Annotated in this window: 97 protein-coding genes, 2 tRNA genes, 1 pseudogene and 1 riboswitch (1 of these 101 running past the window's edge); of the genes and pseudogenes, 42 read left to right on the plus strand and 58 right to left on the minus strand. The window is 71.0% G+C overall.

Annotated features, from left to right (window positions below; translation table 11 throughout):
• Nucleotides 1–252, minus strand: the 5' end (the start) of a protein-coding gene (locus tag ACIA73_RS05615) for a TetR/AcrR family transcriptional regulator (RefSeq protein WP_399436995.1). It extends 339 nt beyond the left edge of the window; only the first 252 of its 591 coding nucleotides appear in the window; it begins with the start codon at nt 250–252; its stop codon lies beyond the left edge, outside the window.
• A gap of 94 nt (nt 253–346) precedes the next feature.
• Between ACIA73_RS05615 and ACIA73_RS05620 the strand changes: the two genes are divergently transcribed.
• Together ACIA73_RS05620 and nagB are read left to right on the plus strand one after the other, a co-directional pair.
• Complete coding sequence (locus ACIA73_RS05620; RefSeq protein ID WP_399436996.1) at nt 347–1,108, plus strand: SDR family oxidoreductase; 762 nt, start codon at nt 347–349, stop codon at nt 1,106–1,108.
• Nucleotides 1,109–1,344: 236 nt separating this feature from the next.
• A complete protein-coding gene (gene nagB, locus ACIA73_RS05625; RefSeq protein WP_399436997.1) occupies nt 1,345–2,130 on the plus strand; it encodes a glucosamine-6-phosphate deaminase in 786 nt (261 codons plus the stop codon).
• A gap of 115 nt (nt 2,131–2,245) precedes the next feature.
• Here the strand turns inward: nagB and ACIA73_RS05630 are convergent, their stop codons facing one another.
• The 4 genes from ACIA73_RS05630 to ACIA73_RS05645 form a co-directional block, all read right to left on the minus strand.
• Nucleotides 2,246–3,811 (minus strand): glycoside hydrolase family 3 protein, encoded by a 1,566-nt coding sequence (locus ACIA73_RS05630; RefSeq protein WP_399436998.1) that lies wholly within the window; start codon nt 3,809–3,811, stop codon nt 2,246–2,248.
• Nucleotides 3,812–3,817: 6 nt separating this feature from the next.
• On the minus strand, nt 3,818–4,723 hold the full coding sequence (locus ACIA73_RS05635; protein ID WP_399436999.1) for a carbohydrate ABC transporter permease: 906 nt from the start codon (nt 4,721–4,723) through the stop codon (nt 3,818–3,820).
• Nucleotides 4,720–5,715: a carbohydrate ABC transporter permease gene (locus ACIA73_RS05640; protein ID WP_399437000.1), complete on the minus strand. Its 996-nt coding sequence runs from the start codon at nt 5,713–5,715 to the stop codon at nt 4,720–4,722. Before ACIA73_RS05640 ends, ACIA73_RS05635 begins: the two co-directional genes overlap by 4 nt.
• Nucleotides 5,716–5,933: 218 nt before the next feature.
• Nucleotides 5,934–7,220, minus strand: coding sequence for an extracellular solute-binding protein (locus ACIA73_RS05645; RefSeq protein WP_399437001.1), 1,287 nt, complete (start codon nt 7,218–7,220; stop codon nt 5,934–5,936).
• 530 nt (nt 7,221–7,750) lie between these two features.
• Between ACIA73_RS05645 and ACIA73_RS05650 the strand changes: the two genes are divergently transcribed.
• The 8 genes from ACIA73_RS05650 to ACIA73_RS05685 all read left to right on the plus strand — a co-directional run bounded on the left by ACIA73_RS05650 (nt 7,751) and on the right by ACIA73_RS05685 (nt 16,940).
• Entirely contained in the window at nt 7,751–8,533 is a 783-nt protein-coding gene (locus ACIA73_RS05650) for a GntR family transcriptional regulator (protein ID WP_399437460.1), read from the plus strand.
• A gap of 284 nt (nt 8,534–8,817) precedes the next feature.
• Nucleotides 8,818–9,102 (plus strand): hypothetical protein, encoded by a 285-nt coding sequence (locus tag ACIA73_RS05655; RefSeq protein ID WP_399437002.1) that lies wholly within the window; start codon nt 8,818–8,820, stop codon nt 9,100–9,102.
• Between the two features lie 184 nt (nt 9,103–9,286).
• Nucleotides 9,287–11,518, plus strand: a complete 2,232-nt coding sequence (locus ACIA73_RS05660) for a carbon starvation CstA family protein (protein WP_399437003.1) — start codon at nt 9,287–9,289, stop codon at nt 11,516–11,518.
• A gap of 2 nt (nt 11,519–11,520) precedes the next feature.
• On the plus strand, nt 11,521–11,721 hold the full coding sequence (locus tag ACIA73_RS05665) for a YbdD/YjiX family protein (RefSeq protein WP_399437004.1): 201 nt from the start codon (nt 11,521–11,523) through the stop codon (nt 11,719–11,721).
• A gap of 99 nt (nt 11,722–11,820) precedes the next feature.
• Nucleotides 11,821–12,321 (plus strand): GNAT family N-acetyltransferase, encoded by a 501-nt coding sequence (locus ACIA73_RS05670; protein ID WP_399437005.1) that lies wholly within the window; start codon nt 11,821–11,823, stop codon nt 12,319–12,321.
• Nucleotides 12,322–12,387: 66 nt separating this feature from the next.
• A riboswitch (cobalamin riboswitch) is annotated at nt 12,388–12,521 on the plus strand.
• A gap of 143 nt (nt 12,522–12,664) precedes the next feature.
• On the plus strand, nt 12,665–15,067 hold the full coding sequence (locus ACIA73_RS05675; protein WP_399437006.1) for a ribonucleoside-diphosphate reductase subunit alpha: 2,403 nt from the start codon (nt 12,665–12,667) through the stop codon (nt 15,065–15,067).
• Complete coding sequence (locus tag ACIA73_RS05680; protein WP_399437007.1) at nt 15,067–16,083, plus strand: ribonucleotide-diphosphate reductase subunit beta; 1,017 nt, start codon at nt 15,067–15,069, stop codon at nt 16,081–16,083. Before ACIA73_RS05675 ends, ACIA73_RS05680 begins: the two co-directional genes overlap by 1 nt.
• Nucleotides 16,084–16,181: 98 nt before the next feature.
• Nucleotides 16,182–16,940: a metallophosphoesterase gene (locus ACIA73_RS05685; RefSeq protein WP_399437008.1), complete on the plus strand. Its 759-nt coding sequence runs from the start codon at nt 16,182–16,184 to the stop codon at nt 16,938–16,940.
• Here the strand turns inward: ACIA73_RS05685 and ACIA73_RS05690 are convergent.
• Complete coding sequence (locus ACIA73_RS05690; RefSeq protein ID WP_399437009.1) at nt 16,922–17,095, minus strand: hypothetical protein; 174 nt, start codon at nt 17,093–17,095, stop codon at nt 16,922–16,924. The genes ACIA73_RS05685 and ACIA73_RS05690 overlap by 19 nt on opposite strands.
• Nucleotides 17,096–17,176: 81 nt before the next feature.
• On the opposite strand from ACIA73_RS05690, the gene ACIA73_RS05695 reads away from it, so the two are divergent.
• Complete coding sequence (locus ACIA73_RS05695) at nt 17,177–18,145, plus strand: helix-turn-helix domain-containing protein (protein ID WP_399437010.1); 969 nt, start codon at nt 17,177–17,179, stop codon at nt 18,143–18,145.
• A 19-nt stretch (nt 18,146–18,164) separates the two neighbouring features.
• Here ACIA73_RS05695 and ACIA73_RS05700 read toward each other — a convergent pair whose 3' ends face one another.
• Together ACIA73_RS05700 and ACIA73_RS05705 are read right to left on the minus strand one after the other, a co-directional pair.
• Nucleotides 18,165–19,301 carry an alkene reductase gene (locus ACIA73_RS05700; RefSeq protein WP_399437011.1) on the minus strand — a complete coding sequence of 379 codons (1,137 nt, stop codon included), beginning with the start codon at nt 19,299–19,301 and terminating at the stop codon, nt 18,165–18,167.
• Nucleotides 19,298–19,732 carry a RidA family protein gene (locus ACIA73_RS05705; RefSeq protein ID WP_399437012.1) on the minus strand — a complete coding sequence of 145 codons (435 nt, stop codon included), beginning with the start codon at nt 19,730–19,732 and terminating at the stop codon, nt 19,298–19,300. The genes ACIA73_RS05700 and ACIA73_RS05705 overlap by 4 nt, the downstream gene beginning before the upstream one ends.
• A 143-nt stretch (nt 19,733–19,875) precedes the next feature.
• Between ACIA73_RS05705 and ACIA73_RS05710 the strand changes: the two genes are divergently transcribed.
• Nucleotides 19,876–20,472 (plus strand): TetR/AcrR family transcriptional regulator, encoded by a 597-nt coding sequence (locus tag ACIA73_RS05710; RefSeq protein WP_399437013.1) that lies wholly within the window; start codon nt 19,876–19,878, stop codon nt 20,470–20,472.
• Nucleotides 20,473–20,566: 94 nt separating this feature from the next.
• Here ACIA73_RS05710 and def read toward each other — a convergent pair whose 3' ends face one another.
• The 8 genes from def to ACIA73_RS05750 form a co-directional block, all read right to left on the minus strand.
• A complete protein-coding gene (gene def / locus ACIA73_RS05715; protein ID WP_399437014.1) occupies nt 20,567–21,199 on the minus strand; it encodes a peptide deformylase in 633 nt (210 codons plus the stop codon).
• Nucleotides 21,200–21,258: 59 nt separating this feature from the next.
• On the minus strand, nt 21,259–22,242 hold the full coding sequence (locus tag ACIA73_RS05720; RefSeq protein ID WP_399437015.1) for a tetratricopeptide repeat protein: 984 nt from the start codon (nt 22,240–22,242) through the stop codon (nt 21,259–21,261).
• A gap of 105 nt (nt 22,243–22,347) precedes the next feature.
• Entirely contained in the window at nt 22,348–23,775 is a 1,428-nt protein-coding gene (locus tag ACIA73_RS05725) for a metal-dependent phosphohydrolase (RefSeq protein ID WP_399437016.1), read from the minus strand.
• On the minus strand, nt 23,776–25,278 hold the full coding sequence (locus ACIA73_RS05730) for an HD-GYP domain-containing protein (protein ID WP_399437017.1): 1,503 nt from the start codon (nt 25,276–25,278) through the stop codon (nt 23,776–23,778).
• Between the two features lie 183 nt (nt 25,279–25,461).
• On the minus strand, nt 25,462–25,806 hold the full coding sequence (rsrA, locus tag ACIA73_RS05735; protein ID WP_399437018.1) for a mycothiol system anti-sigma-R factor: 345 nt from the start codon (nt 25,804–25,806) through the stop codon (nt 25,462–25,464).
• Nucleotides 25,803–26,471: a sigma-70 family RNA polymerase sigma factor gene (locus ACIA73_RS05740; RefSeq protein ID WP_384358528.1), complete on the minus strand. Its 669-nt coding sequence runs from the start codon at nt 26,469–26,471 to the stop codon at nt 25,803–25,805. The genes rsrA and ACIA73_RS05740 overlap by 4 nt, the downstream gene beginning before the upstream one ends.
• A 250-nt stretch (nt 26,472–26,721) precedes the next feature.
• Nucleotides 26,722–27,357: an alpha/beta family hydrolase gene (locus tag ACIA73_RS05745; protein ID WP_399437019.1), complete on the minus strand. Its 636-nt coding sequence runs from the start codon at nt 27,355–27,357 to the stop codon at nt 26,722–26,724.
• Between the two features lie 142 nt (nt 27,358–27,499).
• Complete coding sequence (locus ACIA73_RS05750) at nt 27,500–28,321, minus strand: SOS response-associated peptidase (RefSeq protein ID WP_399437020.1); 822 nt, start codon at nt 28,319–28,321, stop codon at nt 27,500–27,502.
• Nucleotides 28,322–28,382: 61 nt separating this feature from the next.
• Between ACIA73_RS05750 and ACIA73_RS05755 the strand changes: the two genes are divergently transcribed.
• The 4 genes from ACIA73_RS05755 to ACIA73_RS05770 all read left to right on the plus strand — a co-directional run bounded on the left by ACIA73_RS05755 (nt 28,383) and on the right by ACIA73_RS05770 (nt 32,068).
• Entirely contained in the window at nt 28,383–29,147 is a 765-nt protein-coding gene (locus tag ACIA73_RS05755) for a M50 family metallopeptidase (RefSeq protein WP_399437021.1), read from the plus strand.
• A gap of 82 nt (nt 29,148–29,229) precedes the next feature.
• Nucleotides 29,230–30,600 carry a 3-phosphoshikimate 1-carboxyvinyltransferase gene (gene aroA, locus ACIA73_RS05760; protein ID WP_399437022.1) on the plus strand — a complete coding sequence of 457 codons (1,371 nt, stop codon included), beginning with the start codon at nt 29,230–29,232 and terminating at the stop codon, nt 30,598–30,600.
• A gap of 16 nt (nt 30,601–30,616) precedes the next feature.
• Nucleotides 30,617–31,633 carry a ribosome small subunit-dependent GTPase A gene (gene rsgA, locus ACIA73_RS05765; protein WP_399437023.1) on the plus strand — a complete coding sequence of 339 codons (1,017 nt, stop codon included), beginning with the start codon at nt 30,617–30,619 and terminating at the stop codon, nt 31,631–31,633.
• Between the two features lie 111 nt (nt 31,634–31,744).
• On the plus strand, nt 31,745–32,068 hold the full coding sequence (locus ACIA73_RS05770; RefSeq protein ID WP_399437024.1) for a DMT family transporter: 324 nt from the start codon (nt 31,745–31,747) through the stop codon (nt 32,066–32,068).
• 40 nt (nt 32,069–32,108) lie between these two features.
• On the opposite strand, the gene ACIA73_RS05775 is transcribed toward ACIA73_RS05770, so the two are convergent.
• Entirely contained in the window at nt 32,109–32,702 is a 594-nt protein-coding gene (locus ACIA73_RS05775; protein WP_399437025.1) for a TetR/AcrR family transcriptional regulator, read from the minus strand.
• Nucleotides 32,703–32,882: 180 nt separating this feature from the next.
• On the opposite strand from ACIA73_RS05775, the gene hisN reads away from it, so the two are divergent.
• The gene (gene hisN, locus ACIA73_RS05780; protein WP_399437026.1) at nt 32,883–33,683 is read left to right on the plus strand and encodes a histidinol-phosphatase; all 801 of its coding nucleotides are present in this window, start codon (nt 32,883–32,885) and stop codon (nt 33,681–33,683) included.
• Between the two features lie 182 nt (nt 33,684–33,865).
• Nucleotides 33,866–34,270, plus strand: coding sequence for a cyclic nucleotide-binding/CBS domain-containing protein (locus ACIA73_RS05785; protein ID WP_399437027.1), 405 nt, complete (start codon nt 33,866–33,868; stop codon nt 34,268–34,270).
• 110 nt (nt 34,271–34,380) lie between these two features.
• On the opposite strand, the gene ACIA73_RS05790 is transcribed toward ACIA73_RS05785, so the two are convergent.
• Nucleotides 34,381–35,856, minus strand: a complete 1,476-nt coding sequence (locus tag ACIA73_RS05790; protein WP_399437028.1) for a catalase — start codon at nt 35,854–35,856, stop codon at nt 34,381–34,383.
• Nucleotides 35,857–35,999: 143 nt separating this feature from the next.
• On the opposite strand from ACIA73_RS05790, the gene ACIA73_RS05795 reads away from it, so the two are divergent.
• Nucleotides 36,000–36,410, plus strand: a complete 411-nt coding sequence (locus tag ACIA73_RS05795; protein WP_399437029.1) for a Fur family transcriptional regulator — start codon at nt 36,000–36,002, stop codon at nt 36,408–36,410.
• Nucleotides 36,411–36,512: 102 nt separating this feature from the next.
• On the opposite strand, the gene ACIA73_RS05800 is transcribed toward ACIA73_RS05795, so the two are convergent.
• From ACIA73_RS05800 to ACIA73_RS05815, 4 genes are all read right to left on the minus strand, one after another.
• Nucleotides 36,513–36,586 (minus strand) — tRNA-Met (locus tag ACIA73_RS05800).
• Nucleotides 36,587–36,631: 45 nt separating this feature from the next.
• Entirely contained in the window at nt 36,632–38,521 is a 1,890-nt protein-coding gene (locus ACIA73_RS05805) for a tetratricopeptide repeat protein (protein ID WP_399437030.1), read from the minus strand.
• Nucleotides 38,522–38,708: 187 nt separating this feature from the next.
• A tRNA-Met gene (locus ACIA73_RS05810) sits at nt 38,709–38,782 on the minus strand.
• A gap of 78 nt (nt 38,783–38,860) precedes the next feature.
• The gene (locus ACIA73_RS05815; protein WP_399437461.1) at nt 38,861–41,773 is read right to left on the minus strand and encodes a UPF0182 family protein; all 2,913 of its coding nucleotides are present in this window, start codon (nt 41,771–41,773) and stop codon (nt 38,861–38,863) included.
• A gap of 199 nt (nt 41,774–41,972) precedes the next feature.
• On the opposite strand from ACIA73_RS05815, the gene ACIA73_RS05820 reads away from it, so the two are divergent.
• Nucleotides 41,973–42,554 carry a PPA1309 family protein gene (locus ACIA73_RS05820; RefSeq protein ID WP_399437031.1) on the plus strand — a complete coding sequence of 194 codons (582 nt, stop codon included), beginning with the start codon at nt 41,973–41,975 and terminating at the stop codon, nt 42,552–42,554.
• 61 nt (nt 42,555–42,615) lie between these two features.
• Here ACIA73_RS05820 and ACIA73_RS05825 read toward each other — a convergent pair whose 3' ends face one another.
• The 4 genes from ACIA73_RS05825 to ACIA73_RS05840 all read right to left on the minus strand — a co-directional run bounded on the left by ACIA73_RS05825 (nt 42,616) and on the right by ACIA73_RS05840 (nt 45,985).
• On the minus strand, nt 42,616–43,704 hold the full coding sequence (locus ACIA73_RS05825) for a PDZ domain-containing protein (RefSeq protein WP_399437032.1): 1,089 nt from the start codon (nt 43,702–43,704) through the stop codon (nt 42,616–42,618).
• 142 nt (nt 43,705–43,846) lie between these two features.
• Complete coding sequence (locus ACIA73_RS05830) at nt 43,847–44,017, minus strand: hypothetical protein (RefSeq protein ID WP_399437033.1); 171 nt, start codon at nt 44,015–44,017, stop codon at nt 43,847–43,849.
• Between the two features lie 167 nt (nt 44,018–44,184).
• On the minus strand, nt 44,185–44,673 hold the full coding sequence (locus ACIA73_RS05835) for a molybdenum cofactor biosynthesis protein MoaE (RefSeq protein ID WP_399437034.1): 489 nt from the start codon (nt 44,671–44,673) through the stop codon (nt 44,185–44,187).
• Nucleotides 44,674–44,854: 181 nt separating this feature from the next.
• Nucleotides 44,855–45,985, minus strand: a complete 1,131-nt coding sequence (locus tag ACIA73_RS05840; protein WP_399437035.1) for an SDR family oxidoreductase — start codon at nt 45,983–45,985, stop codon at nt 44,855–44,857.
• A 192-nt stretch (nt 45,986–46,177) separates the two neighbouring features.
• Between ACIA73_RS05840 and ACIA73_RS05845 the strand changes: the two genes are divergently transcribed.
• Together ACIA73_RS05845 and ACIA73_RS05850 are read left to right on the plus strand one after the other, a co-directional pair.
• Complete coding sequence (locus ACIA73_RS05845; RefSeq protein WP_399437036.1) at nt 46,178–47,650, plus strand: zinc-dependent metalloprotease; 1,473 nt, start codon at nt 46,178–46,180, stop codon at nt 47,648–47,650.
• The gene (locus tag ACIA73_RS05850) at nt 47,647–48,168 is read left to right on the plus strand and encodes an NUDIX hydrolase (protein ID WP_399437037.1); all 522 of its coding nucleotides are present in this window, start codon (nt 47,647–47,649) and stop codon (nt 48,166–48,168) included. Before ACIA73_RS05845 ends, ACIA73_RS05850 begins: the two co-directional genes overlap by 4 nt.
• Nucleotides 48,169–48,222: 54 nt before the next feature.
• Here the strand turns inward: ACIA73_RS05850 and ACIA73_RS05855 are convergent, their stop codons facing one another.
• From ACIA73_RS05855 to ACIA73_RS05870, 4 genes are all read right to left on the minus strand, one after another.
• Nucleotides 48,223–48,981 (minus strand): AIM24 family protein, encoded by a 759-nt coding sequence (locus tag ACIA73_RS05855; protein WP_399437038.1) that lies wholly within the window; start codon nt 48,979–48,981, stop codon nt 48,223–48,225.
• 16 nt (nt 48,982–48,997) lie between these two features.
• Entirely contained in the window at nt 48,998–49,678 is a 681-nt protein-coding gene (locus tag ACIA73_RS05860; protein ID WP_399437039.1) for an AIM24 family protein, read from the minus strand.
• Between the two features lie 14 nt (nt 49,679–49,692).
• Complete coding sequence (locus tag ACIA73_RS05865) at nt 49,693–51,435, minus strand: TerD family protein (protein WP_399437040.1); 1,743 nt, start codon at nt 51,433–51,435, stop codon at nt 49,693–49,695.
• Between the two features lie 184 nt (nt 51,436–51,619).
• Nucleotides 51,620–52,162: a M48 family metallopeptidase gene (locus ACIA73_RS05870; protein ID WP_399437041.1), complete on the minus strand. Its 543-nt coding sequence runs from the start codon at nt 52,160–52,162 to the stop codon at nt 51,620–51,622.
• A gap of 211 nt (nt 52,163–52,373) precedes the next feature.
• On the opposite strand from ACIA73_RS05870, the gene ACIA73_RS05875 reads away from it, so the two are divergent.
• On the plus strand, nt 52,374–53,576 hold the full coding sequence (locus tag ACIA73_RS05875) for a ThiF family adenylyltransferase (protein WP_399437042.1): 1,203 nt from the start codon (nt 52,374–52,376) through the stop codon (nt 53,574–53,576).
• Nucleotides 53,577–53,641: 65 nt separating this feature from the next.
• Entirely contained in the window at nt 53,642–55,039 is a 1,398-nt protein-coding gene (locus ACIA73_RS05880) for an ABC1 kinase family protein (RefSeq protein ID WP_399437043.1), read from the plus strand.
• Nucleotides 55,040–55,133: 94 nt separating this feature from the next.
• On the opposite strand, the gene ACIA73_RS05885 is transcribed toward ACIA73_RS05880, so the two are convergent.
• The 4 genes from ACIA73_RS05885 to ACIA73_RS05900 form a co-directional block, all read right to left on the minus strand.
• A complete protein-coding gene (locus tag ACIA73_RS05885) occupies nt 55,134–55,463 on the minus strand; it encodes a hypothetical protein (RefSeq protein ID WP_399437044.1) in 330 nt (109 codons plus the stop codon).
• On the minus strand, nt 55,460–55,828 hold the full coding sequence (locus tag ACIA73_RS05890) for a WhiB family transcriptional regulator (protein ID WP_399437462.1): 369 nt from the start codon (nt 55,826–55,828) through the stop codon (nt 55,460–55,462). The genes ACIA73_RS05885 and ACIA73_RS05890 overlap by 4 nt, the downstream gene beginning before the upstream one ends.
• A 180-nt stretch (nt 55,829–56,008) precedes the next feature.
• Nucleotides 56,009–56,350 carry a hypothetical protein gene (locus ACIA73_RS05895; RefSeq protein ID WP_399437045.1) on the minus strand — a complete coding sequence of 114 codons (342 nt, stop codon included), beginning with the start codon at nt 56,348–56,350 and terminating at the stop codon, nt 56,009–56,011.
• Nucleotides 56,351–56,556: 206 nt separating this feature from the next.
• Nucleotides 56,557–58,800 (minus strand): ATP-dependent DNA helicase UvrD2, encoded by a 2,244-nt coding sequence (locus ACIA73_RS05900; protein WP_399437463.1) that lies wholly within the window; start codon nt 58,798–58,800, stop codon nt 56,557–56,559.
• Between the two features lie 128 nt (nt 58,801–58,928).
• Between ACIA73_RS05900 and ACIA73_RS05905 the strand changes: the two genes are divergently transcribed.
• Nucleotides 58,929–59,186 (plus strand): glutaredoxin domain-containing protein, encoded by a 258-nt coding sequence (locus tag ACIA73_RS05905; protein ID WP_399437046.1) that lies wholly within the window; start codon nt 58,929–58,931, stop codon nt 59,184–59,186.
• A gap of 192 nt (nt 59,187–59,378) precedes the next feature.
• Here ACIA73_RS05905 and nudC read toward each other — a convergent pair whose 3' ends face one another.
• The 5 genes from nudC to ACIA73_RS05930 all read right to left on the minus strand — a co-directional run bounded on the left by nudC (nt 59,379) and on the right by ACIA73_RS05930 (nt 70,228).
• A complete protein-coding gene (gene nudC, locus ACIA73_RS05910) occupies nt 59,379–60,266 on the minus strand; it encodes an NAD(+) diphosphatase (RefSeq protein WP_399437464.1) in 888 nt (295 codons plus the stop codon).
• A gap of 266 nt (nt 60,267–60,532) precedes the next feature.
• On the minus strand, nt 60,533–61,930 hold the full coding sequence (locus ACIA73_RS05915) for a dipeptidase (protein WP_399437047.1): 1,398 nt from the start codon (nt 61,928–61,930) through the stop codon (nt 60,533–60,535).
• A gap of 10 nt (nt 61,931–61,940) precedes the next feature.
• On the minus strand, nt 61,941–65,768 hold the full coding sequence (locus ACIA73_RS05920; RefSeq protein WP_399437048.1) for a UvrD-helicase domain-containing protein: 3,828 nt from the start codon (nt 65,766–65,768) through the stop codon (nt 61,941–61,943).
• Between the two features lie 127 nt (nt 65,769–65,895).
• Nucleotides 65,896–69,234, minus strand: coding sequence for an ATP-dependent helicase (locus ACIA73_RS05925; RefSeq protein ID WP_399437465.1), 3,339 nt, complete (start codon nt 69,232–69,234; stop codon nt 65,896–65,898).
• A gap of 499 nt (nt 69,235–69,733) precedes the next feature.
• Nucleotides 69,734–70,228 carry an MGMT family protein gene (locus ACIA73_RS05930; RefSeq protein WP_399437049.1) on the minus strand — a complete coding sequence of 165 codons (495 nt, stop codon included), beginning with the start codon at nt 70,226–70,228 and terminating at the stop codon, nt 69,734–69,736.
• 182 nt (nt 70,229–70,410) lie between these two features.
• Between ACIA73_RS05930 and ACIA73_RS05935 the strand changes: the two genes are divergently transcribed.
• The 3 genes from ACIA73_RS05935 to ACIA73_RS05945 all read left to right on the plus strand — a co-directional run bounded on the left by ACIA73_RS05935 (nt 70,411) and on the right by ACIA73_RS05945 (nt 76,554).
• Complete coding sequence (locus ACIA73_RS05935) at nt 70,411–73,158, plus strand: lysylphosphatidylglycerol synthase domain-containing protein (protein WP_399437050.1); 2,748 nt, start codon at nt 70,411–70,413, stop codon at nt 73,156–73,158.
• A gap of 102 nt (nt 73,159–73,260) precedes the next feature.
• Complete coding sequence (locus ACIA73_RS05940) at nt 73,261–74,829, plus strand: alpha/beta hydrolase (protein ID WP_399437051.1); 1,569 nt, start codon at nt 73,261–73,263, stop codon at nt 74,827–74,829.
• A gap of 108 nt (nt 74,830–74,937) precedes the next feature.
• Nucleotides 74,938–76,554: an alpha/beta fold hydrolase gene (locus ACIA73_RS05945; RefSeq protein ID WP_399437052.1), complete on the plus strand. Its 1,617-nt coding sequence runs from the start codon at nt 74,938–74,940 to the stop codon at nt 76,552–76,554.
• A gap of 100 nt (nt 76,555–76,654) precedes the next feature.
• On the opposite strand, the gene moeZ is transcribed toward ACIA73_RS05945, so the two are convergent.
• From moeZ to ACIA73_RS06005, 12 genes and pseudogenes are all read right to left on the minus strand, one after another.
• Nucleotides 76,655–77,833 carry an adenylyltransferase/sulfurtransferase MoeZ gene (moeZ, locus tag ACIA73_RS05950; RefSeq protein ID WP_399437053.1) on the minus strand — a complete coding sequence of 393 codons (1,179 nt, stop codon included), beginning with the start codon at nt 77,831–77,833 and terminating at the stop codon, nt 76,655–76,657.
• Between the two features lie 78 nt (nt 77,834–77,911).
• Nucleotides 77,912–78,724, minus strand: coding sequence for a spherulation-specific family 4 protein (locus tag ACIA73_RS05955; RefSeq protein ID WP_399437054.1), 813 nt, complete (start codon nt 78,722–78,724; stop codon nt 77,912–77,914).
• Entirely contained in the window at nt 78,712–79,719 is a 1,008-nt protein-coding gene (locus ACIA73_RS05960; protein ID WP_399437055.1) for an NAD-dependent epimerase/dehydratase family protein, read from the minus strand. Before ACIA73_RS05960 ends, ACIA73_RS05955 begins: the two co-directional genes overlap by 13 nt.
• A gap of 343 nt (nt 79,720–80,062) precedes the next feature.
• Entirely contained in the window at nt 80,063–81,232 is a 1,170-nt protein-coding gene (locus tag ACIA73_RS05965; RefSeq protein ID WP_399437056.1) for a hypothetical protein, read from the minus strand.
• A gap of 404 nt (nt 81,233–81,636) precedes the next feature.
• Nucleotides 81,637–83,436: pseudogene (locus ACIA73_RS05970) on the minus strand (DUF3492 domain-containing protein); the annotation flags it as partial.
• Nucleotides 83,437–83,694: 258 nt separating this feature from the next.
• Nucleotides 83,695–85,347: a dipeptide ABC transporter ATP-binding protein gene (locus ACIA73_RS05975; RefSeq protein WP_399437057.1), complete on the minus strand. Its 1,653-nt coding sequence runs from the start codon at nt 85,345–85,347 to the stop codon at nt 83,695–83,697.
• Nucleotides 85,344–86,333, minus strand: a complete 990-nt coding sequence (locus ACIA73_RS05980) for an ABC transporter permease (RefSeq protein WP_399437058.1) — start codon at nt 86,331–86,333, stop codon at nt 85,344–85,346. The genes ACIA73_RS05975 and ACIA73_RS05980 overlap by 4 nt, the downstream gene beginning before the upstream one ends.
• Nucleotides 86,330–87,331 carry an ABC transporter permease gene (locus ACIA73_RS05985; protein WP_399437059.1) on the minus strand — a complete coding sequence of 334 codons (1,002 nt, stop codon included), beginning with the start codon at nt 87,329–87,331 and terminating at the stop codon, nt 86,330–86,332. The genes ACIA73_RS05980 and ACIA73_RS05985 overlap by 4 nt, the downstream gene beginning before the upstream one ends.
• 2 nt (nt 87,332–87,333) lie before the next feature.
• On the minus strand, nt 87,334–89,073 hold the full coding sequence (locus tag ACIA73_RS05990) for an ABC transporter substrate-binding protein (protein ID WP_399437060.1): 1,740 nt from the start codon (nt 89,071–89,073) through the stop codon (nt 87,334–87,336).
• Nucleotides 89,074–89,270: 197 nt separating this feature from the next.
• Entirely contained in the window at nt 89,271–89,369 is a 99-nt protein-coding gene (locus ACIA73_RS05995) for an Ms4533A family Cys-rich leader peptide (protein ID WP_399437061.1), read from the minus strand.
• Between the two features lie 88 nt (nt 89,370–89,457).
• Nucleotides 89,458–90,924, minus strand: a complete 1,467-nt coding sequence (locus tag ACIA73_RS06000) for a DUF3152 domain-containing protein (protein WP_399437062.1) — start codon at nt 90,922–90,924, stop codon at nt 89,458–89,460.
• Nucleotides 90,925–91,094: 170 nt separating this feature from the next.
• A complete protein-coding gene (locus ACIA73_RS06005) occupies nt 91,095–92,171 on the minus strand; it encodes an alpha/beta fold hydrolase (RefSeq protein ID WP_399437063.1) in 1,077 nt (358 codons plus the stop codon).
• 145 nt (nt 92,172–92,316) lie between these two features.
• Between ACIA73_RS06005 and ACIA73_RS06010 the strand changes: the two genes are divergently transcribed.
• The 4 genes from ACIA73_RS06010 to ACIA73_RS06025 all read left to right on the plus strand — a co-directional run bounded on the left by ACIA73_RS06010 (nt 92,317) and on the right by ACIA73_RS06025 (nt 94,327).
• A complete protein-coding gene (locus tag ACIA73_RS06010) occupies nt 92,317–92,544 on the plus strand; it encodes a hypothetical protein (protein ID WP_399437064.1) in 228 nt (75 codons plus the stop codon).
• Between the two features lie 228 nt (nt 92,545–92,772).
• Nucleotides 92,773–93,414 (plus strand): TetR/AcrR family transcriptional regulator, encoded by a 642-nt coding sequence (locus ACIA73_RS06015; protein WP_399437065.1) that lies wholly within the window; start codon nt 92,773–92,775, stop codon nt 93,412–93,414.
• A gap of 133 nt (nt 93,415–93,547) precedes the next feature.
• The gene (locus ACIA73_RS06020) at nt 93,548–93,775 is read left to right on the plus strand and encodes a DUF3107 domain-containing protein (RefSeq protein ID WP_399437066.1); all 228 of its coding nucleotides are present in this window, start codon (nt 93,548–93,550) and stop codon (nt 93,773–93,775) included.
• A 282-nt stretch (nt 93,776–94,057) separates the two neighbouring features.
• Nucleotides 94,058–94,327: a hypothetical protein gene (locus ACIA73_RS06025; protein WP_399437067.1), complete on the plus strand. Its 270-nt coding sequence runs from the start codon at nt 94,058–94,060 to the stop codon at nt 94,325–94,327.
• 82 nt (nt 94,328–94,409) lie between these two features.
• Here ACIA73_RS06025 and ACIA73_RS06030 read toward each other — a convergent pair whose 3' ends face one another.
• Nucleotides 94,410–95,171 (minus strand): ferritin-like fold-containing protein, encoded by a 762-nt coding sequence (locus tag ACIA73_RS06030; RefSeq protein ID WP_399437068.1) that lies wholly within the window; start codon nt 95,169–95,171, stop codon nt 94,410–94,412.
• 367 nt (nt 95,172–95,538) lie between these two features.
• Here ACIA73_RS06030 and ACIA73_RS06035 point away from each other — a divergent pair, with 367 nt between their 5' ends.
• Together ACIA73_RS06035 and ACIA73_RS06040 are read left to right on the plus strand one after the other, a co-directional pair.
• Nucleotides 95,539–97,722, plus strand: coding sequence for a DEAD/DEAH box helicase (locus ACIA73_RS06035; RefSeq protein WP_399437069.1), 2,184 nt, complete (start codon nt 95,539–95,541; stop codon nt 97,720–97,722).
• A gap of 283 nt (nt 97,723–98,005) precedes the next feature.
• Nucleotides 98,006–98,881, plus strand: a complete 876-nt coding sequence (locus ACIA73_RS06040; protein WP_399437070.1) for an alpha/beta fold hydrolase — start codon at nt 98,006–98,008, stop codon at nt 98,879–98,881.
• An 11-nt stretch (nt 98,882–98,892) separates the two neighbouring features.
• On the opposite strand, the gene ACIA73_RS06045 is transcribed toward ACIA73_RS06040, so the two are convergent.
• A complete protein-coding gene (locus tag ACIA73_RS06045; RefSeq protein WP_399437071.1) occupies nt 98,893–99,819 on the minus strand; it encodes an NYN domain-containing protein in 927 nt (308 codons plus the stop codon).
• Nucleotides 99,820–100,063: 244 nt separating this feature from the next.
• Between ACIA73_RS06045 and ACIA73_RS06050 the strand changes: the two genes are divergently transcribed.
• Nucleotides 100,064–100,216: a hypothetical protein gene (locus tag ACIA73_RS06050; RefSeq protein WP_328396803.1), complete on the plus strand. Its 153-nt coding sequence runs from the start codon at nt 100,064–100,066 to the stop codon at nt 100,214–100,216.
• Nucleotides 100,217–100,322: 106 nt separating this feature from the next.
• Here ACIA73_RS06050 and ACIA73_RS06055 read toward each other — a convergent pair whose 3' ends face one another.
• The 3 genes from ACIA73_RS06055 to ACIA73_RS06065 form a co-directional block, all read right to left on the minus strand.
• Entirely contained in the window at nt 100,323–100,928 is a 606-nt protein-coding gene (locus tag ACIA73_RS06055) for a MarC family protein (protein ID WP_399437072.1), read from the minus strand.
• A 211-nt stretch (nt 100,929–101,139) separates the two neighbouring features.
• Entirely contained in the window at nt 101,140–102,006 is an 867-nt protein-coding gene (locus ACIA73_RS06060; protein WP_399437073.1) for a PHP domain-containing protein, read from the minus strand.
• A gap of 233 nt (nt 102,007–102,239) precedes the next feature.
• Nucleotides 102,240–102,878 carry a DUF6758 family protein gene (locus ACIA73_RS06065; protein WP_399437074.1) on the minus strand — a complete coding sequence of 213 codons (639 nt, stop codon included), beginning with the start codon at nt 102,876–102,878 and terminating at the stop codon, nt 102,240–102,242.
• A gap of 201 nt (nt 102,879–103,079) precedes the next feature.
• On the opposite strand from ACIA73_RS06065, the gene ACIA73_RS06070 reads away from it, so the two are divergent.
• Complete coding sequence (locus ACIA73_RS06070) at nt 103,080–104,357, plus strand: MFS transporter (protein WP_399437075.1); 1,278 nt, start codon at nt 103,080–103,082, stop codon at nt 104,355–104,357.
• Between the two features lie 166 nt (nt 104,358–104,523).
• Entirely contained in the window at nt 104,524–104,871 is a 348-nt protein-coding gene (locus tag ACIA73_RS06075; RefSeq protein WP_399437076.1) for a peptidoglycan-binding protein, read from the plus strand.
• Nucleotides 104,872–104,986: 115 nt separating this feature from the next.
• Here ACIA73_RS06075 and ACIA73_RS06080 read toward each other — a convergent pair whose 3' ends face one another.
• Nucleotides 104,987–105,571, minus strand: a complete 585-nt coding sequence (locus ACIA73_RS06080) for a suppressor of fused domain protein (RefSeq protein WP_399437077.1) — start codon at nt 105,569–105,571, stop codon at nt 104,987–104,989.
• Between the two features lie 485 nt (nt 105,572–106,056).
• On the opposite strand from ACIA73_RS06080, the gene ACIA73_RS06085 reads away from it, so the two are divergent.
• Together ACIA73_RS06085 and ACIA73_RS06090 are read left to right on the plus strand one after the other, a co-directional pair.
• Nucleotides 106,057–107,166: a magnesium and cobalt transport protein CorA gene (locus tag ACIA73_RS06085; RefSeq protein WP_399437078.1), complete on the plus strand. Its 1,110-nt coding sequence runs from the start codon at nt 106,057–106,059 to the stop codon at nt 107,164–107,166.
• Between the two features lie 32 nt (nt 107,167–107,198).
• Entirely contained in the window at nt 107,199–107,717 is a 519-nt protein-coding gene (locus tag ACIA73_RS06090) for a hypothetical protein (protein ID WP_399437079.1), read from the plus strand.
• Between the two features lie 57 nt (nt 107,718–107,774).
• Here the strand turns inward: ACIA73_RS06090 and ACIA73_RS06095 are convergent, their stop codons facing one another.
• Complete coding sequence (locus tag ACIA73_RS06095) at nt 107,775–108,542, minus strand: hypothetical protein (protein WP_399437080.1); 768 nt, start codon at nt 108,540–108,542, stop codon at nt 107,775–107,777.
• Between the two features lie 224 nt (nt 108,543–108,766).
• Between ACIA73_RS06095 and ACIA73_RS06100 the strand changes: the two genes are divergently transcribed.
• The 3 genes from ACIA73_RS06100 to ACIA73_RS06110 all read left to right on the plus strand — a co-directional run bounded on the left by ACIA73_RS06100 (nt 108,767) and on the right by ACIA73_RS06110 (nt 111,829).
• Nucleotides 108,767–110,038: a magnesium transporter MgtE N-terminal domain-containing protein gene (locus ACIA73_RS06100; protein WP_399437081.1), complete on the plus strand. Its 1,272-nt coding sequence runs from the start codon at nt 108,767–108,769 to the stop codon at nt 110,036–110,038.
• A 106-nt stretch (nt 110,039–110,144) separates the two neighbouring features.
• Nucleotides 110,145–110,651, plus strand: coding sequence for a DUF1003 domain-containing protein (locus ACIA73_RS06105; protein WP_399437082.1), 507 nt, complete (start codon nt 110,145–110,147; stop codon nt 110,649–110,651).
• Nucleotides 110,652–110,695: 44 nt separating this feature from the next.
• Nucleotides 110,696–111,829: an Mrp/NBP35 family ATP-binding protein gene (locus ACIA73_RS06110; RefSeq protein ID WP_399437083.1), complete on the plus strand. Its 1,134-nt coding sequence runs from the start codon at nt 110,696–110,698 to the stop codon at nt 111,827–111,829.
• Nucleotides 111,830–111,950: the final 121 nt, after the last annotated feature.

Here is a 111,950-nt window from a genome sequence, read left to right on the forward strand (position 1 = left end):
GGTGGGTTCCTCGGTCAGGGCGCGGGTGCTGAAGGCCCCGTGCGTCTCGGCGTAGGCGCTCACCACTTCGGCGAAGAGGGCCTTCTTGTCGCCGAAGGCCGCGTACAGGCTGGGTGCGCCGATGCCCATCACACGAGTCAGGTCGGCGACCGAGGTCGGCTCGTAGCCGTGCTCCCAGAACGCCAGGGTGGCTTTCTCCAGGGCCGCCCCGCGGTCGAAGGACCGGGGCCGCCCGCGCTGCTTGGTTGCCATGCCCGCAATTCTATAACGCTCGCTAGCTATCTGATACGTTTCTTTCTGTAGCGACCGCTAGAGAACACGATCGGCGAAAGAGGGGGGCGTAGCCATGAGCACGCTCAAGCGACTTGAGGGCAGGACAGCACTGGTCACCGGGGGCAGCCGGGGCATCGGCCGGGGCATCGCCGAACGGCTCGGCCGGGACGGGGCGCGGGTAGGGGTGCACTACGGCAGCAACGAGGTGGCCGCCAAGGAGGTCGTCGCCGCGATCGCGGCGGCCGGGGGTTCGGCCTTCACGCTCGGCCAGGAGCTGTCGGCTCCGGGGGCGGCCGAGGCACTGTGGGAGGAGTTCGACCGGCACGCGGACGGGCTGGACATCCTGGTCAACAACGCGGGCATCGGGGCCTCCGAACCGTTCGAGTCGATCGGCGAGGACGACTTCGACCGGCTCTTCGCCGTGAACGTCAGAGCGCCGTTCTTCCTGGCTCAGCAGGGGGCACGGCGGCTGCGCGACGGGGGCCGGATCATCAATATCTCCACCGGGCTGGCGCACGCCGCCGCGATGCCCGAACTCATCGCCTACGCCATGAGCAAGGGCGCCCTGGAGGTCTTCACCCGGGATCTGTCCAAAACGCTCGGCCCGCGCGGGATCACCGTCAACTCGGTGGCCCCCGGCATCGTCGACACGGATGTGAACGCCAGTTGGCTGCGGGCAAGTGACGAGGCGTGGGCCGGAGCGGCGGCGCTCTCCGCGCTGGGCCGGGTCGGCACGCCGCAGGACATCGCCGACGTGGTGGCCTTCGTGGCCTCCGACGACGCACGCTGGGTGACCGGCCACTGGATCGACGCCACCGGCGGGTCGCTGAGCTGACCGGGCGGGCACGCATGAGGCAGGGGAAGGCGGGGAGGTGGCGACAGGGAGGTGGTTCCCGAGGTGCCGGGGGGCGCTTCCCGGTCGACCATGAGGGGGACGGAAAAATTCAGCGGATCGCCGTCCTCGCGACCGGTCGAAGGGCAGGTGAGGACGGGCCTCCTCTGCTAGATTGGTCTATACCACAGATCATTTTCGCCCCCACATCTCTCCCTCCCAGATAGGCAGGCATCAGCGTGGAAGTTGTCATCGTTCCGGACGCCAAGGCGGGCGGCGAGCTCATCGCGCAGAGCATCGTGAACCTGCTGGGCCACAAGCCCGACGCCCTGCTCGGTGTGGCCACAGGGTCGTCCCCGCTGCCCATCTACCAGGCGCTGACCGCCAAGGTGACGGCGGGCGAGGTGGATGTCTCCCGCGCCCGTATCTGCCAGCTGGACGAGTACGTGGGTCTGCCGGTCGGGCACCCCGAGTCGTACCGGGCGACGGTGCTGCGGGAGGTCGTGGAGCCGCTCGGGCTGACCGAGTCCTCGTTCTTCGGGCCCGACGGGTCGACCGAGGACGTGCAGGCGGCGGTCGAGGCGTACGACAAGGCGCTCAGCGACGCCGGCGGTGTGGACCTCCAGCTGCTGGGGATCGGGACCGACGGGCACATCGGCTTCAACGAGCCGTGCTCGTCGCTCGCCTCGCGCACCCGCATCAAGACCCTGACCCAGCAGACCATCGACGACAACGCGCGCTTCTTCGACGGCGACACCGCCCAGGTCCCGCGCCATGTCATCACCCAGGGCATCGGCACCATCCTGGACGCTCGCCACCTGGTGCTGCTGGCCACCGGCGAGGGCAAGGCCGAGGCGGTCGCGCAGACCGTGGAGGGCCCGCTCTCCGCGCTCGTACCGGCGTCCGCCCTTCAGCTGCACCCGCACGCGACGGTCGTCGTGGACGAGGCGGCGGCCTCCAAGCTGAAGCTGGCCGACTACTTCCGCCACACCTACGCGAACAAGCCGGTGTGGCAGGGGCTGTAAGCCTCTTGCTGGACAAGCCTCCTGCTGGACAGCTGGGTCCGAACACCGGCTGCTGACGGCGAAGGGCCGGGCATCCCCCCCGAGGATGCCCGGCCCTTCGCCGTACCAAAGACGGTCAGCGACCGGTGATCGCCTCGGCGGCCGCCTGGCCGCAGACGCGGGCCGCGCCGTGCGTGGCCACGTGCAGCGCACCGCGCGGGGTGGACTGCGGGACGCCCATCTCGACCACCACGGTGTCCGGGCGCGCGGCCAGGAGTGCGTCGAGGGCGGCGGCCATCCACGGGTGACGGTGCTCGTCGCGCACGACGGCGACGACACGACGCTCCCCGGCGGCGGCCAGCACGGACTCGGCGGAGCCCGTGGAGGCGTCGAAGGTGCCGGTCTCGGTACCCGGGAGGAGCCGCGCCAGGTCGGCGGCGACGCCCCACGGGGTCTCGTCACCGACCGCGATGTTCGCGACCGGGGTGAACGCGGCGACGTACGGGGCGGAAGTGACCTCGGTGGCACCCGGGGCGCGGGTGACGCACACCGCGCGGCGGGCCGCGGTCAGACCGACCTCGCGGTCCCGGCCCGTGCGGTCGGCGGCGGTGACGATGCGTTCGCGGACGATCTCGTTGCCGGGCGCGGTCCCCTCCTGCACTGCCGCGCCCGGCCCCGAAGTCCGGGCCGTCTGCGTCCACGCGGCCAGGGCGCGAACCCGGGCAGCCGCATCGGCCAGCCGCTCCTGTGGCAGTTCACCGGAGCGGACCGCCTGCACCAGCGCATCGCGCAGCCGCAGAACGGTCTCCTCGTCGGCGAGTCCGCCACCCACGCAGATCGCGTCGGCGCCGGCGGCGATCGCCAGGACGGAGCCGCGCTCGATTCCGTACGTCGCGGAGATGGCCTGCATCTCCATGCCGTCCGTGATGATCAGCCCCTGGTAGCCCAGCTGCTCGCGCAGCAGACCGGTGAGGATCTGCGGACTGAGAGTCGCGGGACGGGTGGGGTCGAGCGCAGGGAGAAGAATATGCGCACTCATGACCGATTTGGAACCCGCGGCGATCGCGGCCCGGAAAGGCACCAGCTCACGGGCGTGCAGTGTGTCCAGGTCCACATCGATGCGGGGCATGTCGTGGTGCGAGTCCACGCTGGTGTCGCCGTGGCCGGGGAAGTGCTTGGTGCAGGCGGCGACGCCCGCGGCCTGGAGTCCCTCGATGTACGCGGCGGTGTGCCGGGCGACCAGGAGCGGGTCGGCGCCGAACGAACGTACGCCGATGACCGGGTTCTTCGGGTCGGAGTTGACGTCGGCCGACGGTGCCCAGTTGAGGTTGACGCCGCACTCGGCGAGGCGCAGGCCCAGCTCGCGGGCCACGTCCCGGGTGAGGGCCGTGTCGTCGACGGCGCCGAGCGCGAGGTTGCCGGGGAAGGAGGAACCTCCGCGCACCTCCAGCCGCGTGACATCTCCGCCCTCTTCGTCGATGGCGACCAGGACGTCGTCCCGCTCGGCCCGCAACTGGGCGGTGAGCGCGGCGAGTTGCTCGGGGGAGGCGATGTTGCGACCGAACAGGCCGACCGAGGAGAGGCCTTCACCCACACTGCGCAGCAGCCAGTCGGGGGCGGAGGTGCCGGTGAAGCCGGGCTGGAGGACGGCGAGGGCGTCACGGGTGAGGGTGTCCGTGGTGCCGCTTACGAGCGTCGTCATGGAGCGTTATCCCTTCACAGCGCCGGCCGTCAGACCCGCGGCCATCTTGCGCTGGACGATGAGGAAGAGGATCACGATGGGCACGGCCATCATGGTGGAACCGGCCATCATCGGCGCGTACTCGGTGCCCTGCTTGGTGGTGAAGTTGCTGAGCCAGACCGTGGCGGTCTGGTTCTGCTGGCTCATCAGCATCAGGGCGTACAGGTACTCGTTCCAGGCCTGGATGAAGCCGTAGACGGAGGTCGCGACGATGCCCGGGGCCAGCAGCGGGAAGACGACGCGCATGAAGGCGGAGGTGCGGGTGCAGCCGTCGACCATGGCCGCCTCCTCCAGCTCCTTGGGGATGTTGACGATGAAACCGCGCAGCGTCCACACCGTGAAGGGCAGGATGAAGGTCAGGTACGTGATGATCAGGCCCGAGAGCTTGTCGTACTGACCCAGGTCGTTGAGTAGCAGGAAGACCGGGATGATCATGGCGACCAGCGGCACCATCTGGACCGCGAGGATGCCGACGATGACGGCCTTGCGGCCCCTGAAGGCGAACCGCGAGATGGCCAGGGCGGCCAGCAGGCCGACCAGGATGCCGACGATCACGACGACCAGCGAGACGATCAGGCTGCGCCCGACCGGACCCCAGAAGTCGGAGACCTCGAACGCCCGGGAGAAGTTGTCCAGGGTGAAGTCGACCGGGAAGAAGTGCGGGTTGGGGTCGATCGCGTCCTTGGCGGGCTTGAACGCGGTGTTCAGCATCCAGTAGACGGGGAACCCGGCGGTCACGAAGACCAGCAGGCCGATCAGGTTCCAGCCCAGCTTGCTCTTCCTGCGGCGCGGCCTGGCGACCTTCTTGGCAGGCCCGGAGGGCTTGGCGGGCTGGGCGGGGGCGTGGGCGGGAGCCGCTGAGGTCGAGGTCACTCCACCTCTCCGATCTTGAGCATCTGGCGCATGTAGACGGCGACGACGCCGAGCAGGAGCAGGACGGTGACCAGCGCGATGGCCGAGCCGCCGGAGTAGTCGTTGACGACGAATGCCTTGTCGTACGAGTACGTGGTGAGCAGCTGGAACTCGGCCTCGGGGTGGCCGTTGCGCATCACGAAGACCTGGGGGAAGACGCCCATGTCCCAGATGAGCGAGAGGGTCGTCAGCATCACGATGATCGGCTTGAGGATCGGCAGCGTGACGTACCGGAAGACCTTGATCGCCCCGGCGCCGTCGAGGCGGGCCGCCTCCTCCAGCTCCTTGGGGACCTGGGTGAGTCCGGCGCCGAGGGTGATGACCACGAACGGCACCGCGCCCCAGACCACCAGCAGCATGATGACGGCGAGGCCCTGGGGGCCGCTGGCGAACCAGTTGTGGCCGCTCATGTCGACGCCGGGAAGCTTGTCGATGAGGTAGTTCAGGACGCCGTAGTCGGTGTCGAACATCCACTTGAAGACGGTGGTGGAGACGACGATCGGCATGCCCCAACTGGCGATGAGGGCAACGTTGATGAGGATCTTGACCCAGCCGGAAACCTTCTGCAGCAGCAGCGCGATGGCCATGCCGATGACCATCGTGAAGATGACCGCGCCGCCGGCGAACAGGATCGTGCGGACCACGACGGCCCAGAACTCACTGTCGGAGAAGAGCTTGGCGAAGTTCGCGAAGCCGACCGACTCGGTGTCCTTGAAACCCCAGAGCTGGGACTTGCCGAAGTCCTGGAAAGCGAGGGTGACCAGGCGGACCAGCGGATATCCGAGGACCAGGACCAGGACCAGGAGGCAGGGGGCGAGCAGGGCCCAGGGCGCTGCCGCTCCACCGTTCCTTCCCTTGCGGCCCGGCTGTTTCCCGGGGGTGCCGGCCGTGCCCGGCGAGGGTGCCTGCCGCGACGGCGGCACCTTGGCGGTGGTTGTCTCTGCGGCACTCATCGCGCGCTCCTCAGCGATCCCTCTCGTACAACTGCATTCGTGCCGTGCCGCGTCCCGCAGGGGAAGCTCCCACTCCCCTTCGGGAGCTCTCCCGGGTGGGACGTGGCACACCGGGACGGGCCCGGCACGGGCAGGCGGCAGGGCCCCGCCGTGCGGCGGAGCCCTGCCTCAGGGCCTGTGCCCGGACCCCGCGGGGTCCGGGCACAGGCCCCGGGAGGTCACTTGGTGTTGATGACCTTGTCCATCGCGGCGTCGGCGACCTTGGCCGCGTCGGCGACGGACTTCTTGCCGGTGCCGATCTCCTGGAGCATGGTCTTGAGGACCTGCGCCTTCTCGATCTGGCCCCAGCCCGGCGCCATCGGCACGAACCAGGAGGACTCGGCCGCGGTGGCCGGGACGACCGTCTTCGGGTCCTGCTTCAGCGGCGCGAGGTCCGTCTTGTTGTTCGGCAGGTTGCCCTTGGCGGCGAGGACCTTCTGGCCGTCCTTGCCGGTGAAGGCGTTGATCCACTCGGCAGCGGCTTCCTGCGCCTTGGACTTGGCCGGGACGGCCAGGTCCGAGCCGCCGAGGAAGACCGGCATGGCCTTGCCGGACGGGCCGGGCATCACGAAGTTCTCAAGCTTGGTGTCGAGCTTGCCGACCTTGTCGTTCTCCTTGAGGGCGGCGGTCGCACCCTCCCAGCCGGCGCCGAAGATCATGCCGGCGTTGCCCTGGCCGAAGACGACCGGACGGTCGGACTCGTCCTTGGTCTTGTCGGCCTTCATGTAGGTGTCGAGCACCTTCTTGTACTCGTTGAGGCCCTTCTGGGACTCCGGCGAGGAGAGGTTGGCCTTGAACTTGCCGCCCTCCTCCTTCGCGATGGAGCCGCCCGCCTCGTACACGAAGGACATCGCCGCGTACCAGTCCGGCGACGGCTGGTACCAGCCGCTGAACTTGGCGCCCTTCTTCTGCTGCATCTTGTCGAGGGCGGCGGTCAGCTCCTGGTACGTCTTGGGAGCGGCCTTCACACCAGCCTCGGCGGCGATGTCCTTGCGCCAAGTGCCCACGCGGCCACCGGCGTAGTAGGGGACGCCGTACGTCTTGCCCTCGTACGTCACGGAGGCCTTGAGGCCGTCCAGCCACTGGTCCGAAGCGTCGAACTTCTTCGGGTCGACCTCGGCGAAGGCGCCGGTGGCGATGTAGCTGAGCATCTCGGTGTTGCCCATCTCGACCACGTCGGGGGCGTTGTCCGTGGCGAGCACGGCGTCGAGCTTGGCGTTCTTGTCCGGCCAGCCGTAGTACTCGTGCTTGATCTTGATGCCGGGGATCTTCTTGGTGACCGCGTCGTCCGCGGCCTTGACCAGCTCCGGCCAGTTCTTCTGGGCATCGACCGTCAGCCAGACGGTGAGTTCCTTGGTGTCGGCCGCCTTCTCGCCGCCACCGGCCTTCTTGGTGTCGGAACCACACGCCGCGACACTGACCAACATGCCGGCGACGCCAATCGCCGCGATGAGCTTGCGCTTCATTACGCCACTCTCCTGCTCAGGGATGCCTGAAAACCCCTGGCCCACCGCGAGGACTACGCACGAAGTACGGCCTGTGGGACCGGGACCTGGTCTTTAATGGTTTAGACCAGTAGCTGGAGCTTGGCCTAGACCTTTTGGGGTGTCAAGGGTGTGTAAGACGACTCGATGTGTCCGTTACCGGACCGACACCTGTCCCCGCCCAAGAACTCTCAAGAGCCTCTGTGGCCACCGCGTTCACGGGCCACGCGGTGTATAAGAAGGAATCGCGCGGAGCCCGAGCCCCGCGCGGCGGACCGTGCCACCATCCATGACAGACGGAGAAGCCGGTGACGGCAGCAGCGCAGGAACCGGGAAGGCGGACCAGCATGACCACCGACGGGGGATCCACGGCAAGCGCGGGCAGCGTGGACAGCACGGAAGGCGTCGGACGTGCGGAAGGCCTCGGACGTACGGGAAGCCTCGGACGTACGGGAAGCCTCGGCGGCACGGAAAGCCTCGGACGTACGGGAAGCACGGAGAGCAGCGCGGCCATGGACACCACCGACACCCCCGCGGTCACCGGGAACGAGCCGACCGCCCCCACCGGCGCACCCACCCGGACCGCCCGCGTCCCCAAGTACTACCGCCTGAAAAGGCACTTGCTCGACATGACGGAGACGCTGCCGCCCGGCACCCCGGTGCCCCCCGAGCGCACCCTGGCCGCCGAGTTCGACACCTCCCGCACCACCGTCCGCCAGGCACTCCAGGAACTGGTCGTCGAGGGCCGCCTGGAGCGCATCCAGGGCAAGGGCACCTTCGTCGCCAAGCCGAAGGTCTCGCAGTCCCTGCAACTCACCTCGTACACCGAGGACATGAGGGCCCAGGGCCTCGAACCCACCTCGCAGCTCCTGGACATCGGGTACGTCACCGCCGACGACACCCTCGCCGGGCTGCTCGACATCACCGCCGGCGGCCGCGTACTGCGCATCGAGCGACTGCGTCTGGCCAGCGGCGAGCCGATGGCGATCGAGACAACTCACCTGTCGGCCAAGCGATTTCCGGCGCTGCGCCGCTCGCTGGTGAAGTACACCTCGCTCTACACCGCGCTGGCCGAGGTCTACGACGTACGCCTCTCGGAGGCCGAGGAGACCATCGAGACCTCGCTGGCGACCCCGCGCGAGGCGGGACTGCTGGGCACCGACGTCGGGCTGCCGATGCTGATGCTCTCGCGCCACTCGCTGGACCGGAACGGCGAGCCGGTGGAGTGGGTGCGGTCGGTCTACCGCGGCGACCGGTACAAGTTCGTGGCCAGGCTTCAGCGGCCGCAGGACTGACCCGCGATCAGAGGACACACTCCCGAAGAGGGGCCGCAGGGCACAAATGCGGCCCCTTCGGCATGCCCGGTCCCGGCGCAGGCGCGGAGATCCGCCCAGGTGCGCGGGAGGGCCGAGGGGTGCGCTCCCGGCCGTGGTCCAGCAGTTTCCGGCCAGCCGAGCGGTCTGGACCATTGACCCGGACCGGGCCGCTCCGCAGGATCGGGGCGCCAGGTGGCCACCGGCACCCACGCGGCCCGACACGGGCCGCACCTGCGCGAATTCCCCGAAAGGTGCGTCAACCCATGAGGAACAAGGCGAAGTTGGCGGCGGTGACCGTCGCGGGCGGACTGCTCGCCGCCACCATGTCCACCTCGGCGCTCGCCGCCGGCGGCCCCACCAACCTGTCGGGCAAGGGGTGCCCGTCGTCCTACACCAACACCTCCGGCGGGGTGACCTGGATCCAGTCCCTGAAGAGCAAGACCCAGTCCTCCACCCAGCGTTGGTACGGCCTCTACTACGTCTACTACAAGAAGCCGAACACCGGTGAGCACATCAAGCAGCCCAACCGCGAGTACGTCTGCTGGTAGCCGCCGCACCCCCGGGCGCGGCCGGCCGCCGCCCACCCCGCCAAGTTGACGCCGGTACGTCGCTGACCTGCGGTGGTTGCCCCGTGTCCGTACCGATATGCGGACAGGGGGTTACGCGGCGCGGTCACAGCCCCTAGATTTCGCGCACGTCACAGGATGATCGCGCGCGAGGGGACGGACCATCATGGCAGAGCCGAGACAGACAGCCGGGACAGCAGGGGACGGGGCCCCGGAAACCGGGGCCCCGTCCGCACCCGCGCGCAAACTTTCGCCGAAGTCCGTGGCGATCTGGACGCTGGTGGCGCTCGTCGGCGCGGCCGGCTGGGCGGTGCTCGCCCTCTCGCGCGGCGAGGAGGTGTCGGCCGCCTGGATGCTGGCCGCGGCCCTCGGCTCGTACGCCATCGGCTACCGCTTCTACTCGAAGTTCATCGCGAACCGGGTCCTCAAGGTCGACAAGACCCGGGCCACCCCGGCCGAGCGCCTCAACGACGGCGTGGACTTCCACCCCACCGACCGCCGGGTCCTGTTCGGCCACCACTTCGCGGCCGTCGCCGGCGCGGGTCCGCTGGTCGGTCCGGTCCTTGCGGCCCAGATGGGATATCTGCCGGGCACCCTCTGGATCGTGGCGGGCGTGATCTTCGCGGGCGCCGTCCAGGACATGGTGACCCTCTTCTTCTCCACCCGCCGGGACGGCCGTTCGCTCGGCCAGATCGCGCGGGACGAGATCGGTGTGGTCGGCGGCGCGGCCGCGCTGATCGCCGTGTTCGCCATCATGATCATCCTGCTCGCGGTCCTCGCGCTGATCATCGTGAACGCGCTCGCCGAGTCGCCCTGGGGTGTCTTCTCCATCGCGATGACCATCCCGATCGCCCTCTTCATGGGCATCTACCTGCGGGTGCTGCGGCCCGGCCGGGTCAGTGAGATCTCGCTGATCGGCGTCGTCCTGCTGCTGCTCGCGATCATCGCGGGCGGCTGGGTCGCCGAGTCCTCCTGGGCGGAGACCTTCACGCTGGAGCCCGGCACGCTGGTCATCTACATGGTGATCTACGGATTCCTGGCGTCCGTACTGCCGGTGTGGCTGCTGCTCGCCCCGCGCGACTACCTCTCCACCTTCATGAAGGTCGGCACCATCGGTCTGCTGGCCGTCGGCGTCCTCATCGCGATGCCCACCCTGAAGATGGACGGCATCACCAAGTTCGCGACCAGCGGCACCGGACCGGTCTTCGCGGGCTCGCTCTTCCCGTTCGTCTTCATCACCATCGCCTGTGGTGCGCTCTCCGGCTTCCACGCCCTGATCTCCTCGGGGACCACCCCGAAGATGATCCAGAAGGAGACCCAGATCCGCACGATCGGCTACGGCTCCATGCTGGTCGAGTCGTTCGTCGCGATCATGGCGCTGATAGCCGCCTGCATCATCGACCCGGGTCTGTACTTCGCGGTCAACGCGCCCGCAGGTGTGGTCGGCGACACCGTGCAGGCCGCCTCACAGGCGGTCGGCAACCTCGGATTCTCCATCTCTCCCGACGCGTTGGCGCAGGCCGCCAAGGACGTCGAGGAGGCCAGCCTGCTGCACCGGACGGGAGGCGCGCCGACCTTCGCGCTCGGCCTCTCGGAGATCTTCTCGGCGGCCTTCGGCGGCGCCGCGCTCAAGGCCTTCTGGTACCACTTCGCGATCATGTTCGAGGCGCTGTTCATTCTGACGACGCTGGACGCGGGTACCCGGGTCGGCCGGTTCATGCTCCAGGACATGCTGGGCAACGTCTACAAGCCGTTCAAGAACGTCAGCTGGAAGCCGGGCGTCTGGATCGCCAGCGCCATCGTGGTCTTCGCCTGGGGCTACTTCCTCTGGGTCGGCGTGCACGACCCGCTGGGCGGCATCAACCAGCTCTTCCCGCTCTTCGGCATCGCCAACCAGCTGCTGGCCGCCGTCGCGCTCGCGGTCTGCACCACGCTGCTGATCAAGTCGGGACGTCTCAAGTACGCCTGGGTGACGGCCGTTCCGCTGCTCTGGGACGTCGCGGTGACCCTCACCGCCAGCTGGCAGAAGATCTTCTCCGCCGACCCCCGGGTGGGCTTCTTCGCCCAGCGCGACGTCTACCAGAGCGCGCTCGACAAGGGCCTCGACAAGGTCGGACTCGCCAAGAACCGCGAGCAGATGGAGACCATCGTCACCAACTCCACGGTGGACGGTGTCCTTTCGATCCTCTTCGCCGTCCTCATCGTGGTCGTCCTCTTCGAGGCCTGCCGCGCCTGCCTCAAGGCGATCCGCAACCCCGGGGGCGTCAAGGTCAGCGAGACCCCGTACGTCAAGTCGGAAATCGTCGCCCCGGCCTCCCTCTTCGCCACCAAGGAGGAGAAGGCGGAACTGGCCGCCGCCGGCGCGGACAGCCCGGCCAGGACCGGGAGTACGGTGTGAGCATGGCCCTGAGTGCACGTCGCCGCTTCTCCCAACTACGCTGGTACGTCCGCGAGTTGACCGGCGAGGCAGCGTACGACCACTATGTGGCCCACGCCCGCACCCACTCCCCCGACGCCCCGGTGATGACCCGCCGCGCCTTCGAGCGCAGCCGCACGGACGCCCGCGAGGGCGACCCCCGCGAGGGGTTCCGCTGCTGCTGACCCCTCGGCCCTTACGTACCCGCGCCACGTTGACGGCCCGGTGTCCCGCCCCTCGAAACGGGGTGGGGCACCGGGCCGTCGCCATGCACACTCCCTGCCATGGACATCCGCATCCGGGCCGCCCGGCCCACCGAATTCCCCGAAACCGGCGACCTCACCGCATCCGCCTACCTCGACGACGGCCTCCTCGGCGCCGGCGCCGAGGACCCGTACCTCCTGGTCCTGCGCGACACCCCGGCCCGCGCAGGCAAGGCCGACCTGCTGGTCGCCGTGGACACCGACGACACCCTCCTGGGCACGGTCACCTACGCCGCCCAGGGCAGTCCGCTACAGGACATCGGCCGGCCGGGGGAGGCCGAGTTCCGGATGCTGGCGGTCGCCCACCGGGCCCGCGGGCGGGGCGTCGGCGAGGCCCTGGTGCGGGAGTGCGTCGCGCGAGCGAGGGCCGAGCGGGGTGTCGTACGACTGGTGATGTCGACCCAGCCCGCCATGCTCGGGGCGCACCGGATCTATGAGCGCCTCGGCTTCACGCGCACCCCGGAACGGGACTGGGAACCGGTTCCCGGATTGAGCCTGTTGACGTACAAGATGACCCTCTGAGCCGCTTCCGCAAGGGAAGAGCCCCGGCGCGCGACACAAGATGTGGTGGGTGCATCACCCAGCACCCACCACATGTATGCTCATGGCTGCTGTCACCGCAGGGGAATCCGGTGCGAATCCGGAACTGTCCCGCAACGGTATGCCTTGTGCACATTTGCGCACGCCGAGTCCGAGCACCTGCCGACAGCCCGTCCGGTTCGACCGATCCGGACACCGATTCGTCCGGGCCTCGCGGTAGGGCCAGTGGACGCAAGGCGACGTACGCCCGTTTCCGGGCCGGCGTGCGCCCGTGCGCCCCTTCCTCCCGCCGCAGGCACGGCGCCGAGCGAGGGAGAGCCCCCACGTGACCATCGCGCCAGTCGACCCGGCCATCGCCGAGCAGCGTACGGACCACCAGGACCAGCAGGACGCCCCCGGCACCGCCCTCCTGCGCACCCTGACCGACCTGACCGCCGACCTGCCCGACACCGACCCCGGCCGGGTCGCCGCCGCCGCCCTCCGTGGGCGCCACGCGGGCTCGGACGCCGCCGAACTCCGGGAGCTCGCCACCGAGTCCGCCGCAGGTCTCATCTCCGAGGACCCGGCCTACTCGCGACTGGCCGCCCGCCTCCTCACCCGTACGATCCGGGACGAGGCCGCCACCCAGGGTGTGCACTCCTTCTCCGGCTCCGTCGCCGTCGGCCACCGCGAAGGGCTCATCGCGGACCGTACGGCCGGCTTCGTCAGCAAGCACGCGGCGGCCCTCGACGCACTGATCGACCTGGAGGGCGACGACCGCTTCGAGTACTTCGGCCTGCGCACCGTCTACAGCCGCTACCTGCTGCGCCACCCGATCACCCGCCAGGTCGTCGAGACCCCGCAGCACTTCATGCTGCGGGTGGCCTCCGGCCTCGCGCAGGACGACAGCGAGCGGGCTCTCGCCGAGGTCGCCTCCCTCTACCGGCTGATGAGCCGGCTGGACTACCTCCCGTCCTCGCCGACGCTCTTCAACTCCGGCACCCGCCACCCGCAGATGTCGTCCTGCTACCTCCTCGACTCCCCCGTCGACGAGCTGGACTCCATCTACGACCGCTACCACCAGGTGGCCCGCCTCTCCAAGCACGCCGGCGGCATCGGCCTCTCGTACTCCCGCATCCGCGCCCGCGGCTCCCTGATCCGGGGCACCAACGGGCACTCCAACGGCATCGTCCCGTTCCTGAAGACCCTCGACGCCTCCGTGGCCGCCGTGAACCAGGGCGGCCGGCGCAAGGGTGCCGCCGCCGTCTACCTGGAGACCTGGCACGCGGACATCGAGGAGTTCCTGGAGCTCCGCGACAACACCGGCGAGGACGCCCGCCGTACGCACAACCTGAACCTCGCGCACTGGATCCCCGACGAGTTCATGCGCCGGGTCGACCAGGACGGCCCGTGGTCCCTCTTCTCCCCCGCCGACGTGCCCGAGCTGGTCGACCTGTGGGGCGACGAGTTCGACGCCGCGTACCGCAAGGCGGAGGCGGCGGGCCTGGCCCGCAGGACCATTTCCGCCCGGGAGCTCTACGGCCGCATGATGCGCACCCTCGCGCAGACCGGCAACGGCTGGATGACCTTCAAGGACGCCTCCAACCGCACCGCCAACCAGACGGCGGAGCCGGGCCACACGGTCCACTCCTCCAACCTCTGCACCGAGATCCTCGAAGTGACCAACGACGGCGAGACCGCCGTCTGCAACCTCGGCTCGGTCAACATGGGCGCCTTCGTCCTCCCCGCCACCCGCGACATCGACTGGGAGCGGCTGGACGAGACCGTCCGCACCGCCGTCACCTTCCTGGACCGGGTGGTGGACATCAACTTCTACCCGACCGAGCAGGCCGCCACCTCCAACTCCAAGTGGCGCCCGGTGGGCCTCGGCGCGATGGGCCTCCAGGACGTCTTCTTCCAGCTGAAGATGCCGTTCGACTCCCCCGAGGCGGCCGCCCTCTCCACCCGTATCGCCGAGCGGATCATGCTCGCCGCGTACGAGGCGTCCTGCGACCTCGCCGAGCGCTCCGGCCCGCTCCCGGCCTGGGAGAAGACCCGCACCGCCCGTGGCGTACTGCACCCCGACCACTACGGTGTCGAGGTCAACTGGCCGGAGCGCTGGGAAGCCCTCCGCGCCCGTATCGCACGCACCGGCATGCGCAACTCGCTGCTGCTCGCCATCGCCCCCACCGCCACCATCGCGTCCATCGCCGGTGTCTACGAGTGCATCGAGCCGCAGGTCTCCAACCTCTTCAAGCGCGAGACCCTCTCCGGCGAGTTCCTCCAGGTCAACTCCTATCTGGTCAACGACCTGAAGGCGCTCGGCGTCTGGGACGCCCAGACCCGCGAGGCACTGCGCGAGGCCTCCGGCTCGGTCCAGGGCTTCAACTGGATCCCCGCCGAGGTCCGCGACCTCTACCGCACCGCCTGGGAGATCCCGCAGCGCGGCCTGATCGACATGGCCGCCGCCCGCACCCCGTACCTCGACCAGTCCCAGTCCCTCAACCTCTTCCTGGAAACGCCCACCATCGGCAAGCTCAGCTCGATGTACGCGTACGCCTGGAAGAAGGGGCTGAAGACGACGTACTACCTGCGCTCCCGCCCGGCCACCCGGATCGCCCGCGCGGCCGGCTCGCAGACGGCGGCAGTCTCCGCTCCCGCCCCCACCCTCCCCGTTCAGCAGGCGACAGACGCCGAAGCGCTCGCCTGCTCCCTGGAAAACCCCGAGTCCTGCGAGGCCTGCCAGTAATGTCCACTCCCCCCGTCAAGAACCTGCTCGACCCGGGCTTCGAGCTGACCCTCCGCCCCATGCGCTACCCCGACTTCTACGAGCGCTACCGGGACGCGATCAAGAACACCTGGACCGTCGAGGAGGTCGACCTCCACTCGGACGTCGCCGACCTCGCCAAGCTCACCCCGGGTGAACAGCACATGATCGGCCGTCTGGTCGCGTTCTTCGCGACCGGCGACTCGATCGTCTCCAACAACCTGGTGCTGACCCTCTACAAGCACATCAACTCCCCCGAGGCGCGGCTGTACCTGTCGCGGCAGCTCTTCGAGGAGGCCGTGCACGTCCAGTTCTATCTGACCCTCCTGGACACCTACCTCCCCAACCCGGAGGACCGCGCGGCCGCCTTCGACGCGGTCGAGGAGATCCCCTCGATCCGCGAGAAGGCCCAGTTCTGCTTCAAGTGGATGGACTCGGTCGAGAAGATCGACCGCCTGGAGTCGAAGGCCGACCGCCGCCGCTTCCTGCTCAACCTGATCTGCTTCGCGGCGTGCATCGAGGGCCTGTTCTTCTACGGTGCCTTCGCGTACGTGTACTGGTTCCGCAGCCGGGGTCTGCTGCACGGGCTGGCGACGGGGACGAACTGGGTTTTCCGGGACGAAACGATGCACATGAACTTCGCGTTCGAGGTCGTGGACACCGTCCGCAAGGAGGAGCCCGAGCTCTTCGACGACGAGCTGCAGCAGCAGGTCACCGACATGCTGAAGGAAGCCGTCGCCGCCGAGCTGCAGTTCGGGCGTGACCTGTGCGGCGAGGGTCTGCCGGGCATGAACACCGAGTCCATGCGCGAGTACCTGGAGTGCGTCGCCGACCAGCGCCTGGAGCGCCTCGGCTTCCCGAAGGTGTACGGCTCCTCCAACCCCTTCTCCTTCATGGAGCTCCAGGGCGTCCAGGAACTGACGAACTTCTTCGAGCGCCGCCCGTCGGCCTACCAGGTCGCGGTCGAAGGCACCGTCGGCTTCGACGACGACTTCTAGAGTCCGCGAGACGCACCACCCCCACGGGTCCCCCCTCACTCGCCGCGCACTACCGTGTGGAACTCCTTTTCCATGAGCGAGAGTCGGGGGACCCGTACGTGCTTCTGCTTGCCCAGATCAGCGATCTGCACCTGGACGGCACCGCCCGTTCCACCGAGCGGGCGCTCCGTGTCATGACGTACCTCCGCAGGCTGCCGCGGCCGGTGGACGCCCTGCTGGTCACCGGGGACATCGCCGATCACGGGACGGAGAGCGAGTACCAGGAGGCGGCGGGGCTGCTGGAGGCGCCGTTCCCGGTGCTGATGTGTCCCGGGAATCACGATGTACGGGCGGTGTACCGCAAGGCGCTGCTGGGCGAGCCGGCCTCGGACCGGCCGGTCAACCGGGTGCATCACGTCAAGGGCGTGGCGATCCTGATGATCGACTCCACGATTCCGGGGCGGGACGAGGGGCGGCTCGACGGGGAGACCCGGGAGTGGATCACCAGCACGCTGGACGCGCTGGAGGAGGGGACTGCGGCGTTGCTCGCTTTCCATCAGCCGCCGGTGGCGGTGCATCATCCGCTGCCGGACAAGTACCAGCTGCAACAGCCGGAGTGGCTGGGTGAGTTGATGGCTTCACGTCCGCAGGTGGTGGCCCTGCTGACCGGGCACGCACACACCGCGGCCGCCTCGGCGTTCGCCGGGCGGCCTCTGGTGGTGGGTCCTGCGGTGACGTGGACACTGCGGCTGCCCTGGGAGGGCGAGGGGGCGGCGGACCGGGAGCAGCCGCCCGGACTGGCCTTTCATGTGCTGGACGAGGCACATCGGCTGACCACCCATTTCCGGGTGGTGCCGAATCAACTCGTCAGTTCGTAGTGGGAGTTGGCTATCTTGGCCGGGGCGGAGGCGGGGCGCTCGGCGCGGCGGAGCTGGCGGTCGATCCTCAGGTCCCGGGCGTGCCCGAGAAGTGAGGGAAGGGCGATAAGGACGAAGACGAGCGCTACGGTCAGGTAGTCCAGGAATGTGTTCATGGCTCAACTGTCGTTCAGTGCGGCGGATTTGGTCAGTGGCAGGACTGCCATCGGACGTCGAATTGCTGCCACACTGGCTGTATGTTGAGAAACGTGGCTGTGGCGCTGGTCGACGGGGTCAATCCGTTCGAACTGGGCGTGCTGTGCGAGGTGTTCGGGATCGATCGCAGCGAAGAGGGGCTGCCGGTCTACGACTTCGCGGTGTGTGCGGTGGAGGCCGGTGAACTCCCCGCCCGTTCGGGGGCGTTCTCGATCAGTGTGCCGCACGGTCTGGACAGGCTGGAGGAGGCGGACCTGATCGCGATACCCGCCGATCAGCACTGCGAGGCCCGGACCTATCCGGAGCCGCTGCTGGCGGCGCTGCGGCGGGGTGTGGAGCGGGGCGCGCGGGTGCTGAGCGTCTGCTCGGGGGCGTTCGTGCTGGGGGCGGCGGGGCTGCTGGACGGACGGCGGTGCACCACGCACTGGCGGCATGTGGACGAGCTGGCCCGGCGGTATCCGAAAGCGCGGCTGGAGCCCGATGTGCTGTACGTCGACGAGGGTCCGGTGATCACCTCGGCCGGTACGGCTGCCGGGATCGACGCCTGTCTGCATCTCGTACGGCAGGAGGACGGGCCGGAGGTGGCCAACACCATCGCGCGAAGGATGGTGGTGCCGCCGCACCGGGACGGCGGGCAGGCCCAGTACATCGAGCGGCCGCTGAAGACGGCGCGCTGCGACACCGTGGGCGACGTACTGGTGTGGATGACCGAGAACCTCGAAGTCGACCTGACCGTCGAGCAGTTGGCGGCGCGGGCGCACATGTCGCCGCGGACCTTCGCCCGGCGCTTCCAGCAGGAGACCGGGACCACCCCGTACCGCTGGGTGCTGCGTCAGCGGGTGCTGCTGGCGCAGCAGTTGCTGGAGGCGAGCGACGAGACGATCGACGCGGTGGCGGGCCGTTCCGGCTTCGGTACGGCGGCGGGGCTGCGCCACCACTTCCTGCGCACCCTGGGCACGACCCCGCACGCGTACCGCCGCACCTTCAGGGGGCCGGCGCGGGCGGCCTGAACCACCCGCACCGGTTTGCCTACGCCGCCGCCGGAATGCCCGGGGCCACCGCGGCCGGGTAGTCGGTGTAGCCCTGCGCGCCTCCCCCGTAGACGTGCTCCGTCGGCGGTCCCGCGAGCGCGGTGCCGTCGGCGAGCCGGGCGGGCAGGTCCGGGTTGGTCATGAAGAGGCGGCCGAGGGCGATCACGTCCGCGTCCCCGTCGCGTACCCGCCGCGCCCCGGCTGCGGGACTGCTCGGCGCCAGGCCGTTCGTATTGGCGACGAGGGTGCCCGACCAGTGTTTCCGCAGGTCAGCAATGGCGTCGTAGCGCCCGTTCTCCAGTATGTGGAGGTAGCCGAGGCCCAGCGGATCGAGCGCCTTCACCAGGGCGCGGTAGGTGGTGCGCGCATCGGTCTCGGCGAGCTGGTTCTCGGCGTTGTCCGGCGAGATGCGCAGGCCCACCCGGTCCGCACCGATCTCGTGGGCGACCGCCTCGACCACTTCCGTCGCGAACCGCAGACGGCCGGCGAGCGAGCCACCGTACGCGTCGGTGCGCAGGTTGGTGTTCTCGGCGATGAACTGCTGGATCAGATAGCCGTTGGCCCCGTGGATCTCCACACCGTCGAAGCCCGCCTCGATCGCGCGCCCGGCGGCGGTCGCGAAGTCCCGTACCGTAGCGGCGATTTCGTCGGTGGTCAGGGCGCGTGGCACGACATGGCCGAGCAGTCCGTCCCGGGTGAAGATCTGCCCCCCTTCGATGCCGACGGCCGACGGGGCGACCGGCAGCTCACCGGTGGGCAGCGTCACGGGGTGTGTCATCCGACCCACGTGCCACAGCTGCGCGAAGATCGTGCCGCCCCGGGCGTGCACCGCATCCGTCACCTCGCGCCACCCGCGCACCTGCGCCTCGGTGACCAGCCCCGGGATGCCGGGGCCGCCCTTGGCGAGGGCGTTGACGTACACGCCCTCGGTGATCAGCAGCCCGGCTCGGGCACGCTGCCCGTAGTACGTGGCCGCGTACCGGCTCGGCACCCCCGTGACGTCGTCGGCGCGGCCCCGCGTCATGGGCGCCATCGCCAGTCGGTTCGCCAGGTCCAGCCGCCCGGCACGGTAGGGCTCCAGCAACTCCCGCACTTCCATCTCCTCCACCCGCCCGGTGCCCGCCCCGGCGCTCATGCGGCGCTCCGGTCCAGCGCGACGGCCTCGACCTCGATCTGCCAGTCCGGCCGTGCCAGCGAGACGACCTCGATCAGCGTGTCGGCGGGGTAGGGCTCGGCCAGGAATTCGCCGCGCAGCGTGATCACGTGCGGGAGGTTCGCCGTCATGTCCCGTACGAAGATCCCGACCTTGATCACATCCCCGAAGGTCAGCCCGGCCGTCTCCAGTACCCGCCCGACGTTGCGGAACGCCTGCCGCCCCTGCTCCAGGAACCCGCCCGCGACGGTCGTCCCGTCCTCCTCGAACCCCGCCTGCCCGGACACGTGCACAAAGCCCCCGGCGCGCACGGCCTGGGATATCCGGTACGGCGCGTACCAGTCCGGCGTGGTGGCGATCTTCTCGATCCGGGCCCTTGAGCTTTCCTCGGCTCTCTCGGTCTTCTCGGACATGCCTCTCCCCTGTCCCGGCGGGCCCGGTTCCGACCCCGCGAACTGACGTTACGAAACGTTTCGTAACGCTACGGAAGGTAGAACACATCGAGGCGACCTGTCAAAACGAAACGTAACGTCACGCGAGCGGTAGGGTGAGACCCATGACCCCCGATCCGAACAGTGAGCGGCGCAGCGAGCGCGCCCGCAAGGCCATCCTCGACGCCGCGTTCGACCTGGTGAGCCGCAAGGGCTTCGCGAAGGTGACCATCGAGGGCATCGCCGCCCAGGCGGGCGTGGGTAAGCCCACGATCTACCGCTGGTGGCGCTCCAAGGGCGCAGTGGTGCTGGAGGCGATGCGCGAGGAACTCGGTGACGACTTCGCCTTCCCCGACACCGGCGACATCGCGGCCGACCTCAGGACCCAGATCACCGCGGTCACCGAGCGGCTCATCACCGGCAGGATCAGCGAGGCATACCGGGGCGTCATGGGCGAGGCCCAGAACGACCCCGAGCTGATGAGGGCGTTCCGCGAAACGATCCTCGTCCCCAGCATCGTGGAGTGCCGGGCCCGGCTGGATGCCGCCGTCGCCGCCGGGCAGCTCCGCTCCGACGTACCCACCGATGTGATGGTCGACCTCTTCTACGCGCCGATCCACTACCGGCACTTCCTGGGCTTCGGCGACGAAGCGGTCAGGGGCAGCGCCGACCTCGTCCAGGACGTCCTGCTCGGCCTGCGCCCCCGGCCCGAAGCGGGGTGAACGGCCGGTGCCCGGCCCCTCGTCGAGGGGCCGGGCACCGGTGGGCGTCAGAGCCTGTGTCTCAGCGTGGGGACTACACGTCAGGCGTGGGGGACTACGCGTTGGGCACCGTCTCGTAGCGGGCCGTGCCCTCTTCCATCTGCGCGAGGGCGGCCTTGCGCTCGCGCTTGGAGAGGCGGTCGATGTAGAGGCGGCCGTAGAGGTGGTCCGTCTCGTGCTGGAGGCAGCGGGCGAAGTAGCCGGTGCCCTCGACAGCGATCGGGTTGCCCTCGGCGTCCTGGCCGCGCACGACGGCGTAGTCCGGGCGGGCCAGCTCGGCGTAGGCGGTGGGCACCGAGAGGCAGCCCTCGTTGGAGTCGTCCAGCACGCGGCGGTCGGCGGGCAGCTCGTCGAGGACCGGGTTGACCACCAGGCCGGTGTGGCGGTTGCCGTCGTCGTCGGGGCAGTCGTAGACGAAGACCTTGAGGTCGACGCCGATCTGGTTGGCGGCCAGGCCGACACCCTCGGCGGCCTTCTGGCTGGCGAACATGTCGTCGATCAGAGCGGCGAGCTTGTCGTCGAACTCGGTGACGTCCTTGCACTCGCGGTGCAGCACCGGGTTGCCGACGACCGTGATCGGGCGGGCCGTGCCGCGCTCGCGGTACGCAAGCTCGCGCGCCTCGCAGTCCTCCGTGTCCACGACGAACTCGCTACTGACCTGCTCGTCGACCTGCTGCTGCTGCGCCATGTCCGCCGTACGCCTTCCTCAAAACCCGAATCGATGCCCGTACAGCGTACGTCGGCCGCTCAGCAGACCTCTTCGAGATCCCGCCACTCGCGGCTGTCCGGGCTGTCCGCGACCCAGCCGTCGAGCAGGCCCCGGACCAGTCCGGGAGGTGCGGCCAGGCCGCATTCGCGCTCGGGGACCCAGAGGTCTCCGTTCGTACGGTGGCCCAGCGGGCCGGGATGGCCCGGCTCGCTGTGGTCGTGCGGGTCCAGGTGCTGTTCGCCGTCGCCCTCGTCGGAGGGCATCCGCGACTCCGAGCAGGTCCGGCAGAGCAGCCGTACCGACGACGACCAGTCCTCGGCGGCGAAACCGGCGTCGGCCGCCAGCCGCTCCAGGGCGTCCCGGTCGGCCTCGGTGGCCGCCTCCAGCAGCACCACCCACGTCGGCACCGGCGAGGGCGCCCACAGCTCGATCTCGTCGAAGACCGGGAAGGAGGGCCCGGCAGCCGTCACCCGCTCCCCGTGCGGTACGCCGTCGTGCAGCACGACCTCGCCCCAGCGGCGCCCGGAGGACGGCAGCGGGATGGACAGCACCTCGATGCGGGCGGGGTCCAGCCTGCGGCCCCAGACCACCTCGGCCTCACCCTCCGGGGAGAGCCTGACGGCAGCGCTGCCCAGCTCCATGCCGACGGGTTCGCCGCTCTCGGTGGGGGCGCCGGGCACCTTCAGCCCGTACGCCTGCCAGGCCCGGCGCGCGAGCGGCCAGTCCTGGAGCGCGGTGGCGGCGATTCCGACGTTCCACCAGTCGGGGGCGCCGGCCTCCCGGTCGAGCAGGGCCACGGCGCGCAGCCCGGCGGCCCGCGCCTCGTCCCAGTCGTGCCGGAACTTGTGCAGCAGCGCCAGATTGAACCAGGACTCCGAGAGCCAGGGTTCGAGATCCGCCGCGCGCGTCAGCAGCGCTCCCGCGTCCTCGTACCGACCGTCGCCGATCAGCGTGAACGCGCGGTCGGTGGCCTGCCGCCACGAGGCGGAGGGCCGATGCCGTACCTTCCCGAAGATCCTCACGATTCCCGCCTGCCGGTTGGCTCTCTTCCCCTGCCGTAGTCCTGCCGCAGGGGCTCTCTTCGCATCCAACCATGCCCGGTCGGAGGCCCGCTCATTACCCACTGGTTACCCAAGTGGGGGCAGGGCGACTCCGCGCGCGAGACGCCCGCGCCGAAGGACGCGGGCCAGGGATTCCACGACCTCGCTCTGATAGTCGTGCGCGGTGCCCGACCGCAGCTTTTCCAGTGCGTCCAGTGGGCCGCCCGGCCCACCCCCGCATTCCCCCGACAGGTCGACGTACGCGTTGACGGTACGGACAATGCGGGCGGTGAGGGGTTGCTCACGGTACGGATCGGCCTGGCACTCCACGACGACGGCGACCTCCGCCGGAACACCGGTCTGCCGTACGACGGCTCCGCCGAGCAGGGCGATACGGCGCTGGTCGGCGACGGGGAGGGAGGCGGTGGCACCGGCCGGGACCGGGTCCAGGAGGGAGAGCTGGCCGATGTCGTGCATCAGGGCGGCGTACTCCAGCAGGGTCAACTCGGCACAGGAGAGCCCGAGTTCGCGTCCCACCGCCTCGGAGAGGGCGGCCACCTGGCGGGCGTGCCCCGGCTTGGTGTACCCGGCGACCTCGGTGGCGCGGGCGAGCGAGGCGATGGTCTGGCGGGAGGTGTCCCGCACCTCGGCGTATCTCCGGAACGACAGCTGGGTGAGCAGCAGCGGCACACAGAACACCGGCAGCGCCCACAGCCCCACCACCGCGACGGCCAGCGCCATCACCACCGAACTGGCCCTGACGGCCGCCCCGATTCCACGCAGTGCCCGCAGCTCGTCACGGAGCAGGGGCCCGTACGGGTACCCGGTCCTGGCCCTCACGACGGCCGCCCCGAGCACCGCGTCACACAACCCCGTCAGCCCCAGCAGCCCCACCAGCAACAACGCGAACCAGGGGCCCTGCCCGACCCACTCCGCCACCAGCCCGGAATTGTAAAGCGGCTGAAAACACACCGCGGCAAACCCGACGGTGAGGATCTGCCGGGAGGCACGGTCGAGGGGAGCGCGGTCGGGGGAGGGCCGGGACGCCGGGGAGGGGCGCCGTACCCGAAGGGGCAGGGACGAGGCGGTGAGGGCCAGGGTGGTCACCGCCACCACTTGCAGGACGCCGTGGGTGGTGGCCCCGCCACCACAGTGGCCGAGCAACGCGTAGGCCAGCGCTCCGGCCGTCCCGAGGGGGGCGGCCTCGCCACCACGGTGGACCGCCTCCCCGACCCAGATCAGCACACCAAAAGCAAGCGCGATCCCGGGCTGCTGAATCCCGCCCCACACCACTCCCACGAGCCCGGCCACCCCGAGCAACCCGGCCGCGACCCGGACGGCGACAAGCAAGGGGGTCCTTCGCCGGGGGTGTGGTGCGGTGGGGGGCGGTTCGATGGGGTCCGCGACGGACGTGTCCACGACGGACGGGTCCACTCCGGACGGGACCACTCCGGACGGGTCCGCTCCGGCGTACGGGCGGGCGCCCTCCCGGGCCGGCCCCTCGCGGCGCTCCATTCAGCCCCTCCGGCGTTTGAGAACCGGGGGCCTGGCGGCAGAGTCCCCGGTTCGGGAAGGGGCGCGGCGCGGAGAGGCCCCGCGCAGCGGCACCCCGCCCCCCTCCACCCCCGTACCGGAATCCGCCCCGTCGGAAGGCACGTTCCCCCGCTGCCCCACCAGCACGGCTCCCCCGGCTCCCCCTGCTCCCGCCGCCGCAGGACCACCCTCCCCCGTCCCCGCCGGACCCCCCTCCTCCGCCGTGACCACCGAATTCCACCCCTCCCTGCCCAGCGCAGCGACCAACGCCGCCACCATCCGCGCGTCGAACTGCTCGCCCGCGCACCTCTCCAGCTCCGCCACCGCCGCCTCCACCGGCCGCGCCCGCCGGTAGGACCTGTTCGACGTCATCGCGTCGAAGGCGTCCGCGACCGCCACCACCCGCGCGAACTCCGGGATCCGGTCGCCGGTCAGCCCGTACGGGTAGCCACTGCCGTCCATCCGCTCGTGGTGATGGAGGATCGCCGCCCGCGCCTCCCCGAGGAACCCGATACCGCGCACCATCTCGTGCCCGTACTCCGGATGCAGCTCGATGACCCGCCGCTCCTGGGGCGTCAGCGGCCCGTCCTTGCGCAGGATCCGCGTCGGCACCCCCAGCTTCCCCACGTCGTGCAGGATCCCGGCGAACCGGAGGGCCTCCCGCCGCTCCTCGTCCATGCCCAGCTCGGCGGCCATCATCGCGGAGGCCCGGCCGACCCGTTCGCTGTGGCCCCGGGTGTAGCGGTCCTTGAGGTCCACGGCCTGGACAAGTGCCCGGACGGTGGTCTGGTGGGCGTCGCGCTCACGCTGGTACTGGGCGAAGACCCAGCAGGAGAGATACATCGGCAGCAGTACGAAGAGGGCGGCGACCGGGCCGTACGGGCTGCGCCACAGGACGGCCATCATCAGTCCGGCGAGGCCGTGCACACAGTGCGGGGCGAGGGACCGTACGAAGAGGCCGCGCCAGGCGGTCCGTACCGGCATCCGTTCGGCGGTGACCAGGATCGCGCCGTCGAGCAGGGTCAGCACCGCGCAGAATCCGGCCATCGCGGCGCCCGCGGGCAGCAGCGCGCCAGGGAAGTCCGGCACCTCGGCCGCCGCGTGCCGACCGCCGAGGATCGCCCACAGCCACGCCCCGGTCCACACCGCGACCGCCAGTTCGGCCGCCCGCCACACCCGCCGTGCCCCGCCCGGCTTCCTGGCCACCCGGCCCAGGAGCGCTCCCGGCACGGCGGCCAGGGCGGCTGCGGACGGCGGCAGCAGGAAGACGGCGGCCAGCGGCACCGGGAAGAAGGCACCGGCGCCCGCCGGGACGGTGTTCCTGACGTAGGGGCAGCGGGGCAGCAGCTCGCACGCGGCGTACAGGGCGGCGAGCAGGGCGACCGCGTCCCAGGGGGTGTGGTCGAGGTCGGCCAGGACGCAGAGGCCCGCGACGAGTACGGCGCACAGGATGCAGGCCCGTGCTCCCGCCGGTAAGGCTCGCACCCGTTCCCCCGCAACCCTTCGCTCCGGCCTTCAATGGGGCCTGAGGTTAGCGATTTGGCGACCCGGGGACGCGCAAAGGCCGCCGGTTCCCCCCATCGAGTGACGATGAGCGGGAACCGACGGCCCCGGTGGTGCGTTGACTCAGCACCACACCACTACAAGTGCCCTGCTACTCCCTACGACCTACTTCTTCGCCTGCTCGTTCAACGCCGCCACCTCGGGCGGCGGTGCGAGAAGGTCCGGCGCGGAGCCGTCCTGCTCGGGCACCACCTGCCCGGACCTGATCAGATCGAGCCGCCCGAGCACCTTCGACCGCAGGTCAACGGGTACGTCGTCGGAGCCGCAGCACCGCTTGACGAGCTTCTTCACGGCCTGCTCCAGGCCGTACTTCTCCAGGCACGGGGAGCACTCCTCGAAGTGCTCCTCGAACTTGGTGCACTCGCCGTCCGGCATCTCTTTGTCGAGGAACTCGTAGAGGTGGTCGAGCACCTCGGAGCAGTCCGTCTCGTGCGGATCTCCGCAGCTCATGAACCCGAGCCTTTCGCGTCGTTCGACTCCCCGGACGCGGCACCGGCGCCGGCCGGTACCAGACCGCGCTCGCGGGCGTAGTCCTCCAGCATGCCGCGCAGCTGGCGGCGCCCCCGGTGCAGACGGGACATGACCGTACCGATCGGTGTCCCCATGATGTCCGCGATTTCCTTGTACGCAAACCCCTCGACATCGGCGAGATACACGGCGATCCGGAACTCCTCCGGGATCGCCTGCAACGCCGACTTCACGTCCGAGTCGGGCAGGTGGTCCAGCGCCTGCGACTCGGCGGAGCGCAGACCGGTCGACATGTGCGACTCGGCGCGGGCCAGCTGCCAGTCCTCGATCTCCTCGGAAGCGCTGCGCAGCGGCTCGCGCTGCTTCTTCCGGTAGGAGTTGATGAACGTATTGGTGAGAATCCGGTAGAGCCAGGCCTTGAGATTGGTCCCCTCGCGGAACTGGTGGAAGGACCCGTACGCCTTGGCATACGTCTCCTGCACCAGGTCTTCCGCGTCCGCCGGGTTGCGCGTCATGCGCAGCGCGGCGGAGTACATCTGGTCGAGGAAGCCCAGCGCGTCCCGCTCGAAGCGCGCGTTGCGCTCGGCGGTGGTCTCCTCCGCGTGGCCGGCTTCGGTCCCTGCGTCGGTCCCAGTGACCGGACCCACCTCCTTCAGCGCCGTGGCGAGCCCGAATGCGGACCCGCTCGACTCGGAGGATAGACGACCACCCTGCTTCCCCGCTGCCTGAGCGGGAACGGTCTTCGCCGCGGAAAGCACCGTCCACTCCAGGTCAGAGGCTTGCGGGCGGCGCGGGCAGATGGTGGAACCCATGCGGCGAACTCCCTCTCGTTTCTACGTCGGACGCAGGCGACAACAGCGTTCGGCCGTCCGGCATTCCCGGGGTGCCGCACCGCGCTCAGCGCCCCTTGAGTCCCTGCAGCCACTCGCGTGCACCTGCGGTGATCACCGCAAGGGCCTCCTCCTGGCTGATGTCCGCCCGCTTGGGCACGGCGAACCCGTGATCGCCGTGCGGCACCTGCACCACTCGGGTGCCGTCGGGAAACTCCTCGGGGCGCCCGAAGGGGTCCTTGGCACCCTGCACGACGAGGGTGGGGACGCCGGCGCCGGTCAGCTCGCTCTCCCGGGACTTCTCGGGCCTGCCCGGGGGGTGCAGGGGGAAGCTCAGCGCGAGTACGGCGTGGGCGCCGAGGCCGGTCGCGGTGCGGCAGGCGACCCTGGCACCCGCGCTCCGTCCGCCCGCCACCACGGGCAGACCGGACTTCGACAGCTCGGGCCACACTCCGTGCCACCCCGCGTCGAGCGTCTTCGGCGCCGGGGCCACCTTCTTCCCCGCCACCCGCCACGGCTGCTCGACCAGGGCGACGGTCACACCGTCCTGCGGCAGCGCCGCCGCCAGCGCCTGAAGGTCCCGGGCGTCAACCCCACCGCCGGCCCCGTGCCCGAGCGCGAGCACCCCCCACGCCCTCTTCGCCTCGAACCAATGCACCCGAGCCTCACCGGCCCCGGTCTCCACACCCACCACTCGCCTCATCCCCCCATCCTGCCCCGCACCCCCGCCCCACCCCGCCCCGCCATACCGCCACCCCAGCCCACTTGGGCGCCGGGGCCACACCCCTCCCCGGTCGCCCCCTGCCCCGGCCACCACCCCGCCCCGCGCCCCGCCCCCGTACCGCTCAGAACAACGTTCCGACCTCCGGCCCCTCCAACTCCCCCACCAACTCCGGCCCGTTGTTCCGCACATTGCTCACGGCGGTCCCCACCGGATACGCCCGAACCGCCCCCGCCCCGGGCGGCACCAGCAACCCCCTGACCTCCTCCACCTCCGTCAACGAAGGGTCCAGCCACCTCGACCACTTCTCAGGCGTCAGCATCAACGGCATCCGCGGATGAATCTCGGCCAACGAGGCAGGCCCGCCCTCCCCCGCCGGCCCGCCGGCCAGCCCCGTCGTCTCCGCCTCGGTCGTGATGACCGAACACGTCACCCACCACGCCAGCTCGTGCTCGTCCGGCAGCGTCCGGTCCCGCCAGAACTCGTAGATCCCGGCCATGGCCATCACCTCACCCCCCGCCGGAGTCACGAAGTACGGCTGCTTCCGCGGCCGCTTCTTCTTGCCCGACTCCTCCAGCCCCCGCTCCTCGGCCCCGGTCACCCACTCGTAATAGCCGTCCGCGGGGACGATGCAGCGCCGCGTCGCGAACGCCCGCCGGAACGACGGCTTCTCGTGCACCGTCTCGGCCCGCGCGTTGATCATCCGCGCCCCGCCGTCCGGCGTCTTCGCCCAGGAAGGCACCAGCCCCCACTTCAGCGTCCGCAGCTGCCGAACCGGACGCGGGTCCTCTGCGTCCTTCACAGGACGCTCCAGAATCACCGGCACGGTTTTCGTCGGTGCCACGTTCCAGTCCGGCACGAAACTCTCCGCCGGATCCCACTTCTCGACCTCGAAGATTCCGGCGAGGTCCTGGGCCCCCCGGCTCACCGCATACCGTCCACACATACTTGTCACACTGCCACGCCAGTGCTGCCCGCAAGACTTCCTTCAAGGAGCCGCCCGAAAAATGGACACCCTCGATTCCGGCGCCTCCCCCGTCCTCGCCGCCGCCCGGACGCTCGCCGCCTCCGACATCGGCTCGCTCTGGGACCGGCTGACCGGGACCCAGCCCGACCCGCAGACCTGGCTGCTGTACGCGACGGCCGCCCTCGCGCTGGTCTTCGTCGTGCCGCACACACTGTGGCGACTGTCACGCAACGCGATCACCATCGCCCACGAGGGCGGCCACGGTCTGGTCGCGCTGCTCACCGGCCGCACCCTCACGGGCATCAGGCTGCACTCCGACACCAGTGGCCTCACCCTCAGCCGGGGCAAGCCGACGGGTATCGGCATGATCCTGACCGCTGCCGCCGGGTACACCGCTCCGCCACTGCTGGGGCTCGGCGGGGCGTGGCTGCTGGCGGCGGATCACATCACGCTGTTCCTGTGGCTGGCGACGGCGCTGCTGCTGGTGATGCTGGTGATGATCCGCAATGCGTACGGGGTCCTGACGGTGGTCGTCACGGGCGCGGCATTCCTCCTCGTCTCGTGGCTGACCAGCCCGGACGTCCAGGCCGGATTCGCCTATACGGCCGTGTGGTTCCTGCTCCTCGGCGGCGTACGCCCGGCCTTCGAACTCCAGTCGAAGCGTCGGCACGGCGGTGCGCCCGACTCCGACGCGGACCAGCTGGCCCGGCTGACGCATGTGCCGCCGCTGATGTGGCTGGCGATGTTCCATGTGGTGTCGTTGTGCGCGTTGCTCGGCGGCGGGCGCTGGCTGCTGGGGCTGTAGAGCCGGCCCGGGTACCGCCACGTCGGCCAGGGCCTCATTCGATCAAGAATCGGCCCACTCAAGAGCCACTAAAGTAAAGGCCATGACCGAAAGCGCCGTGCACCCTGCCCTCTGGCCCGCCCCCCACGCGACCGGGGCCGTCGACGCGACGGTCACCGTGCCCGGCTCGAAGTCGGTCACCAACCGTGCGCTCGTGCTGGCCGCGCTGGCCGCCGAGCCGGGCTGGCTCCGCCGTCCGCTGCGCTCGCGCGACACCCTGCTGATGGCCCAGGCACTGCGGGCGATGGGCGTGGGCATCGAGGAGACGGTGTCGTCCAGCTCCGCGGGGGGCCCCGACGGTTCGGGCGAGGCCTGGCGGATCATCCCGTCCGGGCTGCACGGCCCGGCCACGGTGGATGTCGGCAACGCGGGTACGGTCATGCGCTTCCTGCCTCCGGTGGCCGCCCTCGCGGACGGTCCGATCCGCTTCGACGGCGACCCGCGCTCGTACGAGCGCCCGCTGGGCGCGGTCATCACGGCGCTGCGCGCCCTCGGCGCCCGTATCGACGACGACAACCGCGGCGCGCTGCCGCTGACCGTCTTCGGTGGCGGCGCCCTGGACGGCGGCCGGGTCGAGATCGACGCGTCCTCGTCCTCCCAGTTCGTGAGTGCGCTGCTGCTGTCCGCGCCGCGCTTCAACCAGGGCGTGGAGGTACGTCACACCGGCCCCACCCTCCCCTCGCTGCCGCACATCCGGATGACCGTCGACATGCTGCGCACCATCGGCGCCCAGGTCGACACCCCCGAGTCCGGGGGCGAGGCGAACGTCTGGCGGGTCACCCCCGGCGCCCTGCTCGGCCGCGATCTGACCGTCGAGCCGGACCTCTCCAACGCGCAGCCGTTCCTCGCCGCCGCACTGATCACCGGCGGCCGGGTCACCGTCCCGGACTGGCCGGAGCACACCACGCAGCCCGGTGACGCGCTGCGCGAGATCTTCACCGCGATGGGCGGCGCCTGCGAGCTGACCGAGCGCGGTCTGACCTTCACCGGCACGGGCACGATCCACGGCATCGACTGGGACCTGAGCGAGGTCGGCGAGCTGACCCCGGGCATCGCCGCCGTCGCCGCCCTGGCCGACTCCCCGTCCACCCTGCGCGGCGTCGCCCACCTGCGCCTGCACGAGACGGACCGGCTGGCCGCGCTCACCAAGGAGATCAACGAGCTCGGCGGCGATGTCACCGAGACCGCCGACGGCCTGCACATCCGCCCGCGCCCGCTGCACGGCGGCGTCTTCCACACCTACGACGACCACCGCATGGCCACCGCGGGCTCGATCATCGGCCTGGCCGTTCCCGGCGTACAGATCGAGAACGTGGGGACGACGGCCAAGACGCTGCCGGACTTCCCGCAGATGTGGGCCGACATGCTCGCCGGGGACCCCCGGGCCGCCGAAGCCCCCGGAACCGGCATCTGACGGGCCGGGCGAAGACATGCGCCGCTACGGCAAGAACCCCGACGAGGACGACATCCGCGTCCGCCCGAACCGCAAGGGCAACCGCCCCCGCACCCACATCCGCCCCAAGCACGAGGACGCCCAGGAGGGCATGGTCCTCACCGTGGACCGCGGCCGGCTGACCTGCCTCGTCGAGGACCGTCACGTGGTGGCGATGAAGGCCCGTGAACTGGGCCGCAAAGCGGCCGTGGTGGGCGACAAGGTCATGATCGTCGGAGATCTGTCCGGCGACAAGGACACCCTCGCCCGCATCGTCCGTATCGAACCGCGCGCCTCCGTCCTGCGCCGCACCGCCGACGACGACGATCCCTTCGAGCGGGTCGTCGTCGCCAACGCCGACCAACTCGCCATCGTGACCGCCCTCGCCGATCCGGAACCGCGCCCCCGAATGATCGACCGCTGTCTGGTGGCAGCGTACGACGGGGGTCTGACACCGCTGCTGGTGCTGACCAAGTCCGACCTGGCCCCGGCGGACTCGCTGCTGGAGATGTACGTCCCGCTGGGCGTGCCGTACATCGTCACGAGCAGGGAGGAGCTGGAGAACGGGGCGGCCGGCGAGGTCGTACGGGACCACCTGGACGGCAAGATCACCGCCTTCGTCGGGCACTCCGGCGTCGGCAAGACCACGCTGGTCAACACCCTGGTCCCGAAAGAGCAGCGCCGTACGACAGGGCATGTCAACGCGGTCACCGGACGCGGCCGGCACACCACCACCTCCGCGCTGGCGCTCCCCCTGGCGGGCGAGTCCGGCTGGGTGATCGACACCCCGGGCGTACGGTCCTTCGGCCTGCACCACGTGGACGCCTCGCGCGTCATCCACGCCTTCCCCGATCTGGAGCCGGGGACCGAGGGGTGCCCGCGCGGCTGTACGCACGACGAGCAGGCGCAGGACTGCGCGCTGGGCAAGTGGGTCGAGGACGGGCACGCGGATCCGGCCCGGCTGTACTCGCTGCGCCGTCTGCTCGCCACCCGGGAACGACGCGAGGGCGACTGAACCGAACGCGTTTGCCCCGGCGTCCCTCTGGTAAAGGCATACTCGCACCAAGCGCGACGAAGCAGTCACCGCCGCGGGCCACACGGCCCGGGCCGACCCGGGAGGCACTCAATGGCGTGGCTGCTAGTGGTGGTGGCGGGGATCCTGGAAACCGGATTCGCCGTCTGCCTCAAGCTTTCCCACGGCTTCACCAGACTCTGGCCGACGATCGCCTTCGCGGCCTTCGCCCTGGGCAGCTTCGGCCTCCTCACTCTGTCGCTGAAGAAGCTGGACGTGGGCCCGGCGTACGCGGTGTGGACGGGCATCGGCGCGGCGGGCACCGCCATCTACGGAATGATCTTCCTGGACGATGTGGTCTCGACCCTGAAGCTGGTCTCGATCTCCTTCGTGATCATCGGCGTGATCGGCCTCCAGCTCTCGGGCTCGTCCCACTGACCGAGGCGTTCCGCAGGGCACGTCCGAGGGCGGCGAAGCCCTAGCCCCCCGCCCTGCTCCCCAGCACCCTCCGCAGGACCTCCCCCACGCTCCCGCCCGGATCCGGTGCCACCACCCAGGACACCGCCACCCGCACCACCACCTCGACCCGCCACTCCCCCTCCACCGGGCCCGGGACACCCGCCCGCACCCGCTCCCGCAGCACTTCCACGAGCTCCCCGGATCCGGGCACCCCGCCGTCCGCCCGCCGCTGGGCCTCGCCCGCCTGCGGCGCCGGACTCCCCCGCGCCGCCCGCCCGGAGGGCAGCCGCTCCGGCCTGCACCCGGTCACCAGCGCGCGCACCAGCGGATTGCCCCGTGAGGACCGCACGATCCATTCGGCGACCCCCACCAGCCGGTCCGTGTCCGACCCGGCCCGCTCGCCGAGCACCCGGTCGACGCCGTCGAAGAATCCGTCCGCCTCCCGGCGCACCAGCGCCCGCGCCAGCCCGTCCTTGGAGCCGAACTCGTTGTAGAGGGTCTGCCGGGACACTCCCGCGGTGCGGGCCAGGTCGACCATGCGCACCGTGGACCACGGCCGCTCCGCGAGCGACGCGTAGGCGGCGTCCAGCAGGCCTTCCCGGGCAGTGGGCATGGCGTCACCTCCCGCCTGCCAGCGTTGACGGCCCGTCACTCACTGTCAAGGGCACTGGCACGGCTGCCCGCAGCGGGCCGCCGCCACGGCCCCGCCCTGCGCCCGCGCCCCGGCGCCCCCGCCCCGCCGTCCCCGATCCCGTATGGTCGCCGGTCGATCACGCTCGATACTGTTGCGCCCATGCCCGACTATCACGATGACCTGCGCCTGGCCCACGTCCTCGCCGACGCCGCCGATGCCCAGACCATGGACCGGTTCAAGGCCCTGGACCTCAAGGTAGAGACGAAGCCGGACATGACGCCGGTGACCGAGGCCGACAAGGCGGCCGAGGAGCTGATCCGCGGCCATCTCAAGCGCGGGCGCCCACGTGACGCGGTGCTCGGCGAGGAGTACGGCCTGGAGGGTTCCGGCCCGCGCCGCTGGGTGATCGACCCGATCGACGGTACGAAGAACTACGTGCGCGGCGTCCCGGTCTGGGCCACCCTGATCGCCCTGATGGAGGCCGGCGAGGGCGGTTTCCGTCCGGTCGTCGGCGTGGTCTCCGCCCCGGCGCTGGGCCGCCGCTGGTGGGCGGCGAAGGGCGGCGGCGCGTACACCGGCCGCAGCCTGACCTCCGCGACCCGCCTGAAGGTCTCCAAGGTCCCCCGGATCGCCGACTCCTCCTTCGCCTACTCCTCGCTCACCGGCTGGGAGGCACAGGGCCGCCTCGACGGCTTCATGGACCTCACCCGGGCCTGCTGGCGCACCCGAGGCTACGGCGATTTCTGGCCGTACATGATGGTCGCGGAGGGCTCCGTGGACATCTGCGCCGAGCCCGAGCTGTCCCTCTGGGACATGGCTGCCAACGCGATCATCGTCGAGGAGGCGGGCGGCAGTTTCACCAGCCTGGACGGCGTCCGGGGCGTCGAGGGCGGCAATGCGGCGGCCTCCAACGGCCTGCTCCACGACGAGCTGCTCGGCTACCTCAACCAGCGCTACTAGCCCTCCGGCCGCACTCCTGGTCCCCCTGAGGGGCGTGTGACGAGATTTTGCGCGCCCCTCAACTTGCCTCGACCACCCCCTTGTTGACCCCTTTCGGGCCTGCCACTCTGAAAGTTCCCTCACTTGTGAACTTGTGAATTCGTTCCCGTACGGATTCACACCTCAGGAGGTGGCTGTACTCCATGCTCGTACGCGATGCCATGAGCACGATGGTCCTCACCATCGGCCCCGCCCACACCCTCCGCCAGGCCGCCCGGCTGATGTCCGCCCGTCATGTCGGGGCGGCCCTCGTCCTCGACACCGACACCAGCGGACTCGGCATCCTCACCGAGCGCGATCTGCTCGTCTCGATCGGCGCCGGCCAGGACCCCGATCTGGAAACCGCAGGCACCCACACCACCACCGACGTCGTCTTCGCCTCGCCCTCGTGGACCCTGGAGGACGCCGCCGAGGCCATGGCGCACGGCGGCTTCCGCCATCTCATCGTGCTCGACGAGCAGGGCGACGCCGTCGGCGTCGTCTCGGTCCGCGACATCATCCGCTGCTGGGCCCCCAGCCGCCGCCACCCGGCCTCACTGGCGGGCTGAGCGGCTTGCCTCCGTTCCGTACGGGAAAACGCCTCTGACCGTACGGAACGGCCGGTGGCCGGGCCCCGAAAGGGACCCGGCCACCGGCCTCATCTCACCGCATGCGCCGCCTACTTGCTGCGAAGTTCCTTGACCGCGGCTTCGAGGCGCTTGCCGAAGTCACCGTCCGCCTGACGGAAGTTGTTCACCGCGCGCTCGGCGATGTCGTCACGCGAGACGTCCGCGATGAAGCCGGCCAGGTTGTCGATCAGCCGGCCCTTCTCGTCCTCGGACATCATCCGGTAGAGGTTGCCCGCCTGCACGAAGTCGTTGTCCTCGGCGTGCGAGGGGGCCTCGTGGTTGCCGGTGGCGCCGTCGACCGGAACCGGCTGCCAGAGCGGCTTGTCGGTCTGGAAGGGACCGCCGAAGCTGTTGGGCTCGTAGTTCTTGGCGCCGTTGTGGCGGCCGTCGTACAGGTAGCCGTCACGGGAGTTGGTGCGCGCCTCGGTGGCGTGCGGGCGGTTCACCGGCAGGTGGTCGGCGTTGATGCCGACCCGGTAGCGGTGGGCGTCGCCGTACGCGAAGAGACGGCCCTGGAGCATCTTGTCCGGGGACGGGCCGATGCCCGGCACGAAGTGCGCGGGGCTGAAGATCGACTGCTCGACCTCGGCGAAGACGTTCTGCGGGTTGCGGTTGAGCTCCAGCTTGCCGATCTCGACCGGCGGGTAGTCCTCGTGCGGCCACACCTTGGTGAGGTCGAACGGGTTGAAGCGGTACGTCGCCGCCTCGGCCGCCGGCATGATCTGCACCTGCACCGTCCAGGACGGGAACTCGCCGCGCTCGATGGACTGCCGCAGGTCGCGCTGGTGGCTGTCGGGGTCCATGCCGGAGAGCTGGTTGGCCTCTTCGGTGGTGAGGTTCTTGATGCCCTGGTCGGTCTTGAAGTGGTACTTGACCCAGAAGACCTCGCCCTGGGCGTTGTTCCACTGGTAGGTGTGCGAGCCGTAGCCGTTCATGTGGCGCAGCGTCGCGGGGATGCCGCGGTCGCCGAACAGCCAGGTCACCTGGTGGGTGGACTCCGGGCTCAGGCCCCAGAAGTCCCACACGTTGTCCGCTTCCTGCGAGCCGGTGTAGGGGTCGCGCTTCTGCGTGTGGATGAAGTCCGGGAACTTGATGGCGTCCTTGATGAAGAACACCGGGGTGTTGTTGCCGACGAGGTCGTAGTTGCCCTCCTCGGTGTAGAACTTCAGCGCGAAGCCGCGCGGGTCGCGCACCGCGTCGGCGGAGCCGAGGTTGCCCGCAACGGTGGAGAAGCGCAGGAAGGTCTCGGTCTGCTTGCCGACCTCGGAGAGGAACTTGGCACGCGTCCACTGCGAGACGTCGCGGGTGAGCGTGAAGGTGCCGTAGGCGCCGGCGCCTCGGGCGTGCACCACGCGCTCCGGGATGCGCTCGCGGTTGAAGTGCGCGAGCTTCTCCATCAGCGCCTGGTCCTGGACGAGAACCGGCCCGCCGATGCCCGCCGTCTCGCTGTTCTGGTTGTCGGCGACCGGCGCGCCGGCCTCGGTGGTGAGCGGTCCCTGCGACGTCACGTGCGCCTCCTGCGTCATTCCTGCTGCGTCATCTCTGAAGCATGTCCTGTCCCTGGCGTATCGCCGTAGCCGATCCTACAATGGACATTGTCTAAGTCAAGTGAACATCCAAAGTCACATCCATTCGGAACTGAGGCCCCTCCCCTGCTAGGCTGGGACACATGAGTGACCTTCTTGAACGACTGCGTGGACGCGGCTGGCGCATGACCGCGCAGCGTCGTGTCGTGGCCGAGGTCCTCGACGGGGACCATGTGCATCTGACCGCCGACGAGGTGCACGCACGCGCCGTCGACCGACTGCCGGAGATCTCGCGCGCCACGGTCTACAACACGCTGGGCGAGATGGTCTCCCTCGGTGAGGTCATCGAGGTGTCCACGGACCGCCGCGCCAAGCGCTACGACCCGAACGCGCACCGCCCGCACCACCACCTGGTCTGCGGCCGCTGCGGCGCCATCCGCGACGTACACCCGGCGGGCAATCCGCTGACCGACCTCCCGGACACGGAGCGCTTCGGCTTCACGGTGTCCGACGTGGAGGTCACCTACCGGGGAATCTGCCCCAACTGCGCCTAGCGCGGCGGTGGGACGGGGCGGCGTCGGCGGCCCGAACCTGAACGCGAAAAAACCTCAGGCCCGGAACTCTTTCGAGTTCCGGGCCTGAGGCCACTTCTTCAGTAGCGGGGACAGGATTTGAACCTGCGACCTCTGGGTTATGAGCCCAGCGAGCTACCGAGCTGCTCCACCCCGCGTCGGTAAACGCAACCTTACGCCGCGCCTCCGACCAGCGCAAATCCCTAAGCCGACAGCTCCTGCTGCAACGCGTCCCGCAGCCGCGCCGCCCGCTCCGCGACCTCCGCGGGCCCCAGCTCCACGGCCCGCACGCACCAGCGCTCACCCTCGCCGAGGTCCCCGCGCCGGGCCGCCAGCAGCGCGAGCCGCAGCGCCGCCCTGCCGTGCCCGGCCTGGGCCGCCCGGGTCCACCACAGCTGCGCCTCCGGCTCCCGGCCCTCGCGGGCGAGCAGCAGCCCGAGGTTGAAGGCCCCGCCCAGGCTGCCCGCCTCGGCGGCCTCGCGGTACCAGCGCGCGGCGCCCGCCATGTCGCCCCGCCCCGCCGCCAGCATCCCGACCCGGACCTGGGCACGGCGGTGCCCCTGCTCGGCGGCCCGCTCGTACCACTCCTCGCACTCGGACTTCTCGTCCACCGGCTCGCCCAGCACGGGCGGTCCGGGCGGCGGCTGCCGGGAGTCGAGCAGCATGCCGAGACGGAAGGCACCCTCGGCGCTGCCGCCGCCGGCCGCGCGTCGCAGATGGGCCTCGGCGTCCTGCTCGTCGCCGTCCCTGAGCAGCGCGATGCCGACCTGGAGGGCGGCCTCGGTGTGTCCCGCGGCGGCGGCCCGCTCGTACCACTCCAGGGCGCCGTGCTCGTCGCCCCGGCCCGCGTGCAGGATGCCCAGGTTGAAGGCGGCGTCGACGCTGCCCACCTCGGCGGCCTTGGAGAACCAGGGCTCGGCGCCGGACGCGTCGCCGCCCTGGAGCAGCAGGATGGCGAGCGCGTTGGCGGCCTCGCGGTGTCCGGCGTAGGCGGCCCTGCGGTACCACTGTTCGGCCTGAGCGGTACGTCCCTGGGCGGCGCAGAGCAGCCCGAGGTTGTACGCCCCGTTGATGTCACCGGCGTCCAGCGCGGCCCGGTACCAGCGCTCGGCGGTCTGCTGCTCGCCGCGGGCGGCGTGCTGGGCGCCCAGTGCGTTGGCGGCGTTGCCGTCGCCCTCCTGGGCGGCGCGCAGCCACCACACGGCGGCGCTCTCCTCGTCACCGGCGTCGCGCAGCAGGAAGCCGAGCGCGCAGGCGGCGCGGGGTTCGCCGTCCTTGGCGGAGGTCAGGTACCAGCGGCCGGCCTCCTTGAGCTCGCCGCGGGCCTCCAGGATGACGCCGAGGTGCAGGGCGGCCCTGCGGTGGCCGCGGGCGGCGGCCTGCCGGTACCACTGCTCGGCCTCCAGCTCCGGGGGCTTCTCGCCGGTGGTGACGGAGTCGGGGCGCAGCATCCGGGGGTCGGTGTCCCAGGTGATGCCGCGGCGACTGGCGACGTCGGCGGCCGCTCCGCCGCCGGTCGGCGTGCCGGCGCGCCGGTCGAGGAGGCGGGCGAGGCGGTAGGCGGCCTCACGGTGGCCCTGCTCGGCGGCGGCGCGCAGCCAGCGCTCGGCGCCGACGTCGCCCCGGTGTTCGAGGAGGTCGGCGAGGGCGTAGGCGCCCAGTGCGTGGCCGTGCTCGGCGGACTGGCGGAGCCAGTACTCGGCGGCGGGCTCGTCGCCGCGCTCGCGGTAGTGGCGGCCCAGGGCGTGGGCAGCCGCGGCGGAGCCCGCGACGGCGGCGATCCGCCACCAACCGGCGGCCTCCTCCGCGTATCCGCGCTGGTGCAGCAGGACGCCGAGGTTGTTGGCGGCGGCCCGGTCGCCCTCGGCGGTGGCGGCGCGCAGATGGGGCTCGGCGCCGTCGAGGTCGCCGCGGCGCAGCAGCAGGGCGCCGAGAACGCTCATGGACGCGGCGTCACCCTGTTCGGCGGCGAGTCGGTGGCGTGCCTCGTCCTCCGCCGTGTCGGTGCCGTCGTCGGCCCGGCCCAGCTCCGCACGCCCTGTCTCAACCCGCGCTGTCTCCAACAGAGTTGCCCTGTCCCCCATAGTTTTCATCGTCGCACCACCCGCAACCCCGGCACACCTGGTATACCGAAGCCCTTGAGGTCACTTCAGCGTTTTGTCGACATGCCCACAGGGCGACAAGTCAAACACATTCCGTGGGGGGACATTCGCCCGGGACGTACCCGGGACATACAACGAGGGCCCGGATCCTCAATGGATCCGGGCCCTCGTTTTTCAGTAGCGGGGACAGGATTTGAACCTGCGACCTCTGGGTTATGAGCCCAGCGAGCTACCGAGCTGCTCCACCCCGCGTCGTTGTTGTCCAACCGTACCACGGGGTAAGCAGGAGCTCTCCCGGCCCCTTCGCGCCGGGAGGGCTCCTGCCTGCTGTTACTCGTTCTTCGCGGGGTCCTTCGGCGCCTTGGGATCAGCCGGTGCCTTCGGGTCCTGCTTGGCCGGCGGGGCCTTCTGTGCGTCGGCCGCCGCCTGGAGGGCTGCCTGCAGCTTGTCCTGGGCCTTGCCGTACGCCGCCCAGTCCTGCTTGGCGAGCGCCTTCTCGCCCTCCTCGTACGCCGCCTGGGCGTCCGCGATGGCCTTCTGGAGCGCGTCCGAGCCGGTGGCCGGGGGCTTGGTGGGATCACCCTCGTCCGGCGGGGTCTCCGCACCCTTCTCCCCGAAGACGGCGTTGAGCGCCTCCGTCAGGGTGTTCTTGAAGACGGTCTCCTTGCCGTACGACACGGCGACCCTCTTCAGCAGCGGGTACTGGGCGCTGTTGCCCTCCGCGTACACCGGTTCCACGTACAGGAATCCGTCGTTGAGCGGGATCGTCAGCAGGTTGCCGTACTCGATGTTGGAGTTGGCGCCCTTCATGTTGCGGACGAACTCGGCGACGTCGGCGTTGCCGTTCAGTCGGCTCTGCACCTGTTGCGGACCGGGTACGTCACCCGTCACCCTCAGCAGTCTTATCGTGCCGTAGCTCTTGCTCGCGGCATCGGCGTCGACCGCCATGAACCCCCCGAGGTTGGGGCGTCCGTTGGGGGTGAAGCTGGTGGTCAGGGAGAACTTCTGTGCCGTGTCCCCGGGCATTTTCAGGCTCAGGTAGTACGGCGGGACGGCCTTCTTGGAGTCGGTCGTCGGGTCCTCCGGGACCTGCCAGGCGTCGGAGCCCGCGTAGAAGGTCGCGGGGTCCTGCACGTGGTAGCGGGTCAGCAGCTCGCGCTGGACCTTGAACATGTCCTGCGGGTAGCGCAGGTGCGCCATCAGCTGAGCCGGGATCTCGCTCTTGGCCTTGACCGTGTCCGGGAACGCGTTCTTCCAGGTCTTGAGGACCGGGTCCTTCTCGTCCCACTCGTAGAGCTTGACCGAGCCGTCGTAGGCGTCGACGGTCGCCTTCACCGAGTTGCGGATGTAGTTGACCTGGTTCTGCTGGGCGAGCACGGACCGCTGGTTGTTGGTCAGCGAGTCCTGGGTGGTGTCCCCGAGCGTCGTGCGCGACGCGTAGGGGTAGCCGTTGGTGGTGGTGTAGGCGTCGACGATCCACTGGATGCGGTCGCCGATGATCGCCGGGTAGGCGTCGCCGTCGATGGTCAGCCAAGGGGCGACGGCCTCGACACGCTGCTTGGGCGTGCGGTTGTAGAGGATCCGCGAGCCCTCGCCGATGGCGCCGGAGTACAGGATCTGCGGCTCGCTGAAGGAGACGGCGTACGCCGCCCGGTTCAGCGCGTTGGAGAGGTTGACGCCGCTGTTGCCCTTGTACGAGGTGTTCTTGGTGGGTTCACCGTTCTTCTCGTAGTCGAGCTCCTGCTGCGGACCGCCGACGATCGAGTACTGCTCGGTCTTCTCGCCGTAGTAGATCCGCTGCTCGTACTTCGACGCCTTGCCGAGCTCGCCCGTGGACGGCAGGCCGGCCTCGGTGAAGTTCGGGCCGCCCTCGGTGTCCGCGTTGACGGAGGTGCCCTTGGCGGCCACCACACCGTAACCGTGGGTGTAGGTGAAGTGGTCGTTGATCCAGTTGCGCTTGGGGATGCCCTTGAGGTCCAGCTCGCGCAGGCCGATCACGGTGTCCTGGCCGCCGTAGCGGTCGACGTCGAGGGTCTGCGGGAACTGGTAGTACTTCCGCTCCTGCTGGAGCTGGCGGAAGGTGGGCGAGACGACGTTGGGGTCCAGCAGGCGGTAGCTGGCCGCCGTGTCGGCGTCCTTGCGCAGTTGCGCGTTGTCGCCGCCGTCGTTGGTGCCCCGGTAGTCACTTACCTGGGCCTCGTCGATGTCGTACGCCTGCCGCGTCGCATCGATGTTCTTCTGGATGTACGGCGCTTCCTTGGCCTGCTCGTTCGGCTGGACCTGGAACTTCTGCACGATCGCCGGGTAGAGCCCGCCGATCAGGATCGCCGAGAGCACCATCAGGCCGAAGCCGATCACCGGCAGCTGCCAGGTGCGGCGCCAGAGCGTCGCGAAGAACAGCACGGCGCAGATGACCGCGATGCAGAACAGGATCGTCTTCGCCGGGAGGTAGGCGTTGGCGTCGACGTACCTGAGGCCCGTCCAGTTGCCGGTGGCCTTGAAGTCACTGGACTTCACGGCCAGGCCGTACCGGTCGAGCCAGTACGCCACGGCCTTGAGCGCGACGAAGATGCCGAGCAGGACGGACAGGTGGCCCGTCGCCGCGGCGGTGGCGCGCGCACCCGGGCTGGTCAGCCGCAGGCCGCCGTACAGGTAGTGCACCAGGGCGGCCGCGACCAGTGAGATCACCGCGGCGGCGAACCCGAAGCCGAGCAGGAAGCGGTACCAGGGAAGGTCGAACGCGTAGAACGACACGTCGAGGCCGAACTGCGGGTCCTTCTGCCCGAACGGCACCCCGTTGAGGGACAGCAGCCAGGTGCGCCACTGACCGGAAGCGGAGGCTCCGGCGATCAGCCCGACGAGGGCGGTGATCGCGATCAGCACCCACTTCTTGAACGGCGCCAGACCCATCCGGTAGCGGTCGAGGCTCTGCTGCTCCATCGACATCGCGCTGAGCGGCGGCCGGAGCCGGTGCGCCAGCCAGATGTTCACGCCGACGGCGGCGGCCATGAGGAGACCGAAGACGGCGAACAGGCCGATCTTGGTCCAGAGGGTGGTGGTGAATACGGACGAGTACTTGACCGATCGGTACCAGAGCCAGTCCGTCCAGAACCCCGCGAACATGACGAACGCCATGGCCAGCACGGCCAGAACGCCCAAGGTCATGAGCAGGGTCCGGGCGCGCCGGGAGGGCCGGCCCACTCTGATCCGTGGCCCGGTCGGGCCTCCGCCGCGGTCCGGCATCTGGAAAGCCAACGTGCGCACCTCGAAGTTCGCTGTTGTGTTTGCGGTGTTGAGCAGGGTGAAGCGGGGTGAAACAGGGTGTTGCTGGGGTGGAGCCGGGTGGTGCCGGTCCCGAGAATCGCAGGGACCGTACCTATGCAACTTACTGAAGCTTTACTCAGTTCCCGCTTTGGGGGCCGAAGGAGGCAGGATATTCACCATGCCCAACTCCTCCCCCTCAGACCACACCCCTCCGATGCCCGCACCGGGCACTCCGATGGCGGCCAGTCCGCTGACCCGGGCCGTCCTGGAGATCGACGAGTACACCTCGGGTCTCGGCTGGGACAAGCCCGCCCGGCTGTTCGCCCTGGTCGACACGGCCAAGCTGCGCAAGCAGGAGCCGGGGATGGCCTCCCGGCTCGGCATCGACGCGGCGGCCGCCGCCGGTTACACGCCGATCGAGCAGGAGGAGATCCCGCGCGGCAAGCCGCTGGACGAGTTCCTCGGCACCATCGCCTGGCCCGACGGCGTGATCGGCTGCGCGCTGACGGTGGAGCGTCTGATGCTGCCGCCGTCCGCGGAGGCTTCGGTTCCGGAGGGCATGAAGGGCAAGCAGCTCACCAAGTGGGTGGCCGCGCACCCGGACCGGCAGGAAGTGCGGATGACGGTGGCGGTGCTGCGCAGCGGCGGGCGCGAGTCGGCGATCCGGCTGCGTGAGAAGGACTCGCCGAACGAGGTGCTGACGGGGCCGGACCTGGTGCCGGGGCTGGCCGAGGCGCTGGCGGCGACGTTCGAGGCGTGACCCTCGCGGTCGCTGCGAGGCCACTCGCTACGGGGGTCTCGCTACGAGGTGAGGGGAGCGGTCAGCCTGTCGTGCACTTGGGCAGGTTGGCCGTGGCTCCCTTGCGGATGCCGTCCATCGCCTTGATCGCGTCGTCGATGGTGTGGACCTTGACCAGGGTGAGCCCGTCGGGCACGTCGGCGGCGGCGGTGGCGCAGTTCTCGGTGGGGGTGAGGAAGTACTCGGCGCCCGCGTTCCGCGCGCCGACGGTCTTCATCTGGATGCCGCCGATCGGGCCGACCACGCCCTTCTCGTCGATCGTGCCGGTACCGGCGACGAACTTCCCGCCGGTCATATTGCCCGGGGTGAGCTTGTCGACGATGCCGAGCGAGAACATCAGGCCCGCGCTCGGGCCGCCGACATCGGCCAGCTTGATATCGATGGTGAACGGGAAGGTGTGATCGGTCCCCGCCTGGATGCCGACGATCGCACGGCCGTTGTCCCCGGCCTTCTTCGTGGTGACGCTGACCTTCTCGGTGGTCACCGGCTCCTTGTGCGCCTTCTCCGCGGCTTCCGCGTCCTTGGCGGGCACGACGGTGAAGACGACGCTCTCACCGGGCTTGCGCTTGGTGACCAGCTTCGAGACGTCGGCGGGCTCCTTCACCTGCCGGCCGTCGACCTCCTTGATCACGTCGCCCGCGTGCAGTTTGCCCTCCGCCGGGCTGCCCTTGACGACGGTGGCGACGACCACGCGGGTGGCGACCGGGATGTTCAGCGCCTCCAGGGCGGCGACCTTCGCGCTTTCCTGGGACTGGCTGAACTCCTCGGCGTTCTCCTGGGAGGACTGCTCCTCGGTCTTGCCGTCGGGATACAGCGTCTCGTGCGGTACGACGACGCTGTCGTGCCCGATCCAGCCGGCCACCGCCTCGACCAGGTTCATCGAGTAGTCCGCGCCGGTGACCCGGACCGTCGTCATGTTGAGGTTGCCGGTCGTCGGGTACGTCTTGTGGCCGGAAATCTGCAGCACCGGCTCGCCGCCCGCGTCCCCGAGGGTGTTCACCGTCGGGCCCGGGGACATCTCCGAGTAGGGCACTTTGAAGAGGACGCCCGCACAGAGCAGCGCGATGAGAACGAGGGTGGAGGCGAGCATCGTCGCAGTGCGGCGTGGCATGGAACGACAGTACGGGACGGGTCTGTCAGTGCACCGCTGGGGCCGGTCCGTCCGGGGATCGGGGGCTCTGTCGTACGGATCCGGGCCGTTCGGAAAGGGGCCGTCCGGGCCGGGGTCCTCCCGGTGCACTCCGGGAGCCGCGTCAGGCGGCGTCGGAACCGGAGTGCGACTTCTGCATGGCTTCGCGGAACTTCTCGTACCCCGCGAGTTCGGCGACATCGCCGGTGGTGCGATTACGGGCGGCCCAGCTGCCCCATATCGCAGCGCCGACGGCCGCGAAAAGCGGAATCAACAACCAGGCGAGTGACGCCATTCCGACCTCCCGACCCAGTGAGCGGCCGCCTGACAATCCCGAACGATCGCGGCCGGCCGATCAGCAGATTAACCATCGGCTGCTTCAACGCTCGGGCCAGGGGGTCGGTTACGCAAATCGGTGCGGATGGCGGGAGGGGCGTTTACCCGCCCGCCGGGGGCCGGGCCCTAGCAGGCGCCGACCCACTCCTCCGTACCGTCCGAGAACTTCTGGTGCTTCCAGATGGGCACTTCGTGCTTCAGGTCGTCGATCAGCATCCGGCAGGCCTCGAACGCCTCGGCGCGGTGCGGACAGGACACCGCGACCACCACGGCCAGGTCCCCCACCGCGAGGTCGCCGACCCGGTGCACGGCCGCCAGCGCCCGCACGGGGTAGTTCGCGACCACCTTCTCGGCCACCCGGCGCATCTCCGCCTCCGCGCTGGGGTGGCAGGAGTAGCCGAGCGCGTCCACGTCGGCGCCCCCGTCGTGGTTGCGCACGGTGCCCACGAACAGGGCGGTGCCGCCCGCCGCGTCGTCGCCCGCGGCCCGGAACACCTCGTCCAGGGAGAGCGGGGTGTCGCGGATCGCGAGCAGTCGGATGGGATCCTGCGCCGCCTGTTCGCCCGGGTGGGTGGACGGGTCGGCGGTCGCGGGGGTGCTCGGGGTGCCTGCCATGGGTCCCATCGTGCCGTACGGCACTGACAACGCGGAAGCAGAGCTTTCTACCGGCGCGTGGGCGCGGGGTAGGAGCCTCCTACAGGAGCACGGCCGGCAGCGGTGCGTCCGGGCGGTACGTCCGGCGGGAGCACGTCCGCCGACGGTACGTCCGGCAGGCCTTGAGTCCAGAGCGCTGGGCTCAGATGCGCCGCCGTGCCTTGCGTGCCCGGCGTACCAGCGCGGCCGTACCCAGCAGGGCGACCGTCGCGCCCGCGGCTCCGGCAGCGGTCGCGTCCTTGCGGCCCAGGCGGCGGCCCGCGACGGTGTGCCGTCCGGCGACCTCCTCCAGGAGCTGGGCGAGCACCTCCTCGTTGGTCCACTGCGGCCGCCAGCCCGCGTCGTGCAGCCGCGAGACGCTGACCACCCAGGGGTGCATGGTGTACGCGAGATCGCCCGCCGGGGACGGGGTGAGGCCGATGCGGTGCAGTCGGGCGGCGGCGCCGAGCGCGACGGCGGAGGGGAGTTCCATCCGGCGGATGCCGCTCAGCTCCTCGACCTCCTCCTGCTCCAGCCAGCCGTCGCAGCCCACCGCCAGCTCGCCCTCGACCTTTTCCAGGACGGCGTACTCCAGTGCGCTGACCAGGTCCTCGACGTGGCAGAACTGCCAGGTGGGACGGGATCCCGCGGCAACCAGCAGGCGGGGCGACTCGAAGTAGCGGGTCAGCGCCGTATCCGTACCGCCGACGAGGACGGCGGGGCGGACGACGGTGACGTTGAGGCCGGGGTGGGCGCGCGGGGCGCGGCGGCCGAGCCGCTCGACCTCCAGGAGGTCGCCGACGCCGGTGGCCTCGGCGGTGGCGCGCAGCTCGGCGTCCTCGGAGAGCGGGATGTCGTTGTCCGGGAGGGCGCCGTAGACCATGGCGGAGGTGCACAGGACGACCCGGCGCACGCCCGCGGCGGCGGCCGCGGTGAGGACGGTCTGGGTGCCGCGTACGTTGTACGCGGTGCGGGCCGCCGGGTCGGTCTCCAGGTCCAGGTCGAGGGCCAGGTGGACGACGACGTCGGCGCCACGCAGTTTTTCGGCGATCGCGGGGTCGCGGACGTCGAGGATGTGCCACTGCGCCTCGGCGCTCTCGCCGCGCCGCTCGTCGATCGCGACGACCTGCTTGATCTCTTCGGAGGCCGCCAGCCGTGCGGTCAGCAGGGCGCCGACACCGGATGCGGCACCGGTGACCGCGACGACCGGGCCCCGGGTTGCGGGGGTTGAGCGGTTTCGCGTTGCGCGAACCTTCGAATCTGTTGCTCGAACCTTGGGATCTGGGGAACTCACCGGGCGTCTCCAGCGGTTGTCTTCAGTACGTACGCGAGTTGGCGCGTACGGACCAGGTGGCGTCCATCCTGCCGCAGGCCTTGGGTCGGCGGAGCACCGAGACCGGAATCCGGTTGTGGTGTCTACGCTGGGTGGTGATGTCGGGCAGCCGCCGTCGGCACGAGCCGGCGGCCCTACGAGCCGAGGAAACCCGTGAGTGACACCCCATTCGGATTCGGCCTTCCGCCGGAGGAGCCGGAGGACGGCGACGGCAAGAAGAAGGACCCTGCCGGTGGTGGGCAGGGTTCCGGAGACCCCATGAACCCCTTCGGGTTCGGCGGTCTCCCCGGCATGGGCGGCGCCGGGGGTGACAATCCCTTCGCCGCGATGTTCGGTTCGATGAACCCGAACGACCTCGGTGCCGCCTTCCAGCAGCTCGGCCAGATGCTGAGCTACGAGGGCGGTCCGGTGAACTGGGACATGGCCAAGGACATTGCCCGCCAGACCGTCGCGCAAGGCACCTCCGACGGCACCAAGGACGCCAGTGTGAGCCCCGGCGAGCGCTCGGCGGTCGAGGAGGCCGTACGGCTGGCCGACCACTGGCTGGACGGGGTGACCTCGCTGCCGTCCGGTGCGACCACCGCGGTGGCGTGGAGCCGCGCGGAGTGGGTGGAAGCCACCCTTCCGGCGTGGCAGCAGCTGGTGGACCCGGTGGCCGAGCGGGTGGGCGCTGCCATGGGCGACGTACTGCCCGAGGAGATGCAGGCCATGGCGGGCCCGCTGCTCGGGATGATGCGGTCCATGGGCGGTGCGATGTTCGGTCAGCAGATCGGGCAGGCGATCGGTGTGCTGGCGGGCGAGGTGACCGGGTCCACGGACATCGGTCTGCCGCTCGGCCCGGCCGGCAAGGCCGCGCTGCTGCCGCTGAACATCGAGGCGTTCGGCAAGGACCTGGGCGTCGACGCCAATGAGGTACGGCTGTACCTGGCGCTGCGCGAGGCGGCCCACCAGCGGCTCTTCGCCCATGTGCCGTGGCTGCGCTCGCACCTGTTCGGCGCCGTCGAGGGCTATGCGCGCGGGATCACCGTGGACACCTCGAAGCTGGAGGAGGCGGTCGGCGGGCTGGACCCGTCCAACCCCGAGCAGCTTCAGGAGGCTCTCCAGCAGGGCATGTTCCAGCCCGAGGAGACCCCGGCACAGAAGGCCGCGCTGGCCCGTCTGGAGACGGCGCTCGCGCTGGTCGAGGGCTGGGTGGACGCGGTGGTTCACGAGGCCGCGAAGCCCCGGCTGACCTCGGCGGACGCGCTGCGCGAGACGCTGCGCAGGCGGCGTGCGTCGGGTGGCCCCGCGGAGCAGACGTTCGCGACGCTGGTGGGCATGCAGCTGCGTCCGCGCAGGCTGCGGGACGCCGCCCGGCTGTGGGCCTCGCTCACGGACGCGCGGGGCCACGAGGGCCGGGACGGGCTGTGGGAGCACCCGGACATGCTGCCGACCGCTGCCGACCTGGACGACCCGGACGGGTTCGTGCACCGCGAGCAGATGGACTTCTCGGAGCTGGACAAGATGCTCGGCGAGGCCGCGCGGAAGCCGAACCTCAAGAAGGACGACGGCGAGAGCGGTCCGGAGGGGTCTACGGGCTCCGGCGACGGCAAGGACTCCGACGGCAAGGGTGACGGCGACAAGTGACCCTGCACGACGACGCGGTCCTCGTACTCAAGGGGTACGAGGACCAGGACGAGCTGCGCCAGCAGTATCTGGACCACCTCGCCGCGCACCCGGACGGGATGTGGAAGGCGTGTCACGCCGGACACCTCACGGCCAGTGCGCTGGTGGTGGACGGGGAGCGCGGGCGGGTACTGCTGACCCTGCACAAGAAGCTGAAGATGTGGCTCCAGATGGGCGGGCACTGCGAGCAGGGTGACGCCACGGTGGCGGCCGCCGCGCTGCGGGAGGCCACCGAGGAGTCGGGGATTCCCGGGCTGGCGCTGCTGCCGGGCGGTCCGGTGCGGCTGGACCGGCATCCGATTCCGGCGCCGTGCCACTGGCACCTGGACCTTCAGTACGTGGCGCTGGCCCCGGCCGGCGCTGTCGAGGCGATCAGTGACGAGTCGGACGACCTGCGCTGGTTCGGCTACGACGAGGTCGCGGAGGTGGCCGACGAATCGGTCGTACGGCTGGTGGAACGGGCGCGGGCCGCGCTGTAACCGAACGAAGGGGGCAGGCTCCGCGAATCGTGGAGCCCGCCCCCTTCGCCGCGCCTAGTTCCAGGCGTTGTTCTGGTTCTGCCCGTGGGCGCCCTGCTGGCCCACGCCGTACTGGGCTGCCATGCCCTGGCCGATCACCGCGTTCTGCGGCGGCATGACCTCGCTGGGCTGGACCAGCACGATGCCCTGGCCCAGGAAGCTGAGCTCCCAGCCCTCGCCGGTGTTGCCCCGGCGGCGACGTACCCCCGAGGAGTGTGTCTGGGACTGCATCTGCACCCGCAGGGACGCCGACCAGGCGACCACCGCGTCCGCGTCGCAGCTGATGTACTTGTCCGGCGTGACCTGCATCATCAGCGGCTGGCCCGAGGTCATCAGAGCGACCTTGCCGCGGCCGGTGATGTTCATCTGGTACTTGCCGGAGCCTGAGATTCCGTACTGGCTGTCCACGGCGACGACCTCGGTGTGCAGCACCGAGTCGAGCGCCAGGACGTAACTGCTGTCCACGGTGAGGCCGGCCTCCGGGTCGACGTCGACCACGTGGATGTACTGCGCGAGGTTGGCCAGGAAGACGGTGCCCTGCCCGGAGCAGCGCATCAGGTCCAGTCCCTCGCCGGTGTTGGCGCGTGCGCGCTGCTGCTGCTGGGAGACGTACTCGCCGTCGAACTCCATCAGGCCCTGGTAGGCGACCATGCTGCCCTTGCGGGCGAGTACGTCGTCGTGGCCGGTCAGGGCGACCCGCAGGAGCTGGGCGTTCTGCGCGGTGTAGCGCTCGGAGGACTGCTGTTCCGTGTGGCCGAAAAGCGGGCTCTGCATGATTTCCGTATCCCCCTCAGTGCCTGATCCGCAGGCGGTCCGAGCTGTCCTCGCTGGGCTGGACGACGACGATGCCCTCGCCGGAGAACGCCATCTGGTACGCCTCGCCGCTGCCCCGCCCGATCAGCGAGGACGCCTTGAAGCTGCGCTTGCCCTTCACCTTGAGGTTCGGGGACCATGCGACCAGGGCGTCGGGGTCGACGTACGTCTCGTCCTCGCCGCGGCCGCAGTCCACCACGAGCGGGGTGCCGCGCGAGGTGAGCGCGATCCATCCGGTGCCGGAGACCTTGACGTTCCACAGGCCCTGGCCTGCGAACTTGGCCAGTCCCTTGACCCGCTCGACGCCCCACTGGAGGGAGGCGTCAAAGGCGAGGAGGTTGGTGCCGTTGACGGAGAGGGAATCGTTGTTGAGGTTGATCACGACGACATCGGCGCCGTAGTCGGCGAGGTAGAGCAGGCCGTCGCCGGAGCACTTCATGACGGGTGCGCCCTCGCCGGTGATCCAGTGCGAGGCGATCTGGCGGACGGCCGGGGGGTTGGGCTCGTACTGGACGAAGCCTTCGTAGGCGACCATCGAGCCGGTGCGCGCGTAGAGGTCCTGGCCGGTGACCATGGCGACCTTGACCATGGAGCGGCCGTGGTTCTCCATGCGGGCGGCGACGGGTGTCGGGGCGAAGCCCGCGAGTTGCTGATTCATTTCTTCGGGCTCCCTCAGACCTCGTACGGCTGGACGACGATGAAGTTCCCGGGGGCTCCCCGGAATTGGAGGTTCACGGTCTCGCCGCTGTGGCCGGGGAACGCCTGGCGGCGCAGCCTGACCTGGCTGGAGATGATCACCTGGGACGCTGCCGACCAGGCGACGATGGCGTTGCTGTCGGCGAACGTGGTGGGGGTGACCGGCAGGACGACCGGGGTGCCGTGGGTCTTGACGATGATGGTGCCGGTGCCCTGGAACATCATCGTGAAGAGCGCGCCACCGGGGATGCCGTGGCCCTCGATGCGGCGGACCTCGTGCTGGAGGGTCTCGTCGAACGCGAGGACGTTCTCGGCGGAGACGCAGATTCCGTCGCCCTGGAGCTCGATGGGGTGCAGATGGGCGGCGTTCTCCGCGAAGAAGACCTGGCCCTGGCCGGTGCAGCGCATCAACTGCATTTCCTGGCCGGTGGCGTTGCCGACGATACGGCCGGCGAAGCCCGCGCCCTTGTAGCTGAAGTCGACCTTGCCCTGGTACATCACCATGCTGCCCTGGCGGGCGAGGACGGGGGTGCCGTTGTTGCCGAGGTCGACCCGCATGAGCTGGCCGTTCTGCGGGGTCCAGCGCTGACCGGTGGGCAGTTCTCGGTACTTCTGGAGGGCGGACTGGAGGCCGGGGGCGGTGGGTTGGGCGCCGCTCTGGGGCATACCAGGCTGGGGCATACCGGGCTGGGGCATTCCCTGCGGGGGCATGCCGTGCTGGGGCACGCCGGGGGGCTGCTGGCCGTAAGGCGGCTGGCCCTGCTGCGGCATGCCGGGCGGCTGCTGGCCGTAGGGCTGCTGCGGTTGCGGCTGTCCGTATCCGCCGGGGGCGGCCGGGGCGGGGGCCGGAGCTGCCGGGGGGTAGCCGTACTGGCCGCCCTGGCTCTGGCCGGGGGCCTGCGGCGGCAGCTGTCCCGGCTGCCCGAATCCCTGCGGCGGCTGGGGCGCCTGGGGTGCGTGCGGCTGCTGGCCGTACGGCTGCTGGCCCTGCGGGTGGAGCGGCGCGGCGATGGTCTGCGCGGCGTGCACCGGAGGCGCGGCGGGGGCCGGAGCCTGCGGGGCGGACTGCTGGGCCGGGGCGCCGAAGGACGGGGCCGGCTGCGGGGCCGGCTGCGGCGGGCCGGCCTGGGCGGGCGCGCCGAAGCCGGGGGCGGCACCCTGCTGCGGGACCGGGGCGGCGGGCGTCTCCTCCTCGGCGACCTCGCCGCCGAAGTTCTTCAGCAGCGCTTCCAGGCCGCCGTCGAAACCCTGCCCGACGGCGGCGAAGCGCCACACGTCCTTGAGGTAGAAGTCGCCCAGCATCACGGCGCGCTCGGTGGTGAACTCCGAGCCGTTGAAGGAGTACCGGGCGACTTCCTCGCCGCCCGCGACGATCCGGACGTATCCGGGGCCCACCTGCGACATCTGGCCCGCGCCGTCGATCGTGGCGGTGAAGGACAGCTTCTGGATCTGCTGCGGGATGCGGTCGAGGGTGACCCGGAACGACTCCGTGTCACCGGCCTGCGCGCCAAGGAGCTGGATGGACTCCTCGGGCGACTTGGGCTGGTTGAAGAAGATGAAGTAACGGTCGTCGCTCAGCTGCTCGTTCGCGTCGAGTCCGAAGCAGCTGATGTCGAAGGTCAGTCCGGGGCCGCCGATCTGCACACCTACGTACAGATCCGTCCCGGCTGTGAGGTCACTGAGCTTGGCCTTGTGGCCGCGTTGAAAGTCCCTGGCCATACGTAACGACCGTCCCCCGTCCCGAAGTGGATACGTCGCGCCAGGCTAACCGCTAACGCTGACAGTGCGGCAAGCCGGTACACAGTCGGTACAGATCACCGGGCGGTCCCTGTGCGGCACCTGTGGGCCGCCTCCGCGGTGCCGCTCCGACCGGGGGGACGAACGGGGCGCGCGGTACGCGGAGTTACTCGCCGCGGGCCTTGGGCAGGTGCGGGAGGCGGTCGGCGGCGACCACCCCTTCGAGGTAGCCGCGGGCCCGTTCGGTCCGCGGGTAGGCCTCCAGGAGCTTCCAGAACGGGGCGCCGTGACCGGGCACCAGCAGATGGGCCAGCTCGTGCAGGAGGACGTAGTCGATGACGTACTCGGGCATTCCCTGGAGCCGGTGGGAGAGGCGGACGCTGCCCTCGGAGGGAGTGCACGAGCCCCAGCGGGTGTTCTGGTTGGTCACCCAGCGCACCGAGGCGGGGCGGGCGCGACCCTGGAAGTACTGCTCGGAGAGCCGGTCGGCGCGTGCGGTGAGGTCGTCGTCGCCGAGGGTGCGCTTGCTCTCCTGCGCCGCCAGTTTGTCGAGCATCACACTCACCCAGCGCTGCTCCTCGGCCTCCGTCATCCGGGCCGGGATGAGCACGATGGTGCGGTCACCCTCGCGGTAGGCGGAGACGGTACGGCTGCGTCGGGCGCTCCTGCGGACTTCGACGGCGAAGCGGGGGGACGGGTCGGCTGGCACGCCCCGACGTTACCCGCTGTGCCCGGTGGAAGTCCTGTCTCCGTGAGGTTCCGGCCGGAACCGCATCCATGGCCCCGACCGCACTCGTATGACTAATGGCGGGCCCTGTGGACAACTTTCTGCGCGACTGCGCGGGTTTGCGCATGCTGATTTCAGCGGTTCTCAGCGGTTCTCGACGATTCTCAGTGGTTCTCACGAAGGGGGCGGGGCGATGCATCCGAGGGTGAAGCCCGCGCTGCGGCGGGCCTGGCGGGACCGGCAGAGCGTGCAGTTCGGGGTGACGTCGGCGCACGCGGTGCTGGTGGGGCCGGTGGACACGACGACGGGCACCCTGCTGGATCTGCTGGACGGGACGCGCGGCATGGCGTTGCTGCGCAAGGAGGGGACGGCACTGGGGCTGCCGGACGGGCAGGTGGACACCGTGGTCGGGCGGCTCACTGCGGCGGGGCTGATCGACGACGTAAGGGCGGGCGGTCCGGCGGTGGACGCCCTGCTCGAACGGCCCGGGGAGCTGGACCGGCTGCGGCCGGACCTGGCCTCGCTGAGTGTGGTGCATCCGGAGCCGGGTGGCGGGGCGCGGCGGCTCGCGGCCAGGCGGTCCATGCGGGTGCAGGTGCGTGGCGCGGGACGGGTGGGGGCGACGGTCGCCTCGGTGCTGGCCGCTTCGGGGGTGGGCCGGGTCGATGTGCTGGACGGCGGCAGGGTGGAGCCCTGGGACGTGGCGCCGGGCGGGGCGCCGGCCGATGCGGTGGGGATACGACGGGATGCTGCGGCGCGGCAGGCGGTACGGAGGTGGGCGCCGGGGCGGGGGCCTCGGGTGGGCGCGGGGCGTACGGGGTCGGGGGCTGCGGAGTCCGGTGGTGGGGCCGGGGTGGTGGAGGCCGGTGGAAATGGGGAGCCGGGGTTGTCGCTGGTTGTGGTGGTGCCTCGGGACGGGCTGGGGGTGTATGCGCCGGATCCGGTGGCGGCGGAGCCGTGGATGGGGTCCGGAGTTCCGCATCTGTACGCGGGGGTGGTGGAGGCCACGGGGGTGGTGGGGCCGTTGGTGCTGCCGGGTGTGACGGCCTGTTCCGGGTGCGTGGCGCGGGCCCGGGAGGAGCTCGATCCGGGGTGGCGGAGGATGCTCGCCCAGTGGCGCTCGGGGCGGCGGGCGGAGGTGGGGGCCTGTGACGTGGCGTTGGCGACGGCGGTCGCGGGGATGGCGGCCGCGCACGCGCTGGCCTTCCTGGACGGCGAGCTGCCGTCGAGCACGGGAGCCCGTTGGGAGACCGCGCTTCCCCTCCTCCAGTGGCGCCGGATGTCGCTCGGTGCACACCGTGATTGCTGCTGCGGTGCTGGTCGGGAGGCACCTGGGGAGGTGGAAGGGGACGTGGCCGCAGGGGACTTGATTCCGCACGACACAATGGCCGGGTAGGTGCCGTAAGAAGGAGCACTTTTCAGGGTGCGTGCGGTGCGGCTGTCTGGGATTTGGAGGGGCGCATGTCTGATCTTCCCCGGAAGGCGGTAACCCGTACCGCCAAGCTGGCCGCGTTGCCACTGGGCTTCGCCGGCCGGACCGCCTGGGGCCTCGGCAAGCGGATCGGCGGTAAGTCCGCCGAGATCGTCGGCCGGGAGTTGCAACAGCGCACGGCGGAGCAGCTCTTCAAGGTGCTGGGTGAGCTCAAGGGCGGGGCGATGAAGTTCGGGCAGGCACTGTCCGTCTTCGAGTCCGCGTTGCCGGAGGAGATCGCCGGTCCCTACCGGGCGGCGCTGACCAAGCTCCAGGAGGCGGCCCCGCCGATGCCGACCCGCACGGTGCACGGGGTGCTGGTGGAGCGGCTGGGCGAGGACTGGCGGGAGCTCTTCCAGGAGTTCGAGGACAAGCCGTCGGCAGCGGCCTCGATCGGGCAGGTGCACCGGGCGGTGTGGCACGACGGGCGTGCGGTCGCCGTCAAGGTGCAGTACCCGGGGGCCGGTGAGGCACTGCTCTCCGATCTCAATCAACTGGGCCGGTTCGCGCGGCTGTTGGGGCCGCTCATCCCGGGCATGGACATCAAGCCGCTGATCACGGAGCTCCGGGACCGGGTGTCGGAGGAGCTGGACTACGAGCTGGAGGCGCGGGCCCAGCGGGAGCACGCGGCGGAGTTCGCCGGGGACCCGGACGTGGTGGTGCCGGATGTGGTGCACCAGTGCGACCAGGTGCTGGTGACGGAGTGGATGGACGGCATCCCGATGGCCGAGATCATCTCGGAGGGGACGCAGGAGCAGCGGGACCGGGCGGGACAGTTGCTGGCCCGGTTCCTGTTCTCGGGCCCGGCCCGCACCGGGCTGCTGCACGCCGATCCGCACCCGGGGAACTTCCGGCTGCTGCCCGCCGACGAGGACGGCGGGAAGGACTCCGGTGAGAGGCCGTGGCGGTTGGGGGTGCTGGACTTCGGGACCGTGGACCGGCTGCCCGGCGGGCTGCCGCGCACGATCGGGGACGCGCTGCGGCTGGCGATGGAGGGCGACGCGGACGCGGTGTACGAGATGCTCTGCCGCGAGGGGTTCGTGAAGGAGGACATCGAGCTGGACCCGGGGGCGGTGCTGGACTATCTGGTGCCGATCATCGAACCGGTCGTGGTGGAGGAGTTCGCGTTCTCCCGTGGCTGGCTGCGGCAGCAGGCCGGGCGGATAGCTGATGTCCGCTCCCCCGCACATCAGCTGGGCAAGCAGCTCAACCTTCCCCCGGCCTATCTCCTGATCCACCGGGTCACGCTGAGCACCATAGGAGTGCTCTGCCAGCTGGGCGCGACGGTACAGCTGCGCGACGAGCTGGAGGAGTGGCTGCCGGGATTCCTCGCCGAGGAGGAGGCGGAGGCCGCCGAGGCGGAGCCGCGGCGGTCCCGGGCGGAATGACCGCGGGCTTTCCGCCCCGCCGGAACGCCCGTGGGGGCCGGTCCTGATGGACCGGCCCCCACGGAGCTGGGTGTACTTCGACGGCTTCGGCCGTCTACTGCATGACTGCCATGGCCAGGGCGCGGCGGGCGCGGAGCGATACGCGCTCCGCCTTCCGCTGCATCCGCCGGGCGGAGACCAGGCGCACGGCCTGGCGTTCCGCCTCGGCTTCGTACCTGCGCTCTTGCATATGAGCACGAGCCATGGCTTCTGGGATGAGTTGCATTTCGCGGGTCCTGTTCTGACGCGAGGCGTTCGCGCCGATGGTGCTGACGGTGGAGGTTGCGGAGCCGGACGGCTCGTAAGCGGTGGGGTTCATCGGGTCCTGCTTCTGGGGATCGTGCGTATGCGGTCGGTCGATGGGTCCTGTGCCGGTGATGTTCATGCCGCGACCGGGTTCTTGCGCGGACGGCCACGCGGACGCTTGCGGGCGACGACGACGCCCTGGACGAAGAGCTCGCCACCCCAGACGCCCCAGGGCTCGCGGCGCTCCTTGGCGCCGGCGAGGCAGGCCTCGACCAGCGGGCAGGTGCGGCAGAGCGACTTGGCGTACTCGACATCAGCCGGGGACTCGGCGAAGAAGACCTCCGGGTCGTACGAACGGCAGGGGACGGGCACGCCGAGGTTCTCGATGGCGTCGTCGAGCGCGGTGAGCGCGGTGAGGGGGGTCAAGGTGGTGTCCTCCGTGGAACCGGGCGGCGAAAGCGGGTGGGAAGGCGGTACGGACGGGGCGTGCGTGTCGACTGGCACGGTCACGGTGGTGGATTCCTCGTCTGTTCGTTCCGGCCGGTGGGCCGGTTGGTGGTTGCTGCCGGGTGGTGCTTGGTCCCGAGGCCCCTTCGCTCCGTCGTTCCCGTTCGGGAAAAACAGAAGGGCCGCGGATCCCTGGTGGGGTTCCGCGGCCCTGGAAGGTGCCGGTCTGATCGTCGATCAGACTGGATCGCTCCAGGGTTCGAGCCCACGGAAGGCCCACATCTTGTTCTGGTGGTGCTGCTGCGTCGTCTGCGTCTTCGATCCGGCACCGGTCGCCGCAAACGCATAGGCCTTCGCCTGTGCCTTCGCTACTGCTGCTTCCGGTGCCTCGGTCGGTCGCTCATTGCGCTCCCGGACGGGGAGGTTCGCCAGGGACGCGGGGCTGATGGCAGTGAGACCGGACAGACCGGTGCCACGCAGCGAAGCGGCGGAGGCGGCGACAAGGAGCGAAGAGCCGAGAGTGCAGGCGGCGGAGACCGAGTGATCGGTCACTTTGGTGAAGGTGATGAAGCTGGTCACTGGAATCGCCTCCTCTCGGCGTCTAAGGGGTCCCGGCCGAAGCCCGGACACGCGTATTCGGATAAGTACAGCACGAAGACAGGGCCTCAGAGAAGAGCCGCTGTTCCCGTGGTTAAGAACCTATGGGGCCTTGCGGGAGAAGCGCAAACTATTTTTTCGACGAGTTTTTCTCGATCCACATCGGCGCCGGCCGGGTGCTCGCCCCGCTACTCCCCCGGCTCCTCCCCCAGCTCCTGGCCTGCACAGAGGGCCAGCACCTCGGTCCCGTAGAGCCTGGTCTTGCGGACTCCGACGCCGGCGATCATGGCCAGGCGGCCCTCGTCCTCCGGCTGCGCCTCGGCGATCGCCATCAGCGTCTTGTCGGTGAAGACGCAGTATCCCGGCAGCCCCACCTTGCCCGCCTGCCGCTCGCGCCAGTCGCTCAGCCGCTCGTACAGGCCTTCGTCCATGTCGGACGGGCAGTCCTCGCAGCGCATGAGTTTCATCTCGCCGCCGTCGATGAGTGTCTTGCCGCACACCCGGCAACGGATCGGCCCGCGGAAGGTGCGCTTCTTGGCGGCGGGGGCGGCCTCGCCGGCTCCCGGACCGGTGCCGGACGCCGCCGAACGGGAGCCCTGGCCGCCGGAGCCGGGGCGCAGGCCCCTGAGGAAGCGGCTGGGGTTCCGGGAGGCGCGGCCGCCGGGCGAGCGGGCCAGCGCCCAGGACAGGCTGAGGTGGACGCGGGCCCGGGTGACGCCGACGTACAGCAGCCGGCGTTCCTCCTCCAACTGCTCCTCGGTCTTGGCGTAGGTGATCGGCATCATGCCCTCGGTGAGGCCGACCAGGAACACGGCGTCCCACTCCAGGCCCTTGGCCGCGTGCAGGGAGGCGAGCGTGACGCCCTGCACGGTGGGGGCGTGCTGGGCGGCGTCCCGCTCCATCAGTTCGGTGAGGAGGCCGTCGAGGGTGGCGCCGGGATGGGCCTTGGCGAAGTCCTCGGCGAGGCGGGCCAGGGCGGTGAGGGATTCCCACCGGTCGCGGACCGCGCCGGAGCCCGCGGGCGGTGTCGGTTTCCAGCCATTGCCGCTGAGTACGGCCCGGACCTGGGCGGGCAGGCCCTCGACGCCGTCGAGCAGGGCGTCGTTGCGGCCGAAGCGGGCCGCGCTGCGCAGTCGGCTGATCGCCTCGCGCACCTCGGGCCGCTCGAAGAACCGCTCGGCGCCGCGCAGCTGGTAGGGCACCCCGGCGTCGGCGAGCGCCTGCTCGTACACCTCGGACTGGGCGTTGATCCGGTAGAGCACGGCGATCTCCCCGGCCGGGACGCCCGCGGCGATCAGGTCGCGGATGCGGCGGGCGGTGCCCTCGGCCTCGGCGGGCTCGTCCCCGTACTCGCGGAAGACGGGGGCGGGGCCCGGCTCGCGCTGGGAGATCAGCTCCAGGCGGTGTTCGGCGGCGCGGCCGGTGGCCGGGGCCAGCACGCCGTTGGCCAGGTGGACGACCTGGGGGGTGGAGCGGTAGTCGCGGATCAGCTTGACGACGGTCGCGTCCGGGTGGCGGGTGCGGAAGTTGAGGAGGTGATCGGGGGTCGCGCCGGTGAACGAGTAGATGGTCTGGTTGGCGTCGCCGACCACGCAGAGGCTGTCGCGGTCGCCGACCCACAGGTCGAGCAGCCGCTGCTGGAGCGGGCTGACGTCCTGGTACTCATCGACGACGAAGTGCTGGTACTGGCGGCGGAACTCGTCCGCGATCAGGTGCTGGTCCTGGAGGATGCCGACGGTGAGCAGCAGGACGTCCTCGAAGTCGATGACCGAGCGCTGGCCCTTGAGCTGCTCGTACTTCGCATAGATCTGGCTGATTTCCGATGCGGCGCGGGGGGCCTCGCGGTGCGCCTTGGCGATCTCGGCGGCGTAGTCGTCGGGGACGATCTGGGTGACCTTGGCCCATTCGATCTCGGCGGTGACATCGCGCAGCTCGCCGCGGTCGAGGCGGATGCCGATGTGCCCGGCGGCCTCGTTGACCAGCTGCACCTTGCGTTCGATCAGACGGGGCAGGTCACCGCCGACGGCCTTGGGCCAGAAGTAGCGGAGCTGGCGCAGGGCGGCGGCGTGGAAGGTGCGGACCTGGACGCCGCCCGCGCCGAGCTGGCGGAGGCGGCCGCGCATCTCGCCGGCGGCGCGGGTGGTGAAGGTCACGGCGAGCAGGCTGTTCGCCTCGAAGGTGCCGAGCCGCACTCCATAGGCGATCCGGTGGGTGATCGCGCGGGTCTTTCCCGTACCGGCTCCGGCGAGGACGCACACCGGGCCGTGCAGGGCGGTGGCGACCTCGCGCTGTTCGGGGTCGAGCCCGTCGAGCACCGCTTCGGCCGTCTCCGGTACCTGCGGGAAAAGGGAGGAGTGCGTTGCTGCTGTCACCCTGCCATGCTGCCAGGTCTGCCGGGACTGCTGCGGCGGTTGTCCACAGGGGTCAGGCAGTCGTCGTACTAATGCGGGAATGGTGACGGGGTCGGTTACGTTCGAGTCACTGGGAAGTACGGGACGCGTGCGCAGACGTACGGGAACCGACTGGCCAAACCCCAGCCAAGCAGAGGAGCAAGAGGGACATGTCGGGCACCGTAACGATGTACAGCACCACCTGGTGCGGCTACTGCCGCCGCCTGAAGGGCCAGATGGACCGCGAGGGCATCGCGTACAACGAGGTCAACATCGAGCACGACGCCGATTCGGCCGCGTTCGTGGAGAAGGCCAACGGTGGCAACCAGACCGTCCCGACGCTGCTCGTGGTGTCCGAGGCGGGCACCGAGTCGGTCATGACGAACCCCTCGCTCGCGCAGGTCAAGCAGGCGCTGGCCGCGGCCTGACCAGGCAAGTGAAGTGAGCGAAAGAACCGCCGCCCCGGCGAAACGGGCGGCGGTTCTTCGCGTGCGGGTGCCTTTGCGTGCGGGGCTCTCGGCCTGCGGGGCTCCTTGCCTGCGGGCCTTTGCATGCGGGCCTTTGCCTGCGGGCCTCGGCCTGCGCGGGTCGCGGCTGCGCGGACGTACCCGAGAAGGCGGTCAGGCCGCGCGGACCGGCTTCGGCAGCGGCTTGCCGTACCAGAGCTCGATCAGGCGGGCCGCGATGGAGATGCCGAACGGCGGCAGGATCTCGCCGGAGGCGAAGGCGGCGGTGAGGTCGTCACGGGAGAACCAGCGGGCCTCCTCGATCTCCTCGCCGTCGACATTGATCTCGTAGCTGGTGGCGCGGGCCATGAAGCCGAGCATCAGGCTGGAGGGGAAGGGCCACGGCTGACTGGCGATGTACTCGACGTCGCCGACCGTGACGCCCGCTTCCTCGAAGACCTCGCGGGCCACCGACTGCTCGATGGACTCGCCCGGCTCGACGAAACCGGCCAGGGTCGAGAAGCGGCCTTCGGGCCAGTGCACCTGCCGGCCGAGGAGCGCGCGGTCCTGGTCGTCCGTGACCAGCATGATGACGGCGGGGTCGGTGCGCGGGTAGTGCTCGGCGCCGCAGGCCTGGCAGCGGCGGATGTGTCCCGCTGCGGCGATGACGGTGCGTTCGCCGCAGCGGGAGCAGAAGCGGTGCAGGCGCTGCCAGTTTTCGAGGGCGACCGCGTGGACCATCAGGCCCGCGTCACGGGGGGAGAGCAGCAGGCCCGCCTCGCGCAGCCCGGCGGCACGCGCGGACTGGTCCATGCGGCCTGGCAGGGAGTCCTTCTGCAGCGCGAAGTAGCTGACGCCCTCCTCGTCCGTGCCCAGGAAGTAGCGGTGGGTCTCGGTGAGGGGGGCCTCGAAGGCCGGGGTCATCACGAGTGCGGTGCGGCCGTCGGCGGTGTCGTCGATCAGCGCCTGGCCGCCGGAGACCACGAAGACGCGGGTGGAGGGGTGGCTCCAGGCGGCGGCCAGCCAGGCCTCGTCCATGCGGTGGTGGGCGGCGCGGTCGATGCCACTGGCGGCGGCGAGGGCGAGGGGGCGGTCCGGGGCGTGGACGCCGGGGTCACCGCTGGTTCTGCCGGTGCTGCTGTTGTTGGTGCTGTCGGCGTCGCCGGTGTTGTTCGTGCTGTCGGCGTTGTTCGTGTTGTTGGTGCCGTCGGTGGCGGCGGTACTGGTGCTGGTGCTCACAGGTGCTTCCAACTCCCCCGGGTGGATCGGGTTTCTGATCTGCTCAGCGGTGGTTCGGTGCGGGCTGCTGCTCGGCTGCGTGGCGCTTCTCAACCCTTGCCCTGCGCGGCGAGGTCGCCCCACAGGTAGGCGGTGGTCTCGACGCCCTTGAGGAGCAGGTCCAGCTCGACCTTCTCGTTGGGCGCGTGCCAGCCGTCGGACGGGACGGAGATGCCCAGGAAGAGGACGGGTGCGTCGAGTACGTCCTGGAGGTCGGCGGCCGGTCCCGATCCGCCCTCGCGGGTGAAGCGGATCTGCCGGCCGAAGGCCCGGCCCATGGCCCGTACGACGGACTGGAGGGCGGGGTGGTCGAGCGGGGTCAGGCAGGGGCGGGTGGCCGCGCCGAAGACGATCTCGTGGCGGATGCCGGCCGGGACGCGGGCCGCGATCCACTCCCGTACCGCCTGCTCGATCTTGTCCGGGTCCTGGCCCGCGACCAGCCGGAAGGAGAGCTTCAGCTCGGCCGACGACGGGACGATGGTCTTGCCGCCGGGGCCCTGGTAGCCGCCGCCGATGCCGTTGACCTCGGCGGTCGGGCGGGCCCAGATGCGCTCCAGGGTGGAGTACCCGGCTTCGCCGTGGGTGGCGTACGACTTGGCCGTGCGCAGCCACTTCTCCTCGTCGAAGGGCAGCTCGGCGAAGAGTTCGCGCTCGCGGTCGGTGAGCGGGGCGATGCCGTCGTAGAAGCCGGGGACGGTGATGTGGCCGTCCTCGTCGTGCAGGGCGGCGACCACCCGGGCTGCGACGGTGGCGGGGTTGGGAACCGCGCCGCCGAAGGAGCCGGAGTGGATGTCCTGGTCGGGGCCGCGGAAGGTGATCTCGCAGTCGGCGACGCCGCGCATGCCGGTGCAGACGGTCGGGGTGTCCTCGGACCACATGCCGGTGTCGGAGACGATCACCGCGTCGGCGGCGAGGCGCTCCCGCTGCTGCTCGACGAGGGCGCGGAAGTGCGGGGAGCCGGACTCCTCCTCGCCCTCGATCAGCAGCTTGAGGTTGACGGCGGGGGCGGTGCGGCCGGTCGCGGCGAGGTGCGCGCGGACGCCCAGGGTGTGGAAGAACACCTGGCCCTTGTCGTCGGCGGCGCCCCGTGCGTACATCCGGCCGTCGAGGACGACCGGCTCGAACGGCTCGGTGTGCCAGCCGTCCTCGCGGGCGGCGGGCTGTACGTCGTGGTGCCCGTAGACCAGCACGGTCGGGGCGTCGGTGTCCCCGGAGGTCCACTCGGCGAAGACCGCCGGAGCACCGTTCGTGGGCCAGATCTCGGCGACCGGGAAGCCGGTCTCCTTGAGCTTCGCGGCCAGCCACTCGGCACTGCGCCGTACGTCCTCGGCGTGCTCGGGCTGGGCCGAGACGGAGGGGATGCGCAGCCACTCCGCGAGGTCCGCCAGGAAGGCGTCGCGGTGCTGGTCGATGTACGTACGGACGGCGCTGTCCGGGGTGTCGCTCATGACCTTGAGCCTAACTCTCCGGCGGGGGTGTGACGTCCGGTGCCCTGGTCGGGGGGCCGGCCGGCGGGGGTGCCTGGGCAGGCTCGCGGCGCACGCGTACGCCGTCGTCCGGCTCCCCGGACAGGATGCGCTCCAGCTCCGGGCGGCCGGGCAGCCGCTGCGGGCGGACGGACTCGCCACTGCGGACGTACAGAAATGTGGCGAGCACCTCTTCGGGGTGCAGTCCGTGCAGCTCGGCCCAGGCCAGCCGGTAGATCGCCAGCTGGAGGGGGTCGGCGGCCCTGGTCCGGCTGGTCTTCCAGTCGACGATCTCGTACGTCCCGGTGGCCTCGTCCCGGTACACGGCGTCGATCCGGCCGCGGATCACCCGGCCCGCGAGGGTGAGGTGGAACGGGGTCTCCGTGCGGTACGGGGTGCGGCGGGCGTACTCGGTCCGCTCGAACGCCTCCTTGAGCGCCGCCAGGTCGCGCTCGTCGGCGATCTCGACGTCGTCCTCGTCCCCGCCGGGCAGCTCCTCGGGCCCGAGCATGGGCAGCGGCAGCTCCTCGAACCGCGACTCCACCCAGGCGTGGAACCGCGTACCCCGCCGGGCGGCGGGCTGTGGCGGCCGGGGCATCGGCCTGGCCAGCTCCTGCGCGAACCCGTCCGGGTCGGCGGCCAGCCGCATCAGCTGAGTGGCCGAGAGCGCGGGCGGCACGGGCACCTCCCGGGTGGTGGCCCTCGCCCGCCGCAACTCACTCGCCAGAGCGTCAAGATCCCGGTCCCACGAGTCAACAGCCCGAGCCTCCTCGGGGGTGAGGGCGCGGGCACCGGGGGCGGCGGCCCGGGCGCCGGAGGGCGCCGTTTCATCGGCATCGGGGGCCGCATCGGAGGGTGCCCCGCCGCGCGCCTCCTCCTGGGCGCCCTGTGGGTCGGCGGGAGCGTCGCCGTGCGCGGCACCGTGCGGCCGGGCGGCGTCGGGTGCGGAGGCGCCCGGGATCAAGGCGTCCGGGGCGGAGGCGTCCGCCGGGTGGGTGGCCGGGGTCCCGTCCGGATCCGGGGTCCCGCCCGGCCACGAGGTCCCGCCCGGCTCCGAGGTCCCGCCCGGCTCCGAGGTCCCGTCCGGCTCCGGGGTTCCGTCCGGCACCGCCCAGCTCTCCGGCGGCTCCGGACGCGCTTGCGGTCGTGCCGTCAGCAGGCTCTCCCACTCCCCCGCCCCGGGGGCCTCGTCCTGGCTCTCCCAGGCCTCCGGGTCCTCGGGTCCCTCGGGGCCCTCCTGCGGAATCCACTCCTCCCAGGCCGCCGGTTCCGGGGCCGCCGCCTCCGCCTCCGGAGGGAGTTCCGGGGTGCCACGCAGGGAGTCCAGGTGAGCCAGCACCTGGTCGGCCGCCCGGCGCCGCCGGGCCAGGGCGGGGCGGTCGAGCGGAAGCGGCCACGGCCGGTCGATGGCGGATTCGGCCAGGGCCGGGTTGCCCTCGTCGGGGGCCGGCTCCTCCGCCCACACCTCGATCTCGCCGTGTCCGGCCACGCAGTGCTCGTACAGCGCGTCGAGGAACTCGGAGGGACCGCGCGGCTTCTTCTGGCTGGGCCCCCACCAGTGGCCCGAGCCGAGCAGCAGATCGCGGGGGCGGGTGAACGCGACGTACCCCAGCCGGAGTTCCTCGGTGTGCTGGTGGTCCTTCATCCGCTCCTTGAAGAGCTTCATGCCCTTGGCGTCCCACGCCTCGACGTCGGGGAGCGTCTGGGCGTCGCCGCGCAGGGCGTGGGGGAGGACCTTGGCCTGGGAGGTCCAGGAGTCGCGGGCCTTGTCGCCGGGGAAGTCGCCCCTGACCAGGCCGGGGACAGCGACCACCCGCCACTCCAGGCCCTTGGACTTGTGCGCGGTGAGGACCTTGACGGTGTTCTCCCCGCCGGGGAGCGCGTTGTCGAGGCCCTTCTCGTACTGGGCGGAGGTGCGCAGGAAGCCGAGGAAGGCGAGCAGGGTGGCCTCGCCGTCGAGGGAGGCGAACCCGGCCGCGATGTCGAGGAAGTTGTTGAGCGTCTCGCGGCGGCGGGCGGCCAGGGCCTGCGGGGAGGCGGAGAGCTCGACCTCCAGGCCGGTGGTGTGCAGGACGCGGTGCAGTACGTCCATGAGCGGGTCGGCCAGCGAGCGGCGCAGCTCGCGCAACTCCCTTGCCAGGCGGGCGAACCGCACCCGCGCCTCGGCCGAGAACGGCAGCCCGTCGTCCGCGTCCCCCACGGATTCCAGGAAGGTGTCCAGGGCGTCGGCCAGCGATATCACCTCGGACGGGTCGACCCCCTCGACCGCCTCGGCCAGCCTGCGGTCGGGGTCCTCGTCGGCGCCGCTCCCCCGGTGCACGAGCAGCCGGGCACGGCGGCCGAGGAGGGCCAGGTCGCGGGGGCCGATCCGCCAGCGGGGGCCGGTGAGCAGACGTACCAGCGACGCGTTCGCACCCGGGTCCTGGAGTACTTCGCAGACCGCGACCAGGTCGGCGACCTCGGGCAGGTGCAGCAGCCCTGACAGGCCGACGACCTCGACCGGGATGTCGCGGGCCACCAGCGCCGCCTGGATCTCGGGGAAGTCGCGCGCACCCCGGCACAGGACCGCGATGTCACCGGGCGCGGTGCCGGTGCGCACCAGGTGGGCGAGGGAGTCGGCGAGCCAGTCGATCTCCTCGGAGTGGGTGGGGAGCAGGGCGCAGCGGACGGTGCCGTCGCGCTCGGCGCCGGGGGCGGGGCGCAGGGCTTCGACGCCTCTGTGCATGGCACGCAGGGGGGTGGCGAGGCCGTTGGCGAGGTCGAGGAGGCGGCCGCCGCTGCGGCGGTTCTCGCTGAGCGAGTAGCGCTCGGCGGGGCGGCCGTCGGCGTGCGGGAAGTGCTCGGGGAAGTCGTCGAGGTTGGCGACGGAGGCGCCGCGCCAGCCGTAGATGGCCTGGCAGGGGTCGCCGACCGCGGTCACCGGGTGACCGGTGCCGCCGCCGAACAGACCGGCCAGGAGCAGGCGTTGGGCCACCGAGGTGTCCTGGTACTCGTCGAGCAGGACGACCCGGAACTCGCCGCGCAGTGCCGCGCTCACCTCGGGCAGGGCGGCGAGCCGTGCGGAGAGCGCGATCTGGTCGCCGAAGTCGAGGAGGTCCCGGCGGCTCTTCTGGTCCTGGTAACGGACGGTCAGGTCGAGGAGTTCCCTGCGGGCGACGGCGGTTTCGGGGACCTTGCGCAGGTCGTCGTTGGACAGCTTGGCGTTTCGCAGGGTGTGCAGGAGTTCCGTGTCGTACGCGCGGAGGGTGTCGGAGGTCACCAGGTGCTCGGCCAGTTCCGAGTCGAGTGCCAGGAGGTCGCTGACCAGGGTGGAGAAAGACCTGGTGAGGGCGGGGTACGGGCCGGGGGCTTCGCGCAGGACCCGGGCGGCGAGCTGGTGGCGGGTGGCGTCGGCGAGGAGCCGGGCGGTGGGCTCCAGGCCGATGCGCAGACCGTGGTCGGTGAGGAGCTGGCCGGCGAAGGCGTGGTAGGTGGAGATGCGGGGCTCGCCCATGGGGTGTTCATGGGGGGCCGGGCTGCCCGGGTCGATGGCGTCGGGGTCGGTGATCCCGGCGTCGATCAGGGCCTTGCGGACGCGGTCGGCGAGCTCGCCGGCGGCCTTGTTGGTGAAGGTGAGGCCGAGGACCTGTTCGGGGGCGACGCGGCCGGTGCCCACCAGCCAGACCACGCGGGCGGCCATCACCGTGGTTTTGCCCGACCCGGCCCCGGCCACGATGACCTGCGGGGCGGTGGGTGCGGTGATGCACGCCAGCTGCTCCGGGGTGAAGGGGATACCGAGGAGCTGTTTGAGCTGCTCGGGGTCGGTGAGGGGGGTGGTCACCTTGAGAAGGGTATCGGGGGGTACTGACAGGGGTTGGTGGTGTGGCTTTGACCTGGGGTTTCTTGGGGGGTGAACGGGACCTGTGGGCGGCCGGGACGGGGAGGGGGACGCGGCCCCGGCCCGGGGGCTACTCCACTACCTGGCGGCCTTCCGGTTGGGCGGTGCAGGAGGCGCGGAAGGCGCAGTGGGTGCACTGGGTTCCTGTGGTGGGGGCGAACCGCTCGTCGAGGACCCGGCCGGCCGCCGTGGCCAGCAGGTCGCCGACCCACTCGCCGGAGAGCGGCTCCTGGGCCTGGATCTTGGGGAGGGCTTCGCCGCCGTCCTTCTTGGCGGCACTCTGGCGGAGCTGGACCAGTTCGGCGCCGCCGGGCTCCGGGCGCCGGCCGCCGAACGCCTCGTCGACCGCCCCCTCCCGTACCGCCAGCTGGTAGACCGCCAGCTGCGGGTGCTGGGCCACTTCGTCGCGGGTCGGCGCCGACTTGCCGGTCTTGAAGTCGACGACGTACGCCCGGCCCCGGGCGTCGGTCTCGACGCGGTCCATGGACCCCCGGATGCGGACCTCGTACGCGCCGCCCGCCTCCAGCGTCACGTCGAAGTCGTGCTCGGTGGCGACGGTGGTGCGTCCGCCCCGGTCCGTCACGTGCCACTGGAGGAAGCGTTCCAGCGCGACCCGCGCGTTCTCCTTCTCCTGGCGGGACTTCCAGGGTGCCTCGAAGGCGAGCGCGTCCCACACCGAGTCCAGGCGTTCCATCAGTACGGCGAGATCCGCGGGCGTACGCCCTGAAGCGACCTCGTCCGCCAGCACGTGCACGACGTTGCCGAAGCCCTGGGCGGCGGTCGACGGCGCGTCCGCCTTGACCTCGCGGCCCAGGAACCACTGGAGGGAGCAGGTGTTGGCGAGTTGGTCGAGTGCGCTGCCGGAGAGGGCGACGGGCCGGTCGCGGTCGCGGAGCGGGACCGCGCTGTGGGTCGGCTCGTTGAGGCCCCACCAGTTGTCGGGGTGGGCGGCGGGCACCATCGCCAGCCCGTTGTCGTCGCTGAGCGCGGCGAGCTTGGCGAGACGGCGGGCGGCGGCGTCGCGCAGGGCGTCGGAGGCGTCGGGGTCGACGGTGGTGGCACGGAGCTCGGCGACGAGTGCGGAGACGGCCAGGGGGCGGCGGGGGCGGCCGGTCACGTCGCGCGGTTCGACCCCCAGCTCGGTGAGGAAGCGTGAGGGCTGGTCGCCGTCGTCCGCGGGGGTCTTCACCGCGGTGACGACGAGCCGTTCGCGGGCGCGGGTGGCGGCGACGTAGAAGAGCCTTCGTTCCTCGGCGAGCAGGGCTCCCGGAGTGAGCGGTTCCGCGAGTCCGTCGCGGCCGATCCGGTCGGCCTCCAGGAGGGAGCCGCGGCGGCGCAGGTCGGGCCAGAGACCTTCCTGTACGCCGGTCACGACGACCAGCCGCCACTCCAGGCCCTTGGAGCGGTGCGCGGTCATCAGGCGTACCGCTTCGGTCCGTACGGTGCGCCGGCCGAGGGTGTCGGCGGCGATGTCCTGGGCGTCCAGCTCCTCCAGGAAGTTGAGCGCACCCCGCCCGCCGGACCGCTCCTCGGCGCGGGCCGCCGTCTCGAAGAGGGCGCACACGGCGTCCAGGTCCCGGTCGGCGTTGCGACCGGCAGGTCCGCCGCGCAGCGCGGAACGCTCCAGCCGGCCCGGCCAGTTGGTGCCGTCCCACAGCTCCCAGAGTGCCTCCTCGGCGGTGCCGCCGCCTTCGAGGAGTTCACGCGCCTTGCGCAGCAGGGTGCCGAGCGTCTGCGCCCCGCGGGCGTACGCGGGGTCGTGCGCGGCGAGCCGCTGGGGCTCGGCGAGTGCCTGTGCGAGCAGTACGTCGGAGGGCGGCGGCACCTGGTTCCCGGCGGCCCGCTCCTCGTCGCGCAGGGCCCGCCCGAGGCGGCGCAGATCGGCGGCGTCCATGCCGCCGAGCGGCGAGGACAGCAGCTCTATGGCGGTCTCGGTGCCGAGCCAGCCGGATACGCGCGCGGTGGACGCTCCACCCTCCGTATCTACCGGCACACCCAACTCGTCAACCACCTCCGCCCCAAGCGCCATTGCGGGCACACCGGACTCGACGGTCTCCGCCCCGAACACCGTCCTGGGTGCCCCCTCCACCGCCGCCCGGGCCACCGCGCGCAGCGCCGTCAGCAGCGGTGTCACCGCGGGCTCGTGGCGCAGCGGGAGGTCGTCGCCGTCGATCTCAAGGGGTACGCCGGCGGAGGTCAGCGCGCGGCGCACCGCGGGAATGGTGCGCCCACCGGCACGTACCAGAACCGCCATCTCGCTCCACGGAACGCCGTCCTCCAGATGCGCCCGGCGCAGGATGTCGGCCACGTTGTCCAGCTCGGCGCCCGCCGTCGGGTAGGTGCGGACGTCGACGTGCCCGCCCTCCCTGACCGCCGCCAGTTCGCGGTGCGCGCGCACCGCCGCGGCGGGCAGCCGGGTCAGCGGCATCCGGCGGGTGAGCAGGCGGGTGGCGGCCAGCAGGGCGTCGCCGGAACGGCGTGAGGTGGTGAGGACTTCGACGCGGGCCGGGCCGCCGTCTATGCGGCGGAAGGCCTGCGGGAAGTCGAGGATGCCGCCGACGTCGGCGCCCCGGAAGGCGTAGATCGACTGGTCGGGGTCGCCGAAGGCCACCAGGGTGCGGCCTGATCCGGCGAGCGCGTGCAGCAGGCGGACCTGGGCGGGGTCGGTGTCCTGGTACTCGTCGACGAAGACCGCGTCGTAGGAGGCGGCGAGGCGGCCGGTGACGGTCTCGCGTTCGGCGAGCAGGACCGCGCGGTGGACCAGTTCGGCGTAGTCGAGGACTCCCTGCATGTCGAGGACGTCGAGGTACTCGGCGAGGAAGGTGGCGGCGGCCTTCCAGTCGGGGCGGCCGATCCGGTGCGCGAAGTCGCGCAGGGCGCCGGGGCCCAGGCCCAGTTCGCGGGTGCGGGCGAGGACGGCGCGGACCTCGTCGGCGAAGCCGCGGGTGGTGAGGCAGGCGCGCAGTTCGTCGGGCCAGCTGACGTGCGCGAGCCCGGCCTTTTCGAGGTCCATCTCGCCGGCCAGCAGCTCGCGCACGGCCACGTCCTGTTCGGGACCCGACAGCAGGCGCAGGGGTTCGCTGAAGAGGTCGCTGTCCTGGTGGGCGCGGACCAGGGCGTAACAGAACGAGTGGAAGGTGGTGGCCTGCGGGGCCTGCCGGTCGCCCAGGCGCAGCGCCATCCGGTCGCGGAGCTCGACGGCGGCCTTGCGGCTGAAGGTGAGGACCAGCAGGCGTTCGGGGCGGGCTCCGGCGGCGATCCGGGCGGCGACGGCCTCGACGAGAGTGGTCGTCTTGCCGGTGCCGGGTCCGGCGAGGACGAGCAGCGGTCCGTGGGGGTGGTCAACCACCGCACGCTGGTGTGCGTCCAGCAGAGGAGGGTCCACCCGTCCCGGAGCGGTACGGACCAGTCGGTACGCGCCCGGGGTCCCCTGCCGCCGCTGCCGGTAGGGCTGGTGCGGCCGCTGCCGGAAGGTCCCTGGGTTGCCCGTGGGGCCCGAGGAGAGGGAGGTGCTCACGTGGATCGCCGGTCCTGGTGGGTGGTGTGCTGGTCGCCTTGCGGCCGTGGAGGGTGACGGTGCGGTGCTGGCTCTGGGGGTTTCGGTGCGCTGCGGACGTACGGAGGTGACGGTGCGGGTAAAGCGGGCGGCTGTGCCGGTACGGGCGCACAGGGCGGCCGTGCGGTACGCGGCCGCTGCGGTGCGCGTGCCGGACGTACCGCGTGCTGTCGACGCTACGCCAGGTGCCGTACTGGACGCAGCGGCTCCGCACTCCCCGCACCTCCCCCGCCCTCCGCGCCCCCTCCCCGCGCCCCCTACTCCGTACGGTCCTCGCACCGCCCCGACCGGCGCGCGATGGCGGAAGCTGGACAGTGTGAGCCGTACCACCCGCCACGCACCGGCAGCCGCCTCAGGGCCGGCGGCCGCCCTCCGAGCCGTCGCCGTTCGAGCCGTCGCCGTGCGTGCCGTCGCCGTGCGTGCCGTCGCCGTGCGTGCCGTCGCCTCCCAAGCCGCCGCCGGGACCGGCCGCGCCGTCGTCCGGGCCGCCCCCGCCGTCCCACCTGGCCCGCCGCATGTCGAGGCGCGGCAGGTGGCCCTCGGTGCCGCGTCCGGCGGTGCGCAGCGGGGTGCCCTCGGCCCGGTACTGCTCCATGGCCCGCAGCTCGTGGCCCGGCAGCAGATGGCCGTTGGAGCGGACCACCCGCCACCACGGCACCGCGCCCCCGTACAGCGCCAGCACCCGGCCGACCTGACGCGGACCGCCGCCTGCCTCCCCCTCGTCCCGGAGCCACTCCGCCACGTCCCCGTACGTCATGACCCGGCCCGGCGGTATCCGCTCCGCGACGGCCAGCACCCGCTCCGCGTACTCGGAAAGCAGCTCGCTCGCCGCAGGTTCGTCGCTCATCCGGCCCATCCTGCACCACACCACCGACAATGGTCCGCGCGCTGTACGAACACGTACGGTGAGCGGCGCGATGGCCCGCGTAGCACCCTGGGAGCCTCGCGCGCCGGCGGGTCGTGCCACCATCGTGCGGGCGGTGACTGGTGATCCGAGAGAACGAAGAGACCACGACGAAGGAGCAGGACGTGCAGCCTCGACCGGCGGCAGGCGCTCCTGACGCCGTCCCACACCCTGATCCGGACGCCCCCGCGACCGACCGGCAGGCCTCGGACGAGCCCGTTACCGGCGCCACCCAGGTGGTCCTGGACAAGCACGGCGGCTCCTCGGACCTGTCGGAGGAGGGGCATGTGGAGCGGGTCTCCGGGGACGAGCCGCTGCTCGCCGCCCGGGTGCACCGACCCGCCGACCTGGTCCGGCTCCTCTCGGGTCTGCTCGCCATCGCCTGTGTGATCGCGCTGGCGGCGTTCGCCCACGGCACCGCCTCCGGCCTGGAGCAGGACATCCTGGACGGGACCAAGCAGACTCCGGTCGTCTTCGTCCGGCTGGCGGGTCTGATCTCCAGCATCGCCGTACTGATCCTCCCGGTCGGCTTCGCCATCGAGCGGCTGATCAAGCGGGACGGACTGCGGATCGCCGACGGCGTGCTGGCCGCCGTCCTCGCCCACGGTGTCGCGCTGGCCACCGACCTCTGGGTCTCCGGGCCCGCCCCGGAGGCCATCCGGGAGGCCCTCACCCGGGTCGCCGCCGACGACAGCGGGCAGCTCACCGACCCGGTGCACGGCTATCTGGCGCCGGTGATCGCGTACATGACGGCGGTCGGCATGGCCCGTAGGCCGCGCTGGCGGGTCGCCCTGTGGGCGGTGCTGCTGCTCAACGCCTTCGCGGTACTGGTCGGGGGCCAGACCACTCCGCTGTCGATCATCGTGACCGTCCTGATCGGATGGACGGTCGCCTACGCGACGCTCTACGCGGTCGGCTCCCCCAACGTCCGCCCCACCGGCCAGACCCTCCTCGCGGGGCTGCGCCACGTCGGTTTCCACCCGCTGACGGCGATGCGCGCCGACGATTCCCAGGAGTCCTCCGAGCAGGGCGACCGGGGACGGCGCTACATCGTCACCCTGGAGGACGGCCCTCCACTCGACATCACGGTCGTCGACCGCGAGCAGCAGGCGCACGGCTTCTTCTACCGGGTCTGGCGCCGGCTCACCCTGCGCAGCATCAGCCAGCGCCGCTCCATCCAGTCGTTGCGCCAGGCCCTGGAACAGGAGGCGCTGCTCGCGTACGCCGCCATCGCAGCCGGTGCCAACGCCCCCAAGTTGATCGCCACCTCCGAGCTCGGCCCGGACGCCGTGATGCTGGTGTACGAACACCTGGGCGGCCACACCCTGGACTCGCTGCCCGACGAGGAGATCACCGACGAACTGCTGCGGGACGCCTGGCGGCAGGTCGAGGCACTCCAGTCGCGGCGGATCGCGCACCGCAGACTGGCCGGCGACGCGATTCTGGTGGATCGTTCCGGCACGGTGATACTTACCGATCTGCGCGGCGGTGAGATCGCCGCCGGTGATGTGGTGCTGCGGATGGACGTGGCCCAGTTGTTGACGACGCTGGGGCTGCGGGTGGGCGCCGAGCGCGCGGTGTCGGCGGCCGTCGACGTACTGGGCCCCGACACCGTCGCCGACAGCCTTCCGCTGCTCCAGCCGATCGCGCTGAGCCGCACCACCCGGGCCACCCTGCGCAAGCTGGGCCGCGAGCGGGCGCAGCGCGAGCGCGAGGCGGTCATCGAGGCGTCCGAGGCGGCCAAGGAGGCCAGGGCGCGCGAGAAGGGCGACGCCGCGAACGCACCGGGGCGCAAGGCCGTGCGCGCCGAGAAGAAGGCCGAGAAGGAGGCCATCGACGAGGCGCTGGAGGAGGCCAGGGAGGAGGACCTGCTGACGCAGATCCGCCATCAGGTGCTGCTGATCCGCCCCCAGGCACCGGTCGAGGCGGTCCGGCTGGAGCGCGTCAAGCCGCGCACGCTGATCAGCATGCTGGCGGGCGCCTTCGCCATGTACGTCCTGGTCTCCACCCTCCTGAAGACTCCGATGACCAGCGCCTTCGCGTCGATGAACTGGGCCTGGGTGGCGTTGGCGGCACTGTTCTCGGTGCTCAGCTATGTGGCGGCGGCGATGAGCCTGCTGGGTTTCGTGCCGGAGAAGGTGTCCTTCTGGCAGACCGTCAAGGCGCAGGTGGCCGGGTCGTTCGTGAAGCTGGTGGCACCGGCCGCCATCGGCGGTGTGGCGCTCAACACCCGCTTCCTGCAACGGGCCGGGGTGCGTCCCGGGCTCGCCGTGGCGAGTGTCGGCGCGTCCCAGCTGTTCGGGCTGGCCAGCCACATCGGACTGCTGATGATCTTCGGTTATGTGACCGGGACCGAGCAGACCTCCTGGGAGAACCCGTCCCGGACGGTGATCGCGGGACTGCTGACGGCGGCGGTACTGGCGATGATCGTCACCGCGGTGCCGTTCCTGCGGAAGTTCATCGTCACCCGGCTGCGTTCGCTGTTCGCCGGTGTGGTCCCCCGCATGCTCGACGTGCTCCAGCGGCCGAAGAAGCTGGCCACCGGCATCGGCGGCATGGTGCTGCTGACGATCGTGTTCGTCATGTGTCTGGACGCGTCGATCCGGGCCTTCGGGGGCGACCAGGTCGACAACCTCAGCTACGCCACCGTCGCCGTGGTGTTCCTGACGGCCAATGCGGCCGGTTCGGCGGTACCGACGCCGGGCGGCATCGGAGCGGTCGAGTTCGCACTGGTCACCGCGCTGTCGGTCGCTCAGGTGCCGCCGGACGTCGCCACTCCCGCGGTGCTGCTGTTCCGGCTGCTGACGTTCTATCTGCCGGTGCTGCCCGGCTGGCTCTGCTTCAACTCACTGACCCGCAAGGGCGCGCTGTAGGGACTCCCGTACGGTGGCGGGCTCCAGCTGCCGCACTCCACCGGGCACCCGCTTGGACCCCGGCGCGCGCGGTCCAGGTGCGGACGGCGCACGATGGAGTGCATGCCTACCCCTTCCGCACTGCGCGCCCCGGCGCTGGCTGTCTCCGCCGCCGTACTGCTGTCCCTGTCGGGTTGCTCCGACGGAGGCGACGGCAATGGCAACGGCGAGAGTGACAAGAAGCAGGACTTCGCCACCCAGAAACTGAACTGGGACGACTGCCCGGCGCCGAGCCCCGCCCAGGGCGCCGGAGGGGCGCCCACGCCGCTGCCGGACGGCACCGCTTGGCAGTGCGCCACCATGCAGGTGCCGCGTGACTACGCGAAACCGGACGGCGAGCGCGTCGAACTGGCGCTGATCCGGGCGGCGGCCGCCAACAAGGACAAGCGGATCGGCTCACTGATCTTCAACTTCGGCGGACCGGGCGGCTCCGGGGTGACCACCCTGCCGAGCGCGGCCAAGGACTACGCCGAGCTGCGTGCGCGGTACGACCTGGTGAGCTTCGACCCGCGCGGAGTGGGCCGCAGCGCCGCGGTCGAGTGCCTGGACGCCAAGGCCCTGGACGCGTACTACGCCGAGGACATGACCCCCGACGACGCCGCCGAGGAGAAGGCTTACGGCGAAAGCCTCAAGAAGTACTCCGCCGCCTGCGAGAAGAACTCCGGGGCGGTGCTGCCGTACGTCGGCACGGTCAACGCGGCCAAGGACCTCGACCTGATGCGCCAGGTCCTCGGCGACGACAAGCTCAGCTACTTCGGCATCTCGTACGGCACCGAACTCGGCGGCGTCTACGCCCATCTGTTCCCGCAGAAGGTCGGCAGGGCCGTCTTCGACGCGGTGGTGGACCCCACCCAGACCTCCGAGCAGGGGTCGCTGGGGCAGGCCAAGGGCTTCCAGCTGGCCCTGAACAACTTCGCCGAGGACTGTGTGGCGCGCGGGGACGCCTGCAAGCTGGAGGGCAGTACGCCCAAGGAGATCGAGGCCTGGATCGTCGCGCTGCTGGAACGCCTGGACAAGAAGCCGATCCCGGGCGGCGACGGCCGCGAACTGACCCAGAGCCAGGCCACCAACGGCATCGTCCAGACGCTCTACTCCAAGGAGTTCTGGCCCTATCTGGAGCAGGGCCTGGACGAGGCGGACGGCGGCGACGGCTCCCTGCTCCTGGTCCTGGCCGACTCCATGGCCGGCCGCAACCAGGACGGCACCTACAGCAACATCGGGGCGGCCAACGCGGCGATCAACTGCGTGGACTCCAAGGAGCGCGACGACCTCGCGTACGCCAAGTCGAAGGTCCCCGAGTTCCGTCAGGCGTCCCCCGTCTTCGGCGGCTTCCTGGCCTGGGGTCTGTCCGGCTGCTCGACCTGGCCGGTGGCCGGCGAGTGGGACACCCCGGACGTGAGCGCCCCGGGTGCGGCGCCGATCGTGGTCATCGGCAACACCGGTGACCCGGCGACGCCTTACGAGGGTGCGCGGAAGATGGCGCAGCAGCTGGGCAAGGGCGTCGGCGTCGAGCTGACCTACCGGGGCGAGGGTCACGGTGCGTACAACGGCGGAAGTAAGTGTGTGAAGACGGCAGTTGACTCCTATCTCCTGGAGGGAAAGGTTCCGGCGGCCGGAAAGGTCTGCGAGTAGCGACTTTCCGTCACCCGTTCCGTCACTGTCAGTGGTCGCCTCTAAAGTATGGGTACTTGCTTTCGATCTCGGGGCAGGTGCGGGGAGACGACTGACGGGGGGCCGGTCATGGGTCGGCGCGGGGCGGGTTTCGCAAGGTCAAGTGCGCTGGCGGTGGCGGCGGTTCTGGCCGTCGCCATCGCCGGGTGCAGTCCGGGACCGGGTACGGACGCGGGCCCGGCCTCCCCGTCGGCAGGGGCCGGCGGCGGGCGGACCGCCACCGGACCACCGCCCGCCCCGGACCGCGAGTCCTCCCTGCCCGCCGCGCTCACCGGCCAGAAGCTCGCCTGGAAGGACTGCGCGGCCCCGGTCAAGGCGAACGGCAGCGACGCGCGGGCACCGGGCGGCGAGTGGAGCTGCGCCACCGCCAAGGTCCCCCTGGACTATGCGAAACCGGCGGGCGAGACGCTCGGCATCGCGCTGATCCGGACCCGCTCGACCGGTGGGGCCGAGCAACGGATCGGCTCGCTTCTGTTCAACTTCGGCGGCCCCGGTGGCTCCGGAGTGGCCTCGCTGCCCGCCATGAGCGATCTGTTCGGCAAGCTGCGCGGACGGTACGACCTGGTGGGCTTTGATCCGCGCGGGGTCGCGGAGAGCTCCGAGGTGGTCTGCCGGGACGACCGGGCGACGGAGGCCTCGCTCGCCCTGGACTCCACCCCGGACACCCCGGCCGAGGAAGAGGCGTACTTCGACGACGCCAAGGCCTTCGGCGCGGGCTGCGCGCGGCGCTCCGGCAAGGTCCTCCCGCACGTCGGCACCACCAACGCCGCCCGCGACCTGGACGTGCTCCGCCAGGCCCTCGGCGACGAGAAGCTGCACTACTTCGGCTTCTCGTACGGCACCGAACTGGGCGGTGTCTACGCCCACCTGTTCCCGAGGAAGGTCGGCCGCCTCACCCTGGACGCGGTCGTCGACCCCTCCACCGGCCTCGTCGGCCACTCCCGCAACCAGGCCCTCGGCTTCCAGCGGGCCCTGGACAACTACTTCCGCAGCGGGGGTACGCCGCCCGCAACAGGCACCGCACGCGTGGTGCGACTCCTGGACCGGCTCGACCGTGCGCCGCTGCCCACCGGCAGCTCGGGCGACGGACGCGAGCTCACCCAGAGCCTCGCCCTCACCGGCATCATCGCCCCGCTCTACAGCCGTGCGAGCTGGCCCGCCCTCACCCGGGCACTGGCGGCGGCGGAGGCGGGCGACGGCGGCCCGCTGCTACGGCTGGCCGACTCGTACAACGACCGTGACGGGCAGGGGCACTACAGCACCGCGCACCACTCGCAGCGGGCCATCTCCTGCGCGGACACCAGGGGCCGGGTGACCGCCGACCAGGTCCGCGCGCGCCATCTGGCGGACTTCCGGAAGGTCTCCCCCGCCTTCGGCCCCTATCTGGCCTGGGACCTGGCGGGCTGGTGCGCCTCCTGGCCGGTGCCGGGCGCCCATGACACACCGGAGGTGTCGGCCCCGGGGGCGGCGCCGATCCTGGTCGTCGGGGGCACGGGAGACCCGGCGACACCGTTCGAGGGGTCGCTGAAGATGGCGGAGGAACTGGGCAAGGGGGTCGGTGTGCACCTGACGTACAAGGGCGAGGGGCACGGGGCCTACCCCTCGGGCAACGCCTGCGTCGCACGGGTCGTGGACGGGTACTTCCTGGACGGGAAAATACCGGCGCCGGGCACCGTCTGTTCCTAGCGCCCGGCCTGTTCCCAGCGCCCGACGCGCGCGAAGGGGCTGGGCGGCCGCACCGGCCACCCAGCCCCTCGGCGTAACGGAAGGAGGTCCAGAAAAGGGTCTAGTAGACCGGCTTCTCCGGTTCGATCTGGTGGACCCAGCCGATCACGCCGCCGCCGACATGCACCGCGTCGGAGAAGCCCGCCGACTTCAGGACCGCCAGGACCTCCGCACTGCGGACGCCCGTCTTGCAGTGCAGGACGATCTTCTTGTCCTGCGGCAGGTTCTCCAGGGCGGTGCCCATCAGGAACTCACCCTTGGGGATCAGCTTGGCGCCCGGGATCGAGACGATCTCGTACTCGTTCGGCTCGCGGACGTCGATGATCTCGATCTTCTCGTCGGCGTCGATCCACTCCTTGAGCTGCTTGGGAGTGATCGTGGAACCGGCCGCCGCCTCCTGGGCCTCCTCGGAGACGACGCCGCAGAAGGCCTCGTAGTCGATGAGCTCGGTGACGGTCGGGTTCTCGCCGCAGACCGCGCAGTCGGGGTCCTTGCGGACCTTGACCTGGCGGTACTGCATCTCCAGAGCGTCGTAGATCATCAGCCGACCGACCAGCGAGTCGCCCACGCCGGTCAGGACCTTGATGGCCTCGGTGACCTGGATCGAGCCGATCGACGCGCAGAGCACGCCGAGCACGCCGCCCTCGGCGCAGCTGGGAACCATGCCCGGCGGCGGCGGCTCCGGGTAGAGGCAGCGGTAGCAGGGGCCGTGCTCGGACCAGAAGACCGAGGCCTGGCCGTCGAAGCGGTAGATCGAGCCCCAGACGTACGGCTTGTTCAGCAGCACGCACGCGTCGTTGACGAGGTAGCGCGTGGCGAAGTTGTCGGTGCCGTCGACGATCAGGTCGTACTGGGAGAAGATCTCCATCACGTTCTCGGCCTCAAGCCGCTCTTCGTGAAGGACCACGTTCACATAAGGGTTGATACCGAGGACCGAGTCCTTGGCGGACTCGGCCTTCGAGCGGCCGATGTCGGCCTGGCTGTGGATGATCTGGCGCTGCAGATTCGATTCGTCGACCTCGTCGAACTCGACGATGCCGAGCGTGCCGACTCCGGCGGCAGCCAGGTACATCAGAGCGGGAGACCCGAGACCGCCGGCGCCCACGGCGAGCACCTTGGCGTTCTTCAGGCGCTTCTGCCCGTCCATCCCGACGTCCGGGATGATCAGGTGGCGGGAGTACCGACGGACCTCGTCGACGGTGAGCTCGGCAGCCGGCTCGACCAGGGGTGGCAGCGACACGAAAACTCCAGGGTCATCCCCGCTCGTGCGGGGGCGTTCAAGAGGTTGGTATTTCCCGTAACACTGCCACGCCCCTTCTCATTCCGAGACACCCGGTCCGATACGCGAGACGATTTCGTCCCAGTAGCCGGGCAACCCCTCCCAGGGGCTCCCCACCTGGTCACCCGCCCTGTCCCGGTCGGTCCGGTCGGTGAACCAGATCGTTCCGGCGCCCTGCCAGCGGGCGATCCGCAGCGCTTCCTCCAGATGGGTGCGCGGTACCCCGTGCACCAGGTGGCAGAAGCGGGAGGCCGGGTACGAGGCCGTCCAGGGCGCCGCCTGGGACCACCGGTAGTCGGTCCAGGGCCCGGAGAAGGTCACCAACTGGTCGGCCGTCTCGGCGAATCCGGCGAACGGATGGGTGCCGTGCCCGAGCACCAGGCGGCCCCCGTCGAGGGCGTCCGTCCCGTGGAGCACGGTCCGCAGCGTCTCGGTGAGCCGCCGGGTCGCGGGCAGCTCCTCGCGCTCGCCGGGACAGCGGTCCAGATAGAACCCGTCGACCCGGTACCAGTCAAGGAAGTTCCGGGCGTCCGAGATCAGCTCCCCGAACTCCCGCGCCCCGTACGTCATATCGAGATGCCCGAGCACCCTGAGCCCCGCGTTCCGCAGCCGCCCCACCGCTTCCAGGCAGTGCGGGTCGGGCCGGGCACCGGGGCCCTCGGCGACATTGAGAACGGTCCAGTGCAGTGGGGCGGAGTGCCCGGCCCCGGCTGCGTACAGCCGGGAAAACCGGAGCAATTCAGCCCATTCCACCGGCGCGAGCAGCGGGTGTGCATAGCCCGGGACGCCGATCCCGAGCCGGTCCGCCCCTATGGCGGGGCGGACGGCGCCGGAGGTGGTCAGATGCGGCACGCCGCCTCCATCCAGATGTCCGCGAGGGATTCCTCCAGGTTGATCCGGGGCCGCCAGCCGAGCCGGTCGCGGGCGGTGCGCACATCGGCCTGCTGCCAGGAGCCGCAGCCGTCCGGGTAGGGGTACGGGGCCGCGCCGAGGTGCTCGGTGAGGGCGTCCGAGGGGCGGGGGGCACCGATGGTGGGCACCCCACCGTTGCGGACGGCGGCGCTGGCGGCGGCGGAGTTGGAGTAGCCGCCCGGGGCGTCGAGTTCGTGGAGTGCGCCGCCGTATCCGGCGACCCGGGCGAGGACGGCGGCGGCGTCGCGCAGCCGGACCGCGCGTCCGGTGCCGATGTTGACGACGCCCTGCGCCGCGGACAACGAGGCGGCGTGCACGGCGCGGGCCACGTCCCGTACGTCCACGAAGTCGCGCTGCACGGCGAGCCCGCTGAGCTTCAGCTCACCGTCGCCGGACTGCATCGCCCGGCGCATCGCCTCCGCGAGCCGGCCGAGCGGGGATCCGGCAGGGGTGCCGGGCCCGACCGGTGAGAACACCCTGAGGACGACCGCGTCCAGGCCGGAGCCCAGGACCAGTTCGGTGGCGGCCAGCTTGCTGACGCCGTAGGGGCCACCGGGCCGGGGCACCGCGTCCTCGGCCGTGGAGGAGCCAGGCTGCGAGGGCCCGTACTCGGCGGCACAGCCGAGCTGGACCAGCCGGGCCCCGCAGCCGCTGCGGCGCAGTGCCTCGCAGACGGTGGCGACGGCGACGGTGTTGTGCCGGGTGAGGTCGCGGGCGCCGCCCCGGGTGGCCCCGGCGCAGTTGACGACAACTCCGGGGTGCACGGCGTCCAGGAAGCGGGTGAGTGCTCCGGGGCTGCCGGTGGCGAGGTCGAACCGTACGTCCGCGTCGTCGCCGCGCCCGAGGGCGGTGAGCTGGACGGCGGGGTCGGCGAGGAGGCGGTCCGCGACGAAGCGGCCGAGGTATCCGTTGGCGCCGAGCAGCAGAACCCTCATCGTGCGTCCCCTCGGTGCCGACGGACGCGCACGGGCTGCACGGAAAGAGGGGGTGGGGGGGTCATGTGACGTTCTCCTTGAGGGTGTTGTGCGGGTGCGGCTGTGGCTGCGGGTGTCGCTGCGGGTGGGGTCGGTGGTGGGCAGGAAGGGGCTGGGGTGGTGCAACCGGTTGCCGCGGCGTCGGCTTCGCGGCAACCGGAGTTCGGGTCAGGACGGAAGGACGGGGTCCCGAGGGGTCCTGGGTCCTGAGGGGCCCTGGGGGGCCTGGGGGGCCGGAAGGCAGGAGTCCGGGCTTTTCACGGCACGGGGACCGCCGGTCGGTCACGGCGCGGGTCCGCTTCGGTCAGTCGCGCCGCTCCGCGTGCGCGGAGGCCCGGGAGAGGGCGACCGCCGCATGGCCGAGCAGTCCCAGTGCGGCGGCTCCGCAGGCCAGGGCGGGTACGGCTCCCGCACCCCACTCCCGCACGACGGCCCGCACCGGTTCGGCCAGCGCGTCGCACCCGGGCAGCCGGGACGCCAGCAGGCAGCCGAGCACCGTGACTTCGGCGGCGCACGCGAAGGTGAGTCCCGTGGAGCCCGCGTCGGGCAGCCCGTGCACGGCGAGCAGTCTGGCGAGGAAGAGCAGCGCTCCCACCGCGAGCGCGGAGAGCGCGAAGCTCCCGCCGAAGCCGAGCCGGGCCGCCGCGTACAGCAGCACCGTCAGCGCCACCGCGTAGAGCCCGAACACCCCGAACAGCAGCGGCCGTACGGCGGCCCCGAAGTCCTCGGTGCCCCGGCTGACGCTGAGTCTGCGGTGCGCTTGTACGGTCAGCAGCCGCGCGCACCAGGCGGCGGGGGCCAGCGCCGCGGCCAGCCCGACCAGCACCGCCGGCGCGGGTGCCCAGAGCGGGCCCTCGCCGAGCAGGCGGGTCACCACGCCGTCGCCGAGCACCGCGTAGAGGAGCAGCCAGCCGGTGCGCGTCCAGGGTGCGTATCCGTCGGCGCGCAGTGGTCCGTGCCGCAGGCATAGCAGGAGGGCGGCGGCGGTGGCGAGCGCGCCGAGGGCGATGACGGCGATCCGCAGGCCGTCCGCCGCTTGCTCCGCGCCGAGCACGGTGAGGGCGCACAGGGCACCCGGCAGCATCGCGTACGCCGCCCAGGCGGTGGGAAGTGCGCCGTCGTGCGCGGGGTTGGCGGGGGCGTGCGCCGGTACGTCGTCCTCGTCCGCTCGCGGGACGCGTGCGAACAGTTCCTCGGCGAGCGAGAAGACGTCCCGGTGGCGGAAGCGGGCCGCGGTGCGATCGGTGACTCCGTGCGCTTCGAGTCCGGCGGCGATCTCCAGTGGGTCGACGGCCCGTTCGCAGAGTTCGCGGTGGCGGTGCATGAGCACCCGGACCGGATCGGCGGGGCCGGCCCTGCGCGCACCGGGGCTGGGGGATGCTTCAACCCTGGTGCTGGATACGGCTGTTGAGGTCCTCCCGGAGAGGTCGGTGCCGTGGGCCGGGGTCGTCGGATCCGCGGTCTGCGTGGTCATGGGCGTACCTCCCGTACGGGATCGGTGGTGTCGGACGGGGTGGGGCGGGTGGTGCTGCCGGATCGGGTCTGCGGCACGGGCGTGGGCAGGCCGGACATCCGCGCGTCGAAGGCGGAGAGCTGTTCGCCCAGGTCGGCGACGCGCCACTCCAGGCCGGTCATCCGCACGCCCAGGCCCGACATCTGCTCGTCGAGGCCGGTCATCCGGGTGTCCACGCCGGCCATCCGCTCCTCCGGATCCGAAGGGTGCTCCGGAAGCGGGAGTTCGGGCTCCGGGCCGACCACCACGGCGAGGGTGCCGATGACCTCGGCCCGTCCGCTCTCCTGGTGGGCCTGCTTCTGGTGGGCCTGCTTCTGGTGGGCGCGTTCCTGGTGTGCGTACGCCGCCAGGTCCGGAACCCTCCGCTCGACGGCGGGCAGGGCAACAGTCCCGTCCCTACCGAAGGCCGCCTCGGACGGGTGACCGGCACCGTGACCGGCCCGGTGACCGGCCCCCACCGAAACCCCCGCCCAGGCCCCCGGCACATATGCCTCTGCGGCCAGCTCGAACGGCAGCGGGTCTCCGTCGACCGCCTCGCGCCGCACGGGGGTATGCGAAACCAGCTCCAGGTAAATGCTGCGAAATGCCGCGAGATTCTGCTCGACGGTGAAGAGTTCGAGCGCCCGCGCACGCCCCGCGGCACCCAGGCGCGCTCTGCGCTCCGGGTCGCGCAGCAGCGCGAGGCAGGCGTCGGCGAGCGCACGCGGGTTGCGCGGCGGTACCACCAGGCCCGTACCGCCGATGACTTCGACGACCGCGCCCACATCGGTGGACACCGTGGCCCGCCCGCAGAACATCGCCTCGACCAGACCGATCGGGAAGCCCTCGACCACACTGGAGAGCACGACCACCGAGCCCGCCGCGTACGCGTCCGCCAGCCCCGGCGCCTCGGGTCCGCCGATCTCCTCGAAGGAGACCGGGCTCTCCCCCGCCTCGTACGCGCCGCGCGCCTCGTCGGGGAAAAGGTGGGAGGCCAGCGCCCGGCAGTGCGCGAGGTAGGCGCGGCCGGTGCCGTCGTCCTCGGCGAGGGGGGCGGCGATGATCCGCAGCCGGGCGTCCGGTTCGGCCTTGCGCACTTCGCCGAACGCGTGCAGCAGCGCGACCAGGTCCTTGGCGGGCTCCACCCGTCCGACCCAGACCAGCGTGCCGTCCGCGCCCGCCCCGTCCGACTCGCCGACCTCGGCGAACCTGGCCGCCTCCATACCCGGGTACACGGTGCGCAGCTTGGCCCGGTCGGCGCCGCAGCGCTCCTGCCAGCGGCGGGCGTGGGCGTTGCCCGGGGTGATCACGGCGGCCTGGGCGTACACCTCGGCGGCGAGCAGCCCGTGGAAGGCGGCGAGCAGCGTCCGTACGGGAGCGCTCAAGTCGGCTTCCTGGGCGGCCAGATAGTGCGCCCTCAGCTGCACGCCGTACTCGGTGACCAGCAGGGGCACGCCGAAGAACCGCTTGGCCAGCAGTCCGGGCAGCGCGGCGGCGCCCCCGGAGGCGGCGTGGCACAGGTCGACGTCCCCGAGGCCGCCCTCCCCCGCGTCGTACCAGTCCAGCGAGAGCGGGCGCAGGGTGCGTTCCAGGAGGTCGGCGAAGACCAGGTAGTCGGAGACCTTCGCGGTCTGTACGACCCGGGGTGCGCCGGGCGCGCGGCAGGCGCTCTCCAGGGCGCGCACGGTGCGCTCGGAGCGCAGGACGGTGTGCAACCCGCCTTTTTCGCGGGCGAGTTCGGCCAGCCCGTAGAGGCCGGTGCAGAAACGCTCCGCCGCCGTCCTGGCCCGGGTCGCCCCGGCACCGGTCCCGGCGTCTGCCCCCGTACCGGCCCCGGCCCCGGCGCGGTCACCCTCACTGCCGCAGACGGCGCCGATCAGCTCCCCGAAGTGCGCGTCGAAACGGCGTCGTTCGCGCCGCCCGTACCCGCGCCCCCCGCACCGCCCGTCCAGCCGCCCGTAGGCCGTCCTGAACTCGGCTTCCGAGGAGGACAGCGACGCGGTCCGCACCCGCTCAACCTGGGCCGGCAGTTCCAGCCACCCCTGCTCCTCCTGGTCGGCACTGCGGCTCAGGGCGTAGATGTCGAACTCGTGCCGCGCGAGCCCGCGCACAAGCCGGTCGCACCAGAACCTGGATTCACCGGTCGCATACGGGTAACCACCCTCCGTAAGCAGTCCGATCCGCACGTGTCCACCCCCGATCTCCCTTGTGGGCAGCCGCCGTTGAACCGGCGACTCGCAGCGGGACCGACCGTATGCGGACATGCCGGTGGTGCGACGGACGGTTGTCCATCGCACCACCGGAAGGGGTGAACAGTCGTAACTTTCGCGCGCGTTCCGCGTTCCGTCGCGCTAGACAGGTGCGTGCGCGTGATAAAACGCGTGGCGAATACGGCGCACGTGCGGTGGAGCAGCGCGGTGGGACCGCTCCGCGCCCACCGGACCTCAGACCTCCACCAGCTCCTTGCGGGCCGCCCTGCGCACTGCCGCGAGCACCGGATCGAGGGTGGGCACGGCGGCGAGGAGCTGCTGGGTGTACGGCTGCGAAGGGGATCCGTAGACCGTCCTCACGTCACCTTGTTCAACAATCCTCCCGTCCCGCATGACCACGATCCGATCGCTCACCTGCCGGACGACCGCCAGGTCGTGCGCGATGAAGACCAGCGAGAGCCCCAGATCGTCCTGCAATTCACCGAGCAGACCGATCACTTGCGCCTGTGTCGTGACGTCCAGTGCGGAGACCGGTTCGTCGCACACCACCAGCTGCGGCGAGGGGGCCAGCGCGCGGGCGATGCCGACGCGCTGGCGCTGGCCGCCGCTGAACTCGTGCGGGTAACGGTCGGAGCGGTCGGGGTCGAGCCCGACCCGCTCCAGGAGTTCACGCACCCGGTTGTGCAGCACCCGATCGTCGCGTTCACCGGCCGCGCGCAGTGGGTCGGCGATGGATTCGCCGATGCTGCGGCGCGGATTGAGCGAGGCCACCGGGTCCTGGAAGACCATCTGCACCACGGGTGCGCCCGGTGCGCCCCGCCCGCCCGGTCCGCCCGGCTCGCTGGATGCCCGCCCCGGGCCGATCTCCGTACCCCCGTAACGGAGTCGGCCCGAGGTGGGCTCCAGCAGACGCACGAGCATCCGCCCGAGCGTGGTCTTCCCGCTGCCGCTCTCACCGACGATGCCGAGGGTCTCGCCCCGGCGCACGGTCAGCGAGACGTCGTCGACGGCGGTCACGGTCTTCTTGCCGCGCCCGAACTCCCAGCGCAGCGCTTTCGCTTCCAGCACCGGCTCGCCCACCGGACGGAAGGGCTCCTTGAGCGGTCCGTCCAGTCGGGGCACCGCCTCCAGCAGGGCCTTGGTGTACGTCCGGGCGGGCGCGGCCAGCACCTGGTCCACGTCACCGCGTTCCACCGCCCGCCCCTCCCGCATCACCAGTACCTCGGAGACGCTCTCCGCCGCCACCCCCACGTCATGGGTGACCAGCAGCAGCCCCATCCCCTCCTCGCGCCGCAGCCCGTGCAGCAGGTCCAGGATCTGGGCCTGCACGGTGACGTCGAGGGCGGTGGTCGGTTCGTCGGCGATGAGGAGTTCGGGCGCACAGGCGAGGGCCATCGCGATCAGGGCGCGCTGGCGCATCCCGCCGCTGAACTCGTGCGGGCGCGACCTGGACCGGCGTACCGCGTCGGGAATGCCCACCCGGTCCAGCACCTCCACGGCGCGGGCGCGGGCGGCCCGGCGGGAGGTCTTCCGGTGCACCCTGACGACTTCGGCGATCTGGTCGCCCACCGCGTAGTAGGGGTCCAGGGAGGAGAGCGGGTCCTGGAAGACCATGGCGGCCTTCGCGCCGCGCAGCGCACGGAGTTCGGCCTCCGAGGCCCTGCCCACGTCCACGCCGGCGACCCTCACCAGGCCTTCGACCCTGGCGCCGCTCCCCCGGTGCAGCCCGAGCAGGGCGGACGCGGTGGCGCTCTTGCCCGACCCGGACTCGCCGACCAGCGCGAGCGCGCCCCCCTTGGGCAGGGCGAACGACAGCTCCCGTACGGCGGCGATCCCGCCGGGAAACGTCACGGAGAGATTCTCGACCTCCACCAGCAGCTCGCTCATGCCAGCACCACCCGTCGGTCGGCCAGCGCGTGCAGCACGTCCGCGACCGCCTGGGCCAGCACCACGAAGAATCCCGTCACCAGCACCATCCCGACCACCACCGGCAGATCGACCACCTTGACCGCCTCCACCAGTTCCCGCCCGATACCGGGCAGCCCGAACAGCGACTCGGTGAGCACCGCACCGCCGAACATCGTCCCGACGTCCATCGCGGTCAGCGTGATCACCGGCGCGAGTGCGCCGCGCAACGCGTGCCGGCCCACCAGTGAGCGTTCGCTCACCCCGTAGGCACGGAAGGTCCGCACATGGTCCTCGGCAAGGGTCTCCAGCATGGAACTCCTGGTCAGCCGCGCGTATTTGGCGGATTCGATGGCGGCCAGGGACACCCACGGCAGCAGCAGGTTCCACGCCCACTGCTCGGGGTTCTCGGTGAACGGCACATACGTCGGGAAGGGCAGCCACTGGAGCGTCGAGCAGAACGCGATGATCAGCAGCAGTCCGATCACGAAGACCGGCGTGGCGGTTCCGGCCAGCGTGAGCCAGGTCAGCACCCGCTCGGTCGGCCGCCCGCGCCGCCACACCGAGAGCACTCCGGTGCCGACGCCCAGCAGCAGCCACAGCACCAGCGCGCCGACCACCAGCGACCCGGTGACCGGCAGCTTGGTGAGGATGAGTTGGGTGACCTGCTGGTCGCTCTGGTACGAGAGCCCCAGGCACGGCGCGTCGCAGTGCAGCACCCCGGTGCCCGAGGAGTAGTCGCGGCCGGCGAAAATACCCTGCACGAAGTGGGCGTACTGCACCCACAGCGGGTCGTCCAGTCGCAACTGGTCACGGACCTGCGCCACTTGGATGGGTGAGCAGCGCGGACCGCAGGCGATCTGCGCGACGTCGCCGGGTGCGACGTAGAAGATCAGGTAGAGCAGCACGCTCAGCGCCCAGAGCACGAAGAGTGCTCCGCCGAGCCTGCGCAGCAGGAAGCCGGTCACGTGGCTGCGCCCTTCTTGCGGCGGAGGAAGCCGGGGCCCGTGGCGCCCAGCCGGGACCGGGTCCGCGGGTCCAGTGCCGTGCGGACGCCCTCGCCGAGCACGGTCATCGCGAGCACGGTGACGAAGAGCAGGGCCGCCGGGATCAGCAGATAGGTGGGCGCCGCCTGGTACCAGACGTCGGCGTCGGTGAGCATCTGTCCCCAGGAGGGCGTCGGCGGCTTGATGCCGATGCCGAGGAAGGACAGCGCGGCCTCGACCACGATGTTCTGCGGCAGCAGCAGCGCGGTGTAGGTGAGGACGGGTGCGGCCAGCGAGGGCAGCAGTTCACGGCGGGCGATCCGCCACGTGCCCCAGCCGCTGAGCCGGGCGGCGGAGACGTAGTCCAGTGACTTGAGCGTGAGGGTCTGCGCCCGTACGAGCTTGGAGGTGCCCGCCCAGCCGAGGGCGCCCACGACCAGCGCGATGAGCACCGGACGGGGGAACTCCGCGGGCACGATGGCCAGCAGCGCCAGGGCGATCACCATCAGCGGCATCGCCACGTTCACCTCGGTGATCCGGCTGAGCACCTGGTCGACGGTGCGGCTGCCGAGTCCGGCGGCAAGCCCGATGAGCAGGCCGAGGGACACCTGGAGGACGGTCGCCACCAAGGCGACGCCCAGCGACACCCGCGCGCCGTACACGACCCGGGCGAACAGGTCGCGGCCGGTCTGCGGCTCCACGCCGAGCCAGTGGTCGGCGCTGATGCCGCCGAAGGAGCCGAGCGGCGCCCCGCCGGACGCCGAGTCGACCAGCGCGGGGTGGAAGGAGTTGGGATCCTGCCCCTCCAGTGCGGCGAGCAGCGGCGCGGCCAGCGCCACCAGCACCAGGAGGGCGACCACACCGGCCGCGACCAGGGCGGCCCGCTGCGCACGCAGCCGCCGCCAGAACTGAACGGCCCCCGAGGCGGGGACGGCGACCGGCGCCGCCCCCACCTCCTGGGCCAGCAAAGCTTCGCTCATGGTTACTTGACCGCTACCTGGGACACGTCCAGCACACCGGTCCAGTCGCTGATCACGATGTTCTTGACGTCCTTGCCGAACAGCCGCTTGTAGACCGGGTGGAACAGCGGCACGGTCAGCGCCTGCTCACCGATCTTCTTGTCGAGGGCACCCCAGCGCGCGGCGGCGGCCGACAGGTCGGTCAGCTTGTTGATCTCGTCGACCTCCTTGTTGACGGCCGGGTCGTCGAGCTGCGCGGTGTTGTAGTTGGAGCCGTCCTTGACGATCTGGCGGCCGTCGAAGATCGGCGCCAGGAAGGGGCCGCCGGACGGCCAGTCGGCACCCCAGCTGGCGAGGAAGAGGCCCGGGGACTTCTTCACGCTGTGCACGGTGTCGCTGTAGTCGTTGTCCTCAAGTCCCTTGAGTTCCAGGGTGATGCCGGACTTCTTCAGGGCGTCCTGGAGTGCGGTGGCGATCTCCGGGCCGTTCTCCGCGCCCTTGGCGTTGGAGTGCGCGAGGGTGATCGTCAGTCCCTTCTCGTAACCCGCCTCCTTCAGGAGTTCCTTCGCCTTGGCCGGGTTGCCGGACTCACCGGCCGGGAAGTGGTCGTACTTCACGTAGCCGAAGGACTTCTGCGGGGGCAGGCTGGTGGTCGCGGGCAGCGCGAGCGAGGAGCCACCGGCCGCGTTGACCACGGAGGAGCGGTCGACGGCGTAGGCGACGGCCTGGCGCACCTTCGGGTTGTCGAAGGGCTTCACCTTGGGGTTGAAGGCGAGGTAGTCGGTGTAGCCGAAGTGGCCGGTGCCCACGCGGTCGGCGAGCTTCTTGTCGCCGACGATCTTGGCGAGTTCGGCCGGGCCGAGGTTGTTGTCGGTGGTGACGGCGGCGGCGTCCGGGCCGGCGCTCGCGGAGAGCCGCTGGTTGATGACGGAGGCGTCGAGTCCGGAGCGTACGTCGATCGTGTCCGGGTACGCCTTGCGCTCCTCGTCCGTCTTGGCGTCCCAGTGCGGGTTGCGCTCCAGCAGCAGCCGCTCGCCGTCGTTCTCGTTCTTGACGACCTTGTACGGGCCGGAGGAGAGCGGGTGTTCCTCGTACTTGGTGCCGGTGTCCTTGGCCTTCGGTACCGGCGTGGTCTGCGTCTGGGTCGCCAGGTAGGGGAACTCGCCCTCCGGCTTGTTGAGCTTGAAGACGATCGTCCGCGCGTCCGGGACCTCGATCGAGTCGAGTCCCTTCCCGGACTTGTACGGGCCCTGGTAGTCGGCCCCGCCGATCAGCCAGTCCCTCAGGTAGGGCGCGCCGCCGGAGAGTTCGGCGGCGAACGAGCGCTCGATGCCGTACTTGATGTCGGCGCTGGTGATGGGCGTGCCGTCCTCGTACTTCAGGCCTTCCTTCAGTGTGTACGTCCACACCGTGGCGTCCTTGCTGGGCTTGCCGAGGTCGGTGGCGAGGTCCGGGACCACCTTGGTGCCCGCTGCGCCGTCCTCGCGGTTGCGGGTGGTGAGGGTGCGGAAGACCAGGGAGGGGACGTTGCCGCCGCCGGAGGTGTAGAGGCGGGCGGGGTCGAAGTCGCTCTGCGGCTTGCGGTTGAGGACCTGGAGGGTGCCGCCCTGCTGCGGGGCCCCGGCCTTGCCGCCCGCGTTCGCGGTTCCGGCGCCGTCGCCCTGCGGTCCGGCGCAGGCGGTGGCCAGGGTGGTGAGGGCGACACCGGCGGCTATCACGGCGGCTCGTCGGGATATGGCGGATGTACGGCGCGGCGTACGCATCGTGGAGAAGGCCTCTCGGAAATTGCCGGTGCGGCAACGGAACACGCGGAATACACACGCAGGCGCACGGAATCCCGAAAGGGTTTCACACGGAAACAGTGAAATGCCGCGCCTGCGGGCGGAAATGTACGGGCCCGGGGCGCGGCTGAATCAGGTCGTCACAAAGGATTTCCGACGCACGCGCAACGGGGCGGGCGTCAGCTACAGAGAATGTCAGCGACGCAGTGCGCGGTCACACCGAGGAGCGCGAGCTCAATGGCTTCGCGTTCGGTGGCGGCTGCGTGGCGGGGTGACATGCCGAGAAATATGAACGACCCCGCCGGGCATGTCAATCTTGCTGTGAGACGGCGTCTCACATACTGGTCACCGCCCGGCGGTCACCGCTCAACTCTCCGGATGCACCCAGGCGTTGGGCCTGCACTTCTTGGATCCGGTCTCCAGTGTCTTGGTCTGCTGCATCATCACCGGGGCGAGCGCACCGTCCGTCGCACAGTCCTTGTGGCCGTGTCCGAGCCGGTGTCCGACCTCGTGGTTGAGCAGCATCTGCCGGTACTCCATCAGCTTGCCGGGGCCGAAGGTCGGCGAACCCCCGGCCCAGCGATAGGCATTGATCATCACGCGCTCGGTGGCGGCGGAATCACAGGAGACGTTCTGGTCGATGGTGTTCAGCGCCGACTTCTCGCACCAGATATCGGTGGTGTAGGGAGTGGCGAGGGTCACGACGAAGTCGGGCTTCTTCCCGTCCTTCTCCTTCGATATCCGGTGGAACGCCATCTCGCCGTTCCCCGCCCAACTCCTTTTGTCGTTCAGGGTCTTCTGCAGGGCGTCCGCGAAGAAGTTGCCGTCGAGCCCCATCCCCTTCTCGACATCCACCCGGTACGTCCAGGTCTTTTTCGCCCTGTGCGGTGCCGGGCTTTCGCCCGGAATGACGTCGAAGGTGTTCGGCCCGTGCTGGTCCGGGGCCATTTCCAGCTTCTGCGCAAGACGCTGCTCGTACGTCTTCGGGGCGGCCTTGACCTCGGCGCCGCCCTGCGGTGCCTGCCGGTCCTCGTCGCGCGAGGGGCTCCCCTCGGCGAGCTTGCGCTGCGCCGCCTCGGAGGCCGCCGTGTCCTTGGCGCCGGTGCCGTGGGAGCCCTGCTGCTGCACGGTGACGACGACCGCCAGCGCGACGGTCAGCGCCGCCGCCGACACCCCGGTGACGGTGCGGGCGCGGCGCCGCTTGGTGCGCGGGGCCGCGGTGTCGGCGAAGAAGTCCGCGTCGTCGGGGTCGGCGAGATCGCCGTTGACGGCTGCCGCCTCGTCCCAGTCGGTGACGGCCTCGTACGGATCCCGGCCGCCCCGCCGCTGCTGCGGGACGCGCGGCTGCGGCCCGTCGAAGGCCGCGACGAAGTCCTGCCGGGGGCCGTGGGGTCCGGAGGCGTGGGGCCCGGAGGTGTGGGGTCGCGCGGTGTGCGGACCAGGAACCTGCGGACCAGGAACCTGCGGGCCCGGCGCGTGCGGGCCCGGCGCGTGCGGACCAGGTCCGTGCGGCCCGGGCGCGTGCGGCCCCGCAGGCCGCGCTCCCGGGACCCGTGCGCCCAGTCCGACCCCGGACGGCGGCCGCGGCGACGGCGGGGCGTACGCCGCACCTCGCGGCGCCCCGACCCAGTCGCCGTACCGTCCGCTGCCCGTGTCCTCGCCCCTGCCGTAGGACCCCGGGTCGCCCCAGCCGCCCCCGGCCTCGCGCTGCTCGGGATGGCCGCCGCGGACCGGCTGCTGCAGTCCCTGCGGAAAGTGCTGCGCCGGTCCGCCCGCCAGGTGGTGCGGCTGGAAGCGCGGCACCTGCCCGGTGGATTCCTGTATGCGCGGCACCTGCCCGGTGCCGTCCTGGACGCGCGGCAGGGGACCCGTACCGCCCCGCCGACGCCGACCGTCCGCGGGCGCACCCGACGGGCCCGTCGGGGCAGCGCCGGATATACCGGGGTTCTCGTCGGCACCCTGGGGTGCGCCACCTCGGCGGCTATGACGTCCCACGCGCCGGATCAGCTCCTAGTTTCCGTCTGCACTTGTGCACGTACGCCGTCATCCGCGACGGCGGCCCCGTCCTCAGCAGCCGCGTCGGTCGCATCCACCCCGCCGCTCCGGCCCGCATCGCTGTTCTCGCTCGTACCACTGTCCCCGATGAGCCCGAGAAACGCGTCGGCCACCAGTTCGGGGTACTCCATCATGGCCACATGTCCGGCGTCCGGAAGACTCAGGAGCCGGGAATCACGGAACGCAGCCGAAGCCTTACGCGCCATCCGGAACCCCACCAGTTGGTCCCGCCCGCCGTACACCAGCAGGGTCGGCGCGAGCACCCGCTCCGCCTGCCGCCACAGTCCGTGCTGGCCACCGAGGGTGTAGGCGTCCACGATGCCCCGCGCGGAACGGGTCATCACGTCCCAGAAGTACGGCAGTTGAAGCCTGCGCTCCATCTCGTCCACGGCCGCCCGGAAACCCTCCGGCGTAACCCGCCCCGGATCCCCGTAACAGAGCCCGGTCACCCCGCGCGTGCGCTGCTCCGCCGTCCAGTCCTTGCTGAGTTTGGCGAACAGGCCCGCCACCCCGGGAATCGCGAGCAGCGCCGTCGGCACCGCGGTCTTCTGCACCCGGAGCTCCGGCAGCGCCGGTGAGATCAGGGTGAGGCTGCGCACCAGGTCGGGGCGGACGGCGGCGACCCGCGTGGACACCGCCCCGCCCATCGAATTGCCGAACAGGTGCACCGGACCGCGCCCGCTCGCGTCGAGATAACGGATCACCGCACGCGCCTGCCCGGTGATCGAGTAGCTGCCGTCCTCGGGCGGCGGGGAGTCGCCGAATCCCGGCATGTCCAGTGCCTCGCCGGCGACGACGCCGTCGAGCAGGGGCATCAGCGCGGACCAGTTCTGCGAGGATCCGCCGAGCCCGTGGACGTACAGCGCCGGCGGCAGTCCGGTGCGGACCGGGGGCCTGGACCGGACGGTCAGCGTCAGCCCCCGCAGGGCGACGGACCGCAGCTCTTCCCCCTCCGCGACCTTGACGGCACTGACCAGGGGCAGTGGGGCGGCTGCGCCGGCTTGCGGCAGCTCGGTCGAAGACATGGCGTCAATGTTACGAGACGATCACGCAGGGGCTCGTGTGTTCGCGGTCACAGGGCGCATGGCGCGCGCCCCTCCGTGCTCCTACGCTCGGATCAGGGCGTGTACGCGCGGCATGACGGCGTACGCCCCGGAAAGGCGGAACACCATGACGCACATGGACCCCACCGACCCGGAGACCTACCCCGCCGAGGAAACGGAAGGGGGCACGCCGCTCAGCGACGAGGCACCCGAGGCCGACACCGCCGAGCAGCACACCGACGTAATCCCTGATCACCAGGACCCCACCCCCGCCTTCGACCCGGCAGCCGCCGACGAGGCGGACGCCACAGAACAGTCGCGCACGGTGCCACTCGACGAGGACGACTACCGCTGATCGCGCGGACGGTACCGGGCGATCCCCACCGGTATCACCACCTATCCGACCGCCGTCGGCCCCTACCGAAACCTGATCAGCCTTCACGCGGTGTCCGCTCCGTGAAATTCTGCGTCCGCACCGCGCACACACGGGTTACCCAAAAGTACGATGGCCGCCGCGGCGCACATCACACGGAACAGCCGTGCGGTGATGAGGTCCGTGAACTTGAAAGACATGGGAGGCGGCGTGACAGCCACCGAGCAAACAGAGGCGGCACGTCCACGGGGCACCCGCCTGCCACGCCGGGCCCGACGCAACCAGCTCCTGGGCGCGGCGCAGGAAGTGTTCGTCGCGCAGGGCTACCACGCGGCGGCGATGGACGACATCGCCGAGCGCGCGGGCGTCAGCAAGCCGGTGCTCTACCAGCACTTCCCCGGCAAGCTCGACCTCTATCTGGCCCTCCTCGACCAGCACACCGAGTCGCTGCTCCAGGCCGTGCGCACCGCACTGGCCTCGACCTCCGACAACAAGCTGCGCGTCGCCGCCACCATGGACGCCTACTTCGCCTACGTCCAGGACAAGGGCGGCGCGTTCCGCCTGGTCTTCGAGTCGGACCTGACCAACGAGCCCGCCGTGCGCGAGCGCGTGGACCGGGTCTCGCTCCAGTGCGCCGAGGCGATCAGCGAGGTCATCGCGGAGGACACCGGCCTCTCGAAGGACGAGTCGATGCTGCTGGCAGTGGGCCTGGGCGGGGTCTCGCAGGTGGTGGCCCGCTACTGGCTCTCCAGCAACTCCACCATCCCCCGTGAGACGGCCGTCCAGCTGCTCACCTCGCTCGCCTGGCGCGGCATCGCCGGCTTCCCGCTGCACGGCACGGACCAGGTCTGAGCCAGGGCCGATTCGCCGTGTTCGCTCCCGGCATGCCCCCGGGAAGCCGATCACGTCCCCTCACCGGGCTAATGTGGCGGGACGTACGGCGCGGGTCGACCGCGCCGACCCAGATCGTCGGAGGGACATAGCCGTGGAGGTCAAGATCGGCGTGCAGCACGCACCCCGGGAGGTCGTTCTGGAGAGCGGGCAGTCCGCCGAAGAGGTCGAGCGCGCGGTGGCCGACGCGCTGGCCGGCAAGGCGCAGCTGCTCACCCTCAGCGACGACAAGGGCCGCAAGGTCCTCGTTCCGGCGGACCGGATCGCCTATGTGGAGATCGGTGAGCCGACGCAGCGTCGAGTGGGCTTCGGCGCCCTCTAGTACGCAGAACCAGTACGCAGACACGAGAACGGCCCGGCGGGACTTCCCGCCGGGCCGTTCTCGTGTTCCCGGTCCCACTCCCGGCACGGGCCGTTGCCGCTCCCGGTACGGACCTTCTCGGGTTCCACTTCCCGGCACGAGCCGGTGCGTCCGGGCTCGGATTTCCGCCCGTGCACGGGCCGTTCGCCTGCCGGGAAGCCTTTAGAGGATTGCGTTCCGCACCCCCCGGGTAAGACGGGCTACGACCCAATTTGCCCCGTTGCAGCGCAGGAGGGAACCGGAATGATCCTGGAAGCACTCGGCTCTGTGATCCTTGGCCTCGCCCTTGCCTGGGCCGCCGTGTCCAGGTTGCCCGAGCGCCTGCCGTCCCGCTCGCACGTCATGACCGCGGGCCTGCTCGGCGCCCTCTTCGGCGCCTGGCTGACCCATATGGCCGTCGGTCCCGGCCATCTGCTGGCCACCCTGCTCGGCGCGAGCGTGGTGGGCGCCGTCGCACTGTCGCTGCTGCTGCGCCCGACCCGCCGGATCCGCCGCCGTTCAGCGGCGGCGTAGCTTCCGCTGCGCCGCCGTCCCTCCCGTACCGCCACCGCCGGAGCGGCTCGTGCGGCTACCGCCCAACTCGTACGGCTACCGCCTAAGCAGCCAGCCCCAGTGCGGCCATCCGCTTGGTGTGGGCCTCGGTGATACGGGAGAACATCCGGCCGACCTCCGCCAGGTCGAAGCCGTCCGCGACCCCACCGACCAGCATCGTGGAGAGCGAGTCGCGCTCGGCGACCACCCGCTGGGCCTGCGAGAGCGCCTCACCCATCAGCCGCCGCGCCCAGAGCGCGAGCCGTCCGCCGACCCGCGGGTCGGCCTCGATGGCGGCGCGCACCTTCTCCACCGCGAAGTTCCCGTGCCCGGTGTCGTCGAGGACGGCGAGCACCAGCGAGCGGGTGTCGGTGTCCAGCCGGGCTGCGACCTCGCGGTAGAAGTCACTGGCGATCGAGTCGCCGACGTACGCCTTGACCAGGCCCTCCAGCCAGTCGGACGGCGCGGTCAGGTGGTGGAAGTCGTCGAGCGCCTTGGCGAAGGGCTCCATCGCGGCGGTCGGCTCGACGTCGATCTCCGCGAGCCGGCCGCTGAGGCGCTCGAAGTGGTGGAACTCGGCGGAGGCCATCTTCGCCAGTTCCGCCTTGTCACCCAGCGTCGGCGCGAGCTTCGCGTCCTCGGCGAGCCGCTCGAAGGCCGCCAGTTCGCCGTAGGCCAGCGCACCGAGCAGGTCCACGACCGCGGCACGGTACGTCGGCTCCACGGACGCGGTGGCCCAGTCCTGGGCGGCGATCCCGGTCGGGGCGGCGGCGCTTTCCACGGATGCTGCGGCGGGGGTTTCGGCGGGGGTGTCAGACGTCTCCATAAAGCGCACAATAGCGCTCCGCGTCCGTAGGACCAGATGACAGCGGGGGCCCGGGCAGGGCCTGGTCAGCGACCACCCGACGCACGGCCGCCACACCAACCTGACGAATTCACCCAACACACATGCGCGAATCCGGGGTACAGTGGTAATGCGCTTGCTGAGCTCTCATGCCTACGCACTCCGGTTCGTACGCGACTCTGCAGGCCATCCGAATGAGGATGCCCGGTCGGTGGCCCGATCGGCTCCGACCCGACAGCCCTCCGTGCGGGCGGTGCACAAGCACCCCGGCAGACGAGGGAACCCTCAGCGGCACGCGCGCTGGAGCAATGGCAGTGGTCCCGCGCCTACCCGGTCCTCCCAAGGCCGGATGAGACCCAGGCACGGTACTGACCCCCGTTGTTCGCGTCATGTCGCGTCTCACAGAAGAGGCAGCACACTGACTACGTTCCGAGACCTCGGGATCCTTTCCGAGACGGCCGAAGCCCTTGAGGCAGTCGGCATCACGTCCCCCTTCCCCATCCAGGAGATGACGCTCCCCGTCGCGCTTTCGGGCAGCGACGTCATCGGCCAGGCCAAGACCGGTACGGGCAAGACCCTCGGTTTCGGCCTGCCGCTCCTGGAGCGAGTGACCGTCCCCGCGGACGTCGAGGCGGGCCGGGCCAAGCCCGAGCAGCTGACCGACGCCCCGCAGGCCCTGGTCGTCGTACCCACCCGTGAGCTGTGCCAGCAGGTCACCAACGACCTGCTGACCGCGGGCAAGGCGCGCAATGTGCGCGTGCTCGCCATCTACGGCGGCCGCGCGTACGAGCCGCAGGTCGAGGCGCTCAAGAAGGGCGTCGACATCATCGTCGGCACCCCGGGCCGCCTGCTCGACCTGGCCGGTCAGAAGAAGCTCGACCTGTCCCACATCCGCGCGCTCGTCCTCGACGAGGCCGACGAGATGCTGGACCTGGGCTTCCTGCCCGACGTCGAGAAGATCATGAAGATGCTTCCGCCGAAGCGTCAGACCATGCTGTTCTCCGCGACCATGCCCGGCGCCGTCATCGGCCTGGCCCGTCGCTACATGACACAGCCCACGCACATCAGCGCCACCTCGCCGGACGACGAGGGCGCCACCGTGAAGAACATCACGCAGCACGTCTTCCGGGCCCACAACATGGACAAGCCGGAGCTGGTCTCCCGCATCCTCCAGGCCGACGGCCGCGGGCTCGCGATGATCTTCTGCCGTACCAAGCGCACCGCCGCCGACATCGCCGAGCAGCTGGAGAAGCGCGGTTTCGCGTCCGGCGCCGTGCACGGCGACCTCGGCCAGGGCGCCCGCGAGCAGGCGCTGCGCGCCTTCCGCAACGGCAAGGTCGACGTACTGGTCTGCACCGACGTCGCCGCCCGCGGCATCGACGTCGAGGGCGTCACGCACGTCATCAACTACCAGTCCCCCGAGGACGAGAAGACGTACCTGCACCGCGTCGGCCGCACCGGCCGCGCAGGCGCCAAGGGCATCGCCGTCACCCTCGTCGACTGGGACGACATCCCGCGCTGGAAGCTCATCAACAAGGCGCTGGACCTGCCCTTCGACGAGCCCGAGGAGACGTACTCCACCTCTCCCCACCTCTACGAGATCCTCTCCATCCCGGCCGGAACCAAGGGCATACTGCCCCGGGCCGACCGCACCCGCGCGGGTCTCCGTGCGGAAGAGGTCGAGGACCTGGGCGAGACGGGCGGCCGTGGCCGCAAGTCCGCCGCCGCTGCCCCGGTGGTGACCGAGGAGCGTCCTTCCCGTACGCGTACGCCGCGTCAGCGCCGTCGGACCCGTGGGGGTTCGGACTCGGCGGAGACGCCGGTCGCGGAGGCGGCCGCGGCCGTCACCGCGCCGGTCGACTCCGCTCCGGTTCCGGACTCCGACTCCTCGGAGCCCCGTACGCCGCGCCGTCGTCGCCGGACCCGCCCGACCGCCTCGTCGTCCTCGGCCACGGCCGTCGCCGAGGCGCCGGTGGTCACCGAGGCTCCGGTCGCCCAGGCACCGGTCGCCGAGGTCACGGCGGTGGAGGAGGCCCCGGCCGCCCCCAAGTCGCGTACCCGCACCCGCAAGGCCGCGGTCAGCACCGAGGCCCCCGCCGAGGCTCCGGCCACGGACACTCCGGCCCCCCGGGCCCGGAAGTCCCGTGCCAGGGCCGCGGTCAGCCCGGAGGCGTCCACCGCGGCGACCGCCGAGGCTCCGGCCGCCAAGCCCGTCCGGGCTGCCAGGCCGAGCCGCGCCAAGGCTGCCGCGCCGGCCGTCAGGGCGGCCGACCTGCCCGCGCTGGAAGCTCCGGCCCGCCCCCGCCTGAAGCGCCCCGTCCGGGCGCGCGTCTCCGCGGAGCCGGACGTCGACTTCCAGATGGCGCCGATGCCGGAGCCGGAGCCCACCCAGCCCCGCCGCCGCGCCGCCGCCCCCCGCAAGGCAGCTCCGCGCAAGGCAGCCCCCAAGGCCGCCGCCAGCACCGCGGAGCCGGAGGCCGACGCCAAGCCGCGCCGCCGCCGCGCCCCGCGCCGCAGCACCCCGGAGAGCTGACCCTCTCCCCCTCTTGCCGATGGCCCCGGCCCTCCCCCTTCACCGGGGGCGGGCCGGGGCCATCGGCGTACCTGGGGCCGGGGTACGGGGTACGGGGGCGGGGGCGGGCCGGGGCGGCGGGGGTCGCGGAACCGTGGCCCCCGCCGACGGGGGCGCAGCGCGGGAGGTGTGACTCCGCCGGGGCAGCGGCGCGCGGGGGGGGCTCCGCCGGGGCAGCGGCGCGCGGGCGTGACTCCGTCAGGGCCCGCCCCGCACTCCCCAACCCCCCGGTAACCTCACCCCCATGAGCAGGCCGCCCACCTTCACCCCACCCCCCGGCACCCGTGCCGTCCCCCTCCACACGCCGCGCGGTACCTTCGCCACTCTCCAGGCGGAACCCGATTCCGCTCCGCACGCCACCGTCCTCCTGCTGCCCGGCTTCACCGGCAGCAAGGAGGACTTCATCGCGATGCTCGTCCCCCTCGCCCGGGCCGGCTACCACGCGGTCGCCGTCGACGGCCGCGGCCAGTACGAGTCCGAGGGCCCACGGGACGACGAATCCCCTTACGTCCAGGCCGAGTTGGCCCGCGACGTACTCGCCCAGGCCACCGCTCTCACCGACACCCCCGGCCCGCTCCACCTGCTGGGCCACTCCCTCGGCGGCCAGATCTCGCGGGCCGCCGCCCTCCTGGACCCCGCCCCCTTCCGCACCCTCACCCTGATGTCCTCGGGCCCCGCCGAGGTCGACCCCTCGCAACAGGAGAAGGTCGCCCTGCTGACCCAGGCCCTCGGCTTCATGGACATGGGCGAGGTCTGGGACGCGATGCAGGCGATGGAGACCCCGGTTCCTGAGGAGACCGACACCGAGGGCAAGGACCGGGAACACGAGGAGGCACTGCGCCACCGCTGGCTCCTGCACAGCCCGGCCCAGCTGATCGCGACCGGCCGCGCTCTCACCACCGAACCCGACCGCATCCCCGAACTGCACACCCTCGGCCTGCCCGTGCACGTCCTCTCCGGCACGGTCGACGACACCTGGCCGGTGCCGCTGCTCGACGACATGGCCGTACGTCTCGGCGCACACCGCACGGTGATCAAGGGCGCGGGCCACTCCCCCAACACCGACCGCCCGGACGAGACCACCCGGGCCCTGGTCGGCTTCTGGGACTCGTACCGCTGAAGCCCGTACCGCTAGTACTGCGACTGAAGGTGCTGCCAGAACCCGTCTCGCAGCGAGCGCCGCAGGTCGGAGTGGCCGCGCAGGGAGCGCTGGAGCATCCGCTCGGCCTCGACGAGGAGTTCCTGGTCGACCGGGCCCGGCAGATAGGGCCGCCCCGGCAGCAGTTCACCGAGCTGCTGCCGGCCGCGCTCGGACAGCCACTTCGCCGCGATCTGCGCGCCGAGGAAGCGGACGTCCTCGCGCTTGGGCGCGGGCCCGTTCTCCTGCTCGTAGGTGGTGACCGGGCGCCGGGAGACGTACGGCTTGCAGAATTCCAGGTCGAAGGTGCGCTGGCTGTCGACCTCCCAGAGGAGGGGTTCGGCCTGGTTGCGGCCCTCACCGGCCTCGATGCCCCACAGGTGGACCCGGGCGCCGTACCCCTGCGCCGCCTCGACCGCCGAGACCAGGTCCTCGTCGCCGCCGACGAGCGCGGCGTCGCTGATCGCGCGGTGCCTGGCGAGTGACTCCAGGTCGGTGCGGATGAGGGAGTCGACGCCCTTCTGCTGGTTGTTGGCGTTGAGGTTGCCGAGGCGGACCTTGACGTCGGGGAGCTCGGCGATGGTCTGCTGCTCGGTGGTGTGGATGCGGCGCCTGGCACCGTCGTACCAGTAGACGCGGAGCAGCCGACTGTCCGCGAAGATCGTGCGAGCCTTGTCGATGAAGGCCTCGATCAGGCCTTCCGCGTCGAGGTCGAAGGAACGCCGGTCCTCGGTGCCGGTGACCAGCAGGCCCGCCGCCGCGTAGACATAGCCGGCGTCGACGAAGATCGCGTGGGTGGAGGGGGTCTTGGCGACCTCCGCGAGCATGCGGGTGAGCAGCTCGTTGGTGCGGTCCAGACGATCGGCGAGTGAGCTGATCCGGTCGCTGTCGGTGGGGCCCGAAGGCTGTGCGTCGTCCATACGCAGCCCATTGTCCGGGGCGCCGGAGCCGCTGCACAACCGGTGTCCCCCGAGGCGGCGCGGGGGGCTCCACCGTCACGCCACCGCAACAATACTTAGCCTCGCGAAAATTTTCTTTAGCGTAGGGAATCTTTTTCCGGGGAGGCTCGTTGTACCCGTATGGAACGTGCGGCAATCGCGCCACACGCACCCCACACATTCACCACAGTTCTCCAGCAGGAGGATCAGACGAAGGGAGAAGCGCGTGCGCTTCGAAATCATGCGACTGGACGATGTTGACGGCACCGCCGTGGACAGCACCGTCGTGGACGCCGCCTCCGTCAACCGGATCGTGCAGCAGGCCGCTTCCATCGGCCAGCGCATCTACATCCGCCCGGCCGAAACCACGGCCTCGTAACACCGACGACGTACCGAAGAAGACCGAGAAAGCGCCCCCGTGCAGCACGTGCACGGGGGCGCTTTCCGTAGCCCTGACAGCCCTGACAGCCTTGGCAGCCTTGGCGTCAGCTGCCCTGGATGACCTGGGTAATGCCGTTGATGATCTGCTGCACGGCCAGCGCGGAGAGCATCATGCCCGCGAGCCTGGTCACCAGCACCACACCGCCCTCCTTGATCACACGGATGATCACCAGCGAGAAGCGCATGGCCAGCCACAGCACCACATGCATCGCGATGATCGCGGACCAGATCGAGATCTGACCGACGACGGTGCTGTTGTGCTGCACGGCGAGGATCACCGAGACGATCGCGCCGGGCCCGGCGAGCAGCGGCATGCCGAGCGGGACCAGGGCGACGTTGACGTCCTTGGTCTGGGTCGGCTCCTCGTTCTTGCCGGTGAGCAGGTCGAGCGCGATGAGCAGCAGCAGGAGCCCTCCCGCGATCATCAGCGCGGGGGTGGTGATGTGCAGATAGTCGAGGATCTGCTGGCCGATGAGGCCGAAGACGGCGATCACGCCGAACGCGACGGCCACCGCCTGCCAGGCCATCCGGCGCTGCACCTTGGCAGGCCGGCCGGAGGTCAGGCCGAGGAAGATCGGGGTGATCCCAGGGGGGTCCATAATCACAAAAAGCGTGAGAAAGAGGGATCCGAAGACAGCGAAGTCGAACACAGTGAGGCCTTGCAGGAGAGGGCCGCGCCGTGGTGCGGCGGGCGCACGGGCACGACTCGGGTGCGGAACATGAGGGGTTTCGTCTCGTACGGCGCCGGGGGCCTCCGCGGCCGCGTTGACGCGGTCCGGGGTCATGCACTCCGGGGTCGTGCGGTCCGGTGCCGGAGGTCGTGGGGTCCGGTACCGGTGGTGCGCCGTGGGCCGGGAGGGCTCAGGCGCGCGGGCGTCCACCCGCGCCGGGCACCGGGAAGGCACCGGTCGCGCGCCGCGTGATCTCGCCGTAGACGTCGGGGTGCGTGGTGTAGTCCCCGAGCCGGACGGTCTTGCGGCTGCCGTGGTAGTCGCTGGAACCGGTGGCGAGCAGGCCGTGTTCGGCGGCGAAGGTACGCAGCCGGGCGCGGTCGGACTCGTCGTGGTCCATGTGGTCGACCTCGATGCCGTCGAGGCCGGCCGCCGCCAACTCGGCTATCGAGGTCAGCGGTACGGTGTCGCCGCGCTTGGCGGCGCCGGGGTGCGCGAAGACGGTGACCCCGCCCGCGGCCTTGACCAGGCGGATGGCGGTGAAGGGGTCCAGTTCGTGCTTGTCGACGTACGCCCGGCCGTCATTGGCCAGCCACTCGGAGGTGAAGGCGTCGGAGACGGTGTCCACGACGCCCAGTTCGACGAGTGCCTCGGCGATGTGCGGGCGACCCAGGGAGGCGTCGCCCGCGATCCGGGCGACCTGCTCCCAGGTGATCGGGACGCCGAGGGCCTGGAGCTTGCTGACCATGCCCTGGGCGCGCGGCACCCGGTCGTCGCGGACCAGCTCGCGCTCGCGGGCGAACTCGGGCTCCTCGGGGTCGAAGAGGTACGCCAGCATGTGCATTCCGGTGCCGTCGAGACGGCAGGACAGTTCGGCGCCGGTGACGAGGGTCAGTCCCTCGGGGAGTGCGTCGATCGCTTCCGCGTGGCCGCGCACCGAGTCGTGATCGGTGAGTGCGACGACGTCGAGACCGGCCGCGGCGGCGTTGCGCACCAGCTCGGCGGGGGTGTCGGTGCCGTCGGATGCCGTGGAGTGGGTGTGCAGGTCGATGCGCACGACGCGTACTCCAGGGGCAGGGGCGGACGGAAGGGACGCGTCAAGAGTAACGGGGATTCGAACATCCCCAGGTCAGGTGCCAGTACGACAAATCAACGATCCGGCAATCCCCGGATTCTCCGATTCCTCGATCCCTCGATCCCCTGATCCGGCGATCCCTCGATCCGGCGATCCGGCAATGCCTCGATCCCTCGGTCCCCCGATCCGGCAATCCCCCAGCCGGACCCCCGCCCCTACGCCAGAATCCGCGGTGACAGCGCCCCGCAGGGCAGTAGCTCGACCTCCGCGCCCGCGTCGCGCAGGTCGGTCAGCACCAGTTCGTCGTACATCAGCAGACCCGACTGTTCCGGCCAGACAATCGCCCAGAGCCAGAGCCCGCGCGCCTCGCCCGCGAAGACCGCACGGTCCGCCGGCGTACCGGAGACATGCCACAGAGGGGTCGGGCGGCCGGCCGCGAGGAGCTTGGTGACCGGGGGTTTCTCCATGGCGATGTGGGCGCCGGGGTCGGGGCCGTCGATGCCCGCGTAACGCGCGCCGAGACCGACCCCCAACTCCTCTGCCACCAAAAGCAGTTCACCGAATCCGCCGAGCGGTCCAGGGCCGGAGCAGGCGACGGCGGTGGCCCGGCCGCCACTGCGGTCGTCACCGGCGTACGCGATCCCGCTGAACAGCCAGCCCACCGGCAGCGGCCACGGCATCCAGGCCGGCACCCGGGCACGGTTCACCGCGACCGCGAGGGCTTCGACGCTGGGCGGCAGCACCGGCTGGAGCGGATGCACGGCCCCGTGCACGGAGCACTGCCAGGTGTCGGCAAAGAGACCGGGCGCCCTGACCCGGCCTCCGCACTTCGGGCAACTGGGTTCGCCCCTCATAGCGCCCAACAGTCCTCCCCGCTCGACGCCCCGTCAAGGACGATCACCCGACCGACGCGTGCCGTTCGGCAAAGGTGCACCGACGCTGCCGTAACTCTCCCCAGCCCTCCCACCGGCCAAAACTAGATGTAGCTTGCATTCATTAGCCGACCTAACTTATTGTTTGTATATCGCAACGATCTAGTGGAGAGCGGAGAGGCCATGCAGCACGGCAAGCACGGCGCGGCCAAGGAAGCGCAAGAGGGCACCGACCCCTTCGACGAGGGCGCGGACGGCGCCACCAGCAGCCTCCTGCGCCAGCCGAAGGCGGTCTGGGCGACGGCGGGCGCGTCCGTCGTCGCGTTCATGGGCATCGGGCTCGTCGACCCGATCCTCCCGTCCATCGCCAAGGGCCTGAGCGCCACCCCGAGCCAGGTCTCCCTGCTCTTCACCTCGTACTTCCTGATCACCGCGGTCGCGATGCTGGTCACCGGCTTCGTTTCGAGCCGCATCGGCGGCAAGAAGACCCTCCTCCTCGGTCTCGCCCTGGTGGTCGTGTTCGCCGCGCTCTCCGGAACCTCCTCCTCCGTCGGCGAACTGGTCGGCTTCCGGGCCGGCTGGGGGCTGGGCAACGCGCTCTTCGTCTCCACCGCGCTCGCCGTGATCGTCGGCGCGGCGGCCGGCGGCAGCGCCGCCGCGATCCTGCTGTACGAATCGGCGCTCGGCCTCGGCATGGCGTGCGGCCCGCTGCTCGGCGCGGCGCTCGGCAACGCCAGCTGGCGCTACCCGTTCTTCGGAACGGCGGCGCTGATGGCGATCGGCTTCCTCTGCATCGTCGCGTTCCTCAGGGAACAGCCCAGGCCCGTCAGGAAGACCTCGCTGCTCGACCCGATCAAGGCGCTCGGCCACGGCGGTCTGGCCTCCGTCGCCGCCTCGTCGTTCTTCTACAACTACGCGTTCTTCACCGTGCTGGCCTTCACGCCGTTCGTGCTGAACATGACGCCGTACAAGTCGGGCGCGGTCTTCTTCGCCTGGGGTCTGCTGCTCGCCGTGTTCTCGGTGCTGGTCGCCCCGCGCATGCAGCGGCGCTTCGGCTCGCTCCAGGTCCTCGGCGGTTCCCTGCTCCTGCTCGCCGTCGACCTGCTGGTCCTCGGCTACGGGAACCACACCACGGCCATCGTCTGCACCATCGTCTCCGGCGCCTTCATCGGTGTGAACAACACCGTCTACACGGAGCTGGCGCTCGGCGTCTCGGACGCCCCCCGGCCGGTGGCCAGCGCGGGCTACAACTTCGTCCGCTGGTTCGCGGCGGCGGCCGCCCCCTTCCTGGCGCCGAAGATCGAGGAGTGGAGCGACATCCACATGCCGTTCGTGGTCGCGGCGGTGACCGCGGTGCTGGGTGCGGTGGTGGTGCTGGTACGCCGCAAGGCCCTCACCCACCGGGCCGAGGAGCTCCAGCCGGTGCACGCCACCGAGGACGGCGTCACCGTCTTCGCCTGACCGGGCGTGTTTCCCGGGGTGTTGCCCGTTTCCCATGGTCACGGGCGACAGCCGGCCTCTCGACAGGGGCGCGGGCCGGATATCACCTTCGTACCGGCAGGACACCGGACAACGGCCGGACGCACCTGCCGGACGAAGACGAACCTGCCGGACGAAAGGGAAGACCATGTTCCAGCGCAGGAAGCTGTTCAGCGCACTGGCCGCCGCGGTACTGACCGCCGGACTCGCCGTGGGCACCGCGGAGGCCTCGGCACCCGTCGCCGCCCCCTCGATCGCCCGTGACTGCGGGTACTACTTCGGCACTCAGCTCACCGTCCGCGGCAACACCGGCGACCGGGTCCGCGAAGCGCAGTGCCTGCTGGTCTCCTGGGGCTTCGGCGTCGGCCCGCAGGGCGTGGACGGCAAGTTCGGCGCGAACACCGAGGGCGCCGTCCGCCAGTTCCAGGAGTGGTACGGCGGACTGGCCGTGGACGGGAAGGTGGGCCCGAACACCTGGGCGACACTGAGGAGTTAGTGCGAAAGGTACGGGGGCGGGGCCGCGCCCTCCCGCCCCCGGGCGCCCCCGCACCCGGGCACCCCCGTCCCCGTACCTCCACCGCGACTTTCAGCCAGTCTCGGCACAGCGAAACTCAGTCGAGCAACACACCCGCGCGCAACGGATCCCGCAGATCGGTCCCGCGCTCCAGCCAGCGCTCCTGAAGCGCCTGCGCCCCCTTCACCCGCTTCCAGGCCGCCTCGTTCGCGGTCATCGGCAGCAGCGGCAGAAAGCGCACCGGGTCCATCGGCTCATCGAGCTCCAGGTCCTCGACCAGCCCGCCGCCCTCCGCCACGAGTACGGAGCTGAAGGGAGCCCCGGGCCACAGCGGCTCGCCCACCTCCAGCGACGCGCCCGGGGCCACGATCAATCCCTCCACCTGCGGCGAAGCGGCCAGCACCGCCAGCGGCCGCAGCACCTTGTCGGTATCGGCGAGCCCTGCCCGTACCGAAAGGACCAGCTCAGCGCGCGGCCCCTTCACCGGGTCGGCCAGAGCCTGGGTGGGGTCGCCCATCGGGGCCGCGGACATCCCGAGCGTCGCGTACCGGACGATGTCGCCGTCCAGGAATCGCAGCACCTCGACGCGGTCCGTGCCGAGGAACGTGACCGCGGCGCGCGCGTCCGGTTCGCCCAGAGTTGTTCGCAGTCGGGCTTCTACCAGCGCAAGTACATCTCCCATGGTCCGCGAGCATAGGCCGCGTATGGAACGGGCAAAGGAGGGGCTTGACGGGGGTTGACACCGGGGGTGGCTGGTAGCCTGGGCCGCTGGTCGGGGCAGTACGCCGAGCGTTACTTTCGAGCCCTGACGACACGTCGTCCCTCATGGGGGACCGGCTGGAGGAGGTGGGGCTGCGGTGGATCGAAGTCGACCCGGTAGTACCAACCGCTCTTCCACACCGCTTCTGCCACTTGCGGCCTGAGGCTTCGTACCCGGCCCTCGGAGCACCGAAACCACTCGGTTGCCAGAGCGTCTCGCACGACGGAAGAGCACTTCACCCTTACCTGATTTGCCCTGATCCGTGTCCGAGCGAACGCCGTCACCGCGTCCTCGCGGTGCCGCCCGCTTTGCCGACGTGCACCTGCCACAGCGCTGTGGCCCCGTACGTCTCCATTCCGGGCAGTGCCACGCGCCACGAAGACGGCTTCTTTGCGAAGGAGCCCGCCATGTCGATGATCCGTGACCTGCGCGCAGTCGTACGTCCCTCGCTGCGCAAGAGCCCCACCGTCTACACCAACTACGACGCCACCCGGGACCACTCCGCCTCCAGCGCGGTGGTCGACTGCGCGGTCTACCGGGACGGGCGGCGGACCAAGGAGTGCGCCACTCCGCACGAGGCGATGATCCGGGTACGTGAGTCCGGCGGCTTCGCCTGGATCGGCCTGCACGAGCCGACCGAGGCCGAATTCGCCGGTATCGCGGCCGAGTTCGGGCTGCATCCGCTCGCCGTGGAGGACGCGGTGCACGCGCACCAGCGCCCCAAGCTGGAGCGCTACGACGACACCCTCTTCACCGTCTTCAAGACCATCCACTACGTCGAACACGCCGAACTGACCGCCACCAGCGAGGTCGTGGAGACCGGCGAAGTCATGTGCTTCACCGGACCCGACTTCGTGATCACCGTCCGGCACGGCGGCAAGGGCTCGCTGCGGGCGCTCCGCCACCGCCTCCAGGACGACCCCGAGCTCCTCTCCAAGGGCCCCTCCGCCGTCCTGCACTCCATCGCCGACCATGTCGTCGACGGTTACATCGCGGTCGCCTCGGCCGTTCAGGACGACATCGACGAGGTGGAGATCGATGTCTTCTCCGCCCCCACCAAGGGCAGCTCGCGCGGCATCGACGCGGGCCGGATCTACCAGCTCAAGCGCGAGGTGCTGGAGTTCAAGCGGGCGGTGGCCCCGCTGCTGCGCCCCATGCAGCAGCTCTCCGAGCGGCCGATGCGGCTGATCGACCCCGACATCCAGAAGTACTTCCGCGACGTCGCCGACCACCTGGCCCGGGTCCACGAACAGGTCGTCGGCTTCGACGAACTCCTCAACTCCATCCTCCAGGCCAACCTGGCGCAGGCGACCGTCGCCCAGAACGAGGACATGCGCAAGATCACCTCGTGGGCGGCGATCGTCGCCGTCCCCACGATGATCTGCGGGGTCTACGGCATGAACTTCGACTACATGCCGGAGACCCACTGGCGGTACGGCTACGCGATGGTGATCGGCGGAATCGTCGCCGTCTGCTTCACCATCCACCGTCTCCTCAAGCGCAACGGCTGGCTGTAGGGCCCCGCGCCCCGACCGCCTACCCTGAGCCCATGTCGCAGACCCCTCTCCTCGACCGGGCCCTCATCGAGGAGGCCACCAAGAAGTCCGGCCTCATCTGGGTCCGGGGCACCGGCCCCTCCCGCGCCCTCTGGCACATCTGGCTCGACGGCGCCGCCCATCTGATCGGCGACGGCCCCGGCGAGCAGCCCCTCCCCGGCCTCGTCGACGGCTCCACCGCCGAGGTCACCGTCCCCAGCAAGGACAAGGGCGCCCGTCTGGTCAGCTGGACCGCCACCGTCCGCGACCTGGCTCCCGGCACCGAGGAGTGGGACACCGCCGTCGCCGAGCTGAAGGGCAAGCGGCTCAACGCCCCCGACGCCGAGCAGATGACCGCCCGCTGGGCCCGCGAGTGCCGCGTCGTGCGGCTGACGCCCGAGGGGGACACCCGTCCCCACCCGGACGGCTCACTGGCCGCCGTACCCCTGACGACCTCGGCCACGACACGGCTGCCGGCGCCGGCGGGCCTGCCCAAGCTGCTGCTGAAGCGCAAGCGCCGGTCCGGCAAGTAGGCGGCGCCGGGGACCGGGCCCGCCGTTACCTGCGAACCGGCGTCCGGACGCGGGCTCTCAGTTGCTCGTCTTCGGGAGCTTGCGGCCGTAGTCGACCGTGAGGTCCTTGGGCGGGGCGGCGAGGGGGAAGTCCTTGTCCCAGTCGGTGAGCTGAACGACTCCGGCGCCGCCCGCGCGGGCCAGGCGCAGGGGGTAGGGCTGCTTTTCCAGGGATACGTCGAGGGCGCCGCCCGAACCGTCGGCGCCGCCGACGACCTTGATGGCACGCATTCCGGAGACGGTCTCGCGGTCGCCCTTGCCCAGTTCGCCGTTGAGGCCGAGGAGGCCGTCGAGGAGGACCTGCTTGTCGGTGAAGCCGCGGAACTGCTGGTACGCGGGGTCGTCCTTGGGGACCTTGACGTAACGGTCCTCCAGTTTGTCGGCGGCGTCCGCGTCCTCCTGCTTGAAGTCGGCGCCCGGTTTGGTGGCGTCGTGCCGCCAGAAGTCCGCGCCGGCCTTCATGAAGAGGTCGTCGTTGATGCGCAGCAGCTCGAAGGTGGAGTCCTTGGTGGAGACGGAACCGGTGCCGCCGGTGTTCTTCAGGCGCATGTTGAGCTTGTACGTGCCCCCACGGCTGACGAAGGTACCGGTGAGGCGTACGGCGGTGGCGGCCTTGGCGGTCGCCCTGGCCTTGCCCTCGATCTGGGCGGCGGAGAGCTTGCCGACCCCGTTCGTACCCTCGTCGGGGTCCTCGCCGCAGCCCGTGAGACCCGCCGCGAGACCGGCGCAGGCCACGCCGACGAGTACGGCCCTGCGTGCGCGGGCTGCCGGGGGGAATGCGGTCACGGGCGGCACTGCCTCTCCTGCGGGGGTCCGGAACCTCCCGCCGTAGGGGCGGGCGTCCGGTTGGCAGAGGGCAGCGTACCCGGGTCACCTGGGCCGTCAGGCAGTGAGCCGTCCGGACGCCCGCCGGAGCGTCGTTGATCCTCACGGGCTAGCCTGAAGCCGGTATCCGGCCTATTTGCAGACAAATAAAGGGTGCTGGGAACAGCGGACAGGAGGCGGTCGAGATGGCGGCAGGCGCACCGCGCGTCTTCGTGTCCCACCTGGCGGGCGTACCCGTGTTTGATCCGAATGGGGATCAGGTGGGGCGGGTGCGGGACCTGGTGGCCATGTTGCGGGTGGGGCGCAGGCCTCCGCGGCTGCTGGGGCTGGTGGTGGAAGTGGTGAGCCGGCGGCGGATCTTCCTGCCGATGACCCGGGTGACGGGCGTGGAGTCCGGCCAGGTCATCACCACCGGAGTGGTGAACATGCGGCGCTTCGAGCAACGCCCCACCGAGCGCCTGGTCCTCGGCGAGCTGCTCGACCGGCGGGTGCGGCTGGTGGAGGGCGACGAGGAGGTCACGGTGCTGGACGTGGCCATCGCGCAGCTGCCCGCCCGGCGCGACTGGGAGATCGACAAGGTCTTCGTACGCAAGGGCAAGGGCGGCGCGCTGCGGAGGAAGGGGGAGACGCTGACGGTGGAGTGGTCGGCCGTCACCGGGTTCTCCCTGGAGGAGCACGGGCAGGGGGCGGAGAACCTGATCGCGGCGTACGAGCAGCTGCGCCCCACCGACCTCGCCAACGCGCTGCACCACCTCACGCCCAAGCGCCGCGCCGAGGTGGCCTCCGCGCTCGACGACGACCGGCTCGCCGACGTACTCGAAGAGCTGCCGGAGGACGACTCGATCGAGATCCTCGGCAAGCTCAAGGAGGAGCGGGCGGCCGACGTCCTGGAGGCGATGGATCCGGATGACGCCGCCGACCTGCTGTCCGAGCTGCCGGAGGAGGACAAGGAAAGGCTGCTGACGCTGATGCAGCCGGACGACGCGGCGGACGTACGAAGGCTTCTGTCGTACGAGGAGCGGACGGCGGGCGGTCTGATGACGACCGAGCCGATCGTGCTGCGGCCGGATGCCACGGTGGCGGACGCGCTCGCCCGGGTACGGCAGCAGGATCTGTCGCCCGCGCTGGCGGCACAGGTGTATGTCTGCCGACCGCCGGACGAGACGCCGACGGGCAAGTACCTGGGGACCGTGCACTTCCAGCGGCTGCTGCGGGAGCCGCCGGGGACGCTGGTGAGCTCGGTGGTGGAGTCCGACCTTCCGCCGCTCTCGCCCGATACCTCGCTGCCCGCTGTGACCAGCTATCTCGCCGCGTACAACATGGTCGCGGCGCCCGTCGTCGACGAGGGCGGTTCGCTGCTGGGCGCCGTGACCGTCGACGACGTGCTCGACCATCTGCTGCCCGACGACTGGCGGGAGACGGAATTCAATCCGGGGGGTGTCGTCGGTGGCCGCTAGGCAGGGTGGAGAGTCCCGCAGGCAGGGTGGAGAGTCCCGGGGTGGTGAGGGCAAGGAGCGCGCGCGGTCCACGACCGGCGCGAGTGCGGTGACACGCGCCTCGCGTGTGCGTCTGGATCAGCCGAAGGCGCCGCGCCAGCGCCTGCTGCCCGAGTGGGACCCGGAGGCGTTCGGGCGGTTCTCGGAGCGGATCGCGCGCTTCCTGGGGACGGGGCGGTTCATCGTCTGGATGACGGCGGTGATCATCATCTGGGTGCTGTGGAACATCTTCGCGCCCCGTGAGCTGCGGTTCGACGAGTTCCCCTTCATCTTCCTCACCCTGGCGCTGTCGCTCCAGGCGTCGTACGCCGCCCCGTTGATCCTGCTCGCGCAGAACCGGCAGGACGACCGGGACCGGGTCACCCACGAGCAGGACCGCAAGCAGAACGAGCGCTCCATCGCCGACACCGAATACCTCACACGGGAAATCGCGGCACTGCGGATGGGCCTGGGCGAGGTCGCAACCCGTGACTGGATCCGTTCCGAACTCCAGGACCTGGTCAAGGAGTTGGAGGAGCGGAAGACCGTATTCCCGCCGGTGCCGCCGAACCGGAGTGACGAAGGCGACCGTTGACCGCCCTTTCCGGAGGCGTCCCCCGCCGCCGTAGTATCGGAAGCATGGCTACGGAAGACGCGGTGCGCGAAGCACTGGCGACGGTGAACGACCCCGAGATCCACCGACCGATCACTGAACTGGGCATGGTCAAATCGGTCGAGATCGGGGCGGACGGCGCGGTCGCCGTCGCGGTCTATCTGACCGTCTCCGGCTGCCCGATGCGCGAGACCATCACCAACAACGTGCGCGAGGCCGTGGAGCGCGTCGAGGGCGTCACCAGCTGCTCCGTCGAGCTGGACGTGATGAGCGACGAGCAGCGCAAGGAACTGGCCGGCGCGCTGCGCGGCGGGACCGCCGAGCGCGAGGTGCCCTTCGCCCAGCCCGGCTCGCTGACCAGGGTGTACGCGGTCGCCTCCGGCAAGGGCGGCGTCGGCAAGTCCTCGGTGACGGTCAACCTGGCGGCGGCGATGGCGGCCGACGGCCTCAAGGTCGGCGTCGTCGACGCGGACATCTACGGCCACAGCGTGCCGCGCATGCTGGGCGTCGAGGGCCGCCCCACCCAGGTCGAGAACATGATCATGCCGCCGTCCTCGAACGGCGTGAAGGTCATCTCCATCGGCATGTTCACCCCGGGCAACGCCCCGGTGGTCTGGCGCGGCCCGATGCTGCACCGCGCGCTCCAGCAGTTCCTCGCGGACGTGTACTGGGGCGACCTGGACGTCCTCCTCCTCGACCTGCCGCCGGGCACCGGTGACATCGCGATTTCGGTCGCTCAGCTCGTTCCTAACGCGGAGATCCTGGTCGTGACCACCCCGCAGCAGGCTGCTGCCGAGGTCGCCGAGCGGGCCGGTTCGATCGCGGTGCAGACCCACCAGAAGATCGTCGGCGTGGTCGAGAACATGTCCGGAATGCCGTGCCCGCACTGCGACGAGATCGTCGATGTGTTCGGTACGGGCGGTGGCGAGCGGGTCGCCGAGGGCCTGACCAGGACGACCGGTGCGACCGTGCCGGTACTCGGGTCCATCCCGATCGACGTACGGCTGCGCGAGGGCGGCGACGACGGCCGTCCGGTCGTGCTGACCGACCCCGAGTCGCCTGCCGGATCCGCACTGCGGGCCATCGCGGGCAAGCTGGGCGGCCGGGCTCGCGGCCTGTCCGGGATGTCGCTGGGGATCACCCCGCGCAACAAGTTCTGAGATTCTCGGGGGGGGGGTGGGGGGGGGGGGGGGGGGGGGGGGGGGGGGCGCGCCGCCCGGGGCGGGGGGGGGGGGGGGGGGGGGCGCGGGGGGGGGGGGGGGGGGGGGGGGGGGCTGGGCG

The sequence above is a fragment of the Streptomyces sp. NPDC051561 genome (assembly GCF_044454195.1).
GTDB lineage: Bacteria > Actinomycetota > Actinomycetes > Streptomycetales > Streptomycetaceae > Streptomyces.

Excerpts from the sequence above, each read along its gene's own strand:
- ACIA73_RS05620 (WP_399436996.1), top strand. The coding sequence starts at position 347 with ATGAGCACGCTCAAGCGACTTGAGGGCAGGACAGCACTGGTCACCGGG.
- ACIA73_RS05630 (WP_399436998.1), bottom strand. The coding sequence starts at position 3,811 with ATGACGACGCTCGTAAGCGGCACCACGGACACCCTCACCCGTGACGCC.
- ACIA73_RS05640 (WP_399437000.1), bottom strand. The coding sequence starts at position 5,715 with ATGAGTGCCGCAGAGACAACCACCGCCAAGGTGCCGCCGTCGCGGCAG.
- ACIA73_RS05645 (WP_399437001.1), bottom strand. The coding sequence starts at position 7,220 with ATGAAGCGCAAGCTCATCGCGGCGATTGGCGTCGCCGGCATGTTGGTC.
- ACIA73_RS05650 (WP_399437460.1), top strand. The coding sequence starts at position 7,751 with ATGGACACCACCGACACCCCCGCGGTCACCGGGAACGAGCCGACCGCC.
- ACIA73_RS05655 (WP_399437002.1), top strand. The coding sequence starts at position 8,818 with ATGAGGAACAAGGCGAAGTTGGCGGCGGTGACCGTCGCGGGCGGACTG.
- ACIA73_RS05660 (WP_399437003.1), top strand. The coding sequence starts at position 9,287 with ATGGCAGAGCCGAGACAGACAGCCGGGACAGCAGGGGACGGGGCCCCG.
- ACIA73_RS05665 (WP_399437004.1), top strand. The coding sequence starts at position 11,521 with ATGGCCCTGAGTGCACGTCGCCGCTTCTCCCAACTACGCTGGTACGTC.
- ACIA73_RS05670 (WP_399437005.1), top strand. The coding sequence starts at position 11,821 with ATGGACATCCGCATCCGGGCCGCCCGGCCCACCGAATTCCCCGAAACC.
- ACIA73_RS05680 (WP_399437007.1), top strand. The coding sequence starts at position 15,067 with ATGTCCACTCCCCCCGTCAAGAACCTGCTCGACCCGGGCTTCGAGCTG.
- ACIA73_RS05690 (WP_399437009.1), bottom strand. The coding sequence starts at position 17,095 with ATGAACACATTCCTGGACTACCTGACCGTAGCGCTCGTCTTCGTCCTT.
- ACIA73_RS05695 (WP_399437010.1), top strand. The coding sequence starts at position 17,177 with ATGTTGAGAAACGTGGCTGTGGCGCTGGTCGACGGGGTCAATCCGTTC.
- ACIA73_RS05700 (WP_399437011.1), bottom strand. The coding sequence starts at position 19,301 with ATGAGCGCCGGGGCGGGCACCGGGCGGGTGGAGGAGATGGAAGTGCGG.
- ACIA73_RS05705 (WP_399437012.1), bottom strand. The coding sequence starts at position 19,732 with ATGTCCGAGAAGACCGAGAGAGCCGAGGAAAGCTCAAGGGCCCGGATC.
- ACIA73_RS05710 (WP_399437013.1), top strand. The coding sequence starts at position 19,876 with ATGACCCCCGATCCGAACAGTGAGCGGCGCAGCGAGCGCGCCCGCAAG.
- def (WP_399437014.1), bottom strand. The coding sequence starts at position 21,199 with ATGGCGCAGCAGCAGCAGGTCGACGAGCAGGTCAGTAGCGAGTTCGTC.
- ACIA73_RS05725 (WP_399437016.1), bottom strand. The coding sequence starts at position 23,775 with ATGGAGCGCCGCGAGGGGCCGGCCCGGGAGGGCGCCCGCCCGTACGCC.
- rsrA (WP_399437018.1), bottom strand. The coding sequence starts at position 25,806 with ATGAGCTGCGGAGATCCGCACGAGACGGACTGCTCCGAGGTGCTCGAC.
- ACIA73_RS05745 (WP_399437019.1), bottom strand. The coding sequence starts at position 27,357 with ATGAGGCGAGTGGTGGGTGTGGAGACCGGGGCCGGTGAGGCTCGGGTG.
- ACIA73_RS05750 (WP_399437020.1), bottom strand. The coding sequence starts at position 28,321 with ATGTGTGGACGGTATGCGGTGAGCCGGGGGGCCCAGGACCTCGCCGGA.
- ACIA73_RS05755 (WP_399437021.1), top strand. The coding sequence starts at position 28,383 with ATGGACACCCTCGATTCCGGCGCCTCCCCCGTCCTCGCCGCCGCCCGG.
- aroA (WP_399437022.1), top strand. The coding sequence starts at position 29,230 with ATGACCGAAAGCGCCGTGCACCCTGCCCTCTGGCCCGCCCCCCACGCG.
- rsgA (WP_399437023.1), top strand. The coding sequence starts at position 30,617 with ATGCGCCGCTACGGCAAGAACCCCGACGAGGACGACATCCGCGTCCGC.
- ACIA73_RS05770 (WP_399437024.1), top strand. The coding sequence starts at position 31,745 with ATGGCGTGGCTGCTAGTGGTGGTGGCGGGGATCCTGGAAACCGGATTC.
- ACIA73_RS05775 (WP_399437025.1), bottom strand. The coding sequence starts at position 32,702 with ATGCCCACTGCCCGGGAAGGCCTGCTGGACGCCGCCTACGCGTCGCTC.
- hisN (WP_399437026.1), top strand. The coding sequence starts at position 32,883 with ATGCCCGACTATCACGATGACCTGCGCCTGGCCCACGTCCTCGCCGAC.
- ACIA73_RS05785 (WP_399437027.1), top strand. The coding sequence starts at position 33,866 with ATGCTCGTACGCGATGCCATGAGCACGATGGTCCTCACCATCGGCCCC.
- ACIA73_RS05790 (WP_399437028.1), bottom strand. The coding sequence starts at position 35,856 with ATGACGCAGGAGGCGCACGTGACGTCGCAGGGACCGCTCACCACCGAG.
- ACIA73_RS05795 (WP_399437029.1), top strand. The coding sequence starts at position 36,000 with ATGAGTGACCTTCTTGAACGACTGCGTGGACGCGGCTGGCGCATGACC.
- ACIA73_RS05805 (WP_399437030.1), bottom strand. The coding sequence starts at position 38,521 with ATGAAAACTATGGGGGACAGGGCAACTCTGTTGGAGACAGCGCGGGTT.
- ACIA73_RS05815 (WP_399437461.1), bottom strand. The coding sequence starts at position 41,773 with ATGCCGGACCGCGGCGGAGGCCCGACCGGGCCACGGATCAGAGTGGGC.
- ACIA73_RS05820 (WP_399437031.1), top strand. The coding sequence starts at position 41,973 with ATGCCCAACTCCTCCCCCTCAGACCACACCCCTCCGATGCCCGCACCG.
- ACIA73_RS05825 (WP_399437032.1), bottom strand. The coding sequence starts at position 43,704 with ATGCCACGCCGCACTGCGACGATGCTCGCCTCCACCCTCGTTCTCATC.
- ACIA73_RS05830 (WP_399437033.1), bottom strand. The coding sequence starts at position 44,017 with ATGGCGTCACTCGCCTGGTTGTTGATTCCGCTTTTCGCGGCCGTCGGC.
- ACIA73_RS05835 (WP_399437034.1), bottom strand. The coding sequence starts at position 44,673 with ATGGCAGGCACCCCGAGCACCCCCGCGACCGCCGACCCGTCCACCCAC.
- ACIA73_RS05855 (WP_399437038.1), bottom strand. The coding sequence starts at position 48,981 with ATGCAGAGCCCGCTTTTCGGCCACACGGAACAGCAGTCCTCCGAGCGC.
- ACIA73_RS05860 (WP_399437039.1), bottom strand. The coding sequence starts at position 49,678 with ATGAATCAGCAACTCGCGGGCTTCGCCCCGACACCCGTCGCCGCCCGC.
- ACIA73_RS05865 (WP_399437040.1), bottom strand. The coding sequence starts at position 51,435 with ATGGCCAGGGACTTTCAACGCGGCCACAAGGCCAAGCTCAGTGACCTC.
- ACIA73_RS05875 (WP_399437042.1), top strand. The coding sequence starts at position 52,374 with ATGCATCCGAGGGTGAAGCCCGCGCTGCGGCGGGCCTGGCGGGACCGG.
- ACIA73_RS05880 (WP_399437043.1), top strand. The coding sequence starts at position 53,642 with ATGTCTGATCTTCCCCGGAAGGCGGTAACCCGTACCGCCAAGCTGGCC.
- ACIA73_RS05885 (WP_399437044.1), bottom strand. The coding sequence starts at position 55,463 with ATGAACATCACCGGCACAGGACCCATCGACCGACCGCATACGCACGAT.
- ACIA73_RS05905 (WP_399437046.1), top strand. The coding sequence starts at position 58,929 with ATGTCGGGCACCGTAACGATGTACAGCACCACCTGGTGCGGCTACTGC.
- ACIA73_RS05915 (WP_399437047.1), bottom strand. The coding sequence starts at position 61,930 with ATGAGCGACACCCCGGACAGCGCCGTCCGTACGTACATCGACCAGCAC.
- ACIA73_RS05930 (WP_399437049.1), bottom strand. The coding sequence starts at position 70,228 with ATGAGCGACGAACCTGCGGCGAGCGAGCTGCTTTCCGAGTACGCGGAG.
- ACIA73_RS05940 (WP_399437051.1), top strand. The coding sequence starts at position 73,261 with ATGCCTACCCCTTCCGCACTGCGCGCCCCGGCGCTGGCTGTCTCCGCC.
- ACIA73_RS05945 (WP_399437052.1), top strand. The coding sequence starts at position 74,938 with ATGGGTCGGCGCGGGGCGGGTTTCGCAAGGTCAAGTGCGCTGGCGGTG.
- ACIA73_RS05960 (WP_399437055.1), bottom strand. The coding sequence starts at position 79,719 with ATGAGGGTTCTGCTGCTCGGCGCCAACGGATACCTCGGCCGCTTCGTC.
- ACIA73_RS05965 (WP_399437056.1), bottom strand. The coding sequence starts at position 81,232 with ATGACCACGCAGACCGCGGATCCGACGACCCCGGCCCACGGCACCGAC.
- ACIA73_RS05975 (WP_399437057.1), bottom strand. The coding sequence starts at position 85,347 with ATGAGCGAGCTGCTGGTGGAGGTCGAGAATCTCTCCGTGACGTTTCCC.
- ACIA73_RS05985 (WP_399437059.1), bottom strand. The coding sequence starts at position 87,331 with ATGAGCGAAGCTTTGCTGGCCCAGGAGGTGGGGGCGGCGCCGGTCGCC.
- ACIA73_RS05990 (WP_399437060.1), bottom strand. The coding sequence starts at position 89,073 with ATGCGTACGCCGCGCCGTACATCCGCCATATCCCGACGAGCCGCCGTG.
- ACIA73_RS05995 (WP_399437061.1), bottom strand. The coding sequence starts at position 89,369 with ATGTCACCCCGCCACGCAGCCGCCACCGAACGCGAAGCCATTGAGCTC.
- ACIA73_RS06005 (WP_399437063.1), bottom strand. The coding sequence starts at position 92,171 with ATGTCTTCGACCGAGCTGCCGCAAGCCGGCGCAGCCGCCCCACTGCCC.
- ACIA73_RS06010 (WP_399437064.1), top strand. The coding sequence starts at position 92,317 with ATGACGCACATGGACCCCACCGACCCGGAGACCTACCCCGCCGAGGAA.
- ACIA73_RS06025 (WP_399437067.1), top strand. The coding sequence starts at position 94,058 with ATGATCCTGGAAGCACTCGGCTCTGTGATCCTTGGCCTCGCCCTTGCC.
- ACIA73_RS06030 (WP_399437068.1), bottom strand. The coding sequence starts at position 95,171 with ATGGAGACGTCTGACACCCCCGCCGAAACCCCCGCCGCAGCATCCGTG.
- ACIA73_RS06035 (WP_399437069.1), top strand. The coding sequence starts at position 95,539 with ATGAGACCCAGGCACGGTACTGACCCCCGTTGTTCGCGTCATGTCGCG.
- ACIA73_RS06040 (WP_399437070.1), top strand. The coding sequence starts at position 98,006 with ATGAGCAGGCCGCCCACCTTCACCCCACCCCCCGGCACCCGTGCCGTC.
- ACIA73_RS06045 (WP_399437071.1), bottom strand. The coding sequence starts at position 99,819 with ATGGACGACGCACAGCCTTCGGGCCCCACCGACAGCGACCGGATCAGC.
- ACIA73_RS06065 (WP_399437074.1), bottom strand. The coding sequence starts at position 102,878 with ATGAGGGGCGAACCCAGTTGCCCGAAGTGCGGAGGCCGGGTCAGGGCG.
- ACIA73_RS06070 (WP_399437075.1), top strand. The coding sequence starts at position 103,080 with ATGCAGCACGGCAAGCACGGCGCGGCCAAGGAAGCGCAAGAGGGCACC.
- ACIA73_RS06075 (WP_399437076.1), top strand. The coding sequence starts at position 104,524 with ATGTTCCAGCGCAGGAAGCTGTTCAGCGCACTGGCCGCCGCGGTACTG.
- ACIA73_RS06080 (WP_399437077.1), bottom strand. The coding sequence starts at position 105,571 with ATGGGAGATGTACTTGCGCTGGTAGAAGCCCGACTGCGAACAACTCTG.
- ACIA73_RS06085 (WP_399437078.1), top strand. The coding sequence starts at position 106,057 with ATGTCGATGATCCGTGACCTGCGCGCAGTCGTACGTCCCTCGCTGCGC.
- ACIA73_RS06090 (WP_399437079.1), top strand. The coding sequence starts at position 107,199 with ATGTCGCAGACCCCTCTCCTCGACCGGGCCCTCATCGAGGAGGCCACC.
- ACIA73_RS06100 (WP_399437081.1), top strand. The coding sequence starts at position 108,767 with ATGGCGGCAGGCGCACCGCGCGTCTTCGTGTCCCACCTGGCGGGCGTA.
- ACIA73_RS06110 (WP_399437083.1), top strand. The coding sequence starts at position 110,696 with ATGGCTACGGAAGACGCGGTGCGCGAAGCACTGGCGACGGTGAACGAC.